This window comes from Mycolicibacterium moriokaense (assembly GCF_010726085.1).
GTDB lineage: Bacteria > Actinomycetota > Actinomycetes > Mycobacteriales > Mycobacteriaceae > Mycobacterium > Mycobacterium moriokaense.
This window is the reverse complement of sequence record NZ_AP022560.1, coordinates 1,475,490-1,589,144: the sequence shown is the minus strand read 5'-3', so window position 1 is coordinate 1,589,144 and position 113,655 is coordinate 1,475,490. Positions and strand designations below refer to the sequence as shown.

General features: G+C 66.2%; 113 protein-coding genes, 1 tRNA gene and 1 pseudogene (2 of these 115 running past the window's edge). 60 read left to right on the top strand and 55 right to left on the bottom strand.

The features are described from left to right. Together G6N43_RS07810 and G6N43_RS07805 are read right to left on the bottom strand one after the other, a co-directional pair. Positions 1–1,128, bottom strand: partial view of an ABC transporter substrate-binding protein gene (locus G6N43_RS07810; protein WP_234809975.1) — the 5' portion only. It extends 246 nt beyond the left edge of the window; the window shows 1,128 of its 1,374 coding nt (coding positions 1–1,128); the start codon lies at positions 1,126–1,128; the stop codon falls past the left edge of the window. An 11-nt stretch (positions 1,129–1,139) separates the two neighbouring features. After that, positions 1,140–2,162: a sugar-binding transcriptional regulator gene (locus G6N43_RS07805; RefSeq protein WP_407664893.1), complete on the bottom strand. Its 1,023-nt coding sequence runs from the start codon at positions 2,160–2,162 to the stop codon at positions 1,140–1,142. A gap of 115 nt (positions 2,163–2,277) precedes the next feature. On the opposite strand from G6N43_RS07805, the gene G6N43_RS07800 reads away from it, so the two are divergent. The 17 genes and pseudogenes from G6N43_RS07800 to G6N43_RS07720 all read left to right on the top strand — a co-directional run bounded on the left by G6N43_RS07800 (position 2,278) and on the right by G6N43_RS07720 (position 17,375). Beyond that, on the top strand, positions 2,278–3,282 hold the full coding sequence (locus G6N43_RS07800) for an NAD(P)-dependent alcohol dehydrogenase (protein WP_083149063.1): 1,005 nt from the start codon (positions 2,278–2,280) through the stop codon (positions 3,280–3,282). Further along, entirely contained in the window at positions 3,279–4,673 is a 1,395-nt protein-coding gene (locus G6N43_RS07795; RefSeq protein ID WP_083149064.1) for a mannitol dehydrogenase family protein, read from the top strand. The genes G6N43_RS07800 and G6N43_RS07795 overlap by 4 nt, the downstream gene beginning before the upstream one ends. Beyond that, on the top strand, positions 4,670–5,617 hold the full coding sequence (locus tag G6N43_RS07790; protein WP_083149065.1) for a carbohydrate kinase family protein: 948 nt from the start codon (positions 4,670–4,672) through the stop codon (positions 5,615–5,617). The genes G6N43_RS07795 and G6N43_RS07790 overlap by 4 nt, the downstream gene beginning before the upstream one ends. 9 nt (positions 5,618–5,626) lie before the next feature. Beyond that, positions 5,627–6,550 (top strand): non-homologous end joining protein Ku, encoded by a 924-nt coding sequence (gene ku, locus G6N43_RS07785; protein WP_083149066.1) that lies wholly within the window; start codon positions 5,627–5,629, stop codon positions 6,548–6,550. Positions 6,551–6,728: 178 nt separating this feature from the next. After that, a complete protein-coding gene (locus tag G6N43_RS07780; RefSeq protein WP_083149067.1) occupies positions 6,729–7,520 on the top strand; it encodes an SDR family oxidoreductase in 792 nt (263 codons plus the stop codon). 10 nt (positions 7,521–7,530) lie between these two features. Beyond that, positions 7,531–8,608, top strand: a pseudogene (locus G6N43_RS07775) (NAD(P)H-dependent amine dehydrogenase family protein). A gap of 33 nt (positions 8,609–8,641) precedes the next feature. After that, positions 8,642–8,956, top strand: a complete 315-nt coding sequence (locus tag G6N43_RS07770) for a hypothetical protein (RefSeq protein ID WP_083149068.1) — start codon at positions 8,642–8,644, stop codon at positions 8,954–8,956. Positions 8,957–9,062: 106 nt separating this feature from the next. Beyond that, positions 9,063–9,305, top strand: coding sequence for a hypothetical protein (locus G6N43_RS07765; protein WP_234809976.1), 243 nt, complete (start codon positions 9,063–9,065; stop codon positions 9,303–9,305). A 31-nt stretch (positions 9,306–9,336) separates the two neighbouring features. Beyond that, on the top strand, positions 9,337–9,579 hold the full coding sequence (locus G6N43_RS07760; protein ID WP_083149070.1) for a hypothetical protein: 243 nt from the start codon (positions 9,337–9,339) through the stop codon (positions 9,577–9,579). Positions 9,580–9,724: 145 nt separating this feature from the next. Beyond that, the gene (locus G6N43_RS07755; RefSeq protein WP_234809980.1) at positions 9,725–10,912 is read left to right on the top strand and encodes an Nramp family divalent metal transporter; all 1,188 of its coding nucleotides are present in this window, start codon (positions 9,725–9,727) and stop codon (positions 10,910–10,912) included. Continuing rightward, complete coding sequence (locus tag G6N43_RS07750) at positions 10,913–11,977, top strand: poly-gamma-glutamate hydrolase family protein (protein ID WP_083149071.1); 1,065 nt, start codon at positions 10,913–10,915, stop codon at positions 11,975–11,977. A 45-nt stretch (positions 11,978–12,022) separates the two neighbouring features. Further along, positions 12,023–13,309: an NAD(P)/FAD-dependent oxidoreductase gene (locus G6N43_RS07745; protein ID WP_083149211.1), complete on the top strand. Its 1,287-nt coding sequence runs from the start codon at positions 12,023–12,025 to the stop codon at positions 13,307–13,309. Beyond that, positions 13,303–14,043, top strand: coding sequence for a DUF1365 domain-containing protein (locus G6N43_RS07740; RefSeq protein WP_083149072.1), 741 nt, complete (start codon positions 13,303–13,305; stop codon positions 14,041–14,043). Before G6N43_RS07745 ends, G6N43_RS07740 begins: the two co-directional genes overlap by 7 nt. After that, a complete protein-coding gene (locus G6N43_RS07735; RefSeq protein ID WP_083149073.1) occupies positions 14,040–15,323 on the top strand; it encodes a class I SAM-dependent methyltransferase in 1,284 nt (427 codons plus the stop codon). The genes G6N43_RS07740 and G6N43_RS07735 overlap by 4 nt, the downstream gene beginning before the upstream one ends. Continuing rightward, complete coding sequence (locus G6N43_RS07730) at positions 15,311–16,090, top strand: DUF1295 domain-containing protein (protein ID WP_083149074.1); 780 nt, start codon at positions 15,311–15,313, stop codon at positions 16,088–16,090. Before G6N43_RS07735 ends, G6N43_RS07730 begins: the two co-directional genes overlap by 13 nt. Then, positions 16,087–16,668 carry a sigma-70 family RNA polymerase sigma factor gene (locus tag G6N43_RS07725; RefSeq protein WP_083149075.1) on the top strand — a complete coding sequence of 194 codons (582 nt, stop codon included), beginning with the start codon at positions 16,087–16,089 and terminating at the stop codon, positions 16,666–16,668. The genes G6N43_RS07730 and G6N43_RS07725 overlap by 4 nt, the downstream gene beginning before the upstream one ends. After that, positions 16,665–17,375, top strand: a complete 711-nt coding sequence (locus G6N43_RS07720; protein ID WP_083149076.1) for an anti-sigma factor — start codon at positions 16,665–16,667, stop codon at positions 17,373–17,375. Before G6N43_RS07725 ends, G6N43_RS07720 begins: the two co-directional genes overlap by 4 nt. Here G6N43_RS07720 and G6N43_RS07715 read toward each other — a convergent pair. Further along, a complete protein-coding gene (locus G6N43_RS07715; protein WP_083149077.1) occupies positions 17,368–18,471 on the bottom strand; it encodes a glutamate--cysteine ligase in 1,104 nt (367 codons plus the stop codon). The genes G6N43_RS07720 and G6N43_RS07715 overlap by 8 nt on opposite strands. 147 nt (positions 18,472–18,618) lie before the next feature. Here G6N43_RS07715 and G6N43_RS07710 point away from each other — a divergent pair, with 147 nt between their 5' ends. Then, the gene (locus tag G6N43_RS07710; protein ID WP_083149078.1) at positions 18,619–19,440 is read left to right on the top strand and encodes a TIGR03621 family F420-dependent LLM class oxidoreductase; all 822 of its coding nucleotides are present in this window, start codon (positions 18,619–18,621) and stop codon (positions 19,438–19,440) included. A gap of 8 nt (positions 19,441–19,448) precedes the next feature. On the opposite strand, the gene G6N43_RS07705 is transcribed toward G6N43_RS07710, so the two are convergent. From G6N43_RS07705 to G6N43_RS07695, 3 genes are read right to left on the bottom strand one after another with little or no spacing between them, the layout of a single operon-like run. Further along, complete coding sequence (locus G6N43_RS07705) at positions 19,449–19,727, bottom strand: cytochrome C oxidase subunit IV family protein (RefSeq protein ID WP_083149079.1); 279 nt, start codon at positions 19,725–19,727, stop codon at positions 19,449–19,451. Further along, positions 19,727–20,317 (bottom strand): cytochrome c oxidase subunit 3, encoded by a 591-nt coding sequence (locus G6N43_RS07700; protein WP_083149080.1) that lies wholly within the window; start codon positions 20,315–20,317, stop codon positions 19,727–19,729. Before G6N43_RS07700 ends, G6N43_RS07705 begins: the two co-directional genes overlap by 1 nt. Then, entirely contained in the window at positions 20,314–21,030 is a 717-nt protein-coding gene (locus G6N43_RS07695) for a hypothetical protein (RefSeq protein WP_308206505.1), read from the bottom strand. Before G6N43_RS07695 ends, G6N43_RS07700 begins: the two co-directional genes overlap by 4 nt. 129 nt (positions 21,031–21,159) lie before the next feature. Here G6N43_RS07695 and G6N43_RS07690 point away from each other — a divergent pair. Next, positions 21,160–21,232 (top strand) — tRNA-Arg (locus G6N43_RS07690). 69 nt (positions 21,233–21,301) lie between these two features. Here the strand turns inward: G6N43_RS07690 and G6N43_RS07685 are convergent. Together G6N43_RS07685 and G6N43_RS07680 are read right to left on the bottom strand one after the other, a co-directional pair. Beyond that, positions 21,302–21,964, bottom strand: a complete 663-nt coding sequence (locus G6N43_RS07685) for a DUF6766 family protein (RefSeq protein WP_083149081.1) — start codon at positions 21,962–21,964, stop codon at positions 21,302–21,304. A 26-nt stretch (positions 21,965–21,990) separates the two neighbouring features. Beyond that, positions 21,991–22,680 (bottom strand): GAF and ANTAR domain-containing protein, encoded by a 690-nt coding sequence (locus G6N43_RS07680; RefSeq protein WP_083149082.1) that lies wholly within the window; start codon positions 22,678–22,680, stop codon positions 21,991–21,993. A gap of 198 nt (positions 22,681–22,878) precedes the next feature. Here G6N43_RS07680 and G6N43_RS07675 point away from each other — a divergent pair, with 198 nt between their 5' ends. The 6 genes from G6N43_RS07675 to G6N43_RS07650 all read left to right on the top strand — a co-directional run bounded on the left by G6N43_RS07675 (position 22,879) and on the right by G6N43_RS07650 (position 31,094). Further along, a complete protein-coding gene (locus G6N43_RS07675) occupies positions 22,879–24,084 on the top strand; it encodes an acetyl-CoA acetyltransferase (protein ID WP_083149083.1) in 1,206 nt (401 codons plus the stop codon). After that, the gene (locus tag G6N43_RS07670; protein WP_083149084.1) at positions 24,081–25,610 is read left to right on the top strand and encodes a carotenoid oxygenase family protein; all 1,530 of its coding nucleotides are present in this window, start codon (positions 24,081–24,083) and stop codon (positions 25,608–25,610) included. The genes G6N43_RS07675 and G6N43_RS07670 overlap by 4 nt, the downstream gene beginning before the upstream one ends. Then, on the top strand, positions 25,611–26,498 hold the full coding sequence (locus G6N43_RS07665) for a winged helix-turn-helix transcriptional regulator (protein WP_179967983.1): 888 nt from the start codon (positions 25,611–25,613) through the stop codon (positions 26,496–26,498). Positions 26,499–26,606: 108 nt separating this feature from the next. Next, entirely contained in the window at positions 26,607–27,059 is a 453-nt protein-coding gene (locus tag G6N43_RS07660; RefSeq protein WP_083149085.1) for an Hsp20/alpha crystallin family protein, read from the top strand. Positions 27,060–27,152: 93 nt separating this feature from the next. After that, on the top strand, positions 27,153–27,707 hold the full coding sequence (locus G6N43_RS07655; RefSeq protein ID WP_083149214.1) for a cysteine hydrolase family protein: 555 nt from the start codon (positions 27,153–27,155) through the stop codon (positions 27,705–27,707). Between the two features lie 102 nt (positions 27,708–27,809). Next, positions 27,810–31,094, top strand: a complete 3,285-nt coding sequence (locus tag G6N43_RS07650; RefSeq protein ID WP_083149086.1) for a LuxR family transcriptional regulator — start codon at positions 27,810–27,812, stop codon at positions 31,092–31,094. Here G6N43_RS07650 and G6N43_RS07645 read toward each other — a convergent pair. Both G6N43_RS07645 and G6N43_RS07640 read right to left on the bottom strand, forming a co-directional pair. Beyond that, positions 31,085–31,681, bottom strand: coding sequence for a GNAT family N-acetyltransferase (locus G6N43_RS07645; protein ID WP_083149215.1), 597 nt, complete (start codon positions 31,679–31,681; stop codon positions 31,085–31,087). The two genes, G6N43_RS07650 and G6N43_RS07645, sit on opposite strands and share 10 nt — an antisense overlap. Then, positions 31,678–32,115, bottom strand: coding sequence for a hypothetical protein (locus tag G6N43_RS07640; RefSeq protein ID WP_083149087.1), 438 nt, complete (start codon positions 32,113–32,115; stop codon positions 31,678–31,680). The genes G6N43_RS07645 and G6N43_RS07640 overlap by 4 nt, the downstream gene beginning before the upstream one ends. 22 nt (positions 32,116–32,137) lie before the next feature. On the opposite strand from G6N43_RS07640, the gene G6N43_RS07635 reads away from it, so the two are divergent. Continuing rightward, on the top strand, positions 32,138–32,578 hold the full coding sequence (locus tag G6N43_RS07635; protein WP_083149088.1) for a cupin domain-containing protein: 441 nt from the start codon (positions 32,138–32,140) through the stop codon (positions 32,576–32,578). A gap of 1 nt (position 32,579) precedes the next feature. Here the strand turns inward: G6N43_RS07635 and G6N43_RS07630 are convergent, their stop codons facing one another. Continuing rightward, complete coding sequence (locus G6N43_RS07630) at positions 32,580–32,945, bottom strand: Hsp15 family ribosome-associated heat shock protein (protein WP_083149089.1); 366 nt, start codon at positions 32,943–32,945, stop codon at positions 32,580–32,582. A 27-nt stretch (positions 32,946–32,972) separates the two neighbouring features. Then, the gene (locus G6N43_RS07625) at positions 32,973–35,270 is read right to left on the bottom strand and encodes an autotransporter outer membrane beta-barrel domain-containing protein (RefSeq protein WP_163658042.1); all 2,298 of its coding nucleotides are present in this window, start codon (positions 35,268–35,270) and stop codon (positions 32,973–32,975) included. 237 nt (positions 35,271–35,507) lie between these two features. Here G6N43_RS07625 and G6N43_RS07620 point away from each other — a divergent pair, with 237 nt between their 5' ends. Both G6N43_RS07620 and G6N43_RS07615 read left to right on the top strand, forming a co-directional pair. Continuing rightward, on the top strand, positions 35,508–36,164 hold the full coding sequence (locus tag G6N43_RS07620) for an SDR family oxidoreductase (protein ID WP_083149090.1): 657 nt from the start codon (positions 35,508–35,510) through the stop codon (positions 36,162–36,164). A 112-nt stretch (positions 36,165–36,276) separates the two neighbouring features. Beyond that, positions 36,277–36,597, top strand: coding sequence for a DUF1330 domain-containing protein (locus tag G6N43_RS07615; RefSeq protein ID WP_083149091.1), 321 nt, complete (start codon positions 36,277–36,279; stop codon positions 36,595–36,597). 74 nt (positions 36,598–36,671) lie between these two features. Here G6N43_RS07615 and G6N43_RS07610 read toward each other — a convergent pair whose 3' ends face one another. The 12 genes from G6N43_RS07610 to G6N43_RS07555 all read right to left on the bottom strand — a co-directional run bounded on the left by G6N43_RS07610 (position 36,672) and on the right by G6N43_RS07555 (position 51,312). Continuing rightward, positions 36,672–38,096, bottom strand: coding sequence for an aldehyde dehydrogenase family protein (locus G6N43_RS07610; RefSeq protein ID WP_083149092.1), 1,425 nt, complete (start codon positions 38,094–38,096; stop codon positions 36,672–36,674). A 27-nt stretch (positions 38,097–38,123) separates the two neighbouring features. After that, positions 38,124–39,836 carry a thiamine pyrophosphate-binding protein gene (locus G6N43_RS07605; RefSeq protein ID WP_083149093.1) on the bottom strand — a complete coding sequence of 571 codons (1,713 nt, stop codon included), beginning with the start codon at positions 39,834–39,836 and terminating at the stop codon, positions 38,124–38,126. A gap of 13 nt (positions 39,837–39,849) precedes the next feature. Further along, the gene (locus G6N43_RS07600) at positions 39,850–40,794 is read right to left on the bottom strand and encodes an acyl-CoA dehydrogenase family protein (protein ID WP_083149094.1); all 945 of its coding nucleotides are present in this window, start codon (positions 40,792–40,794) and stop codon (positions 39,850–39,852) included. Then, entirely contained in the window at positions 40,794–41,960 is a 1,167-nt protein-coding gene (locus G6N43_RS07595) for an acyl-CoA dehydrogenase family protein (RefSeq protein WP_083149095.1), read from the bottom strand. Before G6N43_RS07595 ends, G6N43_RS07600 begins: the two co-directional genes overlap by 1 nt. After that, on the bottom strand, positions 41,957–42,871 hold the full coding sequence (locus G6N43_RS07590) for a Gfo/Idh/MocA family protein (RefSeq protein ID WP_083149096.1): 915 nt from the start codon (positions 42,869–42,871) through the stop codon (positions 41,957–41,959). Before G6N43_RS07590 ends, G6N43_RS07595 begins: the two co-directional genes overlap by 4 nt. After that, entirely contained in the window at positions 42,868–43,785 is a 918-nt protein-coding gene (locus tag G6N43_RS07585; protein ID WP_083149097.1) for an acyl-CoA dehydrogenase family protein, read from the bottom strand. Before G6N43_RS07585 ends, G6N43_RS07590 begins: the two co-directional genes overlap by 4 nt. Beyond that, positions 43,782–44,936 carry an acyl-CoA dehydrogenase family protein gene (locus G6N43_RS07580; protein ID WP_083149098.1) on the bottom strand — a complete coding sequence of 385 codons (1,155 nt, stop codon included), beginning with the start codon at positions 44,934–44,936 and terminating at the stop codon, positions 43,782–43,784. Before G6N43_RS07580 ends, G6N43_RS07585 begins: the two co-directional genes overlap by 4 nt. Positions 44,937–44,939: 3 nt before the next feature. Beyond that, the gene (locus tag G6N43_RS07575) at positions 44,940–46,157 is read right to left on the bottom strand and encodes a CaiB/BaiF CoA transferase family protein (protein WP_083149099.1); all 1,218 of its coding nucleotides are present in this window, start codon (positions 46,155–46,157) and stop codon (positions 44,940–44,942) included. After that, positions 46,150–47,073 (bottom strand): SDR family NAD(P)-dependent oxidoreductase, encoded by a 924-nt coding sequence (locus G6N43_RS07570; RefSeq protein ID WP_083149100.1) that lies wholly within the window; start codon positions 47,071–47,073, stop codon positions 46,150–46,152. The genes G6N43_RS07575 and G6N43_RS07570 overlap by 8 nt, the downstream gene beginning before the upstream one ends. 78 nt (positions 47,074–47,151) lie before the next feature. After that, positions 47,152–48,990, bottom strand: a complete 1,839-nt coding sequence (locus G6N43_RS07565) for a flavin-containing monooxygenase (RefSeq protein WP_083149101.1) — start codon at positions 48,988–48,990, stop codon at positions 47,152–47,154. A 64-nt stretch (positions 48,991–49,054) separates the two neighbouring features. Beyond that, entirely contained in the window at positions 49,055–50,467 is a 1,413-nt protein-coding gene (locus tag G6N43_RS07560; protein WP_083149102.1) for an aromatic ring-hydroxylating oxygenase subunit alpha, read from the bottom strand. Continuing rightward, positions 50,464–51,312: an SDR family NAD(P)-dependent oxidoreductase gene (locus G6N43_RS07555; RefSeq protein WP_083149103.1), complete on the bottom strand. Its 849-nt coding sequence runs from the start codon at positions 51,310–51,312 to the stop codon at positions 50,464–50,466. The genes G6N43_RS07560 and G6N43_RS07555 overlap by 4 nt, the downstream gene beginning before the upstream one ends. Positions 51,313–51,450: 138 nt before the next feature. Between G6N43_RS07555 and G6N43_RS07550 the strand changes: the two genes are divergently transcribed. The 6 genes from G6N43_RS07550 to G6N43_RS07525 all read left to right on the top strand — a co-directional run bounded on the left by G6N43_RS07550 (position 51,451) and on the right by G6N43_RS07525 (position 58,379). After that, positions 51,451–53,058 carry an SMP-30/gluconolactonase/LRE family protein gene (locus tag G6N43_RS07550; protein ID WP_083149104.1) on the top strand — a complete coding sequence of 536 codons (1,608 nt, stop codon included), beginning with the start codon at positions 51,451–51,453 and terminating at the stop codon, positions 53,056–53,058. Position 53,059: 1 nt separating this feature from the next. Then, the gene (locus tag G6N43_RS07545) at positions 53,060–53,806 is read left to right on the top strand and encodes a GntR family transcriptional regulator (RefSeq protein WP_083149105.1); all 747 of its coding nucleotides are present in this window, start codon (positions 53,060–53,062) and stop codon (positions 53,804–53,806) included. Further along, complete coding sequence (locus tag G6N43_RS07540) at positions 53,803–55,353, top strand: AMP-binding protein (protein WP_083149106.1); 1,551 nt, start codon at positions 53,803–53,805, stop codon at positions 55,351–55,353. The genes G6N43_RS07545 and G6N43_RS07540 overlap by 4 nt, the downstream gene beginning before the upstream one ends. An 11-nt stretch (positions 55,354–55,364) precedes the next feature. Continuing rightward, the gene (locus tag G6N43_RS07535) at positions 55,365–56,135 is read left to right on the top strand and encodes an SDR family NAD(P)-dependent oxidoreductase (RefSeq protein WP_083149107.1); all 771 of its coding nucleotides are present in this window, start codon (positions 55,365–55,367) and stop codon (positions 56,133–56,135) included. Next, positions 56,132–57,595: an acyl-CoA synthetase gene (locus tag G6N43_RS07530; RefSeq protein WP_083149108.1), complete on the top strand. Its 1,464-nt coding sequence runs from the start codon at positions 56,132–56,134 to the stop codon at positions 57,593–57,595. The genes G6N43_RS07535 and G6N43_RS07530 overlap by 4 nt, the downstream gene beginning before the upstream one ends. 121 nt (positions 57,596–57,716) lie before the next feature. After that, positions 57,717–58,379 carry an NAD(P)H-binding protein gene (locus G6N43_RS07525; RefSeq protein ID WP_083149109.1) on the top strand — a complete coding sequence of 221 codons (663 nt, stop codon included), beginning with the start codon at positions 57,717–57,719 and terminating at the stop codon, positions 58,377–58,379. A 4-nt stretch (positions 58,380–58,383) separates the two neighbouring features. Here G6N43_RS07525 and G6N43_RS07520 read toward each other — a convergent pair whose 3' ends face one another. Next, positions 58,384–59,457, bottom strand: a complete 1,074-nt coding sequence (locus G6N43_RS07520) for an NAD(P)H-dependent amine dehydrogenase family protein (protein WP_083149110.1) — start codon at positions 59,455–59,457, stop codon at positions 58,384–58,386. A 12-nt stretch (positions 59,458–59,469) separates the two neighbouring features. Further along, the gene (locus G6N43_RS07515) at positions 59,470–60,258 is read right to left on the bottom strand and encodes an SDR family NAD(P)-dependent oxidoreductase (RefSeq protein ID WP_083149111.1); all 789 of its coding nucleotides are present in this window, start codon (positions 60,256–60,258) and stop codon (positions 59,470–59,472) included. Between the two features lie 102 nt (positions 60,259–60,360). Here G6N43_RS07515 and G6N43_RS07510 point away from each other — a divergent pair, with 102 nt between their 5' ends. From G6N43_RS07510 to G6N43_RS07450, 14 genes are all read left to right on the top strand, one after another. Then, entirely contained in the window at positions 60,361–60,960 is a 600-nt protein-coding gene (locus G6N43_RS07510; RefSeq protein ID WP_083149112.1) for a TetR/AcrR family transcriptional regulator, read from the top strand. Positions 60,961–61,000: 40 nt separating this feature from the next. Continuing rightward, on the top strand, positions 61,001–61,732 hold the full coding sequence (locus G6N43_RS07505; RefSeq protein ID WP_083149113.1) for a hypothetical protein: 732 nt from the start codon (positions 61,001–61,003) through the stop codon (positions 61,730–61,732). A gap of 58 nt (positions 61,733–61,790) precedes the next feature. Beyond that, positions 61,791–62,393 carry a TetR family transcriptional regulator gene (locus tag G6N43_RS07500; protein ID WP_083149114.1) on the top strand — a complete coding sequence of 201 codons (603 nt, stop codon included), beginning with the start codon at positions 61,791–61,793 and terminating at the stop codon, positions 62,391–62,393. A gap of 130 nt (positions 62,394–62,523) precedes the next feature. Next, positions 62,524–64,056 (top strand): nitric oxide reductase activation protein NorD, encoded by a 1,533-nt coding sequence (locus G6N43_RS07495; protein WP_083149115.1) that lies wholly within the window; start codon positions 62,524–62,526, stop codon positions 64,054–64,056. Beyond that, on the top strand, positions 64,053–64,853 hold the full coding sequence (locus G6N43_RS07490; protein WP_083149116.1) for a CbbQ/NirQ/NorQ/GpvN family protein: 801 nt from the start codon (positions 64,053–64,055) through the stop codon (positions 64,851–64,853). Before G6N43_RS07495 ends, G6N43_RS07490 begins: the two co-directional genes overlap by 4 nt. 15 nt (positions 64,854–64,868) lie before the next feature. Then, entirely contained in the window at positions 64,869–64,997 is a 129-nt protein-coding gene (locus G6N43_RS30850) for a hypothetical protein (protein WP_263991929.1), read from the top strand. After that, positions 64,994–65,689, top strand: a complete 696-nt coding sequence (locus G6N43_RS07485; RefSeq protein WP_083149117.1) for a hypothetical protein — start codon at positions 64,994–64,996, stop codon at positions 65,687–65,689. The genes G6N43_RS30850 and G6N43_RS07485 overlap by 4 nt, the downstream gene beginning before the upstream one ends. Before the next feature lie 21 nt (positions 65,690–65,710). Then, positions 65,711–66,127: a hypothetical protein gene (locus tag G6N43_RS07480; RefSeq protein ID WP_083149118.1), complete on the top strand. Its 417-nt coding sequence runs from the start codon at positions 65,711–65,713 to the stop codon at positions 66,125–66,127. A gap of 2 nt (positions 66,128–66,129) precedes the next feature. Next, entirely contained in the window at positions 66,130–67,353 is a 1,224-nt protein-coding gene (locus tag G6N43_RS07475) for a cytochrome P450 (protein WP_083149119.1), read from the top strand. After that, entirely contained in the window at positions 67,350–68,399 is a 1,050-nt protein-coding gene (locus tag G6N43_RS07470; protein WP_083149120.1) for an NAD(P)H-dependent amine dehydrogenase family protein, read from the top strand. The genes G6N43_RS07475 and G6N43_RS07470 overlap by 4 nt, the downstream gene beginning before the upstream one ends. Beyond that, positions 68,392–69,450: an NAD(P)H-dependent amine dehydrogenase family protein gene (locus G6N43_RS07465; RefSeq protein WP_083149121.1), complete on the top strand. Its 1,059-nt coding sequence runs from the start codon at positions 68,392–68,394 to the stop codon at positions 69,448–69,450. The genes G6N43_RS07470 and G6N43_RS07465 overlap by 8 nt, the downstream gene beginning before the upstream one ends. Further along, a complete protein-coding gene (locus G6N43_RS07460; protein ID WP_083149122.1) occupies positions 69,447–69,860 on the top strand; it encodes a VOC family protein in 414 nt (137 codons plus the stop codon). Before G6N43_RS07465 ends, G6N43_RS07460 begins: the two co-directional genes overlap by 4 nt. Then, positions 69,857–71,083 (top strand): cytochrome P450, encoded by a 1,227-nt coding sequence (locus G6N43_RS07455; RefSeq protein ID WP_083149123.1) that lies wholly within the window; start codon positions 69,857–69,859, stop codon positions 71,081–71,083. Before G6N43_RS07460 ends, G6N43_RS07455 begins: the two co-directional genes overlap by 4 nt. Beyond that, positions 71,083–71,643, top strand: a complete 561-nt coding sequence (locus G6N43_RS07450; protein WP_083149124.1) for an isomerase — start codon at positions 71,083–71,085, stop codon at positions 71,641–71,643. The genes G6N43_RS07455 and G6N43_RS07450 overlap by 1 nt, the downstream gene beginning before the upstream one ends. 85 nt (positions 71,644–71,728) lie before the next feature. Here G6N43_RS07450 and G6N43_RS07445 read toward each other — a convergent pair whose 3' ends face one another. The 7 genes from G6N43_RS07445 to G6N43_RS07415 all read right to left on the bottom strand — a co-directional run bounded on the left by G6N43_RS07445 (position 71,729) and on the right by G6N43_RS07415 (position 78,665). Then, positions 71,729–72,175, bottom strand: a complete 447-nt coding sequence (locus G6N43_RS07445) for a type II toxin-antitoxin system Rv0910 family toxin (protein ID WP_083149125.1) — start codon at positions 72,173–72,175, stop codon at positions 71,729–71,731. An 8-nt stretch (positions 72,176–72,183) separates the two neighbouring features. Continuing rightward, on the bottom strand, positions 72,184–72,366 hold the full coding sequence (locus tag G6N43_RS07440; RefSeq protein WP_083149126.1) for an antitoxin: 183 nt from the start codon (positions 72,364–72,366) through the stop codon (positions 72,184–72,186). A gap of 9 nt (positions 72,367–72,375) precedes the next feature. Beyond that, entirely contained in the window at positions 72,376–74,766 is a 2,391-nt protein-coding gene (locus G6N43_RS07435) for a cation-translocating P-type ATPase (protein WP_083149127.1), read from the bottom strand. Beyond that, positions 74,763–76,337 (bottom strand): serine hydrolase, encoded by a 1,575-nt coding sequence (locus tag G6N43_RS07430; protein ID WP_083149128.1) that lies wholly within the window; start codon positions 76,335–76,337, stop codon positions 74,763–74,765. The genes G6N43_RS07435 and G6N43_RS07430 overlap by 4 nt, the downstream gene beginning before the upstream one ends. Before the next feature lie 85 nt (positions 76,338–76,422). Continuing rightward, positions 76,423–77,532: an MBL fold metallo-hydrolase gene (locus G6N43_RS07425; RefSeq protein WP_083149129.1), complete on the bottom strand. Its 1,110-nt coding sequence runs from the start codon at positions 77,530–77,532 to the stop codon at positions 76,423–76,425. Continuing rightward, positions 77,532–78,266, bottom strand: a complete 735-nt coding sequence (locus G6N43_RS07420) for an enoyl-CoA hydratase (protein ID WP_083149130.1) — start codon at positions 78,264–78,266, stop codon at positions 77,532–77,534. The genes G6N43_RS07425 and G6N43_RS07420 overlap by 1 nt, the downstream gene beginning before the upstream one ends. A gap of 27 nt (positions 78,267–78,293) precedes the next feature. Continuing rightward, the gene (locus G6N43_RS07415; RefSeq protein ID WP_083149131.1) at positions 78,294–78,665 is read right to left on the bottom strand and encodes a hypothetical protein; all 372 of its coding nucleotides are present in this window, start codon (positions 78,663–78,665) and stop codon (positions 78,294–78,296) included. 30 nt (positions 78,666–78,695) lie between these two features. Here G6N43_RS07415 and G6N43_RS07410 point away from each other — a divergent pair, with 30 nt between their 5' ends. Beyond that, the gene (locus G6N43_RS07410; RefSeq protein ID WP_083149132.1) at positions 78,696–80,165 is read left to right on the top strand and encodes an acetyl-coenzyme A carboxylase carboxyl transferase subunits beta/alpha; all 1,470 of its coding nucleotides are present in this window, start codon (positions 78,696–78,698) and stop codon (positions 80,163–80,165) included. Between the two features lie 54 nt (positions 80,166–80,219). On the opposite strand, the gene G6N43_RS07405 is transcribed toward G6N43_RS07410, so the two are convergent. From G6N43_RS07405 to G6N43_RS07385, 5 genes are all read right to left on the bottom strand, one after another. After that, the gene (locus tag G6N43_RS07405) at positions 80,220–82,226 is read right to left on the bottom strand and encodes a YhgE/Pip domain-containing protein (RefSeq protein WP_110810259.1); all 2,007 of its coding nucleotides are present in this window, start codon (positions 82,224–82,226) and stop codon (positions 80,220–80,222) included. Positions 82,227–82,228: 2 nt separating this feature from the next. Continuing rightward, positions 82,229–82,957, bottom strand: coding sequence for a P-loop NTPase family protein (locus G6N43_RS07400; protein ID WP_083149133.1), 729 nt, complete (start codon positions 82,955–82,957; stop codon positions 82,229–82,231). 76 nt (positions 82,958–83,033) lie between these two features. Next, positions 83,034–83,279 carry a hypothetical protein gene (locus G6N43_RS07395; RefSeq protein WP_083149134.1) on the bottom strand — a complete coding sequence of 82 codons (246 nt, stop codon included), beginning with the start codon at positions 83,277–83,279 and terminating at the stop codon, positions 83,034–83,036. 23 nt (positions 83,280–83,302) lie between these two features. Further along, positions 83,303–83,752, bottom strand: a complete 450-nt coding sequence (locus G6N43_RS07390; RefSeq protein WP_083149135.1) for a hypothetical protein — start codon at positions 83,750–83,752, stop codon at positions 83,303–83,305. Positions 83,753–83,765: 13 nt separating this feature from the next. Then, on the bottom strand, positions 83,766–84,308 hold the full coding sequence (locus G6N43_RS07385) for a TetR/AcrR family transcriptional regulator (RefSeq protein ID WP_083149136.1): 543 nt from the start codon (positions 84,306–84,308) through the stop codon (positions 83,766–83,768). 102 nt (positions 84,309–84,410) lie between these two features. Between G6N43_RS07385 and G6N43_RS07380 the strand changes: the two genes are divergently transcribed. Beyond that, positions 84,411–85,547, top strand: coding sequence for an FAD-dependent oxidoreductase (locus G6N43_RS07380; protein ID WP_083149137.1), 1,137 nt, complete (start codon positions 84,411–84,413; stop codon positions 85,545–85,547). Here the strand turns inward: G6N43_RS07380 and G6N43_RS07375 are convergent. Then, positions 85,497–85,922 (bottom strand): hypothetical protein, encoded by a 426-nt coding sequence (locus G6N43_RS07375; RefSeq protein ID WP_083149138.1) that lies wholly within the window; start codon positions 85,920–85,922, stop codon positions 85,497–85,499. The two genes, G6N43_RS07380 and G6N43_RS07375, sit on opposite strands and share 51 nt — an antisense overlap. A gap of 39 nt (positions 85,923–85,961) precedes the next feature. Further along, the gene (locus G6N43_RS07370) at positions 85,962–87,581 is read right to left on the bottom strand and encodes an AMP-binding protein (RefSeq protein WP_083149139.1); all 1,620 of its coding nucleotides are present in this window, start codon (positions 87,579–87,581) and stop codon (positions 85,962–85,964) included. A 98-nt stretch (positions 87,582–87,679) separates the two neighbouring features. Here G6N43_RS07370 and G6N43_RS07365 point away from each other — a divergent pair, with 98 nt between their 5' ends. Beyond that, entirely contained in the window at positions 87,680–88,783 is a 1,104-nt protein-coding gene (locus G6N43_RS07365) for an epoxide hydrolase family protein (RefSeq protein ID WP_083149140.1), read from the top strand. A gap of 6 nt (positions 88,784–88,789) precedes the next feature. After that, complete coding sequence (locus G6N43_RS07360; protein ID WP_083149141.1) at positions 88,790–90,166, top strand: NAD(P)-binding protein; 1,377 nt, start codon at positions 88,790–88,792, stop codon at positions 90,164–90,166. Between the two features lie 68 nt (positions 90,167–90,234). On the opposite strand, the gene G6N43_RS07355 is transcribed toward G6N43_RS07360, so the two are convergent. The 6 genes from G6N43_RS07355 to G6N43_RS07330 all read right to left on the bottom strand — a co-directional run bounded on the left by G6N43_RS07355 (position 90,235) and on the right by G6N43_RS07330 (position 97,129). Next, entirely contained in the window at positions 90,235–92,058 is a 1,824-nt protein-coding gene (locus tag G6N43_RS07355) for an ABC transporter ATP-binding protein (protein WP_083149142.1), read from the bottom strand. Further along, entirely contained in the window at positions 92,055–93,983 is a 1,929-nt protein-coding gene (locus G6N43_RS07350; RefSeq protein WP_083149143.1) for an ABC transporter ATP-binding protein, read from the bottom strand. Before G6N43_RS07350 ends, G6N43_RS07355 begins: the two co-directional genes overlap by 4 nt. 105 nt (positions 93,984–94,088) lie before the next feature. Further along, positions 94,089–94,970 carry an ion transporter gene (locus G6N43_RS07345; protein ID WP_244960514.1) on the bottom strand — a complete coding sequence of 294 codons (882 nt, stop codon included), beginning with the start codon at positions 94,968–94,970 and terminating at the stop codon, positions 94,089–94,091. A 62-nt stretch (positions 94,971–95,032) separates the two neighbouring features. Continuing rightward, a complete protein-coding gene (locus tag G6N43_RS07340; RefSeq protein ID WP_083149218.1) occupies positions 95,033–95,578 on the bottom strand; it encodes a chromate transporter in 546 nt (181 codons plus the stop codon). Further along, the gene (locus G6N43_RS07335; protein WP_083149144.1) at positions 95,575–96,147 is read right to left on the bottom strand and encodes a chromate transporter; all 573 of its coding nucleotides are present in this window, start codon (positions 96,145–96,147) and stop codon (positions 95,575–95,577) included. Before G6N43_RS07335 ends, G6N43_RS07340 begins: the two co-directional genes overlap by 4 nt. Continuing rightward, positions 96,140–97,129, bottom strand: a complete 990-nt coding sequence (locus G6N43_RS07330) for a phospholipase D-like domain-containing protein (protein WP_083149145.1) — start codon at positions 97,127–97,129, stop codon at positions 96,140–96,142. Before G6N43_RS07330 ends, G6N43_RS07335 begins: the two co-directional genes overlap by 8 nt. Positions 97,130–97,288: 159 nt before the next feature. On the opposite strand from G6N43_RS07330, the gene G6N43_RS07325 reads away from it, so the two are divergent. Both G6N43_RS07325 and G6N43_RS07320 read left to right on the top strand, forming a co-directional pair. Then, on the top strand, positions 97,289–97,990 hold the full coding sequence (locus G6N43_RS07325; RefSeq protein WP_083149219.1) for a response regulator transcription factor: 702 nt from the start codon (positions 97,289–97,291) through the stop codon (positions 97,988–97,990). Between the two features lie 15 nt (positions 97,991–98,005). Continuing rightward, positions 98,006–99,346 carry a HAMP domain-containing sensor histidine kinase gene (locus G6N43_RS07320; RefSeq protein ID WP_083149146.1) on the top strand — a complete coding sequence of 447 codons (1,341 nt, stop codon included), beginning with the start codon at positions 98,006–98,008 and terminating at the stop codon, positions 99,344–99,346. A 77-nt stretch (positions 99,347–99,423) separates the two neighbouring features. Here the strand turns inward: G6N43_RS07320 and G6N43_RS07315 are convergent, their stop codons facing one another. After that, the gene (locus G6N43_RS07315) at positions 99,424–99,807 is read right to left on the bottom strand and encodes an FKBP-type peptidyl-prolyl cis-trans isomerase (RefSeq protein ID WP_179967982.1); all 384 of its coding nucleotides are present in this window, start codon (positions 99,805–99,807) and stop codon (positions 99,424–99,426) included. Positions 99,808–99,829: 22 nt separating this feature from the next. On the opposite strand from G6N43_RS07315, the gene G6N43_RS07310 reads away from it, so the two are divergent. Then, complete coding sequence (locus tag G6N43_RS07310; RefSeq protein WP_083149148.1) at positions 99,830–100,078, top strand: DUF2630 family protein; 249 nt, start codon at positions 99,830–99,832, stop codon at positions 100,076–100,078. A gap of 26 nt (positions 100,079–100,104) precedes the next feature. After that, entirely contained in the window at positions 100,105–101,625 is a 1,521-nt protein-coding gene (locus G6N43_RS07305) for a phytoene desaturase family protein (RefSeq protein WP_234809977.1), read from the top strand. Between the two features lie 4 nt (positions 101,626–101,629). Here G6N43_RS07305 and G6N43_RS07300 read toward each other — a convergent pair whose 3' ends face one another. The 6 genes from G6N43_RS07300 to pdxH all read right to left on the bottom strand — a co-directional run bounded on the left by G6N43_RS07300 (position 101,630) and on the right by pdxH (position 107,628). Next, positions 101,630–102,046, bottom strand: a complete 417-nt coding sequence (locus G6N43_RS07300) for a MarR family winged helix-turn-helix transcriptional regulator (protein WP_083149149.1) — start codon at positions 102,044–102,046, stop codon at positions 101,630–101,632. Next, positions 102,036–103,472 carry an MFS transporter gene (locus G6N43_RS07295; RefSeq protein WP_083149150.1) on the bottom strand — a complete coding sequence of 479 codons (1,437 nt, stop codon included), beginning with the start codon at positions 103,470–103,472 and terminating at the stop codon, positions 102,036–102,038. The genes G6N43_RS07300 and G6N43_RS07295 overlap by 11 nt, the downstream gene beginning before the upstream one ends. Positions 103,473–103,569: 97 nt before the next feature. After that, the gene (locus G6N43_RS07290; RefSeq protein ID WP_083149151.1) at positions 103,570–104,865 is read right to left on the bottom strand and encodes a citrate synthase; all 1,296 of its coding nucleotides are present in this window, start codon (positions 104,863–104,865) and stop codon (positions 103,570–103,572) included. A gap of 93 nt (positions 104,866–104,958) precedes the next feature. Next, complete coding sequence (locus G6N43_RS07285; protein ID WP_083149152.1) at positions 104,959–105,606, bottom strand: TetR/AcrR family transcriptional regulator; 648 nt, start codon at positions 105,604–105,606, stop codon at positions 104,959–104,961. Between the two features lie 72 nt (positions 105,607–105,678). Then, a complete protein-coding gene (locus tag G6N43_RS07280; protein WP_083149153.1) occupies positions 105,679–106,968 on the bottom strand; it encodes an MFS transporter in 1,290 nt (429 codons plus the stop codon). Then, positions 106,969–107,628 (bottom strand): pyridoxamine 5'-phosphate oxidase, encoded by a 660-nt coding sequence (pdxH, locus tag G6N43_RS07275; protein WP_083149154.1) that lies wholly within the window; start codon positions 107,626–107,628, stop codon positions 106,969–106,971. A gap of 94 nt (positions 107,629–107,722) precedes the next feature. On the opposite strand from pdxH, the gene G6N43_RS07270 reads away from it, so the two are divergent. The 3 genes from G6N43_RS07270 (at position 107,723) to G6N43_RS07260 (ending at position 110,388) form a co-directional block, all read left to right on the top strand. Then, positions 107,723–108,850 carry a citrate synthase 2 gene (locus tag G6N43_RS07270; protein WP_083149155.1) on the top strand — a complete coding sequence of 376 codons (1,128 nt, stop codon included), beginning with the start codon at positions 107,723–107,725 and terminating at the stop codon, positions 108,848–108,850. Continuing rightward, positions 108,847–109,458: a maleylpyruvate isomerase family mycothiol-dependent enzyme gene (locus tag G6N43_RS07265; protein ID WP_083149156.1), complete on the top strand. Its 612-nt coding sequence runs from the start codon at positions 108,847–108,849 to the stop codon at positions 109,456–109,458. Before G6N43_RS07270 ends, G6N43_RS07265 begins: the two co-directional genes overlap by 4 nt. 84 nt (positions 109,459–109,542) lie before the next feature. Then, the gene (locus G6N43_RS07260) at positions 109,543–110,388 is read left to right on the top strand and encodes a glycoside hydrolase family 16 protein (RefSeq protein ID WP_083149157.1); all 846 of its coding nucleotides are present in this window, start codon (positions 109,543–109,545) and stop codon (positions 110,386–110,388) included. Between the two features lies 1 nt (position 110,389). On the opposite strand, the gene G6N43_RS07255 is transcribed toward G6N43_RS07260, so the two are convergent. Further along, positions 110,390–111,922, bottom strand: a complete 1,533-nt coding sequence (locus G6N43_RS07255; RefSeq protein ID WP_083149158.1) for a glycosyltransferase family 39 protein — start codon at positions 111,920–111,922, stop codon at positions 110,390–110,392. Between the two features lie 184 nt (positions 111,923–112,106). Here G6N43_RS07255 and G6N43_RS07250 point away from each other — a divergent pair, with 184 nt between their 5' ends. After that, complete coding sequence (locus tag G6N43_RS07250; protein ID WP_083149159.1) at positions 112,107–112,559, top strand: VOC family protein; 453 nt, start codon at positions 112,107–112,109, stop codon at positions 112,557–112,559. 5 nt (positions 112,560–112,564) lie between these two features. Here the strand turns inward: G6N43_RS07250 and G6N43_RS07245 are convergent, their stop codons facing one another. Continuing rightward, a protein-coding gene (locus G6N43_RS07245) for an FAD-dependent oxidoreductase (RefSeq protein ID WP_083149160.1) crosses the window boundary here: on the bottom strand, positions 112,565–113,655 show its 3' portion. Its footprint extends 595 nt past the window's final position; the window shows 1,091 of its 1,686 coding nt (coding positions 596–1,686); the start codon falls outside the window, past its right edge; its stop codon occupies positions 112,565–112,567.

Genomic DNA, 113,655 nt, shown 5'->3' with positions numbered 1-113,655 from the left:
CGCCTCGTACTCGGGCAGTTCGGTGTAGGTCGACGTCCGACTGCCGGGCGGGACCCGGGCCCATCCGAGTTGCTCGCCGACGAGCTTCATGTAGTCCTTGCTCGTCATCCACGAGATGAACTTCCATGCCCCCTCGGGGTTCTTGGCGTGCTTCGGGATGCCCAACGCCCAGGTGTAAAGCCAACCCGCGTCGGGCTTCTCGACGATCGGCGCAGGCAGGTAGCCGATCTTGCCGACGAGTTCGGGGTAGGTCTTCGGGTCTTCGAGCACCGAGACCGCCGACGTCGCGTCGTACCACATGGCCGTCTGCCCTTGACCGAAGAGGTTGGCGCACTCCTGGAAGCCGGTCGACGAGGCACCGAGTTCGCCCGCATCCTTGATGAGGTCGACGTAGAAGTTGACGGCCTTACTCACCTCGGGGCTGTTGAGTTGGGCGTTCCACTGGTCGTCGTACCAGCGGCCGCCGAAGGTGTTGATGACGGTATCCAGTGGCGCCAACACCTCGCCCCAACCGGGCTTGCCGCGCAGGCAGATTCCCGCCCGGTCGTCGGTCTTGAGCTTCTTCGCCCACTCGGCGACCTCTTGCCACTGCGGCTGGTAGTTCGGGTCCTGGTTGACCGTGATCCCGGCCTGCTCGAAAAGGTCCTTGCGGTACATCAGGAACGACGACTCGCCGTAGAACGGGACCGCGTACATATCGCCCTCGTACGACAGCGACTCCCGTAGCGACGGAATGAAGTCGTCCTCGTCGTAGCCCGGCGTGTTCTTGGCGAACTCCGAGAGATTGAGCAGCCAGCCGTCCTTCGCCCACTGCGGCGTTTCGAAGTTGCTGATCATCACGACGTCGAACTCACTGCCGCCCATCGCCGTCGACATGGTGATCTTTGCGCGGGCCTGGTTCTCCGACAGAGTGATGAATTTCAGTTTCGTCCCGGGGTTCTCCTTCTCGAACTCCGAAGACAACTGCTGCGCGTCGGTCATCTGCGAGTTGGAGACCAGCGCGATCGTCACCTGATTGTCGGATGCCCCGAGGCTGCCCGCGCCCGAACACCCGGTGGCTGCCAACGTCAGGCCCGCCACGGCCGCACCTGCGGCCCATCGTTTCAGGCCCCTTATCGAATCGAGCATCACTTCACCTTTCATTGGGCCAGTAGCCAACGGGCACAGTCGATGTCACAGACCAGAAGCTTGGCCAGCTCTCCGCGCAGCGCGCCGAGCGTGGCGGCGTACTTGGTTTCGCCGCTGGAGATGAGGATCGACTTCTGGCAGCGGCGAATGTCCTCGAGCGGCACGGATACCGCGCGCTGCTGGAGTTCGGTGTCGACGGCGACGCCGTCTGCGTCGAAGAACCGGCCGCCGATCTCCCCCACCGCGCCCCGCGAGATCAGCTCGTCGAGCATCCGGATGTCGAGATAGCTGCCTTCGAACAGCGTCGTGGACGTCGAAACCGCGCCGACGCCGAACAGCATGACGTCGGCGTGCCGACCCGCTTCCAACGTTCGCGAGATCACGGAGTCGCTACGCATCGAGGCGACGGTCGACGGATCGGCGTACAGCGGTGCGGGCAGCCGGATCGTGCTGGCGCGCAACATGTCTGCGCACCGGCTGAGAATGAGCTCCGTGCCGGTCTGGTATGTGGCGGTCGACATGGCGCCGTCGAGTTGCACCACCGCTTTACAGCTGGCGACGCCCGGCGTCAACGCCGTCGCCACCGCGACTTGCTCAGGCCCCCAGGTGAATCCGAGGACGTCGTCGGGTGCGATCCTGCGTAACAGCAGCGCGGCCGCCGCGCGACCCACGCTGGCATACGCCGCCGGTCGCCCTGGCGAGCCGCCATCGACGCCGTGTCCGGCCACGACCGCTTCGGTGAGACCGAAACGGCGTTCGAGTTCGCGCTCCTCCTCGGCGTGCAGATCGTCGCTCATGTTCGGCGGCACGACGACCTCGATGCGCACCAGACCCTTGGCCTTGGCCCGCGCCACCAGCCGGCCCGCCGTCGGCCGCGAGACCCCGAGCCGCGCGGCGATCTCGGCCTGGGTCAAGCCGTCGAGGTAGTACAGCGTCGCCGCCCGCAAGGCGAGCCGAAGGTCCGCTGGCGACGAGCCACGATGCTGCGCGGTGACCGTCCCGGCCACCTCACCGTTCGACGTCGATGCGGTCACGAATGCCGCCCCACTTTCCCTCGTAAGCGTGAGCATTTGCTCAGGGGTGCGAGTAGATGCTCATAACGCTAACATGGTGACTGTGACGCACACAACACTTCCGCCTGGTACCCGGATGCGGGCCGCTGTACTCGTCGAGGCGGGCCGGATCGAATTGGAGGAGCGGCCGATACCGACGCCGGGCCCGGGTGACGTGCTGATACGCGTCTCGTCGGTGGGGGTCTGCGGCTCGGATACGCACTACTACCGGCATGGGCGAGTGGGTGGCTTCGTCGTGGAAGCGCCCCTGGTCCTCGGACATGAGGCGGCGGGCACCATCGTCGGCGTCGGCGAATCGGTCGACCCGTCGCGCATCGGTCAGCGGGTGTCCATCGAACCGCAGCGTCCCGACCCGGACAGCGAGGAGACGCGGCGCGGCCACTACAACCTGTGCCCACACATGCGCTTCTTCGCCACGCCGCCGGTGGACGGTGCGCTGTGCGACTACGTGACCATCGGCGCGGAGTTCGCGCATCCGGTGCCTGACTCGATGTCCGACGACGCCGCGGCGCTCTGCGAACCGTTGTCCGTCGGCATCGCCGCGATCCGCAAGGCCGAGCTCGACGGTCCGGGGCGAGCGGTGCTGATCGCCGGCGCTGGTCCCATCGGCATCGTGGTGACCCAGCTGTCCCGTGCCTACGGCGCGACGGACATCGTGGTCAGCGATCCCGACCGGACCCGTCGCGACCGCGCACTAGCGTTCGGCGCCACCGCAGTCGTCGACCCCACCGTCGAGCAGACCGACGAACTGATGGTCGACGCGTTCATCGATGCCTCCGGCGCCGCAGCGGCCGTCGCAGCCGGCATCCGCGCGGTACGGCCCGCGGGCCGAGTGGTCCTGGTCGGCTCGGGCGCCGAGACCATGGAGTTGCCGACGCAGCTCATCCAGAACCGTGAGCTGGTGCTGACCGGGGTGTTCCGGTACGCCAACACCTGGCCGACGGCGATCGCACTGGCGGAGTCCGGGCGCGTCGACCTCGACGCCATGGTGACCGCCCGCTTCCCGCTGGAGAAGGCCGCCGAGGCACTGGACTCCGACCGGATCCCGGGTAGCGTCAAGTCAGTGGTGACGGTGTCATGACGCTCAGTAGACCGAGCTATGACCGCAACGAGATCGGCGTCGGCATAGTCCATTTCGGAGTCGGCGGGTTTCACCGTGCGCACCAGGCGATATACATCGATCGCCTGCTGGAGATGGGGCTCGCGAAGGACTGGGGCATCTGCGGCGTCGGCGTGATGCCCGCGGATCGCAAGATGGCCGAGGTGATGGCCGCGCAGGACGGGCTGTACACGCTCGTGCTCGAGAATCCCGACGGCAGCCGCGACGCACGCGTCGTCGGATCGATCGTCGACTACCGCTATGCGCCCGACGATCCCGAATCGGTGATCGAGCTGTTGGCCGAGCCGAGCACCCGCATCATCTCGCTGACCATCACCGAGGGTGGGTACAACATCGACGCCCTTCCCGACGGTGGTCCGCACGTGTTCGGCCTCGTCGCATCGGCATTGGCGCGTCGGCGTGAACGCGGTGTCGGGTCGCCGACGATCGTGTCCTGCGACAACATCGAGGGTAACGGCGAAGTCGCCCACCATGCGTTCACCACCTACGCCGAGCGGCTGTATCCGGGCCTCGGCGAGTGGATGAACGCGCACACCAAGTTCCCCAATTCGATGGTCGACCGCATCACGCCGGTCACCACGCCCGACGTCATCGCCGTCGTCGAAAAGGAGTTCGGCCAAGAGGACCGCTGGCCCGTCGCTGCCGAACCGTTCACGTCCTGGGTGCTGGAGGACGACTTCTCCGATGGCCGTCCGCCGTTGGAGAAGGTAGACGTGTTGATGGTCGACGACGTCACCCCGTACGAGTTGATGAAACTGCGACTGCTCAACGCCAGCCACCAAAGTCTTTGCTACTTCGGATATTTGGCGGGATATCGGCTTGTGCACGATGCCGCGGGCGACCCGTTGTTCGCCGAGTTCCTGATGCGATACATGGACACCGAGGCCACTCCGACGCTGAAGCCGGTGCCCGGTATCGACCTGCCCGACTACAAACGCACGCTGATCGAACGGTTCGCCAATCCCGGCGTGAAGGACACGATCGCACGGCTGTGCTTCGGCTCATCGGACCGGATCCCGAAGTGGCTGCTTCCCGTGATAAGGGAGAACCTCAGGACCGGTGCACCCGTGCGACTGTCGGCGGCGACCGTCGCCAGCTGGGCGCGTTACGCCGAAGGCGTCGACGAACAGGGCGAGCCGATCGACGTCCAGGACCAGCTGGCCGACACGCTGGTGCCGCTGGCCAAATCGCAGCGGGAGAACCCGACCGCGTTCATCGAGAACACCGCGGTGTTCGGTGATCTCGCAAGCGATTCCCGGTTTGTCGAGGCCTATGTGTGGGCACTCGAATCACTGCATCGCGACGGAGCACGCGCGACGCTGAAAACGCTGCTGCGTAAGGACACGCCATGAGAGCGCTGGTCATCGGCGAGGCGTTGATCGACATCGTCGAGCGCGACGGCCTGGTCACCGGTGAGCACGTCGGCGGCAGTCCGCTCAACGTGGCGGTCGGCCTGGCCCGGCTGGGCAGAAGCGTCGACTTCCTCACCCACATCGGCGACGACGCCCGTGGCCGGCGCATCGTCGACTACGTCGAAAGCTCTGGTGTGCAACTCGTTTCGGGCAGCATGACCGCCGCCCACACGCCGACCGCGGTGGCCACCCTCGACGCGTCCGGCTCGGCCCAGTATGTGTTCGACATCGACTGGCAGCTTTCCGGCACCCCGGAGGTGACGCCGCCACTCGTCGCGCATACCGGGTCCATCGCGTCCGTGCTGGAGCCGGGCTGCCGTGCGACCGCGGCACTGCTGGACACCTACCACGCAGCGGCGACGCTGACGTTCGATCCGAATGTGCGGCCGGGCCTCATCGATGACGGTGACGGGGCACGCGGCCGGATCGACCGCCTCATCGAGCGGTGCGACGTCGTCAAGGCCAGCGATGAGGACCTGCGATGGATGGACCCGAGCCGCTCCCCCGAACAAATCGCAAGAACCTGGCTGCAGGCGGGGCCTTCGATCGTCGCGGTGACGATGGGTGAGCGTGGTGCGTTCGCAATGTGCGCGGCGGGCGAGGTCCGGGTGCCGGCGTATCAGGTGCGCGTCGTCGACACCGTAGGCGCGGGCGATGCGTTCATGACCGGCCTGATCGATGCGTTGTGGGAGCGGAACCTGCTGGGCGCCGAGCGGCGCGGCGATCTGGCCGCCATCAGCACCGATGCGTTGACCGAGGTGGTGCGGACCGCCGCGCTGTCGTCGGCGCTGACCGTCGGTCGTGCGGGCGCTGACCTGCCGGATCGCGCAACACGCGACGCCGCGTCGGGAAGCTCCGGCCCACTGCTGCCCCAACCCGGCTAACGTGGCCTTATGCGTTCCATATGGAAAGGTTCAATCGCCTTCGGCCTGGTGAACGTGCCGGTCAAGGTCTACAGCGCGACCGAGGACCACGACGTCAAGTTTCACCAGGTGCACGCGAAGGACAACGGGCGCATCCGGTACAAGCGGGTCTGCGAGGTCTGCGGTGAGGTCGTGGAGTACCGCGACATCGCCAAGGCCTACGAATCCGACGACGGCCAGACGGTGATCATCACCGACGAGGACATCGCCACCTTGCCGGAGGAACGCAGCCGCGAGATCGAAGTACTGGAGTTCGTGCCCGCCAGTGACATCGATCCGATGATGTACGACAAGAGTTACTTCCTCGAGCCAGAGGGCAAGTCGACGAAATCGTATGTGCTGCTGACGAAAACGCTGAAGGAGACCGATCGGGTCGCGATCGTGCATTTCGCGTTGCGCAACAAGACCAGGCTGGCCGCGCTCCGGGTGCAGGACTTCTCGAAGCGCGATGTGATGGTGATCCAGACGCTGCTGTGGCCCGACGAGATTCGCGACCCCGACTTCCCGTCGCTCGACACGAAGGTGGACATCAAACCCGCCGAGCTGAAGATGGCGAGCCAGGTGGTCGATTCGATGACCGACGACTTCAACCCGGACCGCTACCACGACGACTACCAGGAGCAGTTGCACGAGCTGATTCAGGCGAAACTCGAAGGCGGCGAAGCGTTTACCACCGAGGAGCAGCCGAAGGAGCTCGACGAGACCGAGGATGTGTCGGATCTGCTCGCCAAGCTGGAGGCCAGCGTGAAGGCTCGGCGCGGTGGAGGCGATTCGGACACATCCGCGAAGAAGGCTCCTGCGAAGAAGTCCGCGAGCAAGAAGGCGCCTGCCAAGAAAGCGGCGAAGAAAGCCCCTGCCAAGAAGGCGGCGAAGAAGGCCGCCGCGAAGAAGTAGGCGGCTGCGGTCGTCGTCCCAACGCTATCCGCTTTCTGCAGCGATCCGCTCGCGCTTCCTCTGCAATTTCGTGGATAGCTATTGAACGACGTTGACCAAATTAGAACGTGTTTCAAAAAGCGCCCACCGTCGCCGCCGAAGGTTGTTATGGTTCGCCGGGCGACGGAAGGAAGCGCACGTGATTCTCGACAGATTTCGGCTGGACGACAAAGTCGCAGTGGTGACCGGAGCGGGCCGTGGACTCGGCGCCGCAATGGCGCTCGCATTTGCGGAAGCCGGTGCGGACGTGGTCATTGCGGCCCGCACCCAGTCTCAACTCGAAGAGGTGGCCGAACAGGTCAAAGGCGTCGGCCGCCGAGCACACGTCGTGGTTGCCGACCTCGCGCACCCCGAGGACACCGCCAAGCTGGCGGGTGAGGCCATCGAGGCCTTCGGCAAACTAGACATCGTCGTGAACAACGTCGGCGGCACCATGCCCAACACGCTGCTGACCACATCGACGAAGGACCTGCGCGACGCGTTCACCTTCAACGTCGCCACCGCACACGCACTCACCGTCGCGGCCGTCCCGCTGATGCTCGAGCACTCCGGCGGAGGCAACATCATCAACATCACGTCGACAATGGGCCGCGAAGCCGGCCGCGGTTTCGCCGCCTACGGAACTGCCAAGGCCGCACTCGCCCACTACACGCGACTCACCGCGCTCGACCTGTGCCCGCGGATCCGCGTCAACGCCATCGCGCCCGGCTCGATCCTCACCTCGGCCCTCGACGTCGTGGCCTCCAACGACGAACTCCGCGCACCGATGGAAAAGGTCACGCCCATGCGCAGATTGGGTGAACCCGAGGACATCGCCGCAGCCGCCGTATACCTCGCGTCTCCCGCCGCCTCCTATCTGACCGGCAAGACACTCGAGGTCGACGGCGGTCTCACCTTCCCGAACCTCGACCTGCCCATCCCGGATCTGTGAGGAGCAACTGGTGAGCATCAAAGTCGCCGCGGTCGGCACCGGGAACGTCGGCCGTCACGCCCTGACCCAGCTGATCAAGGATCCGCAGTTCGAGCTCACCGCCGTATGGGTTGTCGTCGGATTCCAAGGCCGGTGCAGACGCCGGAGAGCTTGCGGGACTTGACATCTCGACGGGCATCACCGCCAGCACAGACCTCGACGCGGTCCTGGCGACCAACCCGCAATGCGCGGTCTACACCGCCATGGCCGACAACCGACTGCCCGAGGCGCTCGAGGACTACCTACGCATCCTCGCCGCGGGCGTCAATGTTGTCGGCAGCAGTGCGGTGTTCCTCCAATACCCGTGGCAGGTGCTGCCCGACGAACTGGTGAAGCCGATCGAGGACGCGACGCGGACCGGCAACTCCAGCGTTTTCGTCAACGGCATCGATCCCGGCTTCGCCAACGACCTGCTGCCACTCGCACTCGCTGGAACCTGCCAGAGCATCGAGCAGATCCGGTGCATGGAAATCATCAACTACGACACCTACGACAGCGCCACCGTCATGTTCGACGTCATGGGTTTCGGCAGGCCCCTCGACGATCTCCCGATGCTTTTGCAGCCCGGGGTACTGAGTCTCGCCTGGGGGTCGGTGGTGCGGCAGTTGGCCGCGGGCTTGGGCATCGAACTCGACGAGGTGACCGAGACGTACGTTCGCGAGCCCGCACCCGACGACTTCGACATCGCGTCCGGTCACATCAAGAAGGGCACCGCGGCGGCGCTTCGGTTCGAAGTGCAGGGCCGCAAGGACGGCAACGTCGCCGTCGTGCTGGAACACGTCACCCGGTTGCGCAACGGCCTGCGGCCCGACTGGCCGCAACCGGCGCAGGAAGGCGGCTCCTACCGCATCGAGATCACCGGTGAACCTTCCTACGCCCTCGACCTCTGCCTGAGCAGCCGCAACGGCGACCACAACCACGCCGGACTGGTCGCGACGGCCGCCCGCGTCGTCAACGCGATCCCCGCGGTCGTCGCCGCTCCGCCCGGGATCCGGACGACGCTGGACCTACCGCTGATCACCGGAAAAGGCCTGTACTCTGTGCACTAAGCCGGGGATACCTTTAGAGAGAAGGGCGCGCCTATGCGGACCAAGCTTCGACACATCACTCCGCTCTTTGTTGCTGCCGGAGCAGCAGCCGCGATCTTGACGGCCCCCGCGGCCATCGCCCAACCGGCGCCTCCGGCTCCTGAACCTGCCCCCGCGCCAGCGCAGGAGCCGGCCCGCGCGTCGGGCCTCCCACAATGTGTCGACACCGGTGGCGCCGAAGCTCTCGGCGGCTCAACGACCGAATGCGCAACGCCAGGCAACGTGCAGATCAACTCCACGCCCGCCGAGCAGGAGTACGTCGGTCCGTGGGGCGACATGTTCGGCGGCGAAGGCTTCTTCTTCCCCTGATGAGGGGTTAGACGTCCCAGCCTAGGAGACGCCCGTGCGACGTCAAGTTCGCTGTCTCGCAACGCTTTTCGCAGGTGTCTGCATAAGTACGGCATTCACTGCACCGATGGCGGGCGCCCAAACCGGGTCCACACTGCCCCAGTGCACCGATACTGGTGGCGCAGAGGTGCTCGGCGGTTCGACGACCGAATGCGCAACGCCGGGCAACGTGCAGATCAACGCCACGCCGGCCGAGCCGGACTATCTGTATCCGTGGGACGACGAGTTCTACGGCCCCGCTCTCATCATGGGTGGCTTCGGCGGCTATCACGGTGGCGGCGGAGGTGGCGGCGGCCACGGCGGCCGCTGACCACCGTTACTGCGGCCTAAGGAGGCCCATCATGCGGTTGAGAACATGTTCTGCCGCAACGCTATTCGCGATGGTGAGCGTGTGCGCGTTCGCCGCCGCGCCAGTCGCTTCGGCGGCGCCCGAATGCATCAACGTCGGTCCGACCACAACGCAGTGCCAGACCAACGGCAGCGCCCAGATCGTCACCTCCCCCCAACCGGTCAACAACTACGGCAACTGGGGACCCTTCTGGGGCGGCGGCCTGGTCATCGGGATCGGCGGCTGGGGCTGGTAAGGGTTTCAAGCCCAGCAGAGACAGGCAGACCCCCGCTAGTTCACTCCGCGGGAGGTTTCGGCTAACCTAACTTTTCTATTCGCTTGTCCGATAGAAGGTGGGTTGGTTGGCACAGCGCGCTGACGTGCGGGTACGGCCGAGCTGGATGCTGCTCGGTCCCGCTTTCGTCGCCGCGATCGCGTACGTCGACCCCGGGAACGTCGCCGCGAACGTCAGCGCAGGCGCGCAGTTCGGGTTCCTGCTCGTCTGGGTCGTTGTGGTGGCCAACGCGATGGCGTGCCTGGTGCAGTACCTCTCGGCGAAGCTGGGGCTCGTCAGCGGACTGTCGCTGCCCGAGGCCGTCGGCGGCAGAATGCGACGTCGGACCCGGCTGGTCTACTGGCTGCAAGCCGAATTAGTCGCAATGGCAACCGATCTCGCCGAGGTGATGGGCGGTGCGATCGCGTTGTACCTGCTCTTCGATCTACCCCTGCTGACCGGCGGTGTGATCACCGGAGCCGTCTCGCTGCTGCTGCTGATGGTCAAGGATCGCCGGGGCCAGCAGATGTTCGAACGCGTCATCACCGGCCTGCTGCTTGTCATCGCGATCGGATTTCTCACCAGCCTGTTCGTCTCACCGCCGCCCGTCGACCAGGTTGCCGCCGGGCTGGTGCCGAAGTTCGCAGGCACGGAAAGCGTGCTGCTGGCGGCGGCGATGCTCGGCGCGACCGTCATGCCGCATGCGGTGTATCTGCACTCCGGCCTCGCGCGCGACCGCCACGGCCACCCCGATCCGGGTCCGATGCGCCGCATGCTGCTGCGCGTGACCCGCTGGGACGTCGGCGTCGCGATGGTGGTGGCCGGCGCGGTCAACCTGGCGATGCTGCTCGTCGCCGCGACAAACCTTCAGGGGCAGGAGAACACGGATTCGATCGAGGGTGCGCACGCCGCGGTGGGAGGCGCGTTGGGGCCGACGGTCGCGTTGCTGTTCGCTATCGGGCTGCTCGCGTCGGGTCTCGCGTCGTCGTCGGTCGGTGCCTATGCCGGCGCCATGATCATGCAAGGCCTGCTGCACGTCTCCATCCCGATGGTGGCGCGCCGGCTGATCACCCTGGTTCCCGCACTCGCGGTTCTGGCGGTCGGCATCGACGCGAGCCGCGCGCTGGTGTTGTCCCAGGTTGTGCTGTCGTTCGGGATCCCGTTCGCACTGATCCCGCTGGTGCGTCTGACCAGCGACCGCGCCTTGATGGGCGACGACATCAACCACCGCCTGACCACCGCTTTCGGGTGGATTGTCGCCGCGTTGATTACTGTGCTGAACGTGGTGCTGATCTACCTGACCGTGAAGGGCTGAATGCGGCATACGTACTTCGCCTACGGGTCGAACCTCTGTGTTCGACAGATGGCGCGGCGGTGCCCGGGTGCGATCGACCCGCGGCCCGCGATGCTGGCCGACCACGACTGGCTGATCAACGAACGGGGTGTGGCGACCGTCGAACCGTTCGACGGCTCGCAGGTGCACGGCGTGTTGTGGCAGCTCACCGATCACGACCTCGCCACCCTCGACAGCGCGGAAGGCGTCCCGGTGCGGTATCGCCGCGACCGGCTCACCGTGCACACCGATGACGGGCCGTATCAGGCGTGGGTGTACATCGATCATCGCGTAGAGCCGGGGCCGCCGCGGCCGGGCTATCTGGAACGCATCGTCGACGGCGCCCGCCACCACGGTCTACCGCAGAAGTGGATCGAATTCCTGCGGCGATGGGATCCCGCCCAGTGGCCCGACAGCACCCCCAAGCCGAGTTCACCTGCACCACAGTCGTTCTCGGAGCTCCTCGCCGAACCGGGCGTCACCGAGGAATTGACGCTGCGGTCGCGGTTCGGGTTCATGGCGATCCACGGCGGCGGTTTGGAACAGACGACGGACGTCATCGCCGAGCGTGCCGCCGATGCAGCGGACGCTTCGCTGTACGTGGTTCGCCATCCCGAGAACTACGGCCACCATCTGCCGTCGGCCCGCTATCACGCGGCGGAATCCGAGCGGCTCGCGGAGTTCCTCGATCATGTCGACGTGGCGGTGTCGCTGCACGGGTACGGCCGGATCGGCCGCAGCACCCAACTGCTCGCCGGCGGCCGCAATCGCGCGCTGGCCGAGCACCTCGCGCGGCATGTCACGGTGCCGGGCTATCAGGTCGTCACCGACATCGACGCGATCCCCCGCGAGCTGCGCGGCCTGCACCCCGACAATCCGGTGAACCGCGTGCGCGGGGGTGGCGCACAGCTCGAACTCACTCCACGGATACGCGGTATCAGCCCGCGCAGTCAGCTTCCCGGCGACGACGGCCTCTGCCCCGCGACGTCCGCGTTGGTGCAGGGGCTCGTCGCCACCGCGCGGTCCTGGGAACTGCCTTCGACATAGAGCCATCCGGGGTTCACGTGGCTCCGAATAGGGGATGTGGACCGCATGCATCCCTCCCAACGCTCTGTCGCTGTCATCGGTAGCGGCGTATCCGGACTGATCGCAGCCTATGTGCTGGCACTACGCGACCGCGTGACCCTCTACGAGGCCGATACCCGGCTCGGCGGTCACGCTCACACCCACCAGATCCAGCGCGACGACGGCGAGATAGTCGCCGTCGACTCGGCGTTCCTGGTCCACAACGACCGCACCTATCCGACGCTGTGCCGACTGTTCGACGAGCTCGGTATCGAGACCCGCGAGACCGACATGTCGATGTCGGCCCGCGACGATGCGACCGGACTGGAATATGCGGGCGCCCGTGGACTCGGCGGGTTGTTCCCGTCGTGGTCGTCACTCACCCGTCCGCGCTACCTGTACATGCTGGCCGAGGTCAAACGCTTTCACCGGGCGGCGCTGCGCCTGCTCGAGAGTGACGGCGACGACGAGACGGTCGGCGAATTCCTCGCCCGCCACGGCTTCTCGTCCTACTTCGTCGACCACTTCATGACACCGCTGATCGCGGCGGTGTGGTCGTCGCCGCCGGGGCTGTCGCTGCACTATCCGGCCCGCTACCTGTTCGTGTTCCTGGAACACCACGGGATGCTCTCCGTCTTCAACTCCCCAACCTGGCGGACGGTGGTCGGCGGGTCCGTCACCTATGTCGACGCCGTGGCCAACGTCATCGACGAGGTGCGCCTCGGCACCGCGGTGCGCTCCGTGCGGCGGGTAGCCGACGGCGTCGAGGTGTCCGGCTGCGTCAACGGACCGCAACTGTTCGACGCGGCCGTCATCGCGACGCATCCCGACCAGGCGCTGCTGATGCTCGCCGAGCCGACGTCCGTCGAGCGGTCGGTGCTCGGCGCAATCGGGTACAGCACCAACCACGCGCAGCTGCACACCGACGACTCGGTGCTGCCCACACATCGCCGTGCCCGGGCATCGTGGAACTACCTGGCCACCTCAGACAACCAGCAGGTGCTCATCACCTACGACGTCACCCGACTGATGCGCCTGGGCGGCGACACCCGCTTCCTCGTCACGCTCGGGGGCGAGGACCGTGTCGACCCGGCCACCGTGCTCGCCGAGATGACCTACAGCCATCCGATGTACACGCCGGATTCCGTTGCGGCCCAACGACTCTTACCGACATTGAACGACGACCGCATCGTGTTTGCGGGCGCCTACCACGGTTGGGGTTTCCACGAGGACGGTGCGGCGTCGGGATTACGGGCGGCGCAGCACCTCGGCGCCGAATGGCCGGCCGCAGCACTGGAGGTACTGACATGTTGAGCCCGGCCATCTACCGCACCCGGATCACCCATCTCCGTCGTGCCCCGGTGCACCACCACTTCGAGCACCGCGGATACAGCTGGTATGTCGACGTCGACGATCTACCGCAACTCCCCTGGTGGCTGTGCCCGTTCGCCCGATTCGACGCACGCGACCACTTCGATGCCACCGACGAGCCGAATGACACTCTGCGGCAACGCATCGACGCGTTCCTCGCTGAGCGCGGTGTCGACCTGCGCGGCGGCCGGATCACCGCGCTGTTGCAGGCCCGCGTACTCGGCTATGTTTTCAACCCGCTGAGCCTCTACTGGTGCCACGACGCCGACGGGACACTTCGGCACATCATCGCCGAGGTGCACAACACCTACGGCGGACGCCACGCCTACCTGCTGCCACCCGATACCGAGCACCCCGCCATCGTCATGAAGCAGCTGTACGTCTCGCCGTTCAACGCGGTGGACGGCTACTACCTCGTGACGGCCCCTCGGCCCGACGAAAACCTCGACGTGCGGATTTCGCTGCACCGGGAGAACCAACCCGCATTCGTCGTCACCATGCGCGGAACCCGGCGGCGTGCTGGCATCGTCGAGATCCTGCGGCTGCAACTCGCCGCGCCGGTCGCGCCGCTGATGGGCGCGCTCGGTATCCGAATCCAAGGCATCACCCTCTGGCTGCGACGAGTTCCCGTCGTACCTCGCGAATCCATCGACAAAGAAAGAGTCACCCAGTCGTGAGCATCGAACTGACGCTACCCCGCTCTGCCACAATCGATTCCGACCGATGGCCCGATGTGGCACAGATCCCCGGCGGGTCCTTCAGCGGCCTCGCCGGAACCATCGCGGACCGGCTGTTCCGCCGCGCAGCCGCACGGTTGCCGATTCGCGTCGTCTACCCCGACGGCACCGTCGTCGGCGCCGCCGACCCCACCCTGCCGACCATGGTCGTGCACCGACCCGGCGCGATGGTTCGCCGGGTCGGACGCTACGGGCTCATCGGCTTCGGCGAGTCGTATATGGCCGGCGACTGGAGCTCCACGGACCTCGTCGGCCTGCTCACCGAGTTCGGCAAGCGGCTGAGCGAGCTGATTCCCCCTGCCCTGCAACGTTTCCGTCCGCTCGCCGTTGTACGGCAACCGTCGTCGCAGCACAACAACCGCGAACAGGCCCGGCGCAACATCGCCGAGCACTACGATCTGTCAAATGCGCTGTTCGCCGAGTTCCTCGACGAGACGATGACGTACTCGAGCGCACTCTTCGACACCCTGCCGTCCGACGAGACGGCGCTGCCGGACGCGCAGCGACGGAAGATCGATCGGCTTCTCGACACCGCGCTCGTCGGGCCCGGATCCCGGGTGCTCGAAATCGGCACCGGCTGGGGTGAACTGTCCATCCGCGCCGCGGCGCGCGGGGCGCAGGTCCGTTCGGTCACCCTGTCGGCCGAACAGCAGCGACTGGCCCGGCAGCGGGTGGCCGAGGCGGGCGTGTCCGATCGGGTGGAGATCGACCTGTGCGACTACCGCGACGTCGAGGGCCGCTATGACGCCGTGCTGTCGGTCGAGATGGTCGAGGCGGTCGGATACCAGTTCTGGCCCAAGTACTTTCAAACCCTCGACCGGCTGGTGACACCGGGCGGCCGGGTCGCGATTCAGGCCATCACCATGCCGCACGAGCGCATGCTGGCCACCCGCAAGACCCACACGTGGATCCAGAAGTACATCTTCCCCGGCGGACTCCTGCCCTCCACCGAGGCGATCATCGGAATCACCGAGTCCAGCACCCGGCTGCGTACGGTCGACATGGTCTCGCTGCAACCGCACTACGCCGAGACGCTGCGCATCTGGCGGGAGCGCTTCACGGCACGACGTGATGCCGTGGCGTTGTTGGGTTTCGACGAGGTGTTTCACCGGATGTGGGAGCTCTACCTGGCGTATTCCGAAGCCGGGTTCCGGTCCGGGTATCTCGATGTGTATCAGTGGACATTCGCACCGTCAGGACGGCCCCGATGGAATTCCTAGTCGTCACCGCGGCCTCGTTGGCCGTCCTCGTCGTGGTGCACGGCACGACGTTCCTGATCGGCCGTCGCATCGGCCGCTACAACGTCGTCGACACCGCGTGGGGGATCGGCTTCGTCGCGGTGGCCGCCGTCGCCGCCGCCCTCGGCTCGGGTGATCTGTTCCGACGGCTGCTGCTCCTCGCGCTCGTCGCGGTGTGGGGCTTGCGGCTGGCCTGGCACATGATCGTCAAATCGGCTGGCAAGGGCGAAGATCCGCGCTACCGGGACCTGCTGCGCGGCGACTTCTCGGCGGGTCACGTCATCCGCAAGGTATTCGTGATCCAGGCCGCGGCGACGTGGTTTGTCTCTCTGCCGCTGCAACTTTCGGCCGTCCTCGGGCCGACGCCGCTACCCCTGCTGCTGATCGCCGGTGTCACGCTGTGGACCGTCGGTCTGTTATTCGAGGCCGTCGGCGATCACCAGTTGCGCCGGTTCAAGGCCGACCCCGCCAACAAGGGCGTCATCATGGATCGCGGACTGTGGGCGTGGACCAGGCACCCGAACTATTTCGGCGACGCCTGCGTGTGGTGGGGGCTGTGGCTGGCGAGCATCGCGGGTCCGATCTCGTTGACCACGGTGTTGTCGCCGGTGCTGATGACGTACTTCCTGGTGTACGCCACCGGCGCCCGGCTCACCGAGAAGTACATGGCCAACCGACCCGGATTCGGCGAATACCGTTCCCGTACTTCGTTTTTCGTCCCGTTTCCGCCCAGATCACGATTACCGTGACGGTGCCGACGGCGGTCGATAGGCTACGACCTGTGACCACGGACCTCGACCAGCTGCTGCGTCGGGTGGCCCAGCAGGACGTCGACGCGTTCGCGACGTTCTACGACCAGACCCGTGCGCGGGTATTCGGCCTGGTCACCCGGGTGCTGCGCGATCCCGGCTACAGCGAGGAAACCACGCAGGACATCTACCTGCAGGTGTGGCGCACCGCGGACGCGTACAACCCCGCCGCGGGATCGCCGTTGTCGTGGCTGCTGACCCTGGCCCACCGGCGAGCGGTGGACCGCGTGCGCTCCGAGCAGGCCGGCAGCCAGCGTGAGTCCCGCTACGGTGCCGCCAACGTCGAACTACCATCCGACCAGGTCGCCGACGCGGTGCTGCTGCGGGAGGAGCGACAGCAGGTCGCCGACTGTCTCGGCTCGCTGACCGACACCCAGCGCGAGGCCATCCAGCTCGCCTACTACGACGGCCTGACCTACGTCCAGGTCTCTGAGCGCCTGTCGGCCAACCTCGCGACGATCAAATCCCGGATGCGCGACGCCATTCGCGGCCTACGCCGTTGTTTGGGGCTGTCATGACGCAACCGACTGACGACCTGATCGCCCTCGCGACGCCATACGCGCTGCACGCGATACCCGAGGCCGAGCGCGCCGACATCGAGCGCCGCATCGCAGCCGCCCCGCCCGAGGTCGCGCGGGCCTTCGACGACGAGGTGCGGGCGGTCCGCGAAACCATGGCGGTGATCTCGGCCGCCACCGCAATCGAACCCCCCGACGAACTGCGCGACCGGGTGCTGCGCGGTGTCAGCGCCGCCCCGGTCGTAACGCTGCGGCCGAAGCCCAGGCCGTGGCGCGCGACGATTCTGGCCGCCGCGGCCGCGGTCGTCATCGGACTCGGTGCGCTCGGCGTCGGACTGGCGCTGCGCCCGGCACCGCCGGCGTCCACCGCCGAGCAGGTCTTCGCGGCGCCGGACGTGCGCACCGTCTTCGGCGACATCCCCGGCGGCGGCACCGCGACGGTGGTGTTCTCGCGTGAGAAGAACGCGGGCGTGCTCGTGATGAACAATGTCCCGCCGCCGCAGACCGGCACCGTCTATCAGATGTGGTTGATCAACGACGAGGGACCGCATTCCGCGGGCACGATGGACGCCCAGGCGGTGGCGCCGTCGACCACGGCGGTACTGCCGGATCTCGACGGGTCGAGCACGCTGGCGTTCACCGTCGAACCCCCGGGCGGATCCCCACAGCCCACCACCGAACCCTTCGCGGCGTTGCGACTCACCTGACCCCGTCCAGCGTCGCGGCGGCCGCCTCGGCGATCACGTCGTCGACGTCGTGGCGTCGCTGCCACGCCCGTCGCTGCCGCATCGCCCCGTTGCCCTGCCCGGCGATGCGGTCCAGCTCGCCGGTGACCAACTCGTAGTCGCCGACGGCCTCCAGCGCGGGCCGTACGTGCTCGACCATGCGGCCCAACAGTGTTCGCGCGGGGGCGCTTTCGTGGCTTTCGACGAGATCGAGAGCTTCGCCGTCGAGGCCGTCGCGTGCCGCTCGCCAGTACGCGGCCCGCAATGCGTGCGGGGTCAGCGTCGGCATCGGCTCGCGGTGTGCCTCGTCGTCGAGCGCCGTCATCACCGCCGCGCGGACGAGCGCGGCCAACAACACCGTCTCGGCCACGGTCGCGGGTACGTCGGCGACGCGCACCTCGATGGTCGGAAAGTTGGCCGAGGGGCGCACGTCCCAATAGACCATGCCGTCGTCGAGGATCGCGCCCGCGTGTTGCAGCATGTGCACGACGGCGTCGTACTCGTCGACGGAGTCGAACTCGGGCGGCGGGCCGGCGCTCGGCCATCGTGCCCACAGCACACTGCGCCAGCTGGCGTATCCGGTGTCGGTGTTGCGGTACACCGCGGAGTTCGCGGTCAGCGCCAGCAGCAGCGGCAGCCATGGCCGCAGCCGATTGCTGACGCGTATCGCGGCCTCGCGGCTGGGCACGGCGACGTGTACATGGGCGCCGCAGATGCCCTGCTCGTGCGCGATCATCCCGAACTTGTCGGCGATCTCGCGATACCGCGGTGTGTCGGTGATGGGGAACTCGTGCGGCACCGTGGGTGGGAGCCCGACGGCAAGTAGCCGGGCACCGGCGGCTTCGGCGGCCTCCGCTGCGATACGACGCAGTCTGTGCAGCTGATCGGCGAGTTCCGAGGTGCCGCCGACGACGTCGGTGGCGGTCTCGACCTGACAACTGGTCAGCTCGAGCTGCAGTTTCACTCCGCGTTCGGCCGCCTCACCGGCGACCGTCTTGTTGACGGCGACCGGTTCTCCGCAGGAGGGGTCGGTGAGGAGGAATTCCTCTTCGACACCGATGGTGGGATGAGTGGCCATGGGCTGAAAATTGATCCGGCCCGTCGGAGACGGGCTCACGACGGACCGGATCGGCTGCAAAGTCCTTAGGTGGTAGGTCGGCGGCAGAAATCATGCCCGCCACCGACATCTCCTAAACATGGCCCGCAAAACTCCTACTATCGGCTGATGGTCAGAGATTTCCGGTTCGGTGTCGGGCTGCAGGCCGCACGTCGTCAAAAGTCCGTCCAGGACTGGGCGCGCCGTGCGGAGGGCATGGGCTACGACATCATCCACATGGCCGACCACCTCTACACGACTGCGCCGTTCCCGATGATGACGGCGATGGCCATGGCGACCGAGAAGCTGCGGGTCGGCACGTTCGTTCTCAACGCCGGCTTCTACCGGCCCGCGCTGCTGGCCCGCGACGTCACAACGCTGCGCGACCTCAGCGGGGGACGCTTCGACCTTGGTCTCGGCGCGGGATACGTCAAGGACGAGTTCGAGCAGGCCGAGTTGCCGTATCCGACCGCGGGCCAGCGGGTCGAGTGGCTGCGACACGTCACCGAGCACATGAACGAGCACGCCCCCGACGTGCCGATCCTCATCGCCGGCAACGGCAACAAGCTGCTGACCCTCGCCGCGCAGCGGGCGAACATCATCGGGCTGACGGGCGGCGCCCCGATCGGACCGGACGGCGATCCGCTCGCCGACCGCATCGGATTCATCCGCGACGCGGCGGGCGATCGCTTCGACGAGCTGGAACTGAACCTGTCGGTGATCGCCCTGCCCACCGACAACTCGGGGGTCCCCGACCTGTCGCTCGTGCGACGCTTCCTGCCCGAGCTGTCCGAGGACGAGATGCTGCGCACGCCCGCGGTGTTCTCCGGCACACCCAAGGACATCGCCGACCGGATCCGCGAGCTCCGCGACACCTACGGCGTCACGTACATCACCGTGCAGCAGCAGCACGGTGAGGTGTTCGCGAAGGTGATCGAGGAACTGCGCTGACTACAGCTTTACAGCCAGAGGTACAGGCCCGACAGCACCGCCCACATGATGAAGCAGTAGGCCTCGAACATCACGCGCAACGGTATCGGCGCGTGACGCAGCTCCATGAAGTCCAGGCCGACGAGACGCACCTTGATCGCCGCGATCGCCAGCACGACGACCGCCACGATCGAACCGGTGCCGTGTTCGGCGCCGACGGCCCACGACAGCACCGTCGCCGCAATGAGCACCAGCCAGGAGAAGCCCGCCCGGTTGCGGACCAGCTGCAGCACGGAGGGACCCTTCATCAGCTCACCAGATACAGCAGTGCGAACAGGAAGATCCACAACAGATCCACCAGATGCCAGAAGCACGCGCCGCCCTCGACGACCGACATCCGGGTGGCGCTGAGTTCCGGCCGCCGGGTCTGGGCGCGCAGTACCACCAGCACCGCGATGCCGACGCACACGTGGAACAGGTGCAGCCCGGTCAGGATGAAGTAGTACAGGAAGAAGTTGTTGGCGCCGGGACCGTGGCCGGCACTGGCCAGCGAGACGTACTCGAACACCTTGAGCCCGATGAACGCCAGGCCGAACACCATTGCCGCGGAAACAGCGTTGCTTGCAATGGATTTCGCGCCGGAACGGAGGGCTCCGAGCGCGACGACGACGCACAGCGAGCTGGTCAACAGCACGATGGTGTTGGTGACGCCGACCCCGATGTGCAGCGATGTGCGCGCGACGTCGAACACGTCGGGGGCCTTCGCCCGCTCGACCATGAAGGTGATGAAGAAGACGCCGAACACCAGCATGTCGCCGAACAGGAACACCCAGGTGCCGGACTCGCCGGGAATCCGCCGGGCGGAGGGTTCGCCCGGCAGCGTCGACGCCGCTGTCACTGCGCCGCGGCCAGCTGACTTTCGGCGGCTTCCTGCGCCGTGATCGACTTCAGCAGCACGACGGTGGTGCCGATCATCCAGACGATCAACGCGAGCCCCGGCAGGTAATAGGCGAACACGCCGTTCCAGGCGAGGGGCCCGGTGCTCATAGCCACCACGACGCAGCCCGGCAGCGACAGCATCGCGACCCAGAGGTTGAGGAAGCCGTACCACCGCGGGAACGTCGGGGGATCGCTCTTGTCGGTGAACGATGCGATCGCCAGCGTGATGTTCTGCATGACGATGGTGCCGACGATGCCGATGAACCACAGCCAGAAGAAGTCGCTGAACGCCTGGGTGATCTCCGGATCGCGCTGCCCGGCGCGAAAAGCCGCCGCCGCCAACGCCATCAGCGAGAACATCATCGCGGGGGTGAAGATCGCGGCAGCGAGCAGCTGGGTCAGCGTGAGCATGCCCCATTGCCCCTCGGCGCGACGAAGGCGCAGCACGATCACCGCGTGGAAGGGCAGGGCGAGCGCGGCCGCGAGCAACGCACCCGCGAGCCCGAAGCGCACCCAGAGATTTTCGGTGGTCAGGAATGCGTCGGTCTGTTCGGCGGTGTCCGTCGGGGACATCGGCGGGAAGAGTTTCGCGATGCCGGAAAAGCACACGCTGTAAAGGACGATCATCGCGGTTCCGCACCATGCGCCGACGCGCTGTAACTTCAGCTCCACGGCTGGGAGGCTACTGGGCGGGGGCGGCTCGTCGGGGCGGTTTCGGGACACGTTTTGTCAAAATTGCCAAAACCGATTCCCCGGCCGGCCGGGACGCACGCGGTGAAACGGTAAGCTGCCAGCGGTCAGGCCCTCGTAGCTCAGGGGATAGAGCACGGCTCTCCTAAAGCCGGTGTCGCAGGTTCGAATCCTGCCGGGGGCGCTTTTTTCTGGCGATTTGTGTGCATTCGCGAGCGGTCAGCGCTCCTAAACGCACACAAATCGCCGGGAGTCAGGCGCTCGTTTCGCGGTGCGGATCCGCCACGGGCTTCGACTCGGCAGATCCGCGCTGCCGCAAGAAGATCGACAACCCGATGATCGCCGCGACGGCGACGAACTCGCTCTGCCAGTTCTGCATCGACTCGAACCAGAACTGCGCGGTGGTCACATATCCCCACACCGAGACGGCCGGCAGCCCGTGCTGGATCTGCTCCTCGTTGAAGGCGCTGGCGCCGCCGAGCGCATGCAACGCCCACGAAACGAAGAACAACACGAAGAACGCGATGGCCAACGAGTTCTCGTAGACGGCCAACGGCCACCCACCCCGCTTGACGGGCCAGGGCGAATTGCGCTTGACGGCATCGCGCGGGTCGGCGTCCTGAGGCGCGTTTCTGTGCAACGGCTTCGACTCGGACGACCCCTTCTGAAAGAGAAAAGCCGTCAGGACGACGTACATCCCCATCTGCAGGAATTCCGACTCCCAGTTCTCGAACGTCGCCTCGACGAAGTGTCCAGTCGTCAGGTACTGCAGCACCGACAGCTGGTCTGAAGAGCCGTGTTCGAGTTGTTCCTCGTTATATGTCGCCGCACCGGAGATGATCATGGCGACGAAGAACACCGCGAAGAAGCCGAGGCACGCCAGTAGTAGTCCGTTGTCGCGGACCACGTCCCGCATCGACCGCCTATGCGGCGCGGCGCGCGTCAATGAGAACCCCTGGTGTCGATCACCCGTTGCGCCACGTCGACGAGCCGGGTGTTGCTGTCCTGGGACAGCTGTTTCAACATGTCGAACGCCCGTAGCTCGTCCACGCCGTAGCGCTCCATGATGATGCCCTTCGCCTGGCCGATGCGGTCCCTGGTGGCCAGCGCGGACTGCAACTGTTCGCCCTCGCGACTCGCCAGAATCGCCGCCGCCGCGTGCGCGGCGAGCACGGTCGCGACGGTTTCGTCCTCGGCATCGAAAGCGTGCGGCTTGAACGCGAACATGTTCAGCGCTCCGGCGGTGCGGTCGGCGGTGTACAGCTTGACCGACAGGCCGCTGAGCACCCCGAGTTCGACAACCGCGGGTGAATACTTGGGCCACCGCTCCTCGATCCGGAAATCCTCGGTGCGCACGATCAGATCGCCGACGGCGGCCTGCACACACGGGCCTTCGTCGAACGTCATCTGCAGATCGTCGAGTGTGTGCGGCAGCTCGTCTGTGCCGGCGAGGGATTCGTACTTTCCGTTCCTGCCGATGAGCAACACGCCCGCGGTGTCAGCTCCGGGTATCAGCTCCCGCGCCATCGCGGTGACATCGGACAGAACCTCCCCGACGCTGCGAGGCGATGCGGCCGTGCGCGCCAGTTCAGCCATGCGCTGAGCGAGGTCGTGGCTCTGGATGGGGACCATCGCTACAGACTTCCCACTACCGGTGTCCAGTACACGAACGTTTGTCATGCATCTGAGTGGGCATGTTCAAGGCAGGCTGGGGTGGCGGTCGACCGCCAACTCAGCCGAGGTTCCGTCGGTTCAGACCTCGAGCCGGCGGGGCCGATCCCCCACCGGCGGGGCTTCAGTCACTCTCTTAGTTGTAGTACCGTCAGGGCCATGGTCTGGATTCTCGGCGGGTATCAGAGCGATTTCGCCCGCAACCGCAGCCGCGAAGGCCACGACTTCGCCGACCTGACCAGCGAGGTCGTCGAGTCGACGCTGTCGGCGGCCAAGGTGGACGCCTCCGACATCGAGGTCGTGCACATGGGCAATGCATTCGGCGAGATGTTCGCCCGGCAGGGACACCTCGGCGCCATGCCCGCCACCGTGAACCGCGGACTATGGGACACCCCCGCCTCGCGGCATGAAGCCGCATGCGCGTCGGGCAGCATCGCCGCGCTCGCAGCCATCGCAGATCTGCGCTCCGGCGCCTACCGGACGGCGCTCGTCGTCGGCGTCGAACTGGAGAAGACGGTGCCCGGAGACACCGCCGCCCAGTACCTCGGCGCCGCCGCGTGGACCGACCACGAGGGCGCCGATGCCAAGTACATGTGGCCGCACATGTTCGACCACGTCGCCGCCGAATACGACCGGCGCTACGGCATCGACGCGACGCATCTGCGCGCCATCGCCCAACTCAACTTCGCCAACGCGCGCAGGAACCCGAACGCGCAGACCCGCGATTGGACGGTGCCCGATCCGCTGACCGACGACGACGCCACCAACCCGATCGTCGAAGGCCGGCTGCGTCGCTTCGACTGCAGCCAGATGACCGACGGCGCCGCCGGGATCGTCCTCGTCACCGACGACTGGTTGCGCGACCACCCCGACGCGCGTCCGATCGGGCGGGTCGACGGCTGGGGCCACCGCACCGTCGGTCTCGGTCTGCAGCAGAAACTCGACCGCTCCGCCGACGATCCGTACGTCATGCCGCACGTGCGACGGGCGGTGCTCGACGCGCTGGACCGCGCCAAGGTCACCCTCGACGGCGTCGACGGCTTCGAGGTCCACGACTGCTTCACCCCGAGCGAGTACCTCGCCATCGACCACATCGGCCTCACCGGACCCGGCGAATCGTGGAAAGCGATCGAGAACAACGAGATCGAGATCGGTGGCCGACTGCCCATCAACCCCAGCGGCGGCCTGATCGGCGGCGGCCATCCCGTCGGCGCGACCGGCATCCGGATGCTGCTCGACGCCGCCAAACAGGTCAGCGGCACCGCGGGCGACTACCAGGTCGAGGGCGCAAACACGTTTGGCACCTTGAACTTCGGCGGCAGCACCGCCACCACCGTCAGTTTCGTCGTACGAGGAGTGAAATGACTTCAGGTTTGGGAGCCAATGTCGAGGTCGTCGGCAAGTACCTGTCCACCTTGCCCGAGGATGACGACCACCCCTACCGCACCGGGCCGTGGCGCCCCCAGACCACCGAGTGGGACGCCGACGACCTACAGGCCGTCGAGGGCGAGATCCCGCATGACCTCGACGGCGTGTATCTGCGTAACACCGAGAACCCGCTGCATCCCGCGCTGAAGTTCTACCACCCGTTCGACGGGGACGGCATGGTGCACATCGTCGGCTTCCGGGACGGGAAAGCGTTCTACCGCAACAGGTTCGTCCAAACCGACGGCTTCATCGCGGAGAACGAGGAGGGCGGCCCGCTGTGGCCGGGCCTGGCCGAGCCCGTCCAGATCGCCAAGCGCGACTACGGCTGGGGCGCAAGGACGTTGATGAAGGACGCGTCGAGCACCGACGTCATCGTCCACCGAGGCACCGCCCTCACCAGCCACTACCAGTGCGGCGACCTCTACCGCGTCGACCCGTTCTCCGGGAACAACCTCGGCAAGGAGAATTTCAACGGCGGCTTCCCATTCGACTGGGGGGTGTCGGCTCACCCGAAGGTCGACGACCGCACGGGCGAACTGCTGTTCTTCTCCTACAGCAAGGAGGCGCCGTACATGCGCTACGGCGTCGTCGACGAGGCCGATAATCTGGTGCACCTCACCGACGTTCCGCTGCCGGGCCCGCGACTCCCCCACGACATGGCGTTCACCGAGAACTACGCCATCCTCAACGACTTCCCGCTGTTCTGGGACCCCAAGCTGCTGGAAGCCAACGTCCACCTGCCCGGCTTCCACCGCGACATGCCGTCACGGTTCGCGGTCATCCCGCGCCGCGGCGGACCAGAGGACATCCGGTGGTTCGAGGCCGACCCGACCTTCGTGCTGCACTTCACCAACGCCTACGAGGACGGCGACGAGATCGTGCTCGACGGGTTCTTCCAGGGCGATCCCACGCCGGTAGGCACCGGCAACATGTACCAGAAGATGTTCCGGTACCTGTCCCTCGACGGATTGCAGACCCGGCTGCACCGCTGGCGGTTCAACCTCGTCACCGGCGAGACGCGCGAGGAGCAATTGTCGGACTCCATCACCGAATTCGGGATGATCAACGGCGGCTACGCGGGCGGCAAGTACCGCTACGCCTACGCCGCGACGGGCAAGCCGGGCTGGTTCCTGTTCGACGGGCTGGTCAAGCACGACCTGCACACCGGTGCCGAGGAACGGTTCGCCTTCGGCGACGGGGTCTACGGCAGTGAGACCGCGATGGCGCCGCGCGTCGGCAGCAGCGCAGAAGACGACGGCTACCTGGTGACGCTGACCACCGACATGAACACCGACGCGTCGTACTGCCTGGTGTTCGACGCGGCCCGGGTTGGTGACGGTCCGGTGTGCAAACTCGCACTGCCGGAACGGATCTCCAGCGGAACGCACTCCACCTGGGCTTCGGGTTCGGAGCTGCGACGCTGGCGAGACGCCGACAATGCGGCCGGCGCGATCGGCCTGTAGATGACCGAGCCGGGTCCCAACGCCGTCGCGCGGATGTTGGGCCTGCTCGGCGACGAATGGACGCTGCTGGTCATCCAGCAGGCCCTGCTCGGGGCCACCCGATACGGCGATTTCCGTACGTGCCTGCCCATCTCGAACTCGGTGCTCACCGCACGGCTGCGCTCGCTGACCGACGAGGGGCTGCTCGAACGTCGGTCCTACCAGTCGAAGCCGCGGCGGTCGGAGTACATCCCCACGGAGCGATGCCGGTCGCTGTGGCCGGTGCTGGTGTCGATCTGGGAATGGGAGCGCCACTGGGTGCCCGAGCACGTCGATCCCCTACCCGCCATGCACCACACCGCGTGCGGCGGCGACTTCACCCCGGTCGTCATGTGCGGTTCGTGCGGTGAGCCGGCGAACGAGAAAGGCGTTGTCGCACAATGGGGGCCGAGTGGCTCGTGGTCGCGCTCGATCCCGGTGGCGACGACGCGGCGGCGCTCCGAGTCCGACCCGGCGGCCGGACTGTTCCCGCAGACGATGAGCATCATGGGCAACCGCTGGGGTTTCGCACTCCTGGTCGCGGCGTTCGTCGGGATGAGCCGGTTCACCGATTTCCAGACCCAGCTCGGCGCCCCGCCCGGGTCGATCGCCGACCGGCTGTCGATCTTCACCGCGAACGGGGTGTTCGCGATGTCGAACAACAGGTACCAACTGACCGAGAAGGGCCGCGCGCTGTTCCCGGTCCTGGTGACCGCCCTGGCGTGGGCGCAGCGGTGGTATCAGGCGCCCGAAGGGCCAGCGGTGACCCTCACCCACACGCCGTGCGGCGACCCCTTCGAGTTGGTCCTGACGTGCGATCAGTGCGCGGCGCCGCTGCAGGGTTCAAGCGTCGAAGCGGTGCAAATTTAGCCCGAAATTTGTTAGCACTCTCGATATGAGAGTGCTAACATCGCAGGTGCACAGTGATTTAGTCGCCCGCCAGGGTGGCGGGCCCTGAAAAGTAGGAGGTGGATTGCTGTGCTCCGTTTTGATCCGTTCAGCGACCTTGATGCCTTGACCCGGGGACTGCTGAGTGCAGCACAGACCGGATCAAATCGCGCCCCTCGTTTCATGCCGATGGACCTGTGCAAGATCGATGACCATTACCTGCTGACCGCCGATCTTCCGGGTGTCGACCCGGGGTCGGTCGACGTCAACGTTGACAATGGCACCCTCACGATCTCGGCACATCGCACCGCTCGGTCGGACGATTCGGTCCAGTGGCTTGCCAACGAGAGGTTCTTCGGCACCTACCGCAGGCAGCTTTCGCTGGGCGAAGGCGTTGATGCGGACGCGATTTCGGCGACGTACGAGAACGGTGTGCTTTCCGTGACGATCCCGATCGCCGAGAAGGCCAAGCCGCGCAAGATCGAGGTCGCGCACGGGGGCCGCCAGCACTCGATTGAGGCGACCACCGTCGATTCCGCGTAACCGCACGATCGAGGCTGCGGGCAGATCGCGATTCAGCCCTAGCGCGCGATCTGTCCGCAGTTTCGGCCCATGCGGCTCGGTACCGTCGTCACTATGACCACGATTCCCAACCGCCCGAACACCGGACTTCTAGTGATCGATGTGCAGAACGGCGTCGTCGAGCAGGCGTTCCAACGTGATTCGGTCGTCGCCAACATAAGCACGGTGGTCGACCGAGCCAGACGGGAGGGCGTCCCGGTGGTGTGGGTTCAACACGCTGACGACGAATTGCCGAGGGGTACCGAGAGCTGGCAGATCGTCCCCGAGCTAGTGCCGAGCGAGAGTGAACCACTCGTCGAGAAGAACTACGGCGACTCCTTCGAGGACACCTCGCTCGAGGGTGTGCTGTCGGAACTCGGTGTAGGCAAGCTGGTGGTTGTCGGCGCGGAGACCGATGCGTGCGTACGCTCGACCCTGCACGGCGCATTCGTCCGCGGCTACGACGCCACCCTCGTCAGCGATGCTCACACCACCGGCGACAAGTCGCCGTGGGGCGCCCCGCCACCGGAGCAGGTCATCGCGCACACGAACCTGTACTGGAACTTCCAGAGCGCGCCGGGCCGCACCGCAGGCACAGTCACGACAGCGGAAGTCGACTTCAGCGCCTAGCCGTACTGAGCCGAGACTGCGGGCAATCTACGACCCCTCGCGGACGCCATCTACGCGCCGGCGCTGATGTTTGTCAGCCGTAACCGCCGCAGGCTGGCTAGCATGAGCGAAACTGACGCAGCCATGCTGAACTGGAGCGATCTTGGCGTGAGCGAACTCGTACCGACCGGGACGGTGACGCTGCTGCTGGCAGACGTCGAGGGCTCGACTCCGCTGTGGGAGACCCAGCCACACGAGATGACGGCCGCGTTCGCGAACCTCGACCGCGTTCTGGCCGAGATCGTGCCCAGCCATGGCGGCGTACGCCCGATCGAACAGGGTGAGGGGGACAGCTTCGTCGTCGCCTTCGGACGTGCGAGCGACGCGATCGCATGCGCACTGGAGCTGCAGCGCGCACCACTGGCCCCGATCCGTTTGCGCATCGGTTTGCACACCGGCGAGGTCCAACTGCGCGACGAGTCCAACTACATCGGGCCGACGATCAACCGCACGGCACGCATTCGCGATCTGGCGCACGGCGGACAGACGGTGCTATCCGGCACCACAACGGATTTGGTGTGCGATCGGCTTCCCGAGGATGCGTGGTTAGCCGAACTCGGTACGCACGCCGTTCGCGATTTACCCAAACCCGAACGCATCGTGCAGCTCTGCCACCCCGATATCCGCAATGAGTTCCCACCACTGCGCACCGCGAAAAACACTCGCTCACACAATCTCCCGGCACAGCTGACAACATTCGTCGGGCGCGCCGGTCAGGTCGAAGAAGTGCGGCAGTTGGTGGTCGACAACCGCCTCGTGACCCTTACCGGTGCCGGCGGCGCGGGTAAGACGCGTCTGGCCGTCGAGGTTGCGGCGCAGATCTCAGACGAATTCGTCGACGGCGTGTGGTGGGTCGACCTCGCGGCGATCGCCGATCCCCTCGTCGTGTCCTTGACCATCGCCCGGACGCTGGGGCTTCCCGACCAGCTCGGCAGAACACCGCTGGAAACGGTGCAGCGGTTCATCGGCGACCGCGGAGTTCTTCTGCTGCTGGACAATTGCGAACACCTGCTTGACGCCTGCGGAGATGTGATCACCCGTCTGCTGAACAGCTGCCCGGGCCTGACGATCCTGGCTACCAGTCGCGAGCCGATCTCGGTGTCGGGTGAGGTCACCTGGCGCGTTCCCTCGCTGTCAGTGCACGACGAGGCCGTCGCGCTGTTCACCGACCGAGCCCAGCGCGCACGGCCCACTTTCCACACCGTCGGCGAGGACACCGAACTGGTGGCTGACATCTGCCGGCGCCTCGACGGGATGCCACTGGCCATCGAGTTGGCCGCCGCGCGCGTACGAGCATTGTCGTTGCGACAGATCGCCGACAGCCTTCACGACAGATTCCGCCTACTGACCGGCGGCGCCCGGAACACCATGAGACGCCAGCAGACGCTGCGGGCCTCGGTGGACTGGTCACACGCGCTGTTGACGGAAGCCGAGCAAGTCCTGTTTCGCAGGCTGGGCGTGTTCATGGATGGATTCGACTTCGATGCCGCGCGCGCCGTCGCCGCAACAAGCGAGACGGAGCAGTTCCAGATCCTCGACCAGCTCAGCCTTCTCGTCGACAAGTCGCTGGTCGTCGCCGACGAAGAGTCGGGCACCATGCGCTATCGGCTGCTGGAAACCATCCGCCAGTACGCACTCGAAAAACTTGCCGAGTCAGGCGAAGCCAGTCAGATGCGTACTCGGCACCGCGACTACTACGTGGTCGCGGCAGCCGCGCTCGAGAACAAAGATCTCGTGAAATGGGCCGAACGAGAGACCGGCAACCTGCTCGCGGCACACGCGTGGAGCACCGACTGCGCGGAGTTCGAGCCGGCGCTGCGATTGATCTCGTCACTGCAGCGGCTATGGGAGACGCGCGGCAGGATGGGTGAGGGCATCGCCGCGTTCGATCTCGTGTTCAACGACGAGCGCTACCGGGACGAAGACGTCGCTACCGCGGTATGGACGCGTGCGGTTGCCGACAGGAGCATCTTGACGGCATGGATCTCCGATCCGGCGAGCCTGGAGCGTGCAGAGGAGGCACTGGCGGCGGCGCGCGAGGTGGGCGATTCGGCTCTGATCGCGTCATGCCTGGCCGCTTGCGGTGCACTCGCGTATTACAGCCCAGATGTGTCAAAGGCCTATTTCACCGACGCTATCGAGATGGCACGAGCGCTGGGCGACCGGGCAAAGGAATGCTATTTCCTCAGCTGTCTGGCCGTCACGATGAATGTCGCCGGGCAGCCGCTCGCCTCGGCAGAGGCAGCTGAACAGGGCCTCGCGGTTGCCGAGGCGATCGGCGACGGATTCGTGGCGAGACATTGTCGGGTGTGGCTTGGGGTCGCGTGGGGATGGCGCGGCGGCGTGGCGGCTGCGGATGCCGTGATACGAGATGTCAGTGCAGAGGCACACGCGGCGGGCGAGCGCATGCTCGAGCTGTTTGCGCTGATCTGTGAGAACAACTGGTTCGCCTTCCAGAGCAAGCTGTCGGCAGCGTGGGCCAAAGCAAGGGAAGCACGCGCAACCTCCGCGGCAATGGGTGGATTACACGACGACACAATGCATATTGTCGAAGCGCTCACCGCGTTGGCCGCCGGAGATGGCGATGCGGCCAAGGCCGCGTGCGAGGCGGCCATGAGGATCACGGTGCCTCAGCGGACGCTCTACACGAGAGCGCTCACTCCAATGACCCTGGCGTTGCTCGCATGCGGTGAACTATCCGCCGCGCGCCGATGGGTCGACGAAAACGTCGCCGCTATGCCGGGGAACTACCGGCTCAATGCCCTTGTCGCGCGTGCGCACGTGGCGCTGGCGCAAGGGGAAACCGACCAGGCCGCGCGAGACGCGCATGACGCCCTGGCGCTCGCGGTCACCACTGGCGCCTTCTTCCGCGTCCCCGAAGCGCTCGAGGCCCTTGGAGCGTCGGCATCGGCTGAGGGCAACCACCGCCACGCCGCCCGACTCTTCGGCGCTGCCGACGCTATCCGTATGTCGATGGGACCCGTCTTCAGATGGCCTGTGTTCGCGCTGGCCTACGACCCTGCGGTAACCGCCTCCCGAGAAGTACTGGGCGATGGCGAGTTCGGCGGGGCATGGGCTGAAGGGGCGGCTTTGTCGATCGAGGAAGCCATCGCCTACGCCCAGCGCGGTCGCGGCGAACGCAAACGGGCGGCATCCGGCTGGGAGTCCCTCACCCCCACCGAGGCCGACGTCGTTCGGCTGGTGGCAGAAGGGCTCGGCAACAAGGAGATCGCCGACCGGCTCTTCATCTCACCGCGCACGGTGCAGACGCACCTCACCCATGTCTACGCCAAGCTGGCGCTGACCTCGCGGATTCATCTCGTCCAGGAGGCCGCCCGTCACGTGTGACGGTTGAGCCGGTACAACAGGTTGTTCCGGACGCTCGGCCATTCGATGTCCAGGATCGAGTAGACGACGGTGTCGCGCCGGGACCCGTCGGCCAGCACTTGGTGACTGCGCAGCACGCCGTCGAGCTTCGCACCCAGCCGCTCGATGGCGTCTCGGCTGGTGAAGTTGAAGAAGTGCGTCCGGAACTCGACTGCGACACAGCCCAACTCGTCGAAGGCATGGCCCAGCATCAGCAGCTTCGTCTCGCTGTTGACACCGCTGCGCCGCGCCGACTCCACGTACCAGGTGTTGCCGATCTCCAGTCGATGGTTCTTCGGGTCGACGCTCATGTAACTCGACGAGCCGAGGAACGTCCCGTCCAGTCGTCGGACGACGAACGTCAGCCCCGTGTCCGGCGTCTGCACCGCCAAGCGTGCGTCGACCCATCGATCGACTTCGTCCGGGGCGGGCGCGGCCGTGAACCAGAGCCGTCCGAGTTCACCGTCAGCGGCGGCAGCCCTGATCTCCGGAACATGTTCTCGGCTAAGCGGTTCCAGTTTCACGCAGCGATCGCCGGTCAGCGACACCGGCTCGACGAATCCGCTCATGATGTCCTGGCCGCCGCTGCCGACCACGCGGCCACCATCGCCCACACCGACAGCAGCGCGGCCACGATCGCCACGGCGCCACCGATGTAGAGGCCGTAGCCGGCCGACACCGGGGCGTACACATAGAGCCGGTAGTAGAACACCGTGAGAACCACGAGCAGCACCGAAATGGCCAGCGCTGCTGTCGATGCCAGGCGGGCCGACAGCCCGCGCGCCGCCATCGCGCCCGCGACGATCAGCGTCGCACCCAACAAGACTATGAGCTGACCGACCCCGAAGCCCGCGAGCCGGTTTCGCAGGTCATCCGTGTCGCCGACCACGCCGCCGACCGCACTGGCCCGCGCGCCGGTAGCCGTCAGCCACGGCAGCCACGCATTCACCACGATGATGGCCGCACACAGTGCGACCAGCCAACCAGGACGCAGGCGCGACATGCGTCGAGACTACGGTATGGCAATGACCGAACTCCCCGACTTGGCCCGCCGCCTCGACCTGGCCCCTCACCCCGAGGGCGGCTGGTTCAAGGAGACGTGGCGTAGCGAGCTGACGGTGCCTCAGTCGGCGCTTCCGCCGGACTACGAGGGCCCCCGCAACGCGGGAACCGCGATCCTGTTTCTCCTCATGCCGGGCCAGCAGTCGGCGTGGCACACCGTGCGCAGCGCCGAAGTGTGGCTCTACCACTCCGGCGGCCCGCTGCTACTCGAGTTCGGCCCCGAACAGGACACCGCCACAACACATCTGCTCGGCGCCGACATCGAGGCCGGCGAGAGCCCCCAGATCGTCATTCCACCCGGACATTGGCAGCGGGCCCGCCCGCGGGACGACCAGCCCTGCCTCGTCAGCTGCGTCGTGGTCCCGGGTTTCGACTTCGCGGACTTCGCGCTCGGCGCGGACTGAATCAGAGTCGGCCGGCCCGGAGCTTGTCCAGACGGCGGCGGTCGCGCTTCGTCGGCCGCCCCGCACCGCGCTCGCGGACGGCAACCGGAATCGTCTCGGTGGGCTCGGGTTTCGGCGTCCGGTCAAGGAAGCACGTGGCCGCGTCGGCCGCACCCACCCGCTTCTGGATCACCCGCACCACCTCGACCACTCGCATGGTCTGACCGACAAGTGCGCGCACCTCGTCGCCCGGCGACACCGGGGTGGCGGGTTTGGCGGGCCGGCCGTTCACCCGCACATGCCCGCCCCGGCACGCGTCGGCGGCGTCGGGTCGCGTCTTGACGAGCCGGACCGACCACAGCCACCTGTCCACCCGGGTCGACTCCACGTCCCCATCATGGACCAGGTCGTCGCCTCAGGGCACGACCACTATCTGACCGTGGCCCGCCACGGCCGTCCAGTCGCGGAGGTCGTTACCCAACGAGCCTGCCATCGCAAACCCACCTGCGGTCGCAGTCGCGCTATTGGCACTGTTCCGCTCACCGCCGAACCCTGCGTACGCCGAGCTCCCGAGACCGTCGGCGCTCGCGATGTTGTCGGCGTTGTCGTTGCCGCCTTGGCACCCGCAGTGAGCGCCGCCCGCAACGGCCGTACCACCTGCTGTCGCGGTCGCACGATTGCCTGTGTTACCGGCCCCGTCGGACCCGGCGATCGCGTAGCTCGAGTCACCCGCAGCAGAGGCGGCGTTGCCGACGTTGCCTGTGCCGTTGAAACCCGCCTCAGCTTCCCCTCCATCGGTCGCGGTCGCCGTATTACCGGAGTTGTTATTCCCGCTGACCCCTGCGGATGCCAAGCTCCCGATGCCGGCGGCCGAACCGACGTTGCCGGTGTTTCCGTCGCCGAAGGCGCCCGCCGTCACGATGCCTCCAGCGGTCGCCGTCGCCCGGTTGCCGTTGTTACCAACACCATCGGACCCGGCGATCGCGTAGCTCGAGTCACCCGCAGCAGAAGCGGCGTTGCCGGTGTTTCCGTCGCCGTACGCGCCCGCCACCGCGATACCCCCACCGGTCGCCGTGGCGGCATTACCCGAGTTGTGATCCCCGCTGAACCCTGCGGATGCGAGGCTCCCCATGCCGGCGGCGGAACCGACGTTGCCGGTGTTTCCGTCGCCGAAGGCGCCCGCCGTCGCGAAGCCTCCAGCGGTCGCCGTCGCCCGGTTGCCGTTGTTACCAACACCTTCGGACCCGGCGATCGCGTAGCTCGAGTCACCCGCAGCAGAGGCGACGTTGCCGACGTTTTCGTCGCCGTACGCGCCAGCTTCGGCGATACCTCCACCGGTCGCGGTTGCCCGATTGCCAATGTTCCGCTCGCCCAGGTACCCGGCGTAAGCCTGGCTCCCGGCACCGCTGGCACTGGCGAAGTTGCTGTCGTTGCCGTCGCTTTGGCATCCGCACCCACCGCCGCCGGCGACGGCCTGACCGCCGTAGCTGGCGATCGCATAGTTGAAGTCGTTGTCGTCGCCTGCATTTCCCGCGATCGCGGTCCCACCGTGGAAGGCGATCGCACGGTTGTAGTCGTTGCCCTCCCCGTCGCCGCCCGCGGTCGCCGTCGCGTTTGTGCCCCACGCGAACGCCGTGTTGCCGACTCCGCCTTTCGCGGTCGCCGAAGCATTCACCCCGATGGCGATGGCGTAGCTGCCCCAACCGCTGGCGTACGCCTTCGCGCCGGACCCGATCGAGATTGCGAACGAACCCCACCCGGTCGACGAGAAGGTGAAATCCCCGATCCAGATCATGAATACGACCGGCGGGTCGGGTTGAATCGCCGCAATCGACACGAGCGCGTTGGCCGTCGACAACTCATCGGCGGACTGCAGCGCGACGTCTTCGGTTTCGGTGCGCCGCGTCAACGCGAACAACGCCAACATCGCAGACGACTCGATCGGTGTGGTGGGGTCCTCCTCGGAACCCGGCGGAACCCCATCCCATAGTCCGGTGGTCAGCGTGACCAAAACGGGTTCCTCGTCCTCGTCGAGGATCACCGGATCCGTGGACACGGTCCGCGATTCGACAATCTCGACTCTGGACTCCGTGACGACCGGAGTGGTGGTCAGTTCCGGCTCGATAACGTCTTGCTCAGTGACGACCGGTCCTGGCGGCTCCGGTACGTCGACGTGGGTGCGCTGCTGCGACGGGTGGTCGCTGCCGCCGTCGCGGGGTTCGACGACCGCAATCTCGGGCACCACCTCAGGTAACGGATCCGTTTTCGGAGCGACCGCTACGTCGGTGCCCCTCTCGTTCGTGCCCTTCCCATCGGTGCTCTTAGCCGCGTCTTTGTCGTCCGTGTCTTTGTCGTCTTTGTCGTCCGCGTCTTTGTCGTCCGCGTCTTTCTCGGACTTCGCGTCGGCGTCCTTCTCGCCGGGTGTTCTCCCATTGCCAATGGTTGTTGTCGGCGCACCGGCGTTCTTCGCGGTCGTCGAGGAGCTGGAACCGGTGCTCGAGCTGCCGGAACTTCGGGAGTCAGCCGACGGGTCTTGGGCTGCGCCGGTCGACGAACCGCTACTCGACGAAGGGGTGTCAGAGGACGAGTCCGACGAGGTCGACTCGCTGTCCGTCGTGGCCAGTGCGACTGCAGGCAAGCTCAAAATCGCGGTACCCACGCCCAACGCCACCGCCAACGCGCCGACCCGCCCAACGTGCTTCGCGAGACCCATTCGCGCGAGCATAGGGTCAAGATCAAGTTTTTGCTATCCCTACCGAAGCGCGTTGAAAGATACTTCTCCTACGTCCTGTTTGCATTCAAGGGAAAATTGCCAACCCCCGGGCGATCGATCGTAGCTCCATCGGATCATTACCTTATTGTGACCTTAAGTAATCCTTATTTTTCTTAAAAATGGGTGTACGGTAGGCCCTCAGGCGCACAACATCTACAGCGACGGAAGGAACCGGATATGCATCAGGTACCTACGCGAATCGTCCTGGTCACCGGCGGCTCGAGGGGCGTCGGTGCGGAGGTGGCGCAGAAGCTCGCCAGCCCCGACACCCATGTCGTCGTGAACTACCGACAGAACGCCGAGCGCGCGGAATCGATCGCCGAGGCCATCCGCGACGCGGGCGGGCACGCGTCAACGTTGCGCGCCGACATCTCCGACGAGACTCAGTCCGCCGCGATGATCGACACGATCGCCGCACGCTTCGGGCGACTCGACGCGCTGATCCTCAACGCATCCGTCGGCCCCGCCCTTGGCGTCGACCTGGCCCGCGCCAAGCGCATCAATCGCGACGCCCAGCGCCGCCTTGCGCTGCGGGCGGTCCCGTTGATGCCTGCCGGCGGCCACATCATCTTCGTCACCAGCCATGCGGCTCACTTCTTCCCCCATCGGGCAGTTCCCAAGGGGCAGACGGCAATTGCCGCCAGCAAGTGGGCGGGCGAGACGGCCCTGTATGCGATGCGTTCGGAATTCCGCAGCGCCGGTGTGCATCTCACCGTCGTTTCCGGCGATGCCAGCGACCCCACGTTCGCCAATGCGATTGTCAACGCCGCCAACGCCGCGAACCCGTCCGGGATCGTCTACGTCGGCGGCGCCGACTCGCTGAAGATCGCCTAGCTCAGCACCCCCGCTGCCGAGCAGACGCAAACACCCCCAAATTTGTCCCAAAAAGGGGGGTTTCGCGTCTGCTCGCGCCAAAGAGGTGGCGCCGCCTTGTACCGTCACGGACGTGACGATTTACGCGCTCAACCTTTTCGACATCGCCGACCGCGCGGAGTACCTGGCGTATTCGAGGCGCTCACCGCAAGAGGTCGCCAAGCACGGCGGCCGCGTCGTTGCGCTCGGTCAGTTCAGCGACGCGATCACCGGCGACATCGAACCGCGCAAGGTGCTGATCCTCGTCGAATGGGATTCCAGGGAAGCATTCGACGGCTATTGCAACGACCCCGAACTCGCGGATCTGCATGCCAACCGCGAGAACGGGTCGTCGTCGTACATCTGGCACCTCTTCGACCGCTTGGACGATCTGCGGCCGCTGCTCAAGACCTAAAGCCGCCGAAACTACGGTTTCTGACGAGATTCGGCTGAAATCCGTCAGAAACCGTAGTCTCGAGCGCCTAAACGTCAGGCCGGTGCGTAGCCCAGCGTGCCCTTGATCTCCAGATACTCGTCGAAGCCGAACTCACTCCATTCGCGACCGTTGCCGCTGCGCTTGTAGCCGCCGAACGGCGTGTTCAGGTCGAACGCGTGGTTGATCGCGACCTGTCCGGCGCGAATCCGGCGTGCCACCGCACGAGCCGCCTCGAGGTCGGCGCCCGAGACGTAGCCCGCCAACCCGTAATCGGTGTCGTTGGCGATCTCGATGGCGTCGTCGATGTCGTCGTAGGTGAGGATGCACAGCACCGGGCCGAAGATCTCCTCACGCGCGATCGTCATGTCGTTGGTGACGTCGGCGAACACCGTCGGCTTGACGTAGTACCCCTTGTCGATCCCGTCGGGCCGGCCGAGACCACCCGCGACCAGCGTCGCGCCCTCGTCGATACCCTTCTGGATCAGGCCCTGGATCTTGTCGAACTGCGCCTTCGACGCGACCGGTCCGATCGCCGTCTTGTCCGAGGGGTCGCCCACCTTGACCTGTTCGGCGGCGGCCTTGGCGGCGGCGATGGCTTCGTCCTTACGCGACTTCGGCACGAGCATGCGCGACGGCGCGTTGCAGCTCTGACCCGAGTTGGGCATCATCGCCAGCACGCCCGCGGTCACGTTCTGCGCGAAGTTCTCGTCGTCGAGCACGATGTTCGGGCTCTTGCCGCCGAGTTCCTGCGTCACGCGCTTGACCGTCGGCGCCGCATTCTTCGCGACTTCGACGCCCGCGCGCGTCGACCCGGTGAAGGACACCATGTCGACGTCGGGGTGGCTCGAGATCGCCGCGCCCACACCGGCGCCGTCACCGAACACCATGTTGTACACGCCCGCGGGCACACCGGCGGCGTCGAGCACCTCGGTGAAGATCTGGCCGGAATACGGCGCGACCTCCGACGGCTTGAGCACCATCGTGCAACCGGTCGCGAGTGCCGGGAACACCTTGCATGCGATCTGGTTGATCGGCCAGTTCCACGGGGTGATGAGGCCGCATACACCGATCGGCTCTTTGAAGATCATCGCTTTACCGCGCGGCACTTCGAACTCGAAGTTCTTCAGCGCGTCGATGGCGCCGTTGAGATGCCCCAAGCCGAGGTAGACCTGCGTGCCCGAACCCAGCGACGGCGGCGCACCCATTTCCTCGGACACCGCTTCGCCGAGGTCCGCCGACCGCTTCTGATACTCGGCCTGGATCGCCTGCAGGAGGTCGAGACGCTCTTCGCGGGTGCTCACCGACCAGGTGGCGAATGCCTTCTTCGCCGCCTTGACCGCCTTGTCGACGTCGGCCGCGGAACCGATCGCGATCTTGCCGGAAACCTGCTCGGTGGTCGGGTTGTCGACGTCCAGGGTCTTGGGCTCGACCGGGTCGACCCACTTGCCGTCGATGTAGAACTTCAGATATTCACGCATGGCTCTAGCTTCTCCTAAATCCTTGGCCTACTGGGTGCCTTCTGCATACCAGGTGCGGAATCGGTCGTATTTGGGCATCTCCTCGGAGTTGGCCTTGGGGTCGATGCACACGTGCACCACACCGACTTTGCCGCTGGCGTAGGCACGCGCGATCGCGGGTGCGATCTCGTCGTCCTTTTCGACGTATTCGCCGTGGCACCCGAACCCCTCGGCGACCTTGTCCAGACGCACGTCCTTGCTCCAATGCACACCGGGCTGCGGCGAGGGTTGTTCGAAGGTGCGCTTGTACACCCCGACCTCCAGACCCCACTGATGATCAACGCCGACCACACACACCAGCGGCACACCCTCGCGGGCGGCGGTCTCCAACTCAGCGATGTGGAACAAAAACGCCGAATCAGAGGTCAGCAGCATCACCGGCCGTTTGCGGCCCTCAGCCACCGACGCCCCGATCGCATACGGCAGCCCGGTACCGAGGTGACCGAAGTTCTGATTCCAGATCACATCACGCGGTTTGGACTGCGAGTAGGTCCACTGAAAGATCACCGTCGCCCCACCGTCGCGCACGAGGATCGCGTCATCGAGTTCGTTGAACGCCTTGGTGGCCTCCACGACATAGCGCGCCGGGTGAATCGGCGACCGCCCCGACGGCGCAGACTCCGCGAGCTGGGCCAGTTCCTCAGCATCAGCCTTGACCAGACGGTCCAGGTTCGGCGACGCCGGACGCGGGGTGTCTTTGAGCGCCTCAACCAACTGCGGCACCACCCCGCGCAGATCGCCGACCAGCGGCACATCGAACTGGCGGTTCACCCCGATCGCGACCGGGTCCTGCTCGACGTAGATCCACTTGCGGGCGGCGTCGCCAGCGGCCCAGTGCTGGGTCTTGCCGTAATGCATCGGCTCACCGAGTTCGGTGCCCAGCGCCACACACAGGTCGGACTCCTCGACGGCCTCATTGGCCGCCGGCGAAAACAGATACGGAAACGTCCGATCCTGCAGTCCCGGAATGTAGGACGTCCCGCCGGAGGTCTGGATCACCGGGCAGTTCATCAACTCCGCGAGCTGCTTGACCTCGTGTTGGGTACGCGAGGTGTGCACACCATGGCCCACCAACAGGATCGGGCTCTTCGCCTCACGGATCAGCTTCGCGGCCGCCGCGACTTCCGGGGCGCCCGCACCCTGATTCACCAGCCGGTACCGGTGCGGCGGCAACGGATCCGCCACGTCGAGTTCTTCGAGGATGACATGCGACGGGAACTCGACATAGCTCGGTCCGGGCGTACCGGACATGGCGCGACGGATGGCTTCGCGGATGATCTCGTCAGTCTGATCGGCGTACTCGATCGAACTGCTGAACTTCACCGACGCCTCGAAAAGCGGTTCCTGCTGGACGAATTGGATGCGGCCGCGCCGTACCCGGCGCTCGGTGACGCGGGCCCGCTGCCCGCCGAGGAAGATCACCGGGGAGTTCTCCACCAGCGCGCACTGGATCGCCCCGGCGATGTTGGCCATCCCCGGGCCCAGCGTGCCGATACACAGCCCCGGCTTACCCGTCATCCGCGACGCCGCCTCGGCCATGAACCCCGCACTGAGCTCATGATGCGGCGCCACCACCGACCAACCCCGCGCGTCAGCCTCAGCGAACATATGCACGAAATTCGGATCCGGAATACCGAAAATCGTGTTGATCCCCTCGGCCTCGAACAGATCCAAGATCCGCTTGTAAACAGGTACACCCATGCGAAACTCCCTCTTATCTATAACGTTTGGCTAGCTCTCGGCGGTGTGCTGCAGGCGATCCGAACAGCGAACGGTTGAGTGCGGCGCGTTTGAGGTAAACGTGGATGCCGCTCTCCCACGTGTATCCGATGCCGCCGTGCAACTGCATGGCCTTACCCGCGATGTCGACGGCGGCGCCGCAGGCATGTGACTTCGCCATCGCGGCGGCCACCTTGGCGTCTTGGTTCTCGGCGATGGCTTGTACCGCGGCGGTGACGAGTTGGCGCGAGACGGTGATGCTGACCAGCATGTCGGCACAGGCGTGCTTGACGGCCTGGAACGATCCGATGGGCCTGCCGAACTGGTGGCGCACCTTTGCGTAGCCGACGGTCGCCGCCAACATCGCCTCCGAGACCCCGAGGCTGTCGCAGGCTACGGCGACGGCGGCCCGGTCGCGAAGGCCTTGGATCGCGGTCGACGGGTCGCCGTCGAATAGCAGCGTTTCGCCGCCGGTCGGTGTGACGGCAGCGAGCCTGCGGGTCTCGTCCACCACCGGCGTGGGCGTCGCGGTGTGCGTCCCAACGGTGACGCCGTTTTCGGCGACCACCAGCACTTGGTCGGCGCCGTCGGCGTCGGGCACGAAATCCGTGCCGTCGAGTGCGACGGCGGTGCGCACGCCACCGGAGGCAATGTCGGTCAGCAGTTGATCGCGAACATCGCTGGGCTGCAATGCGTTCAGTGTTCCGACCGCCAGCACGGCGCTGCCCAGATAGCTGGTGGCGCTGGCCGCCCGGCCGATCTCCTCGCAGATGACCGCGGTCTCGGCGAACGTGGCGCCTGCCCCGCCGAACTGTTCGGGGATCTCGAGACCGACCCACCCGGCGTCGACGAGCGCCGGCCACTCGACCGTGCGGTCCTTGGCGAGCAGATCGCCCGCGACGGAGCGCAACTCGGCATGGAACTCAGCGAATTCGGACATCAGGCGGCGCTCGGTTCCCGCGGCAGACCCAGACCGCGCTCGCCGATGATCGTGCGTTGAATCTCGCTGGCACCACCGGGAATGGTCCACTCCCACGATCCGATGAAGTCGAGCATCCAGGCGCCCGACTCCCAGCCGCTGGACATCGGTTTGGCCAACTCGGTGTGTACTGGCAGCCCGCCGATCTCCACGGCGAAATCGGTCATCTTCTGCAGCAGTTCGCTGTAGACGAGCTTGACCACCGATGCGTCGGCGGGCCCCGACGTCCCGCTTTCGTGGTCCTCCACCACTTTTCGGCACAGCCCGCGTAGTCCGGTGAGCTCCGTTTCGAACTGCGCAAGCCGGTCGGCGACGATCGGGTCGTCGACGTCGGCTGCTTCCACCAGCCAACGGAATCCGGCGTTGCCGAGTCGTTCAGCGAGTTCCAGCATCGTCATTCCACGTTCCGCACCGAGCGTAGCCTGGGCGACCTGCCACCCGGCGTTCTCGGCGCCGACGAGGTTGGACTCGGGGATGACGACGTCGTTGAGGAAGATCTCGCAAAAGTGTGAATCGCCGATGGCGTTGCGAATCGGCCGCACCTCGATGCCGGGTGTCTTCATGTCGAGCAGAAAGTACGAAATCCCCTTGCGTTTGGGCGCTTCAGGGTCGGTGCGTGCGAGCAGCAGGCACCAGTCGGCGTGCTTACCGCCGCTGGCCCACAGCTTCTGGCCGTTGACGACGAAGGTGTCGCCGTTGCGACGGGCCGATGTGCGCAGCGATGCCAGGTCGGAGCCGGCCTCCGGTTCGGAGAAACCCTGCACCCAGATCTCGCCGTCCAGGATCGCCGGCAGGTGGCGGCGGCGTTGTTCGTCGGTGCCCGCCACGAGCAGGGTCGATGCGGCGTGGTGGATGCCGACGAACGCGAGTACGAGTCGCGGCGCGTCGTGGGCGGCCAATTCCTGGTAGAGCACGACCTGTTCGGCGGTGCCGAGCCCGCCGCCCCATTCCTTCGGCCAGTGCGGGACAGCGAAACCGGCGCTGTGCAACGTCGCGAACCAGTCTTTCTGGAAGGCCACGAACTCTTCGTTGGTGGCGCCGGTCTGCGCTGCCCGCCAGTCGCGAGGGATGTGTTCGGCGCACCATGCGCGGACGTGTTGACGGAACGCGTCGAGGTCGTCGGTCATGCCACTTTCGCCTTCAGCATGTCCATCACCTGCGCGACCGCGACGCCGTCGTCGAACGACGGGGTGATCCGGTCGCCGGTCCGTAGTGCGTCGGCGACCCGGCCTAGGAACGCGGACAGCGCGGGTGGCGGGGATCGCCGTGGTGGCGGGGCGAATTGGAATGTCTCGTTTTCCTGGCCGTGAACGACGAGTGTCGTGTCGGCGGTCAGCTCGATGGTGCCGTCGCTGCCCAGCAGCGTGGCGCGCGGGGCGATCGGCACCGCGGCGGCGAACCCGGTGTCGTGGGTTGCTGTGCAGCCGTTGTCCATGGCAAACCATGCTGAGTACGCGTCTTCGGCGGTCGCCTCGGGCGGTGACCCGTCGATGCGCACGACTCCCCCGCAGTCGATGATCTCGCCGCCGAACAGCCACCGCGTGTAGTCGATCAGGTGTGAGCCGTAGGCGCCGATCCATCCGCCGCCGAGGTCGCGGTCGTTTATCCACCCGTACTTGCGGCCGCGCAGTCCGCTGCCGAAGAACGTCCAACTGAGGTGCTTTGGCGTGCCGATCGCGCCGCCGTCGGCGAGTTCCTTGAGCTTCGTCCACGCCTCGTTGAAGCGGAACTCGAAGTTCAGGAAGTGTGGAACTCCGACATGGTTGGCGGCGTCGCGCATGGCCTCCGCCTCGTCGGCGTTGCGGCCGAAGGGCTTGTCGCACAACACCGCATGCCCGTGTCCGAGTGCCGCCATGACGTGGTCGTAGTGCATGAACGGCGGCGAATGCACAGAGACCAGGTCGACGTCTGATGCGATCGCGCGCTGCACCTCGGCCGCGTCGCGTGGGCTGACCACCTCGACCTCGAAACCCAGGGACTCGTACACGGGAGCAGCGGCGTGCTTTCCGAATCCCGTCCCGATGACAGCTACCTTCACGAGAACAGTCCCGTCAGCCCGGTGCTGCCGACCCTGCGGGTGAGCTCGTCGCGGGTGGCCGACAGGCCCAGCGGCAGTCGGCGCAGCGGTTGGCTGTAGCGCGACAGCCACGACAGCGTCGTCTCGTCGCAGAACCCGACCGCACCGTGCAGCTGATGGCACACCCGGAACACGACCTCCGCGGCCTCGATGGCCGACATCCGCAGAGCCAGCGCGTCATTCAGCGCATCCGGCGAATCCGTCGCGATGCTCCAGAGTGCGTATTTCGCGAGGATGTCGAGGCCGCTGCGTTCGACTTCGGCGTCGGTGAGCTGAAACTGCACGCCTTGGAACGACGACAGTGTTTGACCGAACTGCTTGCGCAGGCTCACATGCGCGACGGTGAGTTCGATGGCGCGGTCCAGCATGCCGAGCAGCGTCCAACATGGCAGCACCAATCCCAGCGCGACATCGGCTGTCCCCTCCTCGTCGACCGCGGCAAGTTGCAGTTCGGCGACGAACGCGGGGCCCGTCGCACCCTTACCCGTCACGTTGCTGCGTTGGCCGTCTAGCGTCACAGCCGCCCACCGAGATTCGAGCCCGCCGATCGCAGCCGACGGCCGCGCGCCACCGATGACGACCAGACCGTCGACGTCGAGATCCGTTGGAGCGGCGAGGCGTTCGGCCACCGGGTACGGGACGGCCCAGTAGCCCGCGCTGCGACACAACGCTGCGGAGGCCTCCAACCCGTCGGCGTCGGTGCGCGGGTCGAGTTCCCATGCGCCGAGTCCGGCGAGGACCGGACCCGCAAGCGACTCGCGGGCATCGGGTTTGGCCTCTGCTTGCTGAACCAGTTGATCGCCACCCGCCGACTCGAATGCGCGCAGCGCCTCGCGGCCGTACTCCTTGGCGTCGTCGCTGAGATCGAGGATCATTTCGTCGCCCCTGCCAGCATGGTTCGCGACAACAGGATCCGTTGCATCTCAATGCTTCCAGACGAAACGGTCGACGCCTGCGAGTACTTCCAGTGGTCGTCGACCTCACCGAGGAACCACTTCGCGCGTGGGTCGTCGTGGGATACCTCGGCCGCGATGTCCATCAGGACCTCGGCGCTGTCCTGGTCGAGCTTGGTGACCGCGATCCGGTACGCCGCGGCGTCGCCGGGCTGAATCCGTCCGCTGCTCTGCAATTCGACGATGCGGTACGCGAGCAGTCGGGCGCGACGGCAGTGCGTCAACATCCGCACCCACCGGCCCCGCAGTTCGGCGGGCAGGTCGTCCCAGCGGTCGCCGAGCACGGTGGGCGCCGCCGCGAGCAGCCGCTCACTTCGCGCGTAACGAGCGATTCCCACGCGTTCGAACGACATCACGTCCTGCACGATCGACCAGCCGGCGTCGACGGTGCCGAGCACGTCAGCCTCGGTGACCCGGAGATCGTCGAAGAACACCTCATTGAGGTGATGCGGCCCCATCATGCACCGGATCGGCCGCACCTGGATCGCCGGATCGTCCATGGGAACCAGGAAGATCGTCAGACCCTGTTGTTTCTTTTCACCTTTGGACGTCCGCGCGAGCAGGAAGCACCACTGCGCCATGGTCGCGTAGGACGTCCAGATCTTCTGGCCGCTCACGAGCCAGCCGTCGCCGTCCCGCCGCGCTGTCGTCCGCAGCGAGGCGAGATCGGACCCCGATTCGGGTTCGGAGAACCCCTGACACCAGATCACTTCGCCGCGGGCGATCGGCGGCAGGTGTTTACGCTGCTGCTCCTCGGTGCCGTGGCGCATGATGATCGGGCCGACCCAGTTGACGCCCATGTACTGGGCACCGCGCGGTTCGTGGTGCGCCCACATCTCCTCGCGCACCACAGTCTGTTCCCACACCGACGCGCCGCCCCCGCCGAACTCCTCCGGCCAGGCCAGGCACAGCAGGTTTCGTTCGGCGAGCAGGCGGCAGAACGCCTGAGCGGTTTCGAGGTCGGCCGGATCGTCGGTGAATGCGCCGAGGAAGTGCTCGGGCACATGGCTTTTCACCAGTTCGCGCAATTCGCTGCGCAGTTCGGTGGCCCGCTGTCCCATTTCGAAATCCATGACCTACCCCGCCTCCGCTGCGCCGAAACTACGGTTGTTGACGGATTCCGACCGATTTCTGTCAGAAAGCGTCGTCTCGGCGCCGTCAAGCCCTAGCTCGGCCAGGATCTCGACGGTGTGCTCGCCGAGCAGCGGCGCCGGCCCGGCCACCCGTCCCGGCGTGTGCGAGAACCACGTCGGCACACCGGGAAACTTGACGGGTCCTTGGGGCGTGTCAACGGTCTCGAACAGGCCGGCCGCGTTCAGCTGCGGAGAATCGAACAGCGAATCGAGGGTGTTGATCGGGGTGGCCGGAATTTCCAATTCGGCGAACAACGCGAGCCATTCGGCGGTGGTTCGCTCCAGCATGGTCTGCGCCAGCAACCCGTATACGCGGTCAATCTGCTTGGCGCGCTGCGCAAGCGTCGCGAACTCGTCGCAGTTCCACGCCGGCTGCACCGAGGCGATGAACGCGTTCCAGTGCTTGTCGTTGTAGATCAGCGCGGCGACGTAGCCGTCTTTCGTCTTGTACGGGCGGCGGTTCGGTGCGACGGTACGCGGATAGATCGCCGGGCCGAGCGGGGGGTCGAACATGGCGCCGTTGGCATGTTCGACCAGCATGAAGGATGCCATGGTCTCGAACATGCTGACCTCGACTTCCTGTCCTTCCCCGGTACGCTCACGATGGAACAGCGCCATCATGATCGCGTAGAGCGCCGTCAGCCCGGTGACCTTGTCCGCCATGATCGTCGCCACGTAGGTGGCGTCACCGGTCAGCTCTTTCTGGACCGCGGGCAGTCCGCACTCAGCTTGAATTGTGTCGTCGTAGGCCGGACGCTCGGCGTCCGGACCACGCCTGCTGTAGCCATAGCAGTTGGCGTAGATGATCTTCGGGTTGATGGCCGCGACCGAGTCGTAGTCGAATCCGAGCTTGGCGATCGCCTTCGCCCGCATGGAATGAATGAAGACGTCGGCCGTCTCGATGAGCGCGCGAAGCGTCGCGGTCCCCTCCTCGGTTCTCAGATCGAGGACAACGCTGCGCTTGCCGCGATTGACGTTGATGAAGACGCCGTTCATTCCGGGCGCGGGTCCTTCAGCGACGTAGCGGACGATATCGCCCTCGGGCGGTTCGATCTTCACGACGTCGGCGCCCATGTCCGCCATGATCTGCGTGCAATACGGACCCATCACGACAGCGGTGAGGTCGACAACGCGCACACCGGTAAGCGGTCCGCTAGGCATTCTGCGCCCCTTCTAACGCCCGTCCGAAGCTGTATCTGATGTGATCGTTGTGCCCGTCGGGGACGACGGGGAAGACCAACGGTTTCGTATCGTCGCGGATCGCGCCGATGTGTTCGCCGACGTCGGCGATCGACCATGATGGCCGATAGACGCCCGGCGTCTCGGCGACGATGGCGGTGGCCACCCTGCCCGCGAGTGCGATCAACGTTTCGCCTGTGATGGAACAGGATTCGTGGGCCAGCCAGCCCACCGCGGGTGCGACCAGCTCGGGTCCCATCGGCGGGTAGGCCGACGTGTCGATGCCCTCGGCCATCCGGGTCACGGCGGCGGGAACGATCACGTTGCTCTTCACACCCTCAGCGGCACCTTCCATCGCTGCGACGTTGGACAGCCCGATCACGCCTGCCTTGGCGACGGCGTAGTTGGCCACCCCGTGGTTGCCGTACAGCCCGCCGATCGACGACGTCAACACGATGCGGCCGTATCCCGCGTCGCACATCACCGGAAACGCCGGCCGCACCACGTGAAAGGCACCGCGCAGATGGACGTCGAGCACCGCGTCGAAATCCTCGTACGTCATCTCCTTCAGTGGCGCCCGACGCACGATGCCCGCGTTATGGATGAGGATGTCGATGCGCCCGTAGTTGTCGAGCGCGGTGTCGATGATCGCCTTACCTCCGGCGGGCGTGGCCACCGAGTCGGTGTTGGCGACGGCTTCCCTACCGACAGCGGCGATTTCACGCACGACGTCGTGCGCGGGCGACGCGTCGGCACCCTCGCCGGTGAGCGTCCCACCGGCATCGTTGACGACGACCTTCGCGCCCTGCTCCGCCAGCAGCAGCGCGTACGCGCGCCCCAGTCCCCTGCCTGCGCCGGTGATGACGGCCACCCGGCCGTCGAACCTCAGATCAGCCATGCGCCGACTGCACGCTTGTTGTACGTAAATCGCGAGCGGAGGTGCAAATAAGCGTGCACTCGGCGACACGCGCTGGGGTCATGTGCGCAACTCCAGACCCTCCAGGTCACCCTTGGCACGCCACTCGGCGATCAACTCGTCGAAGGCGTAGAAGCCGGGCGAATAGAAGTCGCCGAGGAAGGAGCCGTTGCCCACATTGCCTCCGCGCCCTTCGTTGTTGTAATAGCCTGGTGTGCAGGATAATTCGAACGCCGAGTTGTCGATAGAGAGTTCGCGGACCGTGTTCACCCAGGCGTCCTGCGCCTGCTGGCTGGGCTCGACCGTCGTGGCACCCCGGTTCTGGGCCTCGGCGATGATGTAGGCGATGTGCTGGGCCTGCTGCTCGAACATGGCCGTGGTGTTGGCGGACACGCCGCCCTGGATGAAGCCCATGAAGAACTGGTTCGGGAAACCGCGACTCGTCATCCCGTGCAGGGTCTTGTAACTGTCCTTCCAATAGTCGAAGAGCGAGAGTCCGTCGCGGCCGATGATCCGGTCGATCGCGTACCGGCGGCTGATCTCGGTGGAGATCTCGAAGCCGGACGCGAAGATCACGCAGTCGACCTCGTATTCGGTGCCGTTGGCGACAATCCCCTTCTCGGTCAGCCGTTCCACACCCTTGGATTCGGACACGTCGACGAGTGTCACGTTCGGGCGGTTGAAGGTGGCGAGGTAGTGCTCACTCGAGCACGGGCGCTTGCACATGAACCGGTAATACGGCTTGAGCGCTTCCGCGGTGTCTGGGTCTTCGACGATCTCGGCGACGCGGCGGCGCAGCCGCTCCATGATCTTGTAGTCTTCCTCCTCCCGGAACGCCATGATCTGCTCGACGGTCACCGCCGTCGGGTCCTCGCTGGCGGCGATGCGGGCCGTCAGATTGCGTCCGAGCTCAGTCCAGAAGTCGCACACCAGATCCGGCTCACCGAACACCACGCCGACGAACGGCGACCAGTTGTGGAAGTTGCGTTTGCGCTCCTCCTGCCAGCCCGGCTGCAACGATGCGGCCCACTTGGGGTCAGTGGGCGGATTGCTGCGCGCATCGACTGACGACGGCGTGCGCTGGAACACGTAGAGATGCTGCGAATCGCGACCGAGATGCGGCACCAACTGAACGCCGGTGGCGCCGGTGCCCACCAGCGCGACACGCTTGTCCGCCAGCTTGTGCAGGTTGCCGTCCGCACTGCCGCCGGTGAACTCGTAATCCCAACGGGCGGAGTGGAACACGTGGCCCTTGTAATCCCTGATACCCGGGATGCCGGGCAGCTTGGGGCGGTTGTACGAGCCCTGCGCCATGACGACGAACCGGGCACGGATGTTGTCGCCGCGGTCGGTGCTGATCTGCCAGCGCTCCGTCGCGTCGTCCCAACGCAGTTCGCGCACCTGGGTGGAGAACAGCGCGCCGTCGTACAGGCCGAAGTGCTTGCCGATGTTGCGGCAGTGCTGGAAGATCTCGGCGCCATCGGCGAACTTCTTGGACGGCATGAAGTCGAGCTCTTCGAGCAGGGGGATGTAGCAGTAAGCGTCGTTGTCGCACTGGATTCCGGGGAAGCGGTTCCAGTACCAGACCCCGCCGAAGTCGCCCGCCATCTCGATGACGCGAATACCGTCGACGCCGGCCTTCTTGAGATACGCGCCGGCCAGCAGTCCGGCGAAGCCGCCCCCGAGGATAACGACGTCGGCGTCTTCGACGATCGGGTCGCGTTCGGTCTTCGGCGTGTACGGATCGACCTCGTAGAACTCGGCGAACTCGCCTTCGAGTTCCAGATACTGCGACGCCCCTTCGGGTCGTAGTCGCTTGGCCCGCTCGGCGGCGTACTTCTCCCGTAGCGCGTCGATTTCGATATCAGTGGGTACGTCCGTCGGTCCACAGGTCGTCATGTGTCTCCTTTACTGGCGATTTCGGCGTGTTGGGTCTCGCTGAGCGAGACTGAGCACGCCGAAATCACAAATCTTGAGGCTCGCCGGTGCCCATGTACCTGGACAGCTGGTAGTGCAGGTTCACCGTGCTGCGCTCGCGGTACGGGTTGGGCTTGGTGCCGGGGAAGCCGGCAGACTTCATACCCTGCTGCACCGCCGCCATGTTCGAGAAGTCCTGCGGCAGGACCGAGAGCCAGTTCGGCGAGTCCTTCGGGGTGTACTGCCATTCCGTTTGCGGTTCTTCGCCTTTGGGATAGAGCTCGAAGACCGCGACCTCGAAGATGCACTTGTTGGGGTCGTAGCTCGGATCGGGTCGCGCGGAATAGCACAGCGCGCTCGTCAGGCCCTGGCCCACTTGGAAGTTCGGGAAGATCTGCCAGGCGGTGCCGCTCTGACCGAGGATGTCGGGCGGAATCGTCGGCCAGATCACCCCGCGCGCTTCGTCATCGCGGCGTGCCGACGCCAGCCAGTGCTGCAACACCTGGTCGGCGGGCGTGCCCTCGGGCAGTTCGTCGACCAGCCGTTTGGCGGCGTTCACCAGCGTCTCGGTGGTCGTCGCGTTCGTCTCTTCCATGGTGAAGACCTGCATCTCGGCCGTCGAGATGCGCGGGTCACCGGTACCGAGGCGGATCTTGGACTTGGTCTCGTCCAAACCCTTCGGGGCGTCGTAGCCGATGTTGCTGTGCTTACCCTGCGCCTTGGCCCACCCCCTGAACTCCCCGAACTTGTTGAACTCGGGGTGGGTGGTGAACACGTGGTAGGTCTCGTTGAAGGCCTCCATCGCGACCTTCCAGTTGCAGTCGAAGTACAGCCATTTGCGCCACTTGTAGCGCATGTTCTCCAGCCCGAAAGGTTCCAGGATCTTCGACGCCGGGAACAGGTAGTCGGCCAGCGGTTCGGCCGTCGGATCCATGTTGATGAACAGCCACCCACCCCAGGTGTCGACCTGGACGGGAACGAGGTGGGTGTTGTCGGGCGTCAGCGCACCCTTCCAGTCGTCCTGTTCGCGGATGTGGGTGCAGGCACCGTCCAAACCGTATGTCCAGCCGTGGAATCCGCAGACGAACGACTTGCGCGCACGGCCGATCGCGTTCTTGGCGCCCTCGGGTGTGTCGACCAGTTTGCGGCCGCGATGCATGCACACGTTGTAGTGGGCCTTGAACTCATCCGGCCCCGTCCGCACCACGATGATCGAGTCGTCGAGGATGTCGTAGGTCAGATAGCTGCCGATCTCGGGGAGCTCCTCGACGCGGCCGACCTGCTGCCAGACCCTGCGCCACAACCGATCCCGCTCGTTGCGGGCGTACTCCTCGGAGATGTAGGCCTCGACCGGGATGGTCATCGGCGACGAGAGATCCTCGGCGACCTGTCCTGTCGAATCGTCCGGATCGCCGTCGACCTCGATGGCGGTGTCGAGGCCGGATTCGGTGTGCGTCACTGGATCCTCCTAATTTCAGCTCGGAAGGACTCGTCGGCAAGGAAGAGCGAGGTGTTGTCGGCGCCGAGGTGCGTCCATTTCAGGTTGAGACCGCCGTCGACGAGCAGGGTCTGACCGGTGATGTAGCTCGACATATCCGACAGCAGGAACAGGATCGCGCTCGCCTGTTCCTCCGGTGTGCCGCGACGGCCCATGGCGATGGCCGTGCGGTCGCGTTCGGGGTCGTCATCGACATAGGTGCGCGACGCCGCCGTCGCCGTCACGCCGGGTGCGATGGCGTTGACCCGAATGTTGTTCAGCGCGAGTTCGGCGGCCATGGTCCGGGTCATCGCCACGATCGCGGCCTTCGCTGTCCCGTAGGCGATATGGAACGGGGCGGTGTTCATCCCGCTGATCGAGGACACTGAGACGATCGACCCCGGGTTGCCCTGTTCGCGGATCTCCGCCGCCACGGCCTGACTCATGAAGAACGCGGTTTCCAGATTCGCCGCGAGCAGCGCCCGCCAGTCCTCACGCGTCACCCGCGTCGCGGGCATCCATGTGGACGGCGCCGCCCCGCCCGCGATGTTCACCAACCCGTACAGCGCGCCGTCGGTACGCCGCACCTGGTCCATGACGGTGGCGATGCCGTCGTCGGTGGACGCGTCGGCGGACACCGGCACCACCGACAGGCCCTCTTTGGCCAGCGGTGCGACGTGTTCGTCGAGGTTCTCCTTGGACCGGCTGACCGCGACGACGGTGGCGCCTGCCTCCGCGGCCATCCGCGTGATCGTGGTGCCGATCCCGCCGCCGCCGGCGCCCGACACCACGACGATGCGGCCGTGCAGCCCAAGAAGGTCGCTCATGTCATTTGTCCGGACAACATATGGTGCTCTGCATATTGCAGAACACTATTCCGCAGTGATTATCGCCCAGTCAAGGCCGACGATCATGGGAGTTCGGGCTATTGTCTGGACTAGGAGGGCTTGGTACCGTCCGGGGTCATGACTGCTCCCGCGACGGCGTCGCTCCCGCCCTCCCGGTACATCGCGACCAACCCGACGACCGCCGACGGTTGGCGGCTCGAGAGGGTCACGACGCCGAGCCGGTTGTTCGGCGCGAACGGGTTGCGGACCGGTCCCGACGGGCGCATCTACGTCGCTCAGGTGACGGGCAGTCAGATCAGCGCCTTGGATCTTGCCGACGGCGGTGTCGAGGCCGTCAGCCCGAAGGGCAGCGAAATCATCGCGCCCGATGACGTCGCGTTCGACAGCGCAGGCAACCTGTACGCGACCGAGGTGATGGAAGGACGGGTGAGCGTGCGTGACGCCGGCGGCGCGGCCCGGGTGCTGCGCGATGACCTTCCCTGCGCCAACGGCATCACCGTCCATCAGGACCGGCTGTTCATCAACGAGTGCCGCGACGGCGGTCGGCTGATGGAGCTCAACCGGGCGACCGGCGCAGCGCGCATCCTGCTGGAGGATCTGCCGTCGCCGAACGCGATGGAGGTCGGGCCCGACGGAATGCTGTATTACCCGCTGATGACGGCCAACGAGATCTGGCGCATCGATCCGCAAGGCGGTGAGCCGCAACGGGTTACCGGCGATCTCGGTGTGCCGGATGCGGTCAAGTTCGATCCGCAGGGCTACCTGGTATCGACACAGGTGGCCAGCGGGCAAGTGTTTCGCATTGACCCGCGCAGCGGCGACAAAACCCTGCTCGCACAGCTTAATCCGGGACTGGACAACCTGACCTTCGTCGGCGACCGCCTGTTCGTCTCCAACTTCACCGGGGAGATCACCGAGATCCTTACCGGTGGCGGTACACGCACCGCGCTGCCCGGCGGGTTGAACTGGCCGCTGGACCTGGTCGTCGGCGACGACGGTCGGCTGTACGTGGCCGACGGCACCTACTTCTACGTCGTAGGCGCCGACGGCGCGCTGGAAACCGTCGGAATGCTGTTCACGCCAGGCTATCCGGGGTTCCTGCGTGGGTTGGCCCCAGCGGGCCCGGGCGCCTTCATAGTGGCGACGTCGGGTGGGCAGATCGCCCGCTACCGGCCGGGTGATGGCGAAACCGACTATCTCGCAGATGGTTTCGATCAACTCTACGGTGTCGCTGTCGGGCCCGGGGACACCATCGTGTTCGCCGAACTCGGCACCGGAAGCGTGCACGCGCTGCGGTCGGGCAACGTCGAACTGCTGGCCTCCGGGCTGCAGGATCCGGTCGGCGTGGCGTTCGGGTCCGACGGTGTGCCGCTGGTGGCGGAGTCGGGCACCGGGCGCATCGTGCGGCTGGCCGGATCCACCGAAACCGTCGTCGACGGGCTGCAGCGACCGCAGGGCATCCACGTCTCCGGTGATCAGCTGTACATCGTCGATGCGGGCGCGAAGGAGGTCATCGCGGTCGGGCTGACTAGCGGAGAGCGGCGCACCATCGCCGCCGGTCTGCCCGTCGGGCCACCGCCCGGCGTGAATCCCAAGCCGCTCAAGGGAATGCCACCATTCTCCGGGCCTCAGGGTCCGTTCGCCGGCATCACCGAGGGCCGTGACGGCACCCTCTATGTGGCGGCCGACGGTGACGGCAGCGTGTTGGCGTTGCGACGGACATGACATGACCGTCAGCCCGGCCGACCACCGGTACCTTCAGGTGGCGCGCACCCTGCGCAAGGAGATCGTGGACGGGGTCTATCCCGTCGGCTCCCAGCTGCCCACGGAACAGCAGCTGTGCGAACGTTTCGAGGTCTCCCGCTACACCATTCGCGAGGCGCTGCGACGGCTCCGTGACGACAATCTCGTCGCATCGCGCCCGCGTGCGGGCACGCTGGTCGTCCCGCGGCCGGAGACCAACAGCTATGCCCAGGACGTGATGTCGATCAACGATCTGCTCGCGTTCGCCTCGGGCGCCCAGCTCACGATCGAGAGCAACGCGACCGTGATCGTCGACGAACAGCTCGCCGAGCGCACCGGACTGGCCGCGGGCACCGAATGGCTCGCGGTCCGCGGCTACCGCGCCGACGGCACCGCCACGCCGGTCTGCACGACGGAGTACTACATCAACCGGGCGTTCGCCGCGGTCGGCCGTCTGCTGCAACGACATTCGGGACCGATCTTCCCGCTGATCGAGGATCTGTTCGGAGTCAGCATCGTCGAGGTCCGCCAGGAGATCTCCGCGATCGCGGTGTCACCCGAGCTGGCGGATGCTCTCAAGGTCGAGGTCGGCACCGCCGCACTGGAGATGCAGCGCACGTACATGACGTCCGACGGTGAGGTCGCGCAGGTCACCGTCAACACCCACCCCTCGTCGCGGTACCGCCACTCGATGACCATGCGCCGGGTCAAGAGACAGGCCGGGCGGTGAGGTCCGACGAGCAGCGCGCCGCCGACGCCTACCGGCGTGGGTTGTGGGTCCGCGAGACGCTGGCCGACACGCTCAGGGACGCCGCCCATACGACGCCCGACCGAATCATGGTGGTGGACGGCGACATTCGGCTCGACTGCAAGACACTGCACGAGCAGGCCACCGCGCTGGCGCAGACCCTGTCGGCGCGGATGCCCGCGGGAAGCGTGGTGTCGTTCATGCTGCCCAACTGGCATGAGGCGGCCGTCATCTATCTCGGCGCGACGCTGGCGGGCATGGTGGTCAACCCGATCCTGCCGTCGCTGCGGGACCGCGAGCTCGCGTTCATCCTCGCGGATGCCGACAGCCGGGCGATCTTCATCCCGTCGACGTTCGGCAATCACGATTACGCGGCCATGCTGGACCGGGTGACCGCGCCGATGACCTCACCTCCGGAAGTCATCGTCGTCCGCGGCGAAGGCCACACCCCATATCCATCGTTGTTCGACCTCGACGGCACCGCGGTGCTGCCGGTGCTCAACCCCGACACCGTGCGCATGATCCTCTACACCTCGGGCACCACGGGGCGGCCCAAGGGTGTTCTGCACACCCATAATTCGATACACGCGCTCATTCGGCAGATCGGCGAGCACTGGCGGGTGGCCGACGGCGACACCTTCCTCGTCCCGTCACCGATCGCACACATCGGCGGCTCGATCTACGCGTTCGAGTGCCCGCTGCTGCTCGGCACCACCGCGGTCCTGATGGAACGCTGGGATCCCGACCGAGCGGTGTCACTCATGCAAGCGGAACACTGCACCCACATGGCTGGCGCCACACCGTTTCTCGACGGTCTTCTCGGCGCCGCCGAACGCGCCGGTACCCGCCTGCCGGATCTGAAGGTGTTCATCTGCGGTGGCGCATCGGTGCCGCCGTCGCTGATCCGCAGGGCGGCCGACTATTTCGACAAGGCGGCGGTAACAAGGGTCTACGGATCGACGGAGGTGCCCGTCACCACCGTCGGATCCTTCGACACCGTCGACCACGCCGCGGACACCGACGGCCGCGCAGGTATCGCCGACATCAAGCTCGTCGACGGCGAAATCTGTGCCCGCGGACCACAGATGCTCGTCGGCTATCTCCGTCCCGAGGACGAGACGGCGGCATTCGACGACGAGGGCTACTTCCGCACCGGCGATCTGGCCCGCTGGGTCGACGACGGCTACGTCGTGGTCACCGGCCGCGCCAAGGACATCATCATCCGCAACGGCGAGAACATCTCGCCCAAGGAGGTCGAAGACCTTCTCGTCGGGCGGGCGGGCATCGCGGAGATCGCGGTCGTCGGCGTTCCCGATGAGCGCACCGGTGAACGTGCGTGCGCGGTCATCGTGACCGCCGACCAACGTGCGCCCGATCTGGACGACCTGGCCGAACTACTGATCGGCGAGGGTCTGGCCAAGTTCAAAATCCCTGAGCAGATCGTCATTTGGGACGCACTGCCGAAGAACGACGCGGGCAAGGTGTTGAAGCACCAGATCCGGGCGACGCTGACAGCCGGGAAGAACTGAGGTGGTTTGAGATGCAGGTTGCGATCGTGACGGGAGCCAGCAGCGGCATCGGCTTCGGCTGCGCCACCAAGCTCGCGGAGCAGGGCATGGCGGTGCTCGGGACCGGACGCGACGAAGCCAGACTCGCGGACCTCAAGGCGCGTGACCCCGAGCACATCGAGACGCTGGCCGTCGACCTTACGGCTGACGATGGGCCCCGCCGGATCGTCGACACGGCGATCGAGCGGTGGGGCCGTATCGATTTCCTCATCAACAACGCCGGGGTGGGCAGCCCGAAGCCGCTACACGAGACCGACGACGAATCGCTGGATTACTTCCTCGGTTTGATGCTGCGTGCCCCGTTCCGATTGGCGCGTGAGGCGATCACACACATGAAGTCGGGGTCGGCGATCATCAACATCACCTCGACGTTCGCGGTGGTCGGTGGACTGCGCGGTGGCGCGTATTCCGCGGCCAAAGGCGGGTTGACCTCACTCACCAGGCACATCGCCTGCCAGTACGGACCGCAGGGCATCCGGTGCAACGCCGTCGCGCCAGGGGTGACCCTGACGCCGATGGTGGCGACGCGGCTCGAGGATCCGAGGTTCCGCAAGATCAACACCGAGATGACGCCATACCCGCGCCTGGGCGAGGTCGACGACATCGCCAGCACGGTCGCATTCCTGTGCTCGGACGGTGCGAGCTTCATCAACGGCCAGGAGATCGTCGTCGACGGCGGTTGGACGTCGACCAAGTACCTCTCGGACTTCGCACTGAACGCCGATTGGGTCGAGCGGCAGTGAACCTGTTCTCTCTTCTAGACCAGACCGCCGCGCGTTTCGGCGACCGCGGTGCGGTGTTCTGCGGTGAGCGCCAACTGCATACGTGGAGCGAACTGCGCGATCGAGCTCTGCGGATCGCGGCCACCCTCGGGGCACCTGGCACCCGCATCGCGATTGCCAGCGAGAACCGTCCCGAAATCGTCGAGTTGATGTTCGCGGTATGGGCCGCCGAGTGCGTCGTCGTCCCAATCAACTACAAGCTGCACCCACGCGAGATGGTCCAGATCCTCGACGACGCAGGCGCCGCGCAGGTGTTCGCGTCGGCCAAGATCGGTGCGGAACTGTCGTCCATCACGCAGGTTCCTGTCGAAACGGTTGATTCACAGCCCTATTCGACGCGTCTGACCCAACCGCCGGTGAATCCGCCCCGCGTCACCGACCCCGCGGCCCTCGCGTGGCTGTTCTACACCAGCGGCACCACCGGCCGCTCCAAGGGCGCGATGCTCAGCCACCGCAACCTCATCGCGATGACGGTGTCGCACCTGGCGGATTTCGATTCGCCGGACCACAACTCCAGCCTGGTACACGGTGCGCCGATGTCCCACGGCTCGGGCCTCTACATCCCGCCCTACGTGTTACGCGGTGCGCGGCAGGTGATTCCGGAGTCCGCGGCGTTCGAACCGGACGAGTTCCTCGACCTCTGCGAGCACCATCCTGGTTGCAGCGCCTTCCTCGCGCCCACCATGGTGCAGCGGCTCGTCCAGACCGGACGTTCACGGCCGGCCAACCTGCGCACCATCGTGTACGGCGGCGGCCCGATGTACGTCGAGAGCCTGAAGAAAGCGATGGCGGCGTTCGGAAACATTTTCGTCCAGCTCTACGGTCAGGGCGAGGCGCCGATGACGATCACCGGGCTGCGCAGGGCCGATCATGTCGACGCCGACGACGCGATTCTCGGTTCGGTCGGCTATGCCCGCTCCGGCGTGGACGTCGCCGTGCTGCGCGACGACGATACCCTAACGGCGCCGGGCGAGATCGGTGAAATCGTCTGTCGCGGAGACGTTGTCATGAGTGGCTACTGGAACAATCCCGAGGCCACCAAGAAAACCCTTCAGGACGGCTGGTTGCGCACCGGTGATATGGGCTCGTTCGACGAGCGCGGCTTCCTCACGTTGCGGGACCGCTCCAAGGACGTCGTGATCAGCGGTGGAAGCAACATCTACCCGCGCGAGGTCGAGGAGATCCTGCTCGAACATCCGGGCGTCGAGGAGGCGGGCGTGGTCGGGGCGCCCGACGAGGAATGGGGCGAGGTCGTCGTCGCGTTCATCGTCGGCAAGGCCTCGCCGGCCGAGCTCGACGCTCACCTGCTCGAACGCATCGCGCGGTTCAAGCGGCCCAAACGCTATGAGTACATCGACGAGCTGCCGAAGAACAGCTACGGCAAGGTGCTCAAGCGTGAGTTGCGCGAACGCTTGGTCTAAACGGACATTGCCGACATACGTCCTTCGACCGAGAATGAAATGAGGGCTGTTGCCGCCGGTAACGACCATGGTGTCAATCTCGACCATAGGAAGCCAGACCCGGCATCCCTAGGATGAACACATGCGCGTCGTCATCGCCGGTGGACACGGAAAGATCGCCCTTATCCTGGAACGGCTGCTCTCACAACGCGGCGATACGCCGGTCGGCCTGATCAGGAACCCCGACCATGTCGCGGACCTGGAGGCGGCGGGTGCTGTACCGGTGGTCATCGACCTGGAGGACGCATCCGTCGACGACGTCGCGGGACATGTGCGAGGGGCCGACGCGGTCGTGTTCGCGGCCGGAGCGGGCCCGGGCAGCGGCGCGGCGCGCAAACAGACGGTCGACTGCGACGCCGCGATTCTGCTCGCCGACGCCGCCGAGGCTGCCGGCGTGCGACGATACGTGATGATCTCGGCGATCGGGGCCGACGTCGAGGCGCCCGACGACATCGGCGACCCGGTCTTCGTCGCATACCTGCGCGCGAAAGGCGCCGCCGACGACGCGATTCGGACGCGAGATGCGCTCGACGCCACCGTCGTGCGCCCCGGACATCTGACGAACGACCCCGGCACCGGCCGAGTGGAGCTTTCCGACCAGACCGGACGCGGTGACATCCCACGCGAGGACGTCGCCGCAGTACTCGTGGCGGTGCTCGACACACCGGAGACCGCAGGCCGGACGTTCGAGGTGATCGGCGGCGACACCCCGATCATCGAGGCGGTCCGTCGGGTAGTCGCTTAAGACGTCACCACATAAGCCCGCGGACCATCTCCGCCGGCGGAATGTCCTCGAGCGCAATCAGTCCCGCCGGCGCTCGGCACACCCAGTCGATGACGTTGACGACCCGGGCTGCCGTCGACACACAGCCTGCCTCGGTGACGTCCAGGGTCGGGTGTGACAGATGGGTGCTCACCTCAACGCGCGGCTCGCCTTCCACGATCACCTTGTGCACGCCGGAGTGTCCCTCTGTCGGATACTCCCAATCCGGTGCCGCCGCAGGTGTGAGGCGGGTGGTGTGTTCCACGGTGATGACAACCTCACCGTCACGCACACCTTCGGCGGCGAAACGCACCGCCGCCAGCTGACCCGGCTCGACGGTCATCATCTTGCATTCGATGCGCTTGTCGGTGTACCAGGGCTCGTAGCGATCGCGGACCTCGGCGAGCTCGATCCCGAGGTGCCGGGCGAGGTTGCGTACCAGGCCACCGAACATCGCCGCGACCACGCCCGGCTGGAACGCCAGCGCCGGGCCGTCGTCCGGGGTGGTACCGAATCCCATTGCCGCGCCGGTGTATTCGTAGTCATCGTAGTTGCCGTAGTCGAAGACCTCCTGCACGGCCACCGACTCGGCCCTGGTGACCAAGCTCAACGCGGCGAGCACCGCCGTGTCGCCCGAGTACCCGGGATCGATGCCGTTGACGTACAGCGAGGAACCACCGGCCTTGCAGGCCTCCTCGAGCGGACCGCGCAGCCAGTCGTCGGTCTGATGCGGGGTCACCAGCCACACCATGGAGGTACCGACGACGTTGATTCCTGCGGCCAACAGCTTCGACATCTGCTCGAGCGCCTCCATCGGCCGCGTCTCGCCGAGCGCGGTGTACACGACGCAGTCCGGCTTCAGCGCGATCAGCGCGTCGATGTCGTCGGTGGCGATGACGCCGGTCGGCTCGCTCAACCCGCAGAGTTCAGCCGCGTCGCACCCGATCTTGTTCGGACTCGCGGCATGCACACCCACGAGCTCCAGGTCGGGACGCCCGATGATGGCCTTCAGCGAATGCTGTCCAACGTTGCCGGTGGAGAACTGCACCACTCTTCGCATCTAGGGCCTCGATCAATAGTCGGGAATGGGCAAGGGCAAGTTGTTCGATTCGATACCGCCGTCGACATGGAAAATGGCGTTCGTCGCGTAGCAGTCCTTCGTCGACAGGTACACGCAGAGACGACCGAGATCTTCGACGTCGCCGAGGCGGTGCAGCGGAGTCAGCGAGAGCATCGTGTCCAGTGCGCCGGGCATCATGTCGAGGCCACTTTGCAGTCCTTCGGTGGCGAACGAACCCAGTGCGATCGCGTTCACCCGGATCTTCGGTGCCAGCTCCTGCGCCATCGCCCTGGTGAGCGCCTCGAGCCCACCCTTGGCAACGCAATAGGACGTGAGCGCACGAATGCCGAAACGTGCTGACCCCGAGGAGATGTTGACGATGTTGCCGTGCCCGGCGTCGATCATGTGACGCGCGCACAGCTGGCTCATGATGAACGCGGACGTCACACACCAGTCGAACGTGTGCCGGAAGTCCTCGTCGGTGATGTCGAGAAACGATCCGAACGTCGAACCGCCGACGTTGTTGATCAGGATGTCGATACGGCCGAACTTCTCCATCGTCGTATTCACGACGCGTTCGCCGTCGGGCCTGCTTATCGCATCCGCAACCAGCGCCAGGCCCTTGCCCCCGGATTTCTCGATCCCCTCGATCGTCGCGACGATGTCGGATTCCGTGCGGGCGGTTCCAACCACGGTGGCACCCGCCTCGGCCAACACCCTGGCGATGCCCTGCCCGACACCCTTACCCGCGCCCGTGACGATGGCGACCTGACCGTCGAGGTTGAACTGCTCCAGTGCCATAGGAGTCCTCTCCGTCGAGTGCTGATCATCAAACGATACAAACTGACTTAAGTCAATAACTCAGTCGCGGCCGGCCAGTCGGTGGACCGGTACAGTTGCCGTATGGCAGTGGTAGACAAGCCGTCTGCGCGGGAAACCAAGCGCTTGCAGACCCGGGAACGTCTCATGGGCGCTGCGGTCGCCGAGTTCAAACGCGCCGGTATCGCAGCGGCCGACGTCGGCGCCATTGTGGCAGCAGCGGGAGTTGCCCACGGCACCTTCTTCTTTCACTTCCCCACCAAGGAACATGTGCTGCTCGAACTGGAGCAGCGAACAGAGGAGGACATCGCCAAGCAGCTGAGCCGATACCTTTCGACCCAGCGCGATCTCAGGGCGACGCTCGGCGAGGCGGTCCGCCTGGTGATGGGTCTCGAACGTCGTCTGGGCCCGGTCCTCTTCAAGGACTTTCTCGCGCTGCACTTCTCGCAGACCCGGCCGCGGGACGAGAGCGACGAACACCCTGTGATCGTGACGCTCGCCAAGGAGATCGAGCGCGCCCGGGAACGCGGCGACGTCGACGCCAAGGTGAACCCTATGAACAGCGCGGTGTTCTTCCTACTCGGCCTGTATGCGCTGCTGACGACTACCCACGACTGGCCCGGCCAGGCCGCGATGATCGATGACTACGTCACCCGCACGGTGCGCAGCATCGAGGCAAAGTAGCCGATTGACTGCAGAGGCTGATTGACTATAGTCAGTCTGCATGAATCTGCCCACGTTGAATCTGGGCCGTAATCGTGACGCCACACCGCGCGTCAAGCCCTCAGCCAGTGGCTTGGACGAGCACATGGAGGCATCCCGGGCCGCTCAGCGACAGGCGGACAAGTGGCTCATTTCCGGCAGCCTGCTGATCGGTACCGCAGCGCTCGGCATCTTCGGGCTTCCGCTGTTCCTGCGCGGCGTCTGGCTGCTTCGCAAGGCGCAGCGCGAGGGGCTGACGGTCCGGCCGATGCTTGTCACGCTGCTGGGCTACCTCGTCATCATCGATGCCGCGATCAACACCGTCGGCTGGGCGCTGGACCTCGTCGCCAGCCACACCATTCTGGCTCGAATCCTGTTGAACGGCTGGGGCGCAATGTTCGACGCCGGATACTTCTGGCACTACAACGAGCTATGGATCGGCGGGGCCGCGGGACCGGGCGAGAAGGCCATGGAAGTCGGCATGATCCTCACCGTCTTCACCATGCGCATCGCCGCCGGAATCGGCTTCCTGCAGATGAAGCGGTGGGGCCACCAGTGGATGATCGTCACCTGCTGGATGGGCGTACTCATCTGGTGCCTCTACGTGTTCAACATGACGATGTACGCCGACGTGCGCTACGCCGGCGTCATCCTCCCGGTCGTCGGGTGGTGGCTCTACGACATCTTCTACATCACGCCGTTCCTGGCGATCCCGTACCTGCACTCGGTCAACCGCGAGATCTTCTCCGACTAGGGCATCAATGACTCAACTCATTGACTTTGGTCAGTAACTGGGTTACAAAGAGCGGACCATGACGCCTCAGGTCAAGCAGTCGGCGCGCGAGGCACGACGGCTGCAGACGCGAGAACGCATACTCGGCGCGGCGATCGCCGAGTTCAAGCTCGCCGGCATGTCCGGCGCCGACGTCAACGCGATCGCCGCGGCGGCGGGCGTCGCACACGGCACCTTCTTCTTCCACTTCCCGAGCAAGGAGCACGTCCTGCTCGAGTTGGAGAACCGCGAAGAAGCACGGATGGCGGCGGAGTTCGCGCGCTTCCTGGACGACACCCACGACCTGGTGACCACGCTGAACACGGCGGTGCGTCTGGTGACCGGCCTCGAAGAGCGACTCGGTCCGCTGTTGTTCAAAGAGCTCCTCGCACTGCACTTCTCGCCGACGCGGCCCAACAGGGACGACTGGACCGATCACCCGATGATCGTCCTGCTGGTGCGCGAGATCGAGCGCGCCCGCGGCGAAGGCGAGATCCACCCGGAGGTGGACGCCTTCTACAGCGCCGTGTTCTTCCTCCTGGGCGTCTATGGCGTGCTGACAACGATGAGCAATTCCGACACCCGCGACACGATGCTGGCCGAGTTGGTCGCCACCGCCGTACGCGGTCTGGAGATCCGGTAGATCGAGGAGGTCTGACGTGGATTGGGTATGGGAGATCCTCCGGTACGTCGCGGCATGGGGCGGCACCGGTTTGATCATCTGGTTCTGGTACTGGATGTTCTCGAACCTCGGCACGTTCTAGGGACGCGACGTGTCCGAGCTCCCCGACTCACACGCACTCGCTGTCGAGCGCAGTTGCGCCATCACGGCCGTCGCCCTCAGCGGGCAACGACGCGAGGGTGTGCGCCTCGTCAGCGGCGCGCGGCGTGACTTCGGCCTGAGCTCGACGCTCGACTTCGTGCACGTCCCCTACCCACCGCCGGTCCGCGACTGGACCCGTCGCACGCTGACATGCGGTGTGGCGCTGCAATGTTCACCGTCGAAAGATCGGATCGTCCACTACCGGCTGAACGAACTCTCGACGCGGGAGCTGAGCGCGCTGAGCCTCGTTGAAGCAAGCGTCGCCCTTGGGTGGATCGCGGAGAACTGGCCCGGCCTGTTGCCCGAAGTGCGCCGGCTGCTACCCGATCTCGCGGTGGGGCCCAGCGATCTCGGTGCCGAGGAGATGCTCGAGCGTGCCGTCGCACTGGCACGCACATCACAGCCGCTGGTGGTGGATCCGCTGCTCGGCACGCTGCCCCGGGCGTACACCGATCCGCAGGGCATGGCCGACAAACTGCGTCGCACCTTCGGCAGGATGCCCTGGACCTCAACGCAGAAGCGGCTGCCCCGGCCGTACTCGGTGCCCGTCGGCGGAGAGGGCGGTGTGCGCGCCACCAATCTGCCGCCGCCCAGCCGACCTCAGGAGAACGACCTCGACGTCACCCCGGAACATCGCCCCGGTATCCCCTACCCGGAGTGGAACGCGTGGACGGAGAGCTTCATGCCGGACCATGTCGCGGTCCTCGAACGCACCCAGACCAGCGGGCGCACCGGGCCGATACCGGGTTCGTCAGATCTGCGCCGATGGTTCTCCGAGCACACGCATCGGACGATGAGGAACCGGTTGGAGGACGGCTCCGATCTCGACATCGAGCAGTACGTCAGCCACTACGTCGACCTGACCACCGGCGAGGCGGTCGAGCCGCGCATCTTCCGCGATCTCCTGCCCAGCAGTCGCGACGTCACCACCGCGCTGCTGCTCGACGGCAGCTCATCGTTGGGAGTGCACGGCGGCACGATCTTCAAGCTCGAATTGGCTTGCGCGGACGCGCTTTCACAGGCGATGACGCTCGCGCGGGAACGCCACGGCATCTTCGTGTTCACCGGCAACACCCGCCACCGCGTCGAGGTCACCTGCCTGAAGGACTTCGAGGACCGGCGGTTCGTGCCACCCGGCCAACTCGGCCTGGCGGCAGGCGGATACACCAGGCTCGGCGCACCGTTACGCCACCTGACGAGTCGACTGCTTGCCCAACCGTCGGAACGTCGCCTGCTCATCGTGATCGGTGACGGCCTGATCTCCGACGAGGGCTACGAGGGCCGTTACGCGTGGGCGGACGCGGCACATGCCGTCGAGGAGGCCAACGAGGCCGGCGTGCGCATGTACTACGTCGGCGTCGGACCGACCAGGGTCGACCCGCTACCCGAGGTGTTCGGACCCCGGCGCTCCCAACGCATCCGGCGCATCGAGGAACTCCCCCGAGTACTTGCCCATGTGCATCGAGAGTTGGTGGCCGCGTGAGCGAAATCTACTTTTCCAGCGGCAACGAGGTTCAGCTGTTCGAGCAGGCGTTTCGCCAACGGCTGCCCGTGATGCTGACCGGTCCGACGGGCTGCGGCAAGACGCGGCTCGTCGAGCACATGGGCCTGCTGCTGCGACGACCGGTGGTGACGATCAGCTGTCACGACGACCTGACCAGCTCCGATCTGGTCGGACGGTTCATGGTGACCGGCGGCGACGTGGTGTGGACGGACGGGCCACTCACCAGAGCGGTCAAGGCCGGGGCCATCTGCTACCTCGACGAGGTGGTCGAGGCGCGGCACGATTCGCTGGCCATCCTGCACTCGCTGACCGATCACCGTCGCGCCCTCTATCTCGACCGTGCCGGCGAAGTCGTGCATGCCCCCGAGACGTTCATGCTGGTGTGCTCATACAACCCGGCCTACCGCAGCTCGTTGAAAGAACTGAAACCGTCCTTCCGGCAACGCTTCGTCACGCTGCCGATGCGTTACCTGCCGCCCGACCGGGAGGCGGAGGTGATCGTCGCCGAGGCGGGCATCGCGCTGGCGTCCGCTCAGCGACTCGTGCAGTGCGCGACGGCCATCAGAACCGCCGACGAGGCCTTCCACTTCGAACCCCCGTCGACCCGGGTTCTGGTCACCGCTGCACAGCTGATCGCCGCAGGCGCAACGGAATTCGAGGCGGCCGAGGCGTGCATCCTCGCGCCGCTGTCCAGCGACGGAGCCATCTCAGAAGGTTTACGCGAAGTCGCGGCGGCCAGCCTGGCGAACGCCGACAGCTCGAGCACCGCACCGTAGGGAAGGAGTCACGACGTGGACCAGAAGGAACGCAAACGCAAGCGGGCGCTCATCGTCCTGCAGATCGTCATCTACGGCTACCTGCTGGCCATGTTCGGAATCCAGCTGTACATGTCCTTCGTCCGCGGCTGGTGGGAGTTGTGAGTCTGGACGTCCGGGCGGACAGCACCGTCAGCCTCGAAGAGCACCACGAGAAGTCGCGCCTCGCCCAACGCCGAGCCGACAAGTGGATGATCGTCGGCGCAGCACTGATGGGCATGTGGGCACCGGGTATCTTCGGGCTGCCCATCTTCCTGCGCGGGGTGTGGCTGCAGCGACAAGCGGCAAGCGCCGGCCTGTCGATGCGACCCATGATCGTCACCCTGATCGGCTACCTCGTCCTGATCGACGGAATGCTCAACAGCCTCGGCTGGGCGCTGGACCTCGTCGCCAACCACACGTTGATCAACCGCGTGCTGATGGTCGGCTGGGGGGCGATGTTCGACGCCGGATATTTCTGGCACTACAACGAGTTCTGGGTCGGGGGCGCCGCCGGACCGGGCGAGAAGTCGATGGTGTTCGGCATGATCCTCACCGTCTTCGCGATGCGGTGCGCCGCGGCGATCGGGTTCCTGCAGATGAAGCGATGGGGTCACCAATGGATGATCGTCACCTGCTGGATGGGCGTGCTCATCTGGTGCCTCTACGTATTCAACATGACGATGTACGCCGACGTCCGATACGCCGGTGTGGTGTTCCCGGTCATCGGCTGGTGGCTCTACGACATCTTCTACATCACGCCCTTCCTGGCGATCCCGTACCTGCACACGGTCAACCGCGAAATCTTCTCCGACTGAACGGATTCGAGGAGCACTCCTATGACGACAACACCTGAGGCAGCGGAGCAGAAGGCCGAGGACCTGCCCCCTGGCACCACGCCGTACTACGCGCGCATGCACAAGTGGATCAAGCGGGCGGTGTTGGTCTGCCTGGTCGCGCTCGTGATCGAGGGCGCCTTCACGCTTCCGTTCATGGCGGTGTACTACGGGTATCCGACGCTGAGCCTGACCGAGATCTGCAGTGAACTCTTGAAGGTTCGATACTCCGACGACACCCTGGAGTGCAAGGTGCCCTACCCTCCGCTCGGACCGCCCGAGGGGGCTGAGGGCAAAGACACCGCCCAGGACGAATGGGGCATCCAACCGGTGCCGAAGTACCACCGGATCGGCTTCCGCGAACTGGTACGCATTCACGACGAGCGGGTGGCGCGCGAGGCCGCCGAACAGGCCCCGTGACGATGAGGTCGCCGGAGGAGCACGCGGCGAATCTGAACCTTCGCCACGAGGACTTCAACGACAACGACTTTCTGTACGCCGTCTACGCCGTGATGCGGCGGAATGGACCCTTCTCGCATACCGATTCGCCGTTCCTCGCCGCCACCGAAGGCGGCGCGTGGGTGGCCAATCGCTACCAGGAGTGCTACAAGATCCTGCAGGACTGGGAGCACTTCTCCTCCAACCCGGCGCCGGAGGGGGCCGAACGGCTCACGGGCGATCTCGTCATCACCCTCGACCCGCCGCGACAGCAGAAGTTTCGAAAAGTCCTCAACCCCTACTTCTCACCCGCCCGGATGAAGGCCCTGCGGCCGCAGATCCGCACGGAGACCGACCGACTCATCGACACTTTCATCGAGGCGGGCACGGGTGATCTCGCCGAGGTCGCATGGCGGCAGCCGGGCATCGTGTTCTTCAAGTACCTGCTCGGTATGCCCATCGACGACGTCCCGCTGTGTCTCGAGCTGACGGACACCGCGCTGAACGGCGCCACCGAAGACGCCCGGATGGCCGCCTGGGGTGGGCTATACCAGCACATTCACGATGCGGTGTCGGCACGCACCAGCCAACCGCCGCAGGACGACATGATCGACGTCCTGCTCAACGCCGAAATCGACGGCGAGAAGCTGGAGTTCGGCGACGTCGTCGGCAACGCGATGCTGCTGGTGCAGGCAGGACTGGAGACGACGGCAAGCGCAATGTCGTTCGCCTTCCATTACCTCGCAACGCATCCCGACGAGCGCGACCGGCTGATCGCCGAACCGGAGATCCTGCCCAAGGCGGTCGAGGAGTTCATCCGCTTCGGGGGGTCGATCCACGGCATACCGAGGACGGTCGCGCAGGAAGTGGAGCTCGCCGGGCACACCTTCTGCCCCGGTCAATCGGTCATCGTCAACTACGCCTCCGCCAACCGTGACGCCTCGGAGTTCCCGGATCCGGATCGGTGCATCCTCGACCGGCAGGCGAACCGGCACCTCGGATTCGGCGCAGGCGTCCATCGGTGTCTCGGCTCCAACCTGGCGCGCCTCGAGTTCCAAGTCGGCCTGGAACAAGTCTTGGCGCGGATGCCCGACTACACGCTCGCCGGCACGGCGGAATTCCACGGCAACTCCGTCACCCGCGGTTACCGCCGGATCCCGGTGGGCTTCACCCCCGGTGAGCGCTCGACCTGGGCGGCGGCCGGATGACGTATCGCGTCGTGCAATGGACGACCGGCAACGTCGGTAAGAAGTCGGTCCATGCGATCGCGGCGAACTCGACACTGGAACTCGTCGGCTGCTACGCCTGGTCACCGGACAAGGTGGGGCGCGACGTGGGCGAGCTGTGCGGCATCGAACCGCTCGGGGTGACCGCCACCGACGACGTCGACGCATTGCTCGCGCTCAAACCGGACTGCGTCGTCTACAACCCGATGTTCGCGAATGTCGATGAGTTGGAGAGGCTTCTGGGCGCGGGCATCAATGTGGTGACCACGTCGGAGTTCATCACCGGCCACCGGCTCGGATCGGGTCGCGCACGCATCGAGGAGGCCTGCCGTCGTGGCGGTTCGACGATCTTCGGCAGCGGGCTCAACCCGGGTTTCATGCAACTGTTCGCGATCGTCGCGGCCGGGATCTCCGACCGGGTCGACCGGATATCGATCGTGGAGTCCTTCGACACGACCATCTACAACTCCCCCGACACCGAGAAGATCATGGGGTTCGGCTATCCCATCGACCAGCCGGGCCTGCGCGACATCACCGAGAAGGGTTCGGAGATCTTCCGGGAGGCCGTACTGCTGCTCGCCAACGCCCTCGGAGTCGAACTGGACGAAATCCGCTGCGACGCCGAATATGCCCAGACCACCGAGGATCTCGACCTTCCCGGCGGCTGGCACATCGCGAAGGGTTGCGTGGCCGGAATCGATGTGCGCTGGAAGGGCTTCCTCGGCGCGCGTGAGGTCGTCGAGGTGCGCGGGGTCTGGACGAAAGGACAATCCCTTCAGCCGACATGGTCGATGGGTTTCGGATACGACGTGACCATCGAGGGCCGTCCGACGATCAAGACCACGCTGAGCTTCGAGCCACCGCCCGACTTCGTCGGCGAAACCATCGAGGACTACGTCCTGTTGGGGCTCACCATCACCGCCGTTCCGGCGATCACCGCGATACCCGCCGTCGTCGCCGCGCCTCCCGGCATCGCGACCTATAACGACCTACCGCTGCTACTACCCAGGGGTGTCATCAATGCCTGAGAAGACGTATCGGGTCATCCAGTGGATGACGGGCGACGTCGGGCAGGTCGGGGTGCGGCACTTCGCCGACAATCCGACATTCGACCTCGTCGCCGTTCTGGTGCACAGCAAGGACAAGGTCGGCAAGGACGCCGGCGAGATCGCGGGTATCGCGCCGACCGGGGTCGTCACGACCGATGACGTCGAATCGGTCATCGCGATGGATGCCGACTGTGTGTTCTACACGCCGGTGATCATGGACGTCGATACGGTTTGCCGACTGCTGCGCTCGGGCAAGAACGTCGTCACCACAAGCGGCTTCTTCTATCCCACCGAGGATTTTCGCGACGGCGGCGAGCAGATCCGCGCCGCGTGCGCCGACGGTGGGACCTCCTTCCACGGTGGCGGTATCCATCCGGGTTATGCGGGCGACATCCTGCCAATGACCCTTGCGCGTGTGATGAACAGGATCGACCAGATCGTCGTGTACGAGGTCGTGAATGTGCTCACCGATGCGCCGCTGGATCACATCGACTGGATGGGCTTCGGCAAGGACAAGGAGAAATTCCTCACCGAGCCAACGATTCTGGGCCTCGGTGTACCGTTCTTCGCGCAGTCGATGCACATGATCGCCGACGGTCTCGGGGTGAGCATCGACGACGTCACCGCTGCCGACGTGCAGGCGGCCGTCGCCACCGAGGACATTCCGCATGCGTTGGGGGTGATACCTCGCGGGACAGTCGCCGCCCAGCATCACGAGTGGACGGCATGGGTCGATGGCAATCCGCTGATCGTCTTCCACGCCATCTACTTGACGAGCGCGCCCGACAAGATCGACCCGTCGTGGGACTGGGGCAAGACGCGGTACCGGATCGTGATCGAAGGCGATCCACCCACCGAACTCACGCTCGAGGGCATCGATCGGCCCGACGGCACGATGCACCATCCCGGCTACGACTGGACCGCGATGGGGGCCATCAACGCGATCCCCGACGTGTGCGACGCCGAGCCGGGCTGGGTCACCCATTTCGACCTCGGGCTCATCCGCCCCCGCGGGCTGGTGCGGAAATGACCGCGCCCCGGCTGCATCACGTCGTCTTCGCCGTGGCGCCCGAGCGGCACGAGACCGTCGCGCGGATGTTCGCCGAGCTCGGCTTCGCGTTCCAGCCTGCGGAGCTGACCGAGCTCGGTGTCCGCGTGAGCCTGGACTGGGACCGCGGGGTTGAGCTCATCAGCCCGATCCCGGGATCGACGGCCACCGTCGCGGGATCGGTGCAGACCTTTCTCGACGAGAAGGGTGACGGGATCTACACCGTCGTGCTGCAGGTTCCCGACGCCTCGGACGCGGAATCCGTCGCCGAGAAGTTCGGCGCAGCAATACGATTCCGCCAAAAGCTGGCCGGCGACGGCACACACCTGGAAGAGATCGACCTGTCGGTGCTCGGCCTGCCGCTGACCCTACTGGACACCAACGTGCCATGACTGTCGACGCCGCCAAACCCAGTGTGTTCGACGCGGACCTGCCCACCCTGCAGTACGACGTCACCGACACGCCGCAGGAGATCTATCCCCAGTTCCGCGCGGCGCAGGAGGCCGCCCCCATCGCGCTGGGACCGATCGGCCCCGAGGTGCTCTCGTACGAACTGGCCCGCACCGTGCTTCGGGACCCGCGGTTCGTCGTGCCCAAGGGCATCCATCTCTCCGCCCACGGCATCACGTCAGGGCCGTTGTGGGACAGGGTGACTCGCAGCATCTTGAACATGGAGGGCGATGAGCATCGCCGGCTGCGCGGGTTGGTGTCACGCGCGTTCACGCCGCGCGCGACCGCGCGGATGCACGACACCATCCACACGGTGGTCAACGAGCTCATCGATGCGGTGGCCGACGCGGGCGGCTGTGAGTTCGTCGCGGATATCGCCCGCCCGTACCCCATTCCGGTCATCTGCGCGCTGCTCGGGGCGCCGCGTGAGGACTGGCGGCAGTTCTCCCGATGGGCCGATGACATCTTCAAGATCGTCAGCTTCGATTGCAACCTGGCAGAGGAGGAGCCCGTCGTCCTGAAGGCGTGGGACGAATTCGACTCCTACATCGACGATATGGTTGCGGTTAGGAGACAGAGCCTGACCGACGATCTGCTCTCCGAGCTCATTCGGATCGAGGACGCCGGCGATCGGCTCGACACAGGTGAGTTGCGGATGCTGGCCTTCAGCATTCTGGTGGCGGGCACCGATACGACGCGAAGCCAACTGGCCGCCTCGATGCAGGTGTTCTGCGATCACCCGGAACAGTGGTCGCTATTGCGGGAGAGGCCGGAGTTGGCGATGCGCGCCGTCGAGGAGACGATGCGCCACTCGCCGTCCATGTGCAGCACGGTGCGCAGCGCCGCCGAGGATGTCGTGATCGACGACTACACATTTCCCAAAGACACGTTCATCATCGTGAATACCTATGCGGCCAACCGTGATAGCGCGATCTACGACGATCCGACACGCTTCGACATCACGCGTGACGACCCGCCACCGATCCTGACCTTCGGCGGCGGGGTGCACTATTGCCTGGGCGCCAACCTGGCGCGGCTGGAACTCGCCGAGGCGCTGAAGATCCTCTCCCAGCGTCTGCCCAACCCGTCGCGCACCGAATCGGTGCCATGGAAGCCGCTGCTGGGTCTCAGCGGGCCGACGAGCCTGCGGATACAGTTCGGCTGATGGCGTACAAGATCGATCCGGACGTGCTGGGCAGGGTGGCCAAGCAGGTTGTGGGGCTGCCGCTGGAGAACGGTGAGCTGATCACCCGCGCCGTCGAGGCGCTGGCCGACGAGTATCCCGATCTCATCGATGCCACGCCAGGACGGTGGGTGGGCAGCAAAGCGGGTGGCATCCTCGGCAAGGTCAGGTTCCTCTACTTCAGCCCACGTGAGTACCTCGTGATCTTCGGCACACCCACTGGCACCCAAGGCTTTTCGGGTCGCTACAAGCACGTCGACGTGCACAAGTTTCTGATCGCCGGCCAAATCGACTGGTATGACATCGAATCGGACGATCTCACCGCCTCGACGCTGTTGCCCGGTGAGCACGCACACATGGCGCGGGGGCAGGCTCGCGGCATGACCATTCATCCCGGCTCGTGGCACATCGAGTACGGCCGCGGCGCGGTGGCCACCACCCTGCCGTTCGCGATGGTGGACACGCTGCTGGTATCGCTGGAATTCGAATCGGTGCGCCGCTCGACGGCGGAGTTCGCGAAACTGGTGCGGCGGCGCCGGTAATCACCACTGCACGAGCAGACGTGAACACCCCCAAATATGCCCAAATCTAGGGGTGTTCACGTCTGCTCGCGTGTAAACGGGTGGGTCAGGCTGGGGCGAACACGGCCTGGAAGCGGTCCAACGACTCCCGGAAATCGCTCTTCAGCGCGCCGGCGACCACCATCCCGATGGGTCCGAACAACGCAGGGCCGCCGAGGTGCACGTCGAAGGTGACGCTCGACCCCGCGTCGACCTTCTTGGAGGGCCGCACCTTGCCGATGAGCTTGACCTTGACGCCGCCCTCGCCCTTGCCATCGAGGGTGATTGTCTCGGGCGGCTTGAAGTGGACGATGGTCCACTTGACCCGCACGGGCATGCCCTTGACTTCGACGATCGACTCGATGGCCGTGCCCTTCTCAAGGGTTTCTGGCAGCTTGCTCCGCCACACCTTGTGGACGGTCAGCCACTCCTTGTAGCGGGGCAGATCAGACGCGGATTCCCACGCCTTCTCCGGCGGAAGAGGAACGTCGACGGAGACGGAAAGTTTTGCCATAGGTGTTTCTAGGGGGTCTGCGGGTTGTTCTTGTCGACCGCCTTCTTGGCGGCCTCCTGCACCTTGTCGATGTGCTGGGCGTATTTGCCCTGCGTCTTCTCGTCGACGATGTCACCGGCCTTGTCGATCGCGGTGTCCACCTTGTCGGCATTCTTGGCCAGCAGATTCTTCACCTTGTCGAGGATTGCCATGCGACCAGCCTACTCCGAGCGCCATAGCCGCCGACGTTCGCCCAGAACCGCTCCCTGCACCCACCAGATGACCTCGACGGCCGCCGCTCCGACCACCCCGATGAGCAGCGCGATCGACGTGGTCTTGAGGTTCGACGGGTCGAGCATGAACGCCTTTCGGGCCAGTGGAATCGAGAAGATCACGACATATGCCAGGCCGGACACGACGACCAGCGCCACCCGCCACCACTGGTACGGCCGTGCCACCACCGCCAGCACCCACACCCCCGTGACCAGCAGCGTGATCAGCGCCGCCGTCGACGCCTGCATCTGCTCGGCCGGTGTGGCCGTGCGTCCCTGATACGCCACCAGGTACGAGGTGAACGTCGCGATCCCGACCACGACGCCCGAGGGCAGCGCCGCCGTCATGACCCGGCGCACGAACCCCCGGTGCGCGCGCTCGTTGTTCGGCGCCAGCGACAGGATGAACGCCGGGATGCCGATGGTGAACCACGCCGCGATCGTCACGTGGATCGGCTGGAACGGGAACAGCAGCGGATCGGTGCCGAACAGCTTCGACGACAGGCCGCCGAGGCCGACGAGAATCGCCAGCAGCACCGAGTACACGGTCTTGGTGAGGAACAGGTTCGAGACTCGCTCGATGTTGCCGATGACACGGCGGCCCTCGCCGACGACGTACGGCAACGTCGCGAACTTGTTGTCCAGCAACACGATCTGGGCCACCGCGCGGGAGGCCGAACTGCCGGAGCCCATCGCGACGCCGATATCAGCGTCCTTCAGGGCGAGCACGTCGTTGACGCCGTCCCCCGTCATCGCGACGGTATGTCCGCGCGACTGCAGGGCGTGCACCATGGCTCGCTTCTGATCCGGCCGGACCCTGCCGAAGGTGGTGCACTCCTCGAGAGTGTCGGCCAGCTGCTCGGGATCGTCGGGCAGCTGGCGCGCGTCCATCGTCTCGCCACTCAGCCCGAGCGAGCCGGCCACCGCCGCGACCGAAACGGCGTTGTCGCCCGAGATCACCTTGATCGAAACCTTCTGATCCGCAAAGTAATTCAGCGTGTCATGGGCGTCGGGTCGGATGCGCTGCTCAAGAACCACCAGCGCCGCCGGAGTGACACAACCCGGCGCATCCGGGTGGTCGACAGGCACATCGGACGAGCCGAGCAGTAGCACCCGCAATCCCTTCGCGCCGATTTCCTCTGCCTGCTGGGCGATTTCGGACCCCGGCTCGAGCAGCACGTCGGGCGCGCCGATCACCCAGTTGCCGTGCTCCCCGTACGACGCGCCGCTCCACTTGGTGGCGGATTTGAACGGTGCGATCGCCGTGGCCTGCCATCCGGGCGGCATCTTGTAGGCCTCCGCGATGGCCTGCATGCTCGCGTTGGGTCGGGCGTCGTCGGCGGCCAGCTGCGCAAGAATGTCGGCGACGTTGCCTTCGTTCAGCTTCTTCAGATCCGAGACCCGCATGCCGTTTTCGGTGAGAGTGCCGGTCTTGTCGGCACACACGACGTCGACACGGGCCAGTCCCTCGATGGCGGGAAGTTCGTTGACCAGACACTGCCTGCGGCCCAGCCGGATCACGCCGACGGCGAAGGCGATCGACGTCATCAGCACCAGGCCTTCGGGCACCATCGGCACCAACGCACCGACCATCCGCAACACGGCCTCACGCCAGTCCGCACCGGTGGTGAACAGCTGCGTGTAGATGATCAGCAGACCCGCGGGTATCAGCAGATACGTGATGAACTGCAGGATCTTGTTGATACCGCTGCGCAGTTCGGAATTCACCAGAGTGAACTTGCTGGCCTCCTCGGCGAGCTTGGCCGCGTAGGCTTCCCGGCCGACCTTGGTGGCCCGGTACGCGCCGCTGCCCGCGACGACGAAGCTGCCCGACATGACACCATCGCCGACGCCTTTGGCGATGGGGTCGGCCTCGCCGGTGAGCAGCGACTCGTCGACCTCGAGGTTGGACTCCTCGACGATCTCACCGTCGACGACGATCTGGTCACCGGGCCCGAGTTCGATGATGTCGTCGAGCACGATCTCGGCGGGAAGTACCGCCTTGGTGCCGGACTGCCTGCGCACCAAGGGTTTCGCCTGCCCGACGATCGCCAGCTTGTCCAATGTCTGCTTGGCGCGTAGCTCCTGGATGATGCCGATCGCACTGTTGGCGATGATCAGCAGTCCGAACGCGCCGTTGATCACCGAACCGGTGGACAGGACGATGATCAGCAGGACACCGAGAATGGCGTTGATGCGGGTGAGCACGTTGGCCCGGACGATCTCTGAGACGCTGCGTGCCGCGCGGGTCGGCACATCGTTGGTCTTGCCTTCGGAAACACGCTGCGCGACTTCGGCATCGGAGAGGCCGGCGATGTTGACGCCTGGGATGGTGGTCATTTGGTGAACGTCCCCTTACCGAACTCGTCGTAATACTCGAGCACGAGCTTGTCGCCGTCGAACGTGGCCATCGAAATCGTGCCCGGTGGCGCGTTTTCGGTGACGAACTTGAACGTGAACACGTTGCCGTCCCAGTGGTCGAGCGGGACGGTCAGCTTCGAACCGAGCGCCAGCATCAGCTTGCCGTTCTTCTCGGTGACACGGGCCGGACCCCAGAAGTCGTTCTGGTACGTCCCGACGTAGGTCGACAACGGCGCGGCGGGAGCTGGATTCGGTGGCGGCTGCTTGCCGACCAGTGACCCGACCGGGTCGTCCATCTCGTCGATGACCGAGCTGTACAGGCCGTACCAATCTTCACGCACCTCGCCGAACTGCACCAGGTCCGCGAACTGGGCCGTCAGTGCTTCGGGCACACCCGATGGCGTGGCGTTGGTGAGCGCGACGATCGCCACGTCGGCCGACGGGAGGATGACGAAATTCGTGGCTGCGCCGAGCTCGAAGGCGCCCGAGTGGCTGAGTTCCGTGCGTGCCGCCGACGTCGTCCCGACGTTGAAGCCGAATCCGTAGAAGCCTGACCGCATCGCGGGCTGCGTCGGTGGGCTCGAGACGATCTGCGGACTCAGGGCGGGCAGCAGCGCGCCGGCGTCGACGATCTGCTTGCCCTCGTGCTTGCCGTTCGCGAGCACCATGGCGAGCCAGCGGGTCATGTCGTTGAGCGACGAACTGGCGCCGCCTGCAGGCGCTTGCGCGTCCGCGTTTCGGACGTACAGCGGCTCGTAGGAACCGTCGATGCGGATATGGCCGAGGGTGCGGTTGGCCCTGGACTCGTAGTCGGCGAAACGGAAACTCGTCGATGTCATACCGAGCGGGTCGAACAGCACCTCGTCGGCCAGCGCGTCCCACGGCTTGCCGGCACTCGCGGCGACCGCCTCGGCGCCGGTGGTGTACCCGAAGTTGGTGTAGGCATATGAGATTCGGAACGGATCGAGCGGGAAGTCCCGCAGGTGCTCGAGCACATAGCGACGGTCGTGTCCGATGTCCTCGAGGATGTCGCCTGCGTGGTCGGGAAGCCCGGAGCGGTGCGACATCATGTCGCCGACGGTGACCATCTGCGTCACGGTCGGATCCGACAGCGCGAACCACGGCAACTTGGACACGATCGTGGTGTCCCAGCCGATCGCGTGCACGCCGACTTGGTGGGCGACCACCGTCGAGGAGATCGACTTCGACACCGACGCCAGCTGAAAGACCGTGTCCGCATCCACGCGGTCACCGGTCTTGACGTCTCTGACCCCGAACCCCTTCGCGTACACGGTCTTCCCCTTGTGCACGACGGCGACCGCCATGCCGGGGATGCCGGACTTGCGCATCAGCTCCTCGGCGATGCCGTCGAGCTTGGCGACGGCCTTGTCGACGGCGTTCTCCGGCAACGGCATCGCGGGCACCAGCGGCGGCGGTACGTCCGCCTGGGTCGGCGTCGACGGCGGCGCCGGTTCGGGTGGCTGGCTCGTTGCGCAGCCGGGCACCAGTGCGATCAACCCCGCGATCGCGACCCTGGCCAGTGCATTCATGACGAGCACCGTATCCCGTCGACTGCACGCATGTTGTACACGAATCGCGAATCGACCCGTCAACAACCGTGCACTCGGCGAAGGGCTAGAGGCGCCACCACGGGTCGCTAGCCAGCGCCTCGTCGGGTTGCACCCGCTGTCCCGGCTTCGGCACCGCGACCAGCACACGCTCGGAGTCGGCGGCCTTGATCAGCCGCTCCACCGGTTCGGACCATGGATGCGGGGCGAGGCGGAACGTCGCCCAGTGGATCGGGACCAGCAGCCCCGCATCGGTGACGTCGCGGTGCGCACGGACCGCATCCTCGGGGTTCATATGAATATCCGGCCAGCCAGGGTGATACGCGCCCACCGGCATCAGGGTGAGGTCGAAGAGGCCGTGCTCAGCGCCGATATCGCCGAAACTCTTCGAATATCCGGTGTCGCCGCCGAAGAAGGCGCGGTGATTGGGGCCGATCAGCACCCACGACGACCACAGGGTGGTGTTCCTGGTCAGGAACCGCCCGGAGAAGTGCCGCGCCGGCGTGCACACCAGGGTGAGGTCGCCGAGCTGGGCGCTCTCGTTCCAGTCGAGTTCGACGATCCGGTCGGCGGGAATGTGCCAGGACCGCAGGTGAGCGCCGATGCCGAGCGGGACGAAGAACTTGGCCCGCTGGGTGCGCGCCAGCTGTTTGACGGTGTCGACGTCGAGGTGGTCGTAGTGGTCGTGGCTGATGATGACCGCGTCGATCGCGGGCATCGCCTCCAGCGGGGCGGGCACCGGGTGCAGCCGCCGCGGACCGATCGTGCGGGACGGGGAGCAGCGGTCGCTCCAGACGGGGTCGGCCAGCACGCGGTAGCCGTCGACCTCGATGACCGCGGACGAGTGGCCGTACCAGGTGACGGCCAGGTCGCCGGCGGCGACGCTCGGGTCGGGAGTGACCAGTGGGACGGGTTGGGCCGGCTGCTGGTTGGCCCTGCCACCGATGACCTCACGGACCAGCAGGAACTGCTCCTGGCGGGTCAGGCTCATCGGGCTTGCGGGTTCCAGGTTGACGAACACGCCGTCCTGGTAATTCGGCGACGCCTTGGCGACACCGTCGATCTCGACCGGTGATGCGCCGAGGGCGGACGGAGTGCCCTGCAGCGCCCGCAGCGCCAACCCACCTGCCAGGAGCGTCGCCGTTCCGAAGCCGATGCGCAGGGCCGCCCCGATCATCAGGCGCCCTTGAACCTCGGGGGCCGCTTCTCGATGCGCGCCACCTGCGCCTCGATGACGTCCTGGCTGGCCCAGGCCCGATCGAACAGTTCCTGGTGCTCCGGCCACGGTTCCTCGTAGGCGCCGTCGTCGTTGAGCACCCGCTTGGCGTGTTGCAAGGCCAGCGGGGCGAAACCAGCGAGTTCGGCGGCCCAGGCCTGAGCATCGGACAGCGTGCCGATGCGGTTGGCCATGCCGGTTTGCAGTGCGCCCTCTGCGGTGAGCTTCTCCGCCCCCAACAGCATGCCTCTCGCGCGACCGGCGCCGACCAGCGACGTGAGCCGTCGAATGCTCCAGTTATCCAGTGCCAGGCCGTATTTCGCGACCGGGAACTGGAAGTACGCCTCGGGTGCGACGACCCGCAGATCGCAGATCATCGCGAGAATTACACCGGCGCCGATCGCGGGGCCGTTGATGGCTCCGATGACCGGGACAGGTGCCTTGTCGATCGCCAGGTTCAGCGCCTTGGCCTTGTCGGGCAGCTCCTCGGCGACGCCGCTCGCGTCGGACAGGTCGGCGCCCGCGCTGAAGACGTGGCCCTGGCCGGTCAGCACGATGGCCCGGATGTCTTCGCCCGCGGCCTTCTCGACCGCCTCGCGGAGTCCGTCGACGAGCGCGCCGTTGAGCGCATTGCGGCGATCGGGGCGCTGCATTTCCAGCGTCATCACATCGCCGTCACGGGTCACACCAATCATGGCGCCACCCTATCGGGACGACCTGGGTCAGGCCTTTCGGGTGCAGGCCTCGATCAATGCCTCCGGCTCGGTGACGCTGACCCAGAGCGTTTTCAACGTGACCGGCACGCCCATGACGTAAGCCCTGGTCGGAGGGTCGATGGTCAGTTCGACGATCCCCTTCGACGAGCCGTTCACCAGCCAGCGGCCCCGCCACCCGTGCGCACCCCAGGAATACACCCGGTCGTTGTTGCGCTCGGCCTTCGTGATCGACGACAGCGGGATGGCGGCCCGAAAGCCCCAGCCGAACTTGACGTGCAAGGTGTCGTCGGCGATGCGGACTTCACTTTGTTTCGGCCCGCAACCGAGCGGCACCGAAAACGGAAGGAACCATCGCTCGTAGCGAAGTTCTGTTTCCATGCGCACACAGTAGCCAGATAGCCTCGGCAGGTGAGCCGGATTCGTGCGCTTGACCTGCGCGATGCCGTGCTGGATGAGGGTTCGTTCCGTAGCTGGGACACCGCGCCACTGGAGGTCGGCGGCAGCTCGGAGTACCACCGCGAGCTGGCCGCTGCGGCCGCCAAGACGGGGCTCGACGAGGCGGTGCTGACCGGCGAGGGCACGGTTTTCGGCCGGCGGGTGGCGTTGGTGGCGTGCGAGTTCGACTTCCTGGCCGGCTCGATCGGGGTGGCCGCCGCCGAGCGGATCACCACCGCGGTGGCCAGGGCGACGGCCGAGCGGTTACCGCTGGTCGCCTCCCCAAGCTCCGGCGGCACCCGCATGCAGGAGGGCACCGTCGCGTTCCTGCAGATGGTCAAGATCGCCGCGGCCGTCGAGCTGCACAAGCGCGCGCACCTGCCATACCTGGTGTACCTGCGTCATCCGACGACGGGCGGCGTGTTCGCGTCGTGGGGTTCGCTGGGGCACGTCACCGCCGCCGAGCCGGGTGCGCTCATCGGATTTCTGGGCCCGCGGGTGTACGAGCATCTCTACGGCGAGCCGTTTCCGTCGGGTGTGCAGACCGCCGAGAACCTGGAGCGCCACGGCGTCATCGACGGAGTGATCCCGCTGGACGCGGTGCGGTCCACACTCGACCGCACGCTGAAGGTCCTCGCCGACCCGCCCGAATCACCGCCGCCGCCACCCGAATCCACCGATGTGCCCGAAGTGCCCGCGTGGGAATCGGTGACCGCATCGCGTCGACCGGACCGCCCAGGCGCGGCATATCTGTTGCGGCACGGAACATCCGATCGGGTGCTGCTCTCGGGCACGGGCCGTGGCGAGGACGCCACGACGCTGCTGGCGTTGGCCAGGTTCGGCGGACAACCGGCGGTGGTGCTCGGCCAGCAGCGGGTGCTCGGCGGGATGGTCGGTCCGGCGGCGCTGCGCGAGGCGCGACGGGGCATGGCGTTGGCGGCGGGCCTGAGGTTGCCGCTCGTGCTCGTGATCGATACCGCCGGACCGGCACTCACGGTCGAGGCCGAACAGGATGGTCTGGCCGGTGAGATCGCAAGGTGCCTGGCCGATCTCGTCACGCTGGACACGCCGACGGTGTCGGTACTGCTCGGGCAGGGCAGCGGCGGGCCCGCGCTGGCGATGGTGCCCGCCGATAGAGTGCTGGCGGCGCTGCACGGCTGGTTGGCGCCGCTGCCGCCGGAAGGGGCGAGCGCGATCGTGTTCCGCGATACCGCCCATGCGCCGGAACTAGCTGAGGCACAAGGGATTCGGTCGGCTGACCTGTTGGCGAGTGGCATCGTCGACGCCATTGTGCCCGAACGTCCGGACGCGGCCGACGAGCCGCTGGCGTTCACGCAGCGGTTGTCGGCGACTATTGCCAACGAATTGCACACGCTGCGTTCGATTCCCGAGGCCGAGCGGCTGACCGCGCGGCTGGCACGTTATCGCCGGATCGGGCTCTGATTCCTGCGATTTGAGTGCGTTTAGGAGCGCTGAGCGCAACGGAACGCACACAAATCACACTTCGATAGGTGGGTGCAAACGCTCCATCGTGTACTGCCGATTCCTCCTGGCGGCCCACGCGCTGCCGGCCAGCGACATCGCAAGCAGCACCACCAGGACGGCGATTGCGATCCACAGCCTCGAATCGATGCCGCCGACGGTCAGCTGGCGTAACCCGTTGACCGCGTATGTCATCGGGTCCACAGGATGCAGGATCTGGAACGGCTTGGCGGTGGTCTCGACGGGATATATGCCGCCGGCTGACACCAGCTGCAGCATCAGGAACGCCAGCGTCACGACGCGCCCCACCGCGACACCGAACAGCGCGTTGAACGCCTGGATCATGGCGAGGAACGTCGCAGCGATCAGCACCAGAAACCCAACTGTGGCAATCGGATACTTGGCCTCCAGACCGACGCCGAAGTGCACCACGACGTACATGACCACCACTTGGCACACGGCGATCAGCAGCCCCGGCCAGTACGAGGCGAGCACGACTCGCAGCGCCGCGAGACCGTTCACGATCGGCCGCGACTGCAACGGCGTCAACAGCATCCAGATGATCAGCGCGCCGATGAACAACGCCAGCGGCATGAAGAACGGCGCGAAACCGGTGCCGAAGGTGGCGGCGGGGTGGGTGTTGACCACATCGAGGCTGACCGGCGCCGAGAGCGTGCGCGCCACGTCGCTGCGCTGCGCGGGTGTCCACGACGGAATCTGGCTCGCCCCCTGCCCAAGCTTGGTCGCCAGCTCCTTCCCACCGTCCGCCAGCTTCGTCGTCCCATCGGCGAGTTGTCGTGCACCGTTGGCGAGTTCGTGTCCCCCGTTGGCGAGTTGTTGCAGTCCCGCGTCGAGCCGGCTGGCGCCGGAATTCAGCTGTTCGACACCGTCACGCAGCTTGGCGACGTCGGCCCGCAGCCCTCCGTTGAGCGCCCGGTCGATGAATGTCCGCAGCTTGCTGCTCGGGTCTGACAACTCCGCCTCCAGCGCGGCGGCGCTGTCCCGCAACCGAATCAGGCCCGCATCGGTGGCCGGATCGATGCCCTGTGCGCGCAGCAGCCCTTGCGCGCGGGCCAGGACCTCGCCCATATCGCGCACCGCGGGGTCGGGGTTGGCCCGCAGGAACCCGACTGTCTGGTCGACGATCGCCGCGACCTGCGCATGGTCGATGTTGAGCGCCGCGATCCGATCCGTCGTCGACCGCACGGCGCTGCTCAAATGCTCTGCAACAACACCGACTTCGTCCGGGTCGAGCCCCAGCCCTCCGACGCGGTCGAGCACCTCGATCAGCGGACCCGTCGCCGATTCCACGGCGGTCGACAGCTGCCGAGTGCCCGCCGCCAACTGAGCCGAGCCGGCCTGTGCGCTGTCGAGTCCCGACGCCAACACGTTGGCCCCCGAAGCCAACCGGTGCGCACCGTCGTCGGCGGCCGTCAACCCGGTGGCCAGCTGCTGGGCCCCGTCGGCGGCCTGTCTGAGGCCGGCCCCGGCGTCGGTGAGTCCCGCCAGCACCGTGCCAACAGTGCGTTTGCCGATCTCCGCATTGACCTGATTGAGGACCTCGCGTGCGGCGTTCTGCCCGATGATGGACGCGAGGTAGTTGTTGGCGTCGTTGAGGGTGAAGCGCAGCTGCGCCTGCTGCGGATCGGTGCCGGACACCGAGGCGATGCCGGCGCTGAAATCCTGCGGCACGGTGATCGAAAAGTAGTACTCACCGCTGGCCACACCCTCGGCGGCCTGTGCAGCCGACACCTCGGAGAGCTTGAGCTGACCGGAGTTCATCAGGGCTGCCGTGATTTCGTCACCTGCGCGCAACTGCTGGCCTTGGGCCGTCGCGCCACGATCCTCGTTGACCAGAGCCACCGGAACCTTGTTCAACTCCCCGAAAGGATTCCAGAACGCCCACAGGTACATCGCGCCGTACAGCAGCGGCATGAGGACGATTGTGATGAGAGCGATCCGCGGCAGCAGTCCCCGCGAATAGCGTTTCAGGTCGGTGCCCAGCGACATTCCGGCGAGCATGGCTAGTCGCCCCCCTTCGGTTGGCCGACCAGTTCGGCGCGGGTGACGTTGTGCACCGGGATTTCGGCGCGAACTGCATCGCTGTGGACGGGGTTGACGCTCGCGGTGATGACCGTCTGCGCACGACCGAGCTCGACCAGCCGCTGCAGCAGCAGCGCGCGGTTGGCGTTGCTGGCGACCTGGTCCACGTGGCCGACGACGAGCAGTTCGGGCCGGGCGGTGTTGGCCAGTGCGATCCGCAACAGCAGACCGTCGAGCTCGGTGAGCTCCTCGACATACTCGGTGAGCGGCGGCAACGGAAGGTCACCGAACACCGGACCGCACACTCTGGCGAGGTCGGCCTCGTCGGCGCGCGGTATCAGCCGGTGCCAGGGGGCGTCCCACCGAAGCTGCTCGGTGATCAGGTCGCGTACGGTGACCGACTCGGCGACGGCGTCGAGCTCGTCGATGCCCGCCAAGGCGGCGTTGGCGAAGATGTCGGCGGTTCGCGTGCGGCCCAGCACCGTCAGTTCGCCGGACACCGGGCGCATCCGGCCGGCCAGCGTCATCAGCAGCGCGGTGCGGCCCGACCCGGCAGGACACCTCAGCACGGTGACGCCCCCGGCGTCGACGTCGAGATCGATGGGTCCGTACACCGGACCCCACGGACCCGTCATCCGAATCCCCCGCGCGGTCACCGCCGGTGCCGGCGGGTCCTCATCAAGGGCTTGCTCGTTGTGGGACACCGACATCCGGCAATTAACCCACGATTTGTGTGCATCGAGGAGCGCTCAGCGCAACAAAGCGCACACAAATCGCCCCCGGGGGTTAGGCGCCGAGCTCCGTGATCGCCGTGTCGAGCGCCACCGCCTGCTCACTGAGCTCTTGATCCGACGGCGCCTCGCCGACGCGGCGGATGAGATCGTCGCGCGACACCACTTCCAGCGCGCCCCGGTACGGCTCGGACGCCAGCTTGCCGGCGCCGATCACCTCGATGCGACCCTCCACCAGCACCAGGACGGCGTCCTTCTCGTCGGCTCTCAGCAGCCGGCGCAAATCATCGGGCGAGATCATGAGCCGCTCCCTTCAGCCATGCGTCATCCATACCCTGCCACGGCCCAGAGCATCGCCACACACGTGACAAAATCCAGCGGCAACCGCAGCAGACTGCGGCGGGTCCATGCCACCGCGGCACTCTCGTCGACGGCCGCCGGATCCGCCTTCTCGAACTCCACCGCCTTCGGGATGAAGTCCACCAACGACCACACCCGCATCACGGCGTGGGTGACCAGCGCCACCAGCAGCGCGACCCGAACGTCGGCGTCGCGCCACGCGGCGATCAGCGCGACGATGAGCAGCACCTCGAACAGGGTGTGTGCGGGAATCCAGAACCGCCGCCGCGAGATTCCCCCGTTTTGGGCCTGGATGATGCCGGGCCGCTTGGGCCACGCGGGGTCGACGACCGCAGTCTCGTAGAGACCGCCACCGAGAAGTACGCAGGCGACGAGGGTGGCGGCGGCGATCAGGACGAGCGTCGGAGTCCACATCACCGCCGATTATCTAAGGCCCGTCGAGGTAGCGCTGCACGGTGGGTCCCAACCATGCGACGGCCTCATCGCGCGTCATGGCGACGATCGGCGGCAGCGCCAGCACGTAGCGGCACAATGCGAGGCCGAGCGTCTGCGTGGCGATCAATGCCGCGCGCCGTTCCGGCGCATCGGGGTTGATCTTCGCGACAGCTGGCAGCAGTTGACTGGCGAACAATGCCCGCATGCGTTGCGCCGCTTCAGGATTGGTGGCGCTGGCCCGCAGCAGCACGATGAGCACCTCATCGCGTTCCCACCTGTTCATGAAGTGGTCGACGAGCGCGGCGCCCAATTGGTCGCGGTCGATGCCGGACAGATCCGGTAGCTCGAGGTCGAAGTCGGCGGCCGCAGCGAACAGCTGATCCTTGCTCCCGAAGTACCGCATCACCATCGAGGGGTCGATGTTCGCGTCCGCCGCGATGGCTCTGATGGTGGCTTTCTCGAAACCGGATTGGGCGAATCTCTCCCTGGCCGCCGCGAGGATCTGAGCCTTGGTCTGCTCCGACGATCTGCGCATGCCAACAATTGTAGGCCAACAAGTGTTGACATATGCGCTCCGCACGGGAATTATCTATGCCAACAAGCGTTGGCATAGATCAGCGAGTGATTGGAGAGGCAGATGTACGAAACCCAGGTTCTCGTTATCGGCGCAGGTCCGACGGGGTTGGCGCTGGCCACCTCGCTGGTCGCCCGGGGCATCGCGACGACCGTCGTCGACCGTGCACCCGAGGGCGCCAACACCTCACGGGCGGCGGTGGTGAACGCCCGCACGCTGGAGGTCCTCGAACCCTTGGACGTCACGCGCCGGCTGGTGAAGGAGGGCGTCGAGGCGCCGCTGTTCACCATCCGCGACCGGGGCCGCACGTTGATCCCGATCGACTTCAGCGGGTTGCCGACGAAGTATCCGTATTCACTGATGGTCCCGCAGTCGACGACCGAACGGCTGCTGCTCGACCGGCTCGTCGAACTCGGCGGCTCCGTCATACGGCCCAAGACCGTCACGGCGATCACCCAGGATGGCGACGGCGTGACGGCAATGTTCGACGACGGCGACACCATCCGGGCGCGTTATGCAGTCGGCGCCGACGGCATTCGCAGCGTGGTGCGCGAGCAGGCGGGCATCGGGTTCGAGGGTGCCGTATATGACGAGTCGTTCATGCTCGCCGACGTCAGGCTCACCGGCGATGCGCCGGACGGCGAGGTCCTCCTGTTCTGGGCGAAGGCGGGGTTGACCGTGGTCGCTCCGCTGCCCGACGGCGTCCACCGAATCGTGGCGCCGGTCGCCGAGGCACCCGAGCAACCCTCCGCGGAGTTCGTCCAGCAGATCCTCGACACCCGCGTCGGCGCGGGCCGGATGGTCGTCACCGACGTCGTCTGGGGTTCGCGTTTCCGGGTCCATCATCGCGTCGCGGACACCTTCCGCGCGGGCCGACTGCTGCTCGCCGGTGACGCGGCGCATGTGCACAGCCCGGCCGGCGGGCAGGGCATGAATCTAGGCATTCAGGACGCCGTCGCGTTGGCCGACGCGCTTGTCGCCGTGCTCGGTGGAGCGCCGGACAGTGTGCTCGACGACTACGTCGCGGTTCGCCGTCCGATCGCGAAAGACGTTGTGGCGATGACGGATCGGCTGACCCGGCTGGCCACGCTGCCGCGCGCCGCTCGACGGGTCCGCAACGCCGCCATCAGCGTCCTCGGATGGGTGCCGTCAGTGCGGCTGGCGCTGGCGCGCAGGCTCAGCGGCCTGGTGTACCGCTAGCCGCGCGAGGTGCCCGCGGCTGCCGATGTACAGCGCGGCAGCCGCGGCGGCGACCTCGGTGAGCGCCAGCAGCGTGGCCACCGCCATGAGCGTCGACGGCGGCGACGCGGAGGTCACGGCGCCATGGTGATGCGCGGGGGCGGGCAGGTGCAGCGCAATCATCGCGAGGTTCATCAGGGCGACGACCACCCAGGCCCGCGCCGTCCCGTCACGCCACAGCTCGCGGGCGCAGTACAGGCACGCGGCAATCATCGCCGCGAGCAGACTGGCCGCGAACACGCCGGACGCGTGGCCGAGCATCGCCGCATGCAGCACCGCCGACGTGGCCGCAAGCGTTGCGCATGCACGTCGCACAACCGTCGGTACAGAAGTCACGTAGATAGGGACTCCGGCGGTCGCCAAAATTCATCCCTCTCAGGAGTCGAGGCCCAGAAGTTTCACCATTTCAGCACGCATCTCCACCTTGCGCACCTTGCCGGTGACGGTCATCGGAAACTCGTCGACCACGTGGACGTACCGAGGGATCTTGTAGTGGGCCAGCTTGCCGGTGGCGAAGTCACGCAACGCCTGCGCGTCGAGCGGAGGCCTGCCCGGCTTCATCCGCACCCACGCGCAGACCTCCTCCCCGTACTTCGCGTCGGGCACCCCGATTACCTGCGCGTCGTCCACGTCGGGATGGGTGTACAGGAATTCCTCGATCTCGCGCGGATAGACGTTCTCGCCACCGCGGATCACCATGTCCTTGATGCGGCCGACGATGTTGCAATATCCGTCGTCGCGCATGACCGCGAGGTCGCCGGTGTGCATCCACCCCCCGGCGTCGATCGCCTCGTTCGTCTTCGCCTCGTCCTGCCAGTAGCCCAGCATCACCGAGTAACCGCGCGTGCAGAATTCGCCGGGATGCCCGCGTTCGACGACCTCCCCGGTTTCGGGGTCGACGATCTTGATCTCGACGTGCGGATGAGCCCGGCCTATCGAACTGGTGCGCCGCTCGAGGTCGTCGTCGATCAGGGTTTGGCAGGAGACCGGCGACGTCTCGGTCATCCCGTAGGCGATGGCGACCTCGGTCATGTTCATGTCGTTGACACAGCGCTTCATGACCTCGATCGGGCAGACGGCTCCAGCCATGATGCCCGTCCTCAGCGACGACAGGGCGCGCTGCGCCAGGTCGGGCTGACCGAGCATCGCGATGAACATGGTGGGCACCCCGTAAACGGCTGTGCACCTTTCTGATTCGATGGCGTCCAGGGTGAGCGCCGGATCGAATGCCGGCGCGGGAATGACCATGGTGGCGCCGTGGCTGGTGCAGCCGAGATTGCCCATCACCATGCCGAAGCAGTGATAGAACGGCACCGGAATGCACAGCCGGTCGTCGGGGCCGAAGTTGATGAGCTCGGTGGTGAAATACCCGTTGTTGAGAATGTTTCGGTGCGAGAGCGTCGCACCCTTCGGGAAACCCGTTGTGCCCGAGGTGTATTGAATGTTGATGGGCTGGTTGTTGTCCAGCGAGGCCATCCGCGCCCGCAACCCGTCCACCGGTACCTCGTCGGCGCGTTGCGCAAGTTCGCGCCAATCGTCGGTGCCGAGATACAGCACCTCCGCCAGATCGAGTGTCTCGACGCGCACCTCGTCGACCATGCTGACGTAGTCCGACGTCTTGAACGATGGCGCCGAGATCAACGTGCGGATGCCCGACTGCTTGAGCACGTAGGCGAGTTCGTGTGTGCGATAGGCCGGGTTGATGTTGACCAGGATCGCGCCGATCTTCGCGGTCGCGTACTGCACGATCGTCCACTCCGCACAGTTCGGCGACCAGATCCCGACGCGGTCGCCGGTTTGGATGCCGAGCGCCATGAGTCCACGCGCGATGACGTCGATGTCCTCATTGAGTTGGGCGTACGTCCACCGTCGACCGGTTGCCATGTCGACCAGCGCGTCCCCGTCGGGATGGGCGGCGGCCGTGCGCTCGAAGTTGGCGCCGATCGTCTCCTCGAGGATGGCGGTGTCGGTGGGGCCTGCGTCTTGGGACTTCATCGCCTCATCGTTGCGTCGAAACTGCGGACAGATCGCGAATCGGAAGAAATATTCGCACTCCTAGCAGACTCGGCGAGGGTCTTGGTAAGGATGGAGGCATGGCCCCGATCAAGCCCTTCCGCATCGCGATCCCCGACGCCGACCTCGACGACCTGAAGTCCCGACTCGCCCGCACCCGTTGGCCGGAAGCCGAATGCGTCGACGACTGGAGCCAGGGCATCCCGCTGGCCTACACCCAGCGACTCGCCGACTACTGGGCCTCCGAGTACGACTGGCGCGCACGCGAAGAAGCGCTGAACCGGTTCGATCACTACACGACCGAAATCGACGGCCTGGACATCCATTTCATCCACCAACAGTCCGGGCGCGAGGACACGTTTCCGTTGCTGATCACCCACGGCTGGCCCGGGTCGATCGTCGAATTCCACAAGGTCATCGAGCCGCTTACCGAGCGGGGGTTCGACGTGGTGTGCCCGTCGCTACCGGGCTACGGCTTCTCCGGCAGGCCGACGCGCACCGGCTGGGGTATCGAGAAGATCGCGACGGCGTGGGACACCCTCATGGGCGAGCTGGGCTACGAGCGCTTCGGCGCGCAGGGCGGCGACTGGGGCGCAGCCGTCACCACCCAGATCGGCCGAAACGGCGGACGCTGCGTGGCGATCCACCTGAACATGCCGCTCGGCTTCCCGCCGGGCGAACTCAAGGATCCGACCGACGCCGAGAAGGCGGCGCTGGAGCGCGCGGAGTACTACCAGAAGTGGGATTCGGGCTACTCCAAACAGCAGTCGACGCGGCCGCAGACCGTCGGCTACGGGTTGGTGGACTCGCCCGTCGGCCAGCTCGCCTGGATCGTCGAGAAGTTCTGGTCGTGGACGGACAGCGACGGCGACCCGGAGAACGTGTTGACCAAGGACGAGATGCTCGACAACGTGATGCTCTATTGGCTGACCGCGTCGGGGGCGTCGTCGGCGCGGCTGTACTGGGAGAGTTTCAATGCATTCGGCGGCTTCGACCGCGTCGAAGTGCCGACCGGGGTCGCCGCGTTCCCGAGGGAGATCCTCAAGGCGCCGAGGAATTGGTGCGAGGCGGGGTACAACATCACGCACTGGACCGATATGCCGCGCGGAGGCCACTTCGCGGCGTTCGAGCAGCCCGAACTCTTCGTCGACGACGTGGCCAAGTTTTTCGACGGCGTACGTTAGGAGCCCATGGCAGCCATCGAGGCGGACTACCTCGTGGTGGGTGCGGGCGCGATGGGACTCGCATTCATCGACACGCTGGTCGCCGAGTCCGACGCCACCGTTGTGGTGGTCGATCGCAACGACCGGCCCGGGGGTCACTGGACCACCGCCTATCCGTTTGTGCGCCTTCATCAGCCGTCGGCCTACTACGGCGTGAACTCGCGACACCTCGGCAGCGACACCATCGACCGGACCGGCTTCAACGCGGGGTTCTACGAGTTGGCCAGCGGCGCAGAGGTGTGCGCGTACTTCGACGCCGTGATGCGCCACCAGTTGCTGCCGACCGACCGGGTGACGTACCTGCCGATGAGCGAGTATCTCGGCGACGGCCTGGTGCGCACGCTCGGTGGTGAACACATCGAGGTGTCCGCGCGGCGCCTCGTCACCACCCACGTCGAGATCATCGTGCCGTCGATGCGCAGTCCGTCCTACGCGGTCGCACCCGGTGTCGAGTGCGTGCCACCCAACGATCTGCCGCGTATCCGCGAGCTCCGCGATCGCTACGTGATCGTGGGTGCGGGCAAGACTGCGATGGACACATGCGTGTGGCTGCTGCGCCACGGTGTCGCGCCGGAGCGGCTGACGTGGATCAAACCGCGTGACTCCTGGATTCTGGACCGCGCAACGGTTCAGCCGGGATCGGAGTTCGCCAAGCGCGTACTGCGTGATTTCTCCAACCAGCTGAACGCGGTCATCGACGCGGAATCGCTGCCCGATCTGTTCGACCGGCTGGAGGCCAAGGGCTGCCTGATGCGGATCGACCGGTCGATCGTGCCGACGATGTACCGGTGCGCGATCCTCTCCCAGGGTGAACTCGAGCAGCTGCGCCGGATCGAGGATGTCCTGCGGATGGGCCACGTCGAGTCGATCGAGCCGGGGCGGATCACGCTCGAGGGAGGAACGCGCGACATCGAGGGCTCTGCTTTGTACATCGATTGCAGCGCAGACGGTTTCGCGCACGTCGAGCCGGCGACGGTGTTCACCGACGAGCGGATCGCATTGCAGGCGGTGCGCACGTGCCAGCCGGCGTTCAGCGCCGCGGTCATCGCCCACGTCGAAGCGACGTACCCCGACGACGAGACGCGCAACGCGTATTGCAATCCCGTGCCGTATCCGTCCGTACCCGCCGACTGGCTGCGCATGATGTTGGCGTTCAACAAGAATCAGGTGCACTGGTTCTCCGACCCGGACATGATGGCGTGGGTGGAGACGTCGCGGCTCAACGTGTTGCACCACGTGTCGGCGGGCGTCAGTGAGCGGGCTCGCGAGAAGATCATTTCGGTGCTGACGTCGCAGCTGCCCGCCGTCAACGAGAAGCTGGAAAAGCTACTGGCGCAAGCCTGATCTTCGTTGACTCTGCGCTGAGGGCGGGGTTTTTCGCGATTAGACGCCACAGACGCAGAGTCAACGGGCTAGGCGAGTGAGTCCACCCACGCCCGGTGCAGCGCCGCGTACCGACCCGACCCGCTGGCGATCAGATCGTCGGGCGCACCGTCCTCGACAATGCGGCCCTGCTCGAGCACCAGTACGCGATCGGCGACCTGCACGGTCGACAACCGGTGCGCGATCACGAGCGCGGTCCGGTCGGCCAGCACCGTCTCCAGCGCCCGCTGCACCATCCGCTCACTGGGGATGTCCAGCGACGACGTCGCCTCGTCGAGGATCAGCACCGCGGGATCGGCCAAGAACGCCCTGGCGAACGCGACCAGCTGCCGCTGACCCGCCGACAGCCGTCCACCGCGCTTGGCGACATCGGTGTCGTAGCCGTCGGGCAGCGTGTCGATGAACCGGTCTGCACCGACGGCCGCGGCCGCCGCGACGACCTCGGCGTCGGTGGCGTCCGGTCTGCCGAACCGAATGTTGTCGGCGACGGTGCCGTCGAACATGAAGTTCTCCTGCGTGACCATCACGACATGACGGCGCAGTTCGCTCTGCGTCAGGTCGCGCAGGTCGACACCGTCCAGCGTCACCGAACCCGACACCGGGTCATAGAAGCGGGCGATGAGTTTCGCGATCGTGGTCTTGCCGGCCCCGGTGGTGCCCACTAGCGCGACGGTCTGGCCCGCAGGCACCGCGAAGTTCAAGTCCGACAACACCGGTCGGCCCTCCACGTACGAGAACTGCACACTGTGGAAGGCGACGTCACCGCGCACCGTGTCGAGGTGAACGGGCTGACGCGGATCCTCGATGCCCGGCCGCTCGGCGAGCACGCCTGCGAGCTTCTCCAGCGCCGACGAGGCCGACTGGAACGTGTTGAAGAACTGCGAAATCTCCTGCATCGGTTCGAAGAACATCCGCAGATAGAGCAGGAACGCCGCCAGCGTGCCGATCGTCATCTCGCCGTGCAGCACACGATAGCCGCCGTAGAGCAGGACCACGCCGGTGGTGATGTTGCCGACCAGTTTCACACCGGGCATGAAGATCGCGAGCAACCGGAAGGTCTTCTCGTTGATCTCGCGGTAGTCGTCGGCGACGTCTTCGAAGATCTCCTGGTTGCGAGGCTCACGCCGGTATGCGTGCACCGCCTTGATGCCGGTCATCGTCTCGACGAACTGGACGATCACCAGCGCGGCGCTCTCGCGCACCTTGCGATAGACCCTGGTCGACTCGTTGCTGAACCACCACACCAGCGCCACCAGGATCGGGAACGCGCCGAGGCACATCAGGCCGAGCCGAACATCCAGCGTCACAAGCAGAATCGACGTTCCGACCAGGGTGAGCACCGCGGTGATCAGGCTGTCGAAACCCGTCTCCAGCATGTCCTGGATCGCTTCGACGTCATTGGTTGACCGGCTCACGACGCGGCCCGACGTGTATCGATCGTGGAACCTGATGTCGAGGCGCTGGAAGTGCCGGAACAGCCGGCGCCGCAACTCCAGCAGGACCTTCTGCCCGATGCGGCCCGACCGTCGCAGAAAGAACATCCGGCTCACAGCCTGCAGCAGCACCACCGCACCCAGCACTGCCACGATCGTCATCAGCGTTCGCGCCGAACCACCCTCGATGATCGGCGGGATGCCGCGGTCGATGCCGCGCTGCACCAGGATCGGAACGGAAAGGCGCGCAGCGTTTTCCACCACGACGACCAGCGCAAGCAACGCGACGGTGGCGCTGTACGGCCGCAGCAGCGAACCCAGCAGGGCGCGGGCCTCGCGACCGCGCGGCACGCTCTCGTCGATGGGCAGGTCGTCGGTCTGGTCCTCTTCGAACTTTCCGCGCCATTCGGTGGTCGTCATCGGCCTTCGGCCTCCGTGGTGACGAACCGCCGTGCCACGCGTTCGCGTTCCAGCGCTTCCTGCTCGTCGTAGGCCTGGTCGAGCCGCTGACGGTCCTCGTCCTCCTGCCAGTTGCAGGCGCGTTCGCAACCGTCGTCGAGTTCGTCGTCGGCGGCCAGCAGGTAACGGTATTGCGGGACGGTGGCGAGCAATTCGGCGTGCGTGCCGACGTGGGTGATGGCACCGCCGTCCAGCAGCGCGACCTTGTCGGCAAGCAGCACCGTCGATGCCCGATGCGCGACGACGATGCCGGTCACCGAGTGCAGCACCCGGCGCAGCGCCTCCTCCACGATGGCCTCGGTGTGCACATCCAGCGCGGACAGCGTGTCGTCGAGCACCAGGATCCGCGGCGCCGCGAGGATGGCGCGCGCGAGCGAAAGCCGTTGCCGCTGACCGCCGGACAGGCTCATCCCCTGCTCGCCGATGCGGGTGTCCAGGCCCCACGGAAGGTCGTAGACGAATCCGGCGGCGGCGATCTCGATGGCCTGGGCCATCTGCTCGTTGGTCGCCTCGGGCCGACCGAGCCGCAGGTTCTCGGCGACGGACATCGAGAACAGCGTGGGATCCTCGAACGCGGTGGCCACCGTCTCGCGCAGCGCAGGCAGCGACAGATCCCGAATGTCGGTGCCGTCGATGCGGATCGAGCCCTCGGTGACGTCGTAGAGCCGCGACAGCAGCGAGGCCAACACGGACTTGCCCGACCCGGTCGCGCCCACCAGCGCCAGCGTCTCCCCCGGTTCGACGGTGACGGTGACGTGCCGAAGGGCCCAGTCGTCGGGCTTCGCGTCCGGGAACCTGAACCCGACGTCGACGAGCTCCAGCCTGCCACCCTTGGGGGCTTCGCCCTTGGGTCCGTCGACGATATCCACTGGTGCATCGAAAATTTCGGCGATGCGGTTGGCGGCGGTGAACGACTCCTGCGTCATCGACAGCAGGAATCCCAGTGATGCGATCGGCCAGACCAGCGACAGCATCATCGTGATGAACGCGACCAGCGTTCCCATCGTCACGTGTCCCTCACCCGCGGCGTAGGCACCGAAGCCGAGCACCACCATCAGCGTCAGGTTGGGAATGACCTCGAGCAGCGTCCAGAACTTCGCGGACACCGACACCCTGTCGACCTGGGTCTCGTACAGGGCGGTGAGCTGCTCGTCGAACCGGTCGTAGACGTATTTCTCGCGGCCGAACGACTTCACCACCCGAAGGCCCAGCGCGGATTCCTCGACGTGGGTGGCGACGTGTCCCGCCTGGTCCTGTGCCAGTCGCGACAGCCGCACGTATTCGCGCTGGAAGTGCAGCACGGTCGCGGCGATCGGCACGATCGACAGCAGCACCACCACGCCGAGGGGCCAGTACATCACCAGAAGGATGCCTGTCACGACGGTGATCTGGATCGTGTTGAGCAACAGGAAGATCAGGCCGAAGGACATGAATCGGCGAATCGTGCCGAGGTCGTTCATGATTCGCGACAGCAGTTGGCCCGACGGCCAGCGGTCGTGGAACGACATCGGCAGGACCTGTAGTTGGGCGTAGAGGTCCTTGCGGATGTCGGCTTCGACGCCCATGGTGGCGCGCGATACCAGCCACCGCCGAATGAACCAGAGCACGGCTTCAGAGATCCCGACGCCCATTGCGGCGGCGCCAAGCAGCCACAGGCCCCGCTGGTCCTGATTGCGCACCGGACCGTCGATCACGGCCTTGGTCATCAACGGGATCGCCACCGTGGCAACGAGGCTCAACAGGGCGATCACGATCATCGCGATCCAGCGGACGCGGTACGGCATGAGGTAGGGCAGCATGCGCCACAGATCCGAGCTCGGCCTCGCACGCTTGGGCCGCGGCGCAATCGCAGGCGCCGCGCGTAGCGCGTTCAGCGAGTCGGTCATTTAGAACATCTTCCCATTGCGTGCAAGTGGATAACCTGCTGCAGGCACCGTAAAACCTCAACAATTCTTGAGGTCAATTGCTTCCGGGGAGGTGTCGCGGAACTACTACTGGTCGTCGCGATGCGTCTTCTGTAGTTCCTCTTCGGCCTGTTCCAGCGCATCCCGCGCGGCGCGTAGTCGGGCCAGCAGGTCGTCGGTCTCGTGTTCCTTGCGGTCGGACTCCCTGGCCTGTTCCATGGCGTTGAGCACGATGCCGATGAACAGGTTGAAGATCAGGAAGCTGGCCAGCAGCACGTAGCTGATGAAGTACAGGATGGTCCACTGCGAAACCTGTTGGCCCATCGCGACGTTGTCGGGGAAGTTCTCCAGGGTCAGCATCACGAACATCGTCAGCATCGCCTGCCCGACGTTGCCGTAGGACGCCGGATCGTGAGCCGAGAAGAGCACCCAGCCGCCCATCCCGTAAATGAAGATGAGCACGAAGGTCGCACCCGCCAGCGACGCGATGCCCGGCACGCTCTTACCCGCCGCCATCACGAGGAGACGCAGATCGGGCAGGAAACGGACAAGGCGCACGATGCGCAGCAGTCGCACGAGGCGCAGCAGCATCGCGTTCGCCCGCAGCGACGGTACGAACGATGCGACGACGACGATGAAGTCGAAGATGTTCCAACCGTCTTTGACGAACTCGCGGGGGTTCCACCGGTAGGCCGTCAGGCGGATCAGCAGCTCGACGACATAGATGCCGAGGATGACGTTGTAAATGGTGTTGAACAGGGATTCGTACCGACTCGCGATGTCGGCGTAGGTTCCCATGCCCAGCACGATCGCGTTGACGACGATGACCGCGACGATGGTGAGCTCGAACTTGCGATTCGAGATCAGCGCGCGACAGAGATCCGGGATCGAACGCGAGGTGGAGGCCGGCTCAGGTGCCCGTTCCGGCGGCGGGGCCCCGACGGAGTCGGGGGTTTTGACCGTCACCATATGTAGATAGCAGGCCGATCGCGCATGTGCTCGGTTACCGCACTACTTTTTTTGCGGCTGCGTCAAACAATTCCGAAATAGCCGATGACACCCGCCGCCGCCACCACAAGCAGCGGGTTGAGCTTGGTGGAGACGAAGATCGCGGTGCAGATCGCGGTGAGCAGGTAGGCCCGCCAGTCGTGGTCGGCCGTCCGGCTCATCACCAGCGAGGTGGCCATGATCAGTCCGACGGTCAGCGGTGCGAAGCCTTTTTCAACGGCGATCCGCCATTTCGAGTTCTGCGCCTTCTGCCAGAACAGCGTCACCGTGTACATCAGGGAGGCGGCCGGAACGATCATCGCGACCGTCGCGATGAGTCCGCCGAGGATCGCGCCGGGCACCCCGCCGACCGTCAGTCCGGCGCCGTATCCGACGAGGGTCACGATCAGGATGCTCGGACCCGGCGCGGTCTGCGAGATCGAGAAGACGTCGGCGAATTGGGCGTTGGTCAGCCAGTGATGCCCGGTGACCGCCTGGCGATGCATGTCGGGCAGCACCGCGTTGCCGCCGCCGATCGAAAGCAGCGACAGCGCCGCGAACATGCCGGCGATCTGGAGGTAGGTGCTCATTTCGCCTGTGCCGCAGGGCTTCTCGGCCACGCCCACCACAGCGAGAGCGGGGCGACGATCAACAGTGTGAGCGGCAGCGGCAGTCGCACGAGCCCGTTCAACACGAACGCCGCAAGGAAGAGCGCGATCGGCATCAGTCCCGTGAGGCATTTCCTGCCGGTCTGGATCACCATCGCCAGGGTCAGTGCGACGGCCGCGGCCGACGCGCCGTGCAGGACACCTTTGACCGCGGCCTGCTCCTTGAACCGGAAGTACAAAAACGCCATCACGAGGACGATGACGACGGGCACGAAGCACAGCCCGAACAGCGCAGCCAGCACGCCGGGCAGCCCGCGCATCTTGCTGCCCGCGAACACGGCCATGTTCACCTGGTTGGCGCCGGGCAGAATCCGGCACATCGTCATGGCGGAGAGGAACTCCTCCTCGCCGAGCCATTGCTTCTCGACGACGAGCACTTCGCGCGACCAGGCGGACAGCCCACCCCCGAACGAGGCCAGCGCGATGTGGTTGAACGTCCACGCCAGCTCGACCAGCGAGACCTTCTCGAGCGGCGGCTCGGGCTCACTCATGCATGAGTTCGTGGTCGTGCGGAAAGTCGTCCTCGTGGTGGTGCGCCGGCTGCAGCGGATCCGGCGGCTCGTAGTGGTGCGAACTCTCCCAGTCGGCGGCGAACACCTCCTTCAGGCGTGCCACCGTCGCCGCATCCGATATCTGTATTCCCAGCTCACGACGTAGGTCGAAGGCACTGCGGTCGATGTTCATCGAGCCGACCAGCGCACGCTCGTCGTCGACCAGCAGCAGCTTGGCGTGCACCCGCAGGTTCTTCTGCTTGTGCACCTTGACACCGAACCGGCGCAGGGTCCGCAGCGACGCGAACGTGTCGAGGATGTCCCATTCGCTGATGCCGTGCCTACCGCCGCAGAGCACGTGCACCTTCACCCCGCGGTCGGCGGCGGCCGCGATTCGCTCGAGAATGACGGCGTCGACGTATTTGGGGTGCTGGATATCGAGCCGGGTTGTCGCGGTGTCGATGAACTGCGCCATGTGATAGCGGGAGTTGGAATTGCTCCAGAGCAGACCCTCGTAGGCCGAGCACGTCCAGTCGAGCTCCTGCCAGTCGGCGTCGAACACCTCGACGATCTGCGCGACGTGCACGCGGTCGTGGGTGATCACACCGTAGTCACGGGTGAGCGTGAAGTACTTCGTGCAGAGGTTGAACGTGGCGACCAGTGCGGCCTGGTTGTCGACCACGATCGACTTCTCATGCGTCACATAGAACTTCGGGTTCGACCACCGCACGGCGATACCGGCGTCGGCGAATTTCTGGAACGTCTCGTCGTTGGCCCGGTCACCGCCCGAGCGCGCGGGGTTGAGCATGACCCGCACGTCGACACCCGCGTTGCGCCGTTCGATGACCGCGTCGATCAGGGTCTCTTCGGTGAAGGTGAACTGCTTGATCAGCAGTGAGCTCTGCGCCGAGGAGATGAATTCGCGCACCGGTTCCACACCGTCGTCGGGCTCGACGATCAACCGGGGTGGTGGCACTGGCACAAGTGTCGGATGCTAGCAGCGGACGAGTTTGCTCGCTTTGCTATCACGTGATCGTTTCGACGGGCGTGACCCAGCGGTGACAAGACCGCCGCAACGGCGAGACCACGGCACTTACGCGCCTGACGCATGTGGACGGCGCCATCAGGCAAGATTGTGACCATGGACAGTGGAGCAGCCTCACCCCGGGTGCTCGTGGTCGACGACGACCCCGACGTGCTCGCCTCTCTCGAGCGTGGACTACGGCTGTCCGGCTTCGATGTGTCCACCGCGATCGACGGCGCGGAGGCGCTGCGCAGCGCCACGGAGACCCGGCCCGACGCCATCGTGCTCGACATCAACATGCCGGTCCTCGACGGCGTCAGCGTGGTCACCGCGCTGCGGGCCATGGACAACGACGTGCCCGTCTGCGTGCTGTCCGCGCGCAGCTCGGTCGACGACCGCGTGGCGGGACTGGAAGCCGGCGCCGACGATTACCTGGTCAAACCGTTCGTGCTGCAGGAACTCGTCGCGCGCGTGAAGGCGCTGCTGCGCAGACGCGGGTCGACGGCCACGTTCTCGTCGGAGACCATCCAGGTCGGCCCGTTGGAGGTCGACATCCCCGGCCGTCGCGCCCGGGTCAACGGCGCCGACGTCGACCTCACCAAGCGCGAGTTCGATTTGCTCGCGGTGCTGGCCGAGCACAAGACCGCGGTGCTGTCGCGTGCTCAGCTGCTCGAGCTGGTGTGGGGTTACGACTTCGCCGCCGACACCAACGTCGTCGACGTGTTCATCGGGTACCTACGCCGCAAGCTCGAGGCCGGCGGTGCCCCCCGACTGCTGCACACCGTGCGGGGAGTGGGATTCGTCCTGAGGACGCAGTGAATCCATGAGTACGCCATGAGCCTGCTGACCCGGGTCTTCCGCAGGACTCCGTCACTCCGCCAGCGAGTGGCGTTCACCAGCGCGATCGCCGGGGCGATCGTGGTGGTCATCGCGGGCACCGTGGTCTGGTTCGGCATCACCGACGCGTGGAACGAGCGCCTTGACCGCCGCCTCGACGAGGCCGCGGGGTTCGCGATTCCGTTCCTGCCGCGGGGACTCGACGAGATCCCGAAGTCACCCAACGACCAGGACGCCGTTATCACGGTGCGCAAGGACGGTCAGGTGACGTCGAACTCCAAGATCGTCCTGCCGCAGCTGGAGCCGGGGTACGAGGACACCTACATCGACGGCGTGCGCTATCGGGTGCGCACGGTCGACATCCGGTATCCCGAACCGATGTCGGTGGCCGTCGGGGCGACGTACGAAGGGACCATCGCCGACATCAACAACCTGCACCGCCGGGTGATCATCATCTGCACGCTGGCGATCGGTGCGGCGACGGTCGGCGGCTGGGTGCTGGCGGCGTTCGCCGTGCGTCCGTTCAAACGGCTGGCTCAGCAGACCCGGCAGATCGAGGCGGGCGACGAGGATCCGGACATCGACGTCCGCGGCGCCACCGAAGCCGTGGAGATCGCGGAGGCGGTGCAGGGACTGGTCGAGCGGGTGTGGACCGAGCAGGAGAAGACCAAGGCCGCGTTGACGTCGGCCCGCGACTTCGCCTCGGTGTCGGCGCACGAGCTGCGGACGCCGCTGACGGCGATGCGGACCAACCTCGAGGTGCTCTCCACGCTGGATCTGCCCGAGGAGCAGCGCAAGGAGGTCGTCAACGACGTCATCCGCACGCAGTCGCGTATCGAGGCGACGCTTTCGGCGCTCGAGCGGCTGGCCCAGGGCGAGCTGACGACGGCCGACGACCACGTCCCGGTCGACATCACCGAGCTGCTGGATCGCGCGGCGCAAGATGCGATGCGGGTGTACCCGGATCTGGACGTCTCGCTGGTGCCCGCCCCGACGGTGATCATCGTCGGGCTGCCGGCAGGCCTGCGGTTGGCGGTCGACAACGCGATCGCCAACGCCGTCAAGCACGGCGGCGCGAAGCGGGTGCAGCTGTCGGCGGTCAGCTCGCGCGAGGGTGTTGAGATCGCGATCGACGACGACGGTGTCGGCGTTCCCGAGGACGAGCGCCGAGTCGTGTTCGACCGGTTCTCCCGCGGCTCGACCGCGTCGCACTCCGGCTCGGGCCTCGGTCTTGCGCTGGTCGCCCAGCAGGCCGAATTGCACGGCGGCACAGCGTCTCTGGAGCAGAGCCCGCTCGGCGGCGCCCGGCTGTTACTGAAGCTGCCCGGTCCCAGCTAAGTTCTGCTCGCGAGCAGACGCCAAAACCCCCGACACGCCGACAAAATGGGGGCGTTCACGTCTGTTCGCGGAAGGAACTAGCGCGTGCCCAGCAGGTCGATGACGAAGATCAGCGTCTTGCCGGACAACCGGTGCCCGCCGCCCGCCGGGCCGTAGGCCTGCTCCGGCGGGATGACGAGCTGGCGGCGGCCGCCGACCTTCATCCCGGGGATGCCGTCCTGCCAGCCCTGGATCAGACCGCGCAACGGGAACTCGATCGACTCGTTGCGGGCCCACGAGCTGTCGAACTCCTCGCCGGTGTCGTACTCGACCCCGACGTAGTGCACATCGACGGTGCCGCCGGGCACCGCCTCAGCACCGTCACCGACGACCAGGTCCTTGATGACCAGTTCGGCCGGGGCGGGTCCGTCGGGAAACTCGATCTCGGGCTTCTGCCCTGAAGTGGAAGTCACCGTACTCACCGTAGTCGGGCAGACTGGACCAATGGCGAAGGACCAAGACATTCTCAATCAGGTCAACGAACTGGTCGCAGAGGAGCAGCGCCTGCGGGAGCAGCTGCAGCACCGCGACATCGACGAGTCTGAGGAGCATCAGCGCCTGCGCGCCCTCGAAGTCCAGTTGGACCAGTGTTGGGACCTGCTGCGCCAGCGCCGGGCACTGCGAGAGACCGGCGGCGATCCCAGGGCCGCGAGCGTGCGCCCGCCCGACGAGGTCGAGGGCTACCTCAACTGAGCTCGTCGGCGACATATGACGTCGTCGTGGTCGGCGGCGGGCACAACGGGCTGGTCGCTGCGGCGTACCTGGCCCGCGCGGGACGCCGCGTGCAGGTGCTGGAGCGACTCGACCACGTCGGCGGTGCGGCCGTGTCGGCGCACGCCTTCGAGGGCGTCGACGCGCGGTTGTCCCGCTACTCCTATCTGGTGAGCCTGCTGCCCAGGCGCATCGTCGAGGACCTCGGCGCCCGGGTGCGGTTGGCGCGGCGGCGCTACTCCTCCTACACCCCCGACCCCGAGACCGGCGGCCGGACCGGACTGCTGATCGGCCCTTCGTCGACGTTCGGTGCGATCGGCGCGGACGCCGACGAGACGGGCTTCGACGAGTTCTACCAACGCGCGCGGGCGCTCACGTCGCGGTTGTGGCCGACCCTGCTGCAGCCGCTGTGCACCCGCTACGAGGCGCGCACTCAGGTGGGCGACGACGCCGCGTGGCGCTCGATCATCGACGAGCCGATCGGCCACGCCATCACCTCCGCGGTGTCCAACGACCTCGTGCGCGGAGTGATGGCCACCGACGCGCTGATCGGCACGTTCGCCCGACTCGACGACCCGTCGCTGACACAGAACATCTGCTTCCTCTACCACCTGCTCGGCGGTGGCACCGGCGACTGGGACGTCCCGATCGGCGGCATGGGCGCGGTCAGCGGCGCACTGGCCGCCGCCGCCACCGGACACGGCGCCGAAATCGCCTGCGGTGCAGATGTTTACCACATCGACCCGGACGGGCAGGTGTGCTACCGGCGCGACGGCCGGGAACACCGCGTGAACGCCACCCACGTGCTCGCGAACGTGACGCCGACGGTGCTGGCCGCACTGCTCGACGAGCCAGCACCCGACCAGGCACCGGGTGCGCAGGTGAAGGTCAACCTGATGTTGCGCAGGTTGCCCCGATTGCGCGACGAGACCGTCGGGCCGGAGCAGGCGTTCGGCGGGACGTTTCACATCAACGAGACCTACCGCCAGCTCGATACGGCCTACACCCGCGCCGACCACGGTGTGGTGCCCGATCCGCTGCCGTGCGAGATCTACTGTCACTCACTGACCGATCCCACCATCCTGTCCGACGAGCTGCGCGCCTCCGGCGCCCAGACGCTGACCGTGTTCGGCCTACACACTCCGCACTCGTTGATCAAGACGGGTGACCCCGGCCGGATGCGGGACACGTTGACCTCGGCAGTACTCAATTCGCTGAACTCCGTTCTGGCAGAGCCCATTCAGGATGTGCTGATGCAGGACGCGGCGGGCCGGCTGTGCATCGAGACGAAAACGACGGTGGATCTTGAACACGCGCTGGGTATGACGGCGGGCAACATCTTCCACGGTGCGCTGTCCTGGCCATTCGCCGAGGATGACGAGCCACTCGACACCCCGGCCAGACGGTGGGGCGTAGCCACCGACCACGATCGAATCCTGCTGTGCGGCTCCGGTTCCCGCCGCGGTGGCGCCGTATCGGGGATCGGCGGGCACAACGCGGCGATGGCGGTGCTGGAGAGCTCCCGCTAACCCGTTACGTCCGCAACTTTCGCAGAGTCTCCTGCAGCTGCTTCAGTTCCGCATCGCCCAACGCCGCGAACACGTCGGGCGCCGGATCGTCGATCTCTTCGATCTTCCGCACCACCGCGCGGCCCTGCTCGGTGAGCGACACGATCTTGTACCGCCGATTCGTCGGATCGATCTCGCGCACCACCAGTCCGCGGTTCTCCAGGTCGTTGACCGCCACCGTGGCCGCGGGCGCATCGATGGTCGCCGCGTGCGCCAGCTCCTTCACCGACATCGATTGCCGGCTCAACCGCTTGAGGATGCGAATCCTGCTGAACGGCAAGCCCGATTGCTCCACCACGGCCCGCTTCCAACTGTCGCGGTTGTCCATCACCACCGCAGCCATGGCGCGCCAGACCTCGTCGGCCAGCGGGTTAGATGACATCGGCGACCTCCCGTCGCACATCGGTTCCGGCAATCAGCGGCGCAAGACGATCAGCGGAACGCAGTGCGCGTGACGACGTCGAGTAGATCCCGAGCGCGGTGATCGTCAGCCCCAGCGCCGCGCAGATCAACCACAGCGGCCGCGCGGCCACGGCGAAGTCCGCACCCATCGTCGCCAGCGCCGCCCCTGCGACCGAACCACACAGCGCCACACCGAGACTCACGCCGACCTGCCGGCTGGTCGAAGCGATGGCCGACGCGGCCCCGGCCCGGTCCGTCGGCATACCGCTCACGGCCGCGGTGGTGATCGGCGCGTTGACGATCGAGAACCCGATACCGAACACCGCGAAGATCACGAGCAGCCGCCAAACCGGCGTCGTCGCTGTCAGACCCGCGAGCAGCACCGTCGACGCGGTGATCAGCACACCCGAGATGACGATCGACGGCCGGCCGCCGAATCGACCGACCATCCGGCCCGACAGCGGTGAGAAGACAAGTGCGCCTATAGCCACCGGCAGATAGATCAGCCCGGTCTTCATGGCCGAGAAGCCGCGCTCCTCCTGCAGGTACAGCGACATCATGAACAGGAACGCACCCCACGCGGCGAACGCACAGACCGCGATCATGGTCGCCGACGCGAACGGGACGCTGCGGAAGAACCGAAGATCGATGAACGGGTCGTGGCGCCGCGACTCGTAGATCAGGAAAGCCAGCAACGCGAGCACCGCGACGACCGCCACCGCGATCGTGCGCACGTCGCCCCACCCGAAGTTCGGCCCTTCGATGAGGACGTAGACGATGCCGAACAGGAAGGCCATGCCGAGGCCCTGGCCGACCGGGTCGATGTCGCGCATCGTGGCCGACTTGGATTCGGGGACGAAGATCGCCGTCAGCAGGATCGCGATCGCACAGATCGGCAGGTTGATCCAGAACACCGCGCGCCAGCTTGAGTACTCGATGAGCGTGCCGCCGACGATCGGGCCGATTGCCATCGAGATACCGACGACGCCACCCCAGATGCCGATCGCGCGGGCGCGCTCGACCCGGCCGGTGAAGACCTGGGTGATGATCGACATCGCGACCGGGTTCATCATCGAGCCGCCGACCGCCTGCAGGAATCGCGCCGCGATCAGTGTCTGGATGTTCGGCGCAAGGCTGCACATCAGCGAGCCGATCGCGAAGACCGTGAGACCGAGCTGGAACGTGCGCCGGCGGCCGAACCTGTCGGCGGCCGCACCAGCCAACAACAGCAGCGACGCCAGCACCAGCGTGTAGATGTCGACCACCCACTGCAGCTGCGACGCCGACGCGCCGAGATCCGCGCGGATGTTGGGAATGGCGACGTTGACGATCGTCGCGTCCATCGACACGATCAGCAGGCTCAGGCAGCAGGACACCAGGATGATGGCCTTGCGCCGACTGCTCATCGATCGGACGACGGTTTCATTCACACAACTATTGTGAAACTACAACTGTCCGGAGAGCAAGGCCGATTGCCAGTGAAATACCTCGCAGTGAAGCGCTCTAACGCGAGCCCTGTTCGACGTAGTCGCGCTCGGTGTAACCGGTGTAGATCTGGCGCGGCCGGCCGATCTTGCCGCTGCCCTCGTCGTGCATCTCACGCCAGTGCGCGATCCACCCGGGCAACCGACCCAGCGCGAACAGCACGGTGAACATGCGCGTCGGGAAGCCCATGGCCCGGTAGATCACACCGGTGTAGAAGTCGACGTTCGGGTAGAGCTTGCGCTCGATGAAGAAGTCGTCGGTCAGGGCGACCTCTTCGAGCGACTTCGCGATGTCCAGCAGTTCGTCGTCGCCGCCGAGCTTGCCCAGGATCTTGTCGGCCTGCTCCTTGACGATGCGCGCCCGCGGGTCGTAGTTCTTGTACACCCGGTGGCCGAAGCCCATCAGCTTGACGCCGTCCTCGCGATTCTTGACCTTCTTGACGAAGTCGTGCACGTCACCGTCGGCCAGCCGGATCTTCTCGAGCATCTCCAGCACCGCCTGGTTGGCGCCGCCGTGCAGCGGGCCCCACAGCGCGTTGATGCCGCCGGAGATCGACGTGAACAGGTTGGCCTGCGACGACCCGACGAGCCGCACCGTCGACGTCGAACAGTTCTGCTCGTGGTCGGCGTGCAGGATGAAAAGCATGTCCAGTGCCCGCACCAACTCCGGGTCGACCTCATAGGGCTCGGCGGGCAGACCGAACGTCATCCGCAGGAAGTTCTCCACGAGGCTCATCGAGTTGTCCGGGTACAGGAACGGTTGCCCGACGGACTTCTTGTACGCATACGCCGCGATCGTCGGCAGCTTCGCCAGCAGCCGGATCGTCGAGAGTTCGACCTGCTCGTCGTCGAAGGGGTCCAGCGAGTCCTGGTAGTAGGCGCTCAGCGCATTGACCGCGCTGGAGAGGACCGGCATCGGGTGCGCGTTGCGCGGGAACCCGTCGAAGAACCGCTTGAGGTCCTCGTGCAACAGAGTGTGCCGCTGAATCTGGGTGGTGAACTTGTCCAGCTGCTCGGCGGTGGGCAGCTCACCGTAGATCAGCAGGTAGCTGACCTCGATGAAGTTCGACTTCTCCGCCAGCTGCTCGATCGGGTAACCCCGGTACCGCAGGATCCCGGCGTCACCGTCGATGTAGGTGATGGCGCTCTTGGTCGAGGCGGTGTTGACGAATCCCTCGTCATAGGTGGTGTAGCCGGACTTGGCCAACAGCGAACCCAGTGCGACGCCGTCGGCACCTTCGGTCGCATGGACGACGTCCAATTCAAGCTCGCCACCTGGGTAGCTGAGGGTGGCGTGCTCGTCTTTTTCGGCCACTGGGATCCCTTCTACGTTGCAAGGAATGCGGGGTTGCCCTTCAAAAGGTAGTCCCATTCCAGCACTCGCGCCCGCGGGGGGGTTGCCAGTTCGTCACACCGCCTGCCGATTCCCCGCCGTGAGGCCGACGAACTCGACAAATGTCTCGCCCAGACGCTCGGTGACGTCGTCGATGGTGAGCTGGGATATGTCCCGGCCGTCGGAGGCCAGGTCCGTAAGCGCCGTCATGAGCAACGAACCCCAGATGGCGGCCACCAGCCTGGTGCGACGATCGCCGACCCCGACCCCCATCCGCCTGGCGAGCTCGGTCGTGATGTCGTTGGCGCGGTATTCCAACACCGCCTGTCGCAGCGTCTGCGACGACAAGATGATCCGAACGATGCACATCACCCGGTCCGCCGACAGCTCCCCTGCCGCGGTCTTGGCGGCCTCAACCATCGCGAGGTGAGCCCTCAGCAACGCCTCGAACTCGTTGAGTCCTTCTGGTTGTCGGGTCAATTCGACGGCAGCCTGGTCCAGCACCTCGTCGATCAGGGCCAGGGCGATGGCGTCCTTGGTGGGGAAGTACCGGCTGAACGTGCGTGGCGACACATCGGCGATCGCAGCGATCTGCTCGACGGTGGTGCGGTCGAACCCTTGGCGCTCGCACAGTTCGACGGCGGCATCGATGAGGGTTGCACGTGTCCGTTGCTTTTTGCGTTCTCGCAGGCCGAGTGAGGCCTCCCCCCTGATTTCAGGCACAAGTCGGATGCTAGCCAGCCAAGCTAAGAGCCCACTGAGAATGTGGCACCCTCCGACACTTGGCCCACTGCGTCAGACTTTGTCCGAGTCGGTCACCCGGTAGCGGATGAACGCGGGCGCCAACAGCGCGCAGGCCACCATGCCGACCACGACCAGTGCACCACCGCCGGCCGCGGCGACCGTGGTGCCGACGACCGCGGCGGTCGCCCCGTGCGCGGCGTCCCCCAGTCGCGGTCCCCCTGCGACGACCACCGTGAACACCCCCTGCAGCCTGCCGCGCAGGTCGTCGGACGCGGCCTGCTGCAGGATCGTCGACCGGAAGGCCGCAGACACCATGTCGGCGGCGCCACCGATCACCAGACAGGCCAACGCGATCCAGAGGAGGACACCAGCGGCGCCGTGTGCGAACCCGCTCGCCAGACCGAAGCCGATCATCGCGACACCCCACACGACGATCGCGCCGACGACGACCAGACCCTGGCGACGTATCGCCGGCAACCAACCGGAGAACACACCACCCGCGACGGCGCCCACCGACATCGCCGCGGCCAGCAGCGCCATCGTGAGGCCGCCCTCAACCGGTCCGCCGAAGCTCTCGTGCGCCATCTGCGGGAACAACGCGCGAGGCATTCCGAAGATCATGGCGATGAGGTCCACGACGAACGACATCAACACGACCTGATTGCCCGACAGGTAGCGAAAGCCGTCCAGCACCGCCCTCAGTCCGGCGCCCCCTCCCCCGGTGGGCGGCATGGACGCAAGGCGCAACGTCGCCCAGATCGGCGCGATGCACAAGATCGCGTCGATCAGATACAGCGTGGACAGGTCGACCCAGTGCAGCATCACCCCGGCCAGCAGTGGTCCGACGATCGCGCCGAACTGCATTACCGTCATGTTCAACGAGTTCGCCGCCGCCAGCTGATTGCCAGGCAACATTCGCGGGATCGCCGCGGCCCTGGTCGGTGAATTGATCGCGTAGAACGCCTGCTGCACCGACAAAAGACACAGCACCACCCAGACGTTGTTGAGGTCCAGCGCGGCCTGCAGCCACAGCAGCACCGACGCCAGCGCCAGCCCGACGGACGCGATGATCAACAGCACGCGGCGGTCCATCGCGTCGGCCCACGCCCCGCCCCAAAGTCCGAACAGGATCAGCGGAACGAGTGCGAACACCCCAGACAGCCCGACGTATGCGGAGCTCTGGGTGAGTGCGTACAGCTGCACCGGCACCGCGAAGATCGTCAGGTTGGCGCCGATGACGGTGACGGTGCCCGCCAGCCACAGCCGTCGGAAGTCCGGTGTGCGTAGGGGCGTGGTGTCCGCGAAGAGCCGCCCCTGTGACCGGGGAACCCAGCGGCGCACCTAGGGCTGCAGCCGCTCGATGCGGCTGTTGTGCACGGTCACCGGCAGCTCGGCATCGGTGACGACACGAATCCTGTTGTGCACCCGGTTCTCCCGGCCCTGCCAGAACTCGACGACTTCGGGCGCGATCAGGTATCCACCCCAGTTCGGGGGGACCGGAACTTCGTCATGGTCGGCGAATCGCTCTGTCACCTCGGCCAGCTGCTGAAGCAGAGCGGCGCGCGATGCTATCGGCTGGGACTGGTGGGACGCCCACGCGCCCAGCTGCGAACCGCGCGGACGTTTGGACCAGTAGTCGGCGGTCTCTTCGGCGGACACCTTGGTGACCGGGCCGCGCACGTGCACCTGCCTGCCGAGCAGGAACCAGGGAAACGTGGCGGAGGCGTAGGGCACCGCCGCCAGGTCCCTGCCCTTCGCGGAGTCGTAGTTGGTGAAGAAGGTGATGCCACGCTCGTCCACGCTCTTGCAGAGCACCGAACGGGTGGTCGGGCGGCCACGGGCGTCGACGGTGCCCACCACCATCGCGTTGGGTTCGGCGACCCCTGCCCGCTCGGCGTCGGCTAACCAGTTGCGCAGCAGCGCAACCCAGCCATCCGCGAGCCAATCGACATCGAGGTCGGGGCTGCCGTCCTTCTCCACCGAACCGTATTCCACCCGCATTCTGGCCAGGCGGTCGTCATCGCGAGATACCACGCGATCACGCTACGCCCCGCCGGGTGGTCGCCGAGGTGGGGCCGGGTGCGAGAATCTGCCCATGACTACGACGTCAGTGGTGCCCGAGGATTTCGTACCCGGACTGGAGGGCGTCGTCGCCTTCACCACCGAGATCGCAGAACCCGACAAGGATGGCGGCGCCCTGCGCTACCGCGGTGTGGACATCGAGGACCTGGTCAGTCAACGGGTCACCTTCGGTGATGTCTGGGCACTGCTCGTCGACGGCAGGTTCGGCGACGGGCTGCCGCCCGCGGAGCCGTTCCCCCTGCCGATCCACAGCGGTGACGTGCGCGTCGACGTGCAGGCCGGCCTGGCGATGCTGGCCCCGATCTGGGGTTACGCGCCGCTGCTGGACATCGACGACCAGACCGCGCGCGACCAGCTCGCCCGCGCGTCGGTGATGGCGCTTTCCTACGTCGCGCAGTCCGCGCGTGGCATCTACCAACCAGCAGTCCCCCAGCGCGTCGTCGACGAATGCTCCACCGTGACAGCACGTTTCATGACCCGCTGGCAGGGTGAGCCTGACCCGCGGCACATCGAGGCCATCGACGCCTACTGGGTGTCTGCCGCCGAGCACGGCATGAACGCGTCGACGTTCACCGCACGCGTGATCGCGTCGACGGGCGCGGATGTGGCGGCGGCGTTGTCGGGCGCGATCGGCGCGATGAGCGGCCCGCTGCACGGCGGCGCGCCGGCACGGGTGATCCCGATGATCGAGGAGGTCGAGAAGACCGGCGATGCGAGCGCGGTCGTCAAGGGCATCCTGGATCGCAAGGAAAAGCTCATGGGGTTCGGGCACCGCGTCTACCGGGCCGAGGACCCACGGGCACGCGTGCTGCGGGCCACCGCCAAACGGCTCGATGCTCCCCGTTACGAGGTGGCCGCCGCGCTGGAACAGGCCGCGCTCGCGGAGTTGCGCGAACGCCGCCCCGACCGCGCGATCGAGACCAACGTCGAGTTTTGGGCCGCGGTGATCCTGGACTTCGCGCAGGTGCCGACCAAGATGATGCCCGCGATGTTCACGTGCGGCCGGACGGCGGGCTGGTGCGCGCACATCCTCGAGCAGAAGCGGCTCGGCAAGCTGGTGCGTCCGGCGGCGATCTACGTGGGCCCCGAGCCGCGTAGTCCCGAGTCCGTCGAGGGTTGGGACCAAGTCAAACGGTCGTGAGGACGGCGACATACGCTTCGGCGGCAACGAGTTTCGCCGCTTTGGTGCACGACATACCGGTCGGCGCATGGGACAAGCCCGGTCTCGGCAACTGGGACGTCCGCGCATTGGTCGGGCATACGTCGCGCTCGCTGACCACCGTGAGCACCTACCTGCGAACCAAGGCCGAACGCGTGGACATCGCTACGCCGGAGGAGTACTACCTGCGGGTGACTCCGTCGGCGCTGGGCATCGACCCGGCGGACGTCGCCGAACGCGGCCGACAAGCCGGTATCGCCCTCGGCGAGGATCCGGCCGCCGCAGTCGATCAGCTGGTGGCCGGTGTACTGGGCGATCTCGCGGCCGTCGATGACGATCCGGTGATCGAGGTGATCGGCGGACTGGGTATTCGGCTGCACACCTACCTGCCAACCCGGATCTTCGAACTGGCGGTGCACGGCATGGATATCGCTCGAGCTCTCGACCTGGCGTTCGAGCCGCCGGCCGCGGTGCTCGCCGAGGCGCTGGACCTGGCGACGCGAACCGCGATGCTGACCGGACAGGGGCAGTCGGTGCTTCTCGCGCTGACCGGACGGTGTGCGCTACCGCCGAACTTCTCGGTGGTGTGATCCGCCGAGTTAGATACAACACGTGCGGCAGCCGAAATGAACCTAAACGCGGAGCCGTCCTTCTAAGGTGGGCGAGTGACCCAGATGGATCGCCGCAACCTGATGATGATGGCGGGCCTTGGTTTTTTGGCCGCCGCAATGCCCTTAGCCCCAGCTCAGGCCACCCCGGTGGATCGGGTGCCGAAACCGGAACAGCCGCCCAGCGGCGACCCGGGCGGCGGGTACATCTTCCAAGACGAGTTCGACGGTCCGGCGGGGTCGCCCCCCGATCGCTCGAAGTGGATCGTGCAGACGTGGCAGGACGACGTTTATCCGCCGGTCCAGGGGATTTACCGCGACGACCGCCGAAATGTGTTCCTGGATGGCAATTCCAACCTCGTCCTGCTCGCCACCCACGAAATGGGCACTTATTACGGCGGCAAGCTGCGTGGGATCTGGCGGAGCATGATCAACCAGACGTGGGAAGCGCGGATCAAACTCGACTGCCTGACCTCGGGCTGCTGGCCGGCGTTCTGGGCGGTCAACGAGGATCCGCTGCCCGATGGTGAAGTCGACATCTTCGAGTGGTACGGCAACGGCAAGTGGGCACCGGGGACAACGGTGCACGCCGCATCCAACGGCAAGACGTGGGAGGGCAAATCGATTCCCGGTCTCGTCGACAACGCCTGGCACACCTGGCGGATGCGTTGGGACGAGGACGGTTTCAAGTTCTGGCGCGATTACGTCGACGGCGCCGAACCGTACTTCAGCGTGCCGCCGAAGCCGATTCAGGTGTCGGGTAGGCCGGACGACTGGCGCTGGCCGTTCAACAACCCCGGCTATTGGATGCAGCCGATGTTCACCCTCGCGGTCGGCGGACCCGGCGGTGGCGATCCGGCGCTGGGTGTGTTCCCCGCGGCGATGCTCATCGATTACATCCGCGTCTGGTAGCTCAGCGCGTCGCCTTGATGACCTGAACCAGGTTGAACTGCCAGCGTTCTTGTAGCCGGTAGCCGGTGTCGCGGATCACCGCGAATGCGGGCGTGCCGCCGAAAAGTGGTCCTGGATCCATCAATTCGGCCTGCTCGTGGGCGGGCCGCGCCGGGTCGGCCTGGGTGATGATCCACAGGACGCGGCAGACGTTGAGCGGGCCCACCGACGCCTCCGGGATGAGGTTCGTGTCGAAGACGTCGTGACGATCGGTCGCTTTCTGCCACAGGCTGATGTCGACCACGTTGTCGTAGGCATCGGGCCGCGCCGCGAGCAGCGGGCGCATCGGGGCGGGCATGAACGTCACGGTGTCGTTCACCAGCAGGCACTCACCCGGCTCGCCTTTGGCGTTGGCGGCGATCAGGTCGGCCACCTGGCTGTAGTCCATCCCGTACTTGGCATACGGACTGCGTTGTACGAGTAGATAATTCGGCGCTGCGGCCGCCGCGAAGACGACCAGCACGGCTGCCGCCACCCACGGCCGCACGGCCAGCGCGCCGATGCACACGCCCAGTACCAGTGCCATCGCAGGTGCGGTGAAGCACAGGTAGCGGGGCGTATATATCGGATGGACCACGGCCGAGTAGCCGAGGATCGACGCGGTGGGGACGACCAGCCACGCGGTCGCCAGGGTCAACAGCTGACGGTCCGACGTGCTCAGGTGCGCAGATGTGAAGCGCCACAAGACAACCGCCGTCAGCGCGACGCAGACCGACACGATCAGGAACCACGGGCTTCGTTCGAAGTACTGCTGGACGGCCACGTCCTCGACCGTTCTGCCGCCGACGGGTGAGATCCAGACGATCTGGTGCGCTTGGCCGACGACCAGCCAGAGGAACGGCGCGGCCGCAGCGCAGGTGCCCGCCGCGGCGATGACGAACCGCACGATGACAGCGCGACCGGGCCGATTGACGCACAAGTAAATCGCGTGTGCGCCGAACATCAGCGCGAGGTAGATGTCGAGCAGAATCGACGTCACCATCGCGACGCTGTACCAGAGCCAAATCCACTCGCTGTCGCGGCGCACCGCGTAGACGAACAGCACGCACGTCCACGCGGCGGCCAGCATCGTCAGCGCATACGGCCGCGCTTCGATGCCCGCCCACGTCGCGCGGGGCAGAATCGCGCAGATGACACCGGCGCTGAGTGCGACGGTGCGCGACGAAAACTGTTTCCCCAGCACCACGACACCCGCCGCGGCGCCCCCGACCGCGAGGGCGCTCGGCACGCGGGACCAGAACTCCGTGGGTGGAAAGACGCTGAACCACACGTGCATCAGCAGGTAGTAGAGGCCGTGGACGGCGTCGACGTTGCCGACCATCTGCCACAGCTGACTGAGGGTGCGACTGTACGACGCCGAGATCGTCGCGGCCTCGTCGTACCAGAACGATGGGCGGCCGGCCCCGAGCAGGCTGACGGCGGCGGCGAAGACTCCCACGATGAGGGGGTCGAGCGCGACCACCCGCGGTCTCGTCAGGACCTCCAGCCCAGGCACGTCGCTATGTTGCCAGACGCGCGGCGGCGATTTCGGCGTGCTACGTCTCGCTCAGCGTGACTGCGCACGCCAAAGTCTTGTCGGTGACCGGTGATTGCATGGGGTCAGTGCGATGAGTTTGGTCCGCCAGACGAGTCGTACTGGTAGCCCGCAAGGGAAAACCCACAATTCGAGGAGTCCGCTCATGGCGATCGAAGTACAGCCGTCCGTATCCCCCCACCTCACCGTTGACGACGCTGCCGCCGCCATTGACTTCTACGTCAAAGCACTCGGCGCCGAGGAGCTGGGCCGCGTCCCGGGTCCCGGCGGCAAGCTCGTGCACGCCGCGTTGAAGATCAACGGTTCGACGGTGCTGCTCAACGACGACTTCCCGGAGATGAGCGAGGGCAAGTCGCTGACACCCAAGGCGCTCGGCGGGACGCCGGTGACCATCCACCTGACCGTCACCGACGTCGACACCACGTTCCAGAAGGCCGTTGACGCCGGTGCGACGGTGGTCCACCCGCTGGAGGACGCGTTCTGGGGTGATCGATACGGCGTCGTGCGGGATCCGTTCGGCCATCAATGGTCAATGGGCCAGCCGATGCGCGAGGTGTCGATGGAAGAGATCGAGGAGGCGATGAAGCAGAGCCAGTAACGGCTCTACCGAAGCAGCCCGGCGAGCACCCGCTCACGTATCGACGGGGCGGGTGCGGCGGCGGCCGCGGCCAGCATGTCGGCGACGGTGGTGAACTTGTCGCGGGGCCGGTGTTCGCCGCCGCGCTCGACCTCCGCGGCGTCGATCGCGCGCCACCCCGCTGCGTCGAGCACCTCGGGCCGCCTGCGGCGCACGAGCTTGTCCAGTTCGGCCGGCTTGCCGACCGGATCCGCGAGCAGGCCCGCGTTGTAGTCGGCCACGAGGTGGTGCACCGTCTCTGCCGCGCACGACTTGTTGGTGCCGATGAAGCCGGTGGGGCCGCGCTTGATCCAGCCCGCGACATAGCTGCCGCGCACGGCCTCTCCGGTTTCCGGATCGGTGACCCGGCCGCCGCCGTTGGGCACCACCGCGGTGTCGTCGTCGAACGGGAGATCGCGAATCGGCTTGCCGCGGTAGCCGATCGACGTCAAAACCAGCCCGGCGTCGATACGGCGAACGTCGTCGGTGCCGGTCGCCGCGAACTCCACGCCGTCGGCACGATGCTGGCCCAGGATGCGCATCGGTGTCAGCCGATAGGCCAACCGGATACGGGGCCGTCCAGCCGGCGCCGATGCGTCGCCGAGCGTGGCCAGGATCTGCAGCTTGTTGCGCGTCAGCGGATCGGTTTCGGTCGCGAGGTCGCGCATGACCAGCTGCCGGTCGCCGTCGTCGAGCACCACGTCGCACGTCGACGTCAGCCCGATCAACTCGGGCAGTGTGAACGCCGACTGCGCGGGTCCTCGGCGCGCGGCGATGACGACCTCGGCGACTTTCGAGGTCCGCAACACCGCGAGCGCGTGGCTGGCGATATCGGTGCGCGCCAGGGCGTCGGGATCGGTGGTCAGGATGCGGGCGACATCGAGCGCCACGTTGCCGTTGCCGATGATCACCACCCGCTCGCGACTCAAATCGACTGGGATGTCGGTGAATTCGGGATGGCCGTTGATCCATGCCACCACCTCGGTCGCGGTGCCCGTACCGGGCAGGCCCATTCCGTCGATGTCGAGCCGTCGATCGTTGGGCGCGCCGACGGCGTACAGCACGGCGTGATGATGGG

Bases quoted from the DNA above. Each gene is read 5' to 3' on its own strand.
- G6N43_RS07515 (WP_083149111.1), bottom strand. From the start codon at position 60,258: ATGGCACTGGAGCAGTTCAACCTCGACGGTCAGGTCGCCATCGTCACG.
- G6N43_RS07755 (WP_234809980.1), top strand. From the start codon at position 9,725: ATGCTGCTCGGTCCCGCTTTCGTCGCCGCGATCGCGTACGTCGACCCC.
- G6N43_RS07645 (WP_083149215.1), bottom strand. From the start codon at position 31,681: ATGAGCGGATTCGTCGAGCCGGTGTCGCTGACCGGCGATCGCTGCGTG.
- G6N43_RS07580 (WP_083149098.1), bottom strand. From the start codon at position 44,936: ATGGATTTCGAAATGGGACAGCGGGCCACCGAACTGCGCAGCGAATTG.
- G6N43_RS07405 (WP_110810259.1), bottom strand. From the start codon at position 82,226: ATGCTCGCCGGAATGTCGCTGGGCACCGACCTGAAACGCTATTCGCGG.
- G6N43_RS07640 (WP_083149087.1), bottom strand. From the start codon at position 32,115: ATGTCGCGCCTGCGTCCTGGTTGGCTGGTCGCACTGTGTGCGGCCATC.
- G6N43_RS07380 (WP_083149137.1), top strand. From the start codon at position 84,411: ATGTACGAAACCCAGGTTCTCGTTATCGGCGCAGGTCCGACGGGGTTG.
- G6N43_RS07520 (WP_083149110.1), bottom strand. From the start codon at position 59,457: ATGCGAAGAGTGGTGCAGTTCTCCACCGGCAACGTTGGACAGCATTCG.
- G6N43_RS07500 (WP_083149114.1), top strand. From the start codon at position 61,791: ATGACGCCTCAGGTCAAGCAGTCGGCGCGCGAGGCACGACGGCTGCAG.
- G6N43_RS07665 (WP_179967983.1), top strand. From the start codon at position 25,611: ATGACCGAGCCGGGTCCCAACGCCGTCGCGCGGATGTTGGGCCTGCTC.
- G6N43_RS07685 (WP_083149081.1), bottom strand. From the start codon at position 21,964: ATGCGGGACGTGGTCCGCGACAACGGACTACTACTGGCGTGCCTCGGC.
- G6N43_RS07675 (WP_083149083.1), top strand. From the start codon at position 22,879: ATGGTCTGGATTCTCGGCGGGTATCAGAGCGATTTCGCCCGCAACCGC.
- G6N43_RS07710 (WP_083149078.1), top strand. From the start codon at position 18,619: ATGGTCAGAGATTTCCGGTTCGGTGTCGGGCTGCAGGCCGCACGTCGT.
- G6N43_RS07605 (WP_083149093.1), bottom strand. From the start codon at position 39,836: ATGGGTGTACCTGTTTACAAGCGGATCTTGGATCTGTTCGAGGCCGAG.
- G6N43_RS07430 (WP_083149128.1), bottom strand. From the start codon at position 76,337: ATGAATGCACTGGCCAGGGTCGCGATCGCGGGGTTGATCGCACTGGTG.
- G6N43_RS07740 (WP_083149072.1), top strand. From the start codon at position 13,303: ATGTTGAGCCCGGCCATCTACCGCACCCGGATCACCCATCTCCGTCGT.
- G6N43_RS07475 (WP_083149119.1), top strand. From the start codon at position 66,130: ATGAGGTCGCCGGAGGAGCACGCGGCGAATCTGAACCTTCGCCACGAG.
- G6N43_RS07545 (WP_083149105.1), top strand. From the start codon at position 53,060: ATGACCGTCAGCCCGGCCGACCACCGGTACCTTCAGGTGGCGCGCACC.
- G6N43_RS07455 (WP_083149123.1), top strand. From the start codon at position 69,857: ATGACTGTCGACGCCGCCAAACCCAGTGTGTTCGACGCGGACCTGCCC.
- G6N43_RS07510 (WP_083149112.1), top strand. From the start codon at position 60,361: ATGGCAGTGGTAGACAAGCCGTCTGCGCGGGAAACCAAGCGCTTGCAG.
- G6N43_RS07570 (WP_083149100.1), bottom strand. From the start codon at position 47,073: ATGGCTGATCTGAGGTTCGACGGCCGGGTGGCCGTCATCACCGGCGCA.
- G6N43_RS07760 (WP_083149070.1), top strand. From the start codon at position 9,337: ATGCGGTTGAGAACATGTTCTGCCGCAACGCTATTCGCGATGGTGAGC.
- G6N43_RS07360 (WP_083149141.1), top strand. From the start codon at position 88,790: ATGGCAGCCATCGAGGCGGACTACCTCGTGGTGGGTGCGGGCGCGATG.
- G6N43_RS07385 (WP_083149136.1), bottom strand. From the start codon at position 84,308: ATGCGCAGATCGTCGGAGCAGACCAAGGCTCAGATCCTCGCGGCGGCC.
- G6N43_RS07730 (WP_083149074.1), top strand. From the start codon at position 15,311: ATGGAATTCCTAGTCGTCACCGCGGCCTCGTTGGCCGTCCTCGTCGTG.
- G6N43_RS07470 (WP_083149120.1), top strand. From the start codon at position 67,350: ATGACGTATCGCGTCGTGCAATGGACGACCGGCAACGTCGGTAAGAAG.
- G6N43_RS07635 (WP_083149088.1), top strand. From the start codon at position 32,138: ATGACCGAACTCCCCGACTTGGCCCGCCGCCTCGACCTGGCCCCTCAC.
- G6N43_RS07355 (WP_083149142.1), bottom strand. From the start codon at position 92,058: ATGACGACCACCGAATGGCGCGGAAAGTTCGAAGAGGACCAGACCGAC.
- G6N43_RS07535 (WP_083149107.1), top strand. From the start codon at position 55,365: ATGCAGGTTGCGATCGTGACGGGAGCCAGCAGCGGCATCGGCTTCGGC.
- G6N43_RS07415 (WP_083149131.1), bottom strand. From the start codon at position 78,665: ATGGAAACAGAACTTCGCTACGAGCGATGGTTCCTTCCGTTTTCGGTG.
- G6N43_RS07620 (WP_083149090.1), top strand. From the start codon at position 35,508: ATGCATCAGGTACCTACGCGAATCGTCCTGGTCACCGGCGGCTCGAGG.
- G6N43_RS07365 (WP_083149140.1), top strand. From the start codon at position 87,680: ATGGCCCCGATCAAGCCCTTCCGCATCGCGATCCCCGACGCCGACCTC.
- G6N43_RS07395 (WP_083149134.1), bottom strand. From the start codon at position 83,279: ATGATCTCGCCCGATGATTTGCGCCGGCTGCTGAGAGCCGACGAGAAG.
- G6N43_RS07340 (WP_083149218.1), bottom strand. From the start codon at position 95,578: ATGAGCACCTACCTCCAGATCGCCGGCATGTTCGCGGCGCTGTCGCTG.
- G6N43_RS07345 (WP_244960514.1), bottom strand. From the start codon at position 94,970: ATGGTGACGGTCAAAACCCCCGACTCCGTCGGGGCCCCGCCGCCGGAA.
- G6N43_RS07800 (WP_083149063.1), top strand. From the start codon at position 2,278: ATGCGGGCCGCTGTACTCGTCGAGGCGGGCCGGATCGAATTGGAGGAG.
- G6N43_RS07440 (WP_083149126.1), bottom strand. From the start codon at position 72,366: ATGGCAATCCTCGACAAGGTGAAGAATCTGCTGGCCAAGAATGCCGAC.
- G6N43_RS07555 (WP_083149103.1), bottom strand. From the start codon at position 51,312: ATGAGCGACCTTCTTGGGCTGCACGGCCGCATCGTCGTGGTGTCGGGC.
- G6N43_RS07600 (WP_083149094.1), bottom strand. From the start codon at position 40,794: ATGTCCGAATTCGCTGAGTTCCATGCCGAGTTGCGCTCCGTCGCGGGC.
- G6N43_RS07715 (WP_083149077.1), bottom strand. From the start codon at position 18,471: ATGGCCACTCATCCCACCATCGGTGTCGAAGAGGAATTCCTCCTCACC.
- G6N43_RS07595 (WP_083149095.1), bottom strand. From the start codon at position 41,960: ATGACCGACGACCTCGACGCGTTCCGTCAACACGTCCGCGCATGGTGC.
- G6N43_RS07575 (WP_083149099.1), bottom strand. From the start codon at position 46,157: ATGCCTAGCGGACCGCTTACCGGTGTGCGCGTTGTCGACCTCACCGCT.
- G6N43_RS07795 (WP_083149064.1), top strand. From the start codon at position 3,279: ATGACGCTCAGTAGACCGAGCTATGACCGCAACGAGATCGGCGTCGGC.
- G6N43_RS07480 (WP_083149118.1), top strand. From the start codon at position 65,711: ATGACGACAACACCTGAGGCAGCGGAGCAGAAGGCCGAGGACCTGCCC.
- G6N43_RS07260 (WP_083149157.1), top strand. From the start codon at position 109,543: ATGGATCGCCGCAACCTGATGATGATGGCGGGCCTTGGTTTTTTGGCC.
- G6N43_RS07670 (WP_083149084.1), top strand. From the start codon at position 24,081: ATGACTTCAGGTTTGGGAGCCAATGTCGAGGTCGTCGGCAAGTACCTG.
- G6N43_RS07565 (WP_083149101.1), bottom strand. From the start codon at position 48,990: ATGACGACCTGTGGACCGACGGACGTACCCACTGATATCGAAATCGAC.
- G6N43_RS07325 (WP_083149219.1), top strand. From the start codon at position 97,289: ATGGACAGTGGAGCAGCCTCACCCCGGGTGCTCGTGGTCGACGACGAC.
- G6N43_RS07465 (WP_083149121.1), top strand. From the start codon at position 68,392: ATGCCTGAGAAGACGTATCGGGTCATCCAGTGGATGACGGGCGACGTC.
- pdxH (WP_083149154.1), bottom strand. From the start codon at position 107,628: ATGCGGGTGGAATACGGTTCGGTGGAGAAGGACGGCAGCCCCGACCTC.
- G6N43_RS07650 (WP_083149086.1), top strand. From the start codon at position 27,810: ATGAGCGAAACTGACGCAGCCATGCTGAACTGGAGCGATCTTGGCGTG.
- G6N43_RS07250 (WP_083149159.1), top strand. From the start codon at position 112,107: ATGGCGATCGAAGTACAGCCGTCCGTATCCCCCCACCTCACCGTTGAC.
- G6N43_RS07525 (WP_083149109.1), top strand. From the start codon at position 57,717: ATGCGCGTCGTCATCGCCGGTGGACACGGAAAGATCGCCCTTATCCTG.
- G6N43_RS07585 (WP_083149097.1), bottom strand. From the start codon at position 43,785: ATGATCCTCGATCTCAGCGACGACGCCAAGGAGTACGGCCGCGAGGCG.
- G6N43_RS07720 (WP_083149076.1), top strand. From the start codon at position 16,665: ATGACGCAACCGACTGACGACCTGATCGCCCTCGCGACGCCATACGCG.
- G6N43_RS07750 (WP_083149071.1), top strand. From the start codon at position 10,913: ATGCGGCATACGTACTTCGCCTACGGGTCGAACCTCTGTGTTCGACAG.
- G6N43_RS07765 (WP_234809976.1), top strand. From the start codon at position 9,063: ATGGCGGGCGCCCAAACCGGGTCCACACTGCCCCAGTGCACCGATACT.
- G6N43_RS07400 (WP_083149133.1), bottom strand. From the start codon at position 82,957: ATGTCGGTGTCCCACAACGAGCAAGCCCTTGATGAGGACCCGCCGGCA.
- G6N43_RS07550 (WP_083149104.1), top strand. From the start codon at position 51,451: ATGACTGCTCCCGCGACGGCGTCGCTCCCGCCCTCCCGGTACATCGCG.
- G6N43_RS07790 (WP_083149065.1), top strand. From the start codon at position 4,670: ATGAGAGCGCTGGTCATCGGCGAGGCGTTGATCGACATCGTCGAGCGC.
- G6N43_RS07295 (WP_083149150.1), bottom strand. From the start codon at position 103,472: ATGAGCAGTCGGCGCAAGGCCATCATCCTGGTGTCCTGCTGCCTGAGC.
- G6N43_RS07435 (WP_083149127.1), bottom strand. From the start codon at position 74,766: ATGACCACCATCCCAGGCGTCAACATCGCCGGCCTCTCCGATGCCGAA.
- ku (WP_083149066.1), top strand. From the start codon at position 5,627: ATGCGTTCCATATGGAAAGGTTCAATCGCCTTCGGCCTGGTGAACGTG.
- G6N43_RS07705 (WP_083149079.1), bottom strand. From the start codon at position 19,727: ATGAAGGGTCCCTCCGTGCTGCAGCTGGTCCGCAACCGGGCGGGCTTC.
- G6N43_RS07680 (WP_083149082.1), bottom strand. From the start codon at position 22,680: ATGGTCCCCATCCAGAGCCACGACCTCGCTCAGCGCATGGCTGAACTG.
- G6N43_RS07420 (WP_083149130.1), bottom strand. From the start codon at position 78,266: ATGATTGGTGTGACCCGTGACGGCGATGTGATGACGCTGGAAATGCAG.
- G6N43_RS07310 (WP_083149148.1), top strand. From the start codon at position 99,830: ATGGCGAAGGACCAAGACATTCTCAATCAGGTCAACGAACTGGTCGCA.
- G6N43_RS07745 (WP_083149211.1), top strand. From the start codon at position 12,023: ATGCATCCCTCCCAACGCTCTGTCGCTGTCATCGGTAGCGGCGTATCC.
- G6N43_RS07625 (WP_163658042.1), bottom strand. From the start codon at position 35,270: ATGGGTCTCGCGAAGCACGTTGGGCGGGTCGGCGCGTTGGCGGTGGCG.
- G6N43_RS07270 (WP_083149155.1), top strand. From the start codon at position 107,723: ATGACTACGACGTCAGTGGTGCCCGAGGATTTCGTACCCGGACTGGAG.
- G6N43_RS07390 (WP_083149135.1), bottom strand. From the start codon at position 83,752: ATGTGGACTCCGACGCTCGTCCTGATCGCCGCCGCCACCCTCGTCGCC.
- G6N43_RS07460 (WP_083149122.1), top strand. From the start codon at position 69,447: ATGACCGCGCCCCGGCTGCATCACGTCGTCTTCGCCGTGGCGCCCGAG.
- G6N43_RS07300 (WP_083149149.1), bottom strand. From the start codon at position 102,046: ATGTCATCTAACCCGCTGGCCGACGAGGTCTGGCGCGCCATGGCTGCG.
- G6N43_RS07450 (WP_083149124.1), top strand. From the start codon at position 71,083: ATGGCGTACAAGATCGATCCGGACGTGCTGGGCAGGGTGGCCAAGCAG.
- G6N43_RS07445 (WP_083149125.1), bottom strand. From the start codon at position 72,175: ATGGCAAAACTTTCCGTCTCCGTCGACGTTCCTCTTCCGCCGGAGAAG.
- G6N43_RS07655 (WP_083149214.1), top strand. From the start codon at position 27,153: ATGACCACGATTCCCAACCGCCCGAACACCGGACTTCTAGTGATCGAT.
- G6N43_RS07770 (WP_083149068.1), top strand. From the start codon at position 8,642: ATGCGGACCAAGCTTCGACACATCACTCCGCTCTTTGTTGCTGCCGGA.
- G6N43_RS07320 (WP_083149146.1), top strand. From the start codon at position 98,006: ATGAGCCTGCTGACCCGGGTCTTCCGCAGGACTCCGTCACTCCGCCAG.
- G6N43_RS07335 (WP_083149144.1), bottom strand. From the start codon at position 96,147: ATGAGTGAGCCCGAGCCGCCGCTCGAGAAGGTCTCGCTGGTCGAGCTG.
- G6N43_RS07425 (WP_083149129.1), bottom strand. From the start codon at position 77,532: ATGATCGGGGCGGCCCTGCGCATCGGCTTCGGAACGGCGACGCTCCTG.
- G6N43_RS07610 (WP_083149092.1), bottom strand. From the start codon at position 38,096: ATGCGTGAATATCTGAAGTTCTACATCGACGGCAAGTGGGTCGACCCG.
- G6N43_RS07350 (WP_083149143.1), bottom strand. From the start codon at position 93,983: ATGACCGACTCGCTGAACGCGCTACGCGCGGCGCCTGCGATTGCGCCG.
- G6N43_RS07370 (WP_083149139.1), bottom strand. From the start codon at position 87,581: ATGAAGTCCCAAGACGCAGGCCCCACCGACACCGCCATCCTCGAGGAG.
- G6N43_RS07505 (WP_083149113.1), top strand. From the start codon at position 61,001: ATGAATCTGCCCACGTTGAATCTGGGCCGTAATCGTGACGCCACACCG.